Raw genomic sequence first — 114,841 nt, forward strand, 5'->3', positions numbered from 1 at the left:
TCCGCGCGGAATGATGGTCAGGCCCAGCTCGATGCAGCCCTTGACCAGTCCGGCCATCTCGGCCTCTGTGTCGGGCGTCAGCACGACGAAGGGGTACTCGACGCGCCAGTCGGTCGCGTCGGTCACGTGCGACACGCGCGAGAGCCCGTCGAACTTGATGTTGTCCTTGGCCGTGAGCCGGCGCAGCGTGCGCGTGGCCTTGCGCCGCAGGGCTGCGACGTCGCGGAACATCGTGTCGAAGGCCGAGATCGCCTGGGCCACCAGGCCGGTCAACTCGCCGACGAGCAGGTCGCGCTGGGCGTCGCTGTCGGGTGTTCGGCGCTTCTGCACTTCGGTCAGGCGGTGGTTGAGGGCGTCCACCAGTTGGCCGCGCCGGCGCGGATTGTCCAGCAGGTCGTCGACGAGGTAGGGATTGCGCTGCACGACCCAGATGTCGCCCAGCACTTCGTAGAGCATGCGGGCCGATCGGCCGGTGCGGCGCTCTGAGCGCAGGATCTGCAGGAGTTCCCAGCCTCGCTCGCCCAGCAGGCGAATCACGATCTCGCGATCGGAGAAGCTGGTGTAGTTGTAGGGGATCTCACGCAATCGCACAGGCTCTGCGGCCTGCGACAACAACGCCGTCAACGCGGTCGGAGCATTCATCGGGGAGTGGCCTCGGTCGGGCGCTGCGCGCCCATCAACCAGGGGCGTGAATTTTAAGGCAGGCCCACGGGACCTGCCGGAAGGTCAGAACAGGACGCGGCTGCGGATGGTTCCCGGCACCCTGGCGAGCTTTTCCAGGGCCAGGTCGGACGACTCCGCATCGATGTCGGTCACCACGTAGCCCACCTTCTCGTTGGTCTGCAGGTACTGCGAGGAGATGTTGATGTTGTTGTCCGAGAAGATCCTGTTGATCTCCGACAGGACGCCAGGCACGTTGCGGTGGATGTGCAGCAGCCGGTGCTTGCCCGGATGGGCCGGCAGCGCCACCTCGGGGAAGTTGACGGACGAGGTCGAAGTCCCGTTGTCGCTGTACTTCACGAGCTTTTCGGCCACTTCCAGGCCAATGTTGGCCTGCGCCTCCATGGTCGAGCCGCCGATGTGCGGTGTCAGGATCACGTTGTCCAGCCCGCGCAGGGGTGACTGGAACTCGTCCTTGTTGCTGCGCGGCTCGACCGGGAAGACGTCGATCGCCGCGCCCAGCAGCTTCTTCTCCTTGAGGGCCGCGGCCAGCGCTTCGATCTCGACCACGGTGCCGCGGGATGCATTGATCAGGATGGCTCCGGGTTTCATGGCCGCGATCTCGGCCGCGCCGATCATCCATTGCGTGGCCTGCGTCTCCGGGACGTGCAGGCTCACGATGTCGCTCTGTGCCAGCAGGTCGGGCAGGAGCCGCACCTGGCGAGCGTTGCCCAGCGGCAGCTTGGTGACGACGTCGAAGAACGCCACCTGCATGCCGAGCGCCTCGGCCAGCACCGAGAGCTGCGCCCCGATGGAGCCATAGCCGACGATGCCGAGCGTCTTGCCGCGGATCTCGAAAGCGTTGTCGGCCGTCTTGAGCCAGCCGCCGCGGTGCGCGACGGCGCTCTTCTCGGGCACACCGCGCAGCAGCAGGATGGCTTCGGCCAGCACCAGTTCGGCCACCGAGCGCGTATTGGAATAGGGCGCATTGAAGACGACGACGCCATGTTCGCGCGCCGCGTCGAGGTCGACCTGGTTGGTGCCGATGCAGAAGCACCCCACGGCCACCAGCTTCTGCGCCTCGGCGAAGACCTCGGCTGTCAGCTGCGTGCGCGACCGGATGCCCAGGAAGTGAACGTCGGCGATGCGCGCCTTGAGCTCGGCATCCGGCAAGGCGCCGGACAGCGACTCGACGTTCGTGTAGCCGGCCGCATGCAACACCTCGACCGCTGAAGGATGAATGCCTTCCAGCAGGAGGAACTTGATCTTGCTTTTGTCGAGGGACGTCTTGCTCATGCGAGTGCGGAGGCCCGCCCGAACCCCAAAGCCAGAGCCGGCAGAGCCGAAAAAAGGGAGCGCGATGCTAGCATGCTGCGCCGCAACATGCAGGCCGCGGGGCGTTGCACCAAAAAGGGTTTCCCCGGTTGGTGAACAATGCGGCCGGCGCGAAAAATATGTGACGCTGTCGTGTCATACAAACGACCTAGCATCCGCGCTTTTTATTTCCCCTCAGGAGTCTTCATGCGATTCAAAACGCTCGCCATGGCATCGGCGCTTGCCGCGACGCTGTTCACCCCCGCGTTCGCGCAAACCGAAATCCAATGGTGGCATTCCATGACCGCCGTCAACGGCGAATGGGTCAACGATCTGGCCAGGCAGTTCAACGAGAGCCAGAAGGAATACAAGGTCATCCCCACGTACAAGGGGACCTACGACGAATCGATGACGGCTTCGATCGCCGCCTTCCGCGCCGGCAATGCGCCGCACATCCTGCAGGTGTTCGAAGTGGGCACCGCCACCATGATGGCCAGCAAGGGCGCGGTCATCCCGGTGGCCCAGGTGATGAAGGACGCCGGCGCGAAGTTCGACCCGAACGCCTATATCTCCGCGGTCGCCGGCTACTACACGGCACCGAACGGCCAGATGCTGAGCTTCCCGTTCAACAGCTCGACGACCATCTTCTATTTCAACAAGGACGCCTTCAAGGCCGCCGGCCTGGACACGACCAAGGCGCCGGCGACCTGGCCCGAAGTGGTCGCCGCCGCAGCCAAGCTCAAGGCTGCCGGCCACAAGTGCCCGTTTACCACCGCCTGGCAGGGCTGGACCCAGCTCGAGAGCTTCTCGGCCTGGCACAACGTCGAGTTCGCGACCAAGAACAACGGTCTCTCGGGCCTGGACGCGCGCATGAAGATCAACTCGCCGCTGCACGTGCGCCACATCGACAACCTGGCGAACATGGCCAAGCAGGGCCTCTTCGTCTACAAGGGCCGCGGCAACGTGCCTGAAGCCAGCTTCGTGTCGGGCGAGTGCGCCATGATCAACACCTCGTCGGGCTTCTACGGCAACGTGGCCAAGAACGCCAAGTTCGCCTACGGCCTGGCACCCCTGCCCTACTACCCGGATGTGCAGGGCGCTCCGCAGAACACCGTCATCGGCGGCGCCAGCCTCTGGGTGATGTCGGGCAAGAAGCCGGCCGAATACAAGGGCGTGGCCGAGTTCTTCAAGTTCATCTCGACGCCTGAAGTGCAGTCCGCCAGCCACAAGCGCACGGGCTATCTGCCCGTGACCACCGCGGCCTACCAGCTCACCGAGAAGTCGGGTTTCTACAAGGAGAACCCGGGCACGGACGTGGCGGTCACGCAGATGATCCGCAAGGTCACCGACAAGAGCCGCGGCATCCGCCTGGGCAACTATGTCCAGATCCGCGCGATCGAGGACGAGGAACTCGAACAGGTCTGGTCCGGCAAGAAGACGCCGAAGGAGGCCCTGGACGCGATCGTGAAGCGCGGCGACGAGTTGCTCGAACGCTTCCAGAAGGCCAACAAGAGCTGACGTTGTCATCGCGGTTCAGGCCGCGCCCGACCGGCTAACATCCACCGCCCCGCCTGCCCAGCAGTCGGGGCGGAACTGTTATCAGGGGGGCGAATAACTTTTAATCGATATCGCTCATGGAAAAACGCGTCGTCTTTCGCTCGGGCTGGCTGCCCTGGGCGCTGCTCACGCCGCAGCTCATCGTCATCATCGTGTTCTTCTTCTGGCCCGCGAGCCAGGCGTTGATGCAATCGATGCAGATGCAGGATGCCTTCGGCACCTCGACCGAATGGGTCGGCCTGCAGAATTTCAGGGAACTGTTCAACGACCCCGCCTACATCGAGTCCTTCGAGACGACGGCCCTCTTCTCGATCCTGGTCGCCGGCATCGGCCTTGCGCTCTCTCTGCTGCTGGCCGTGTTCGCGGATCGCATCGTGCGCGGTGCCATGGTCTACAAGACGCTCCTGATCCTGCCCTATGCCGTGGCGCCGGCCGTAGCCGCGGTGCTGTGGGTGTTCATGTTCTCGCCCTCGCTCGGCGTGGTCGCCTATGCGCTCGGCAAGATCGGCATCGACTGGAACCACCTGCTCAATTCAAAGCACGCCATGACGCTGATCGTGATGGCCGCAGTCTGGAAGCAGATTTCATACAACTTCCTGTTCTTCCTCGCGGGCCTGCAGTCGATCCCCAAGTCGCTGATCGAGGCCGCTGCCATCGACGGCGCCCGGCCGTGGCGGCGCTTCTGGACCGTGCAGTTTCCCCTGCTCTCGCCAACCACCTTCTTCCTGCTGGTGATCAATGTGGTCTACGCCTTCTTCGACACCTTCGCGATCGTCGATGCGGCGACCCAGGGCGGCCCGGGCACGGCCACCCGCATCCTGGTCTACAAGGTCTACCACGACGGCTTCAAGGCGATGGATCTCGGCGGCTCGGCCGCGCAATCGGTGGTGCTGATGGCGATCGTGGTCGTGCTGACCGTGATCCAGTTCCGCTACGTCGAGAAGAAAGTGAACTACTGAAATGGTTGAACGCAGCCCCACTCTCGGCATCCTGGCGCACGCCGTGATGATCTTCGGCGTGCTGATCGTCGCCTTTCCGCTCTACCTGGCGTTCGTTGCATCGACCCACACGGCGCAGGAAATCGTGCAGGCGCCGATGCCGCTCCTTCCCGGCGGGCATTTCTGGGAAACCTACAAGTCCGCGTTGTTCGGCCGCACCGCCGGCGCCGGTTCCACCGCACCCGTCGCCCGGATGATGTGGGTGAGCCTCGTGACCGCGCTGGTCATCACCTTCGGGAAGATCGCGATCTCGCTCCTCTCGGCGTTCGCGGTGGTGTACTTCCGCTTTCCGTTCAAGAGCCTGTGCTTCTGGGCGATCTTCATCACGCTGATGCTGCCGGTCGAAGTCCGGATCGGCCCGACCTACCAGGTGGTGTCGGACCTCGGCATGCTGAACAGCTATGCGGGCCTGACCATTCCGCTGATCGCCTCGGCGACGGCGACCTTCCTGTTCCGGCAGTTCTTCCTGACGGTGCCCGACGAACTCATCGAGGCCGCCCGCATGGACGGCGCCGGGCCGATGCGCTTCTTCTGGGATGTGCTGGTGCCGCTGTCGAAGACCTCGATCGCCGCGCTCTTCGTGATCCAGTTCATCTACGGCTGGAACCAGTACCTGTGGCCGCTCCTCGCGACCACGAGCGAGGACATGTATCCGGTGGTGATCGGCATCAAGCGCATGATCGCGGGCGGCGACGGGCAGAACGAATGGAACATCGTGATGGCCACGGCACTTCTCGCGATGCTGCCGCCCGCCATCGTCGTGATCCTCATGCAAAAGTGGTTCGTCAAGGGCCTCGTCGACACCGAAAAGTGAACATACCCCCCCAGGCCTGCTCGCTTCGCGTAGGCGCCCACCCCCTTGCAGGGCAATACCGGCGGCCGGCAAAGCCGGTTCCGCGGTATTTCTGGAATGGGGCACGCATCGAGCCTCACTAATTAGATAAGCAACAACATGGCAGCTCTTTCGCTTCGCAACGTCATCAAGCGCTACGGCCACGGGCCGAAGGCCAACCAGGTCATCCATGGCGTCAGCGCCGAGATCGCAGACCGCGAATTCATCGTCATCGTCGGGCCTTCGGGCTGCGGCAAGTCCACGCTGCTGCGCATGGTCGCGGGCCTGGAGGAAATCAGCGCCGGCGAGATCCGCATCGGCGACCGCGTGGTGAACAACCTCGAACCCGCCGAGCGCGACATCGCGATGGTGTTCCAGAATTACGCGCTCTACCCGCACATGACGGTCTTCGACAACATGGCCTATGGCCTGAAGATCGCCAAGGTGCCGGTGCCGGAGATCAAGACGCGCGTCGACAAGGCGGCCAAGATCCTGGAACTCGGTCACCTGCTGGCGCGCAAGCCGCGCGAGCTCTCCGGCGGGCAGCGCCAGCGCGTGGCCATGGGTCGCGCCATCGTGCGTCAGCCGCGGGTGTTCCTGTTCGACGAACCGCTGTCAAACCTCGACGCCAAGCTGCGCGCGCAGACCCGCCTGGAAATCCAGAAGCTGCACCGCGAGCTCGGCATCACCTCGCTCTTCGTGACGCACGACCAGGTCGAAGCCATGACGCTGGCGCAGCGCATCATCGTGATGAACGCCGGCGTGATGGACCAGTTCGGCACGCCCGAGGAGGTGTATTCGCGCCCCGCGACCACCTTCGTCGCCAGCTTCATCGGCTCGCCCCCGATGAACCTGCTGAAGCACGCACCCGGGGTGCGGCCGGGCACGATCCTGGGCATCCGCCCGGAGCACATGACGCTCGACGCGAGCGGCTGGTCGGTGCAGGTGGAGCACGTGGAGTTGCTGGGCGCGGAACGGCTGATCTACGGCCGCATCGGCGAAGAGCAGTTGATCATGCGTGTGGACGAAGGCCAGACACCGCCGGCCGCCGGCGACACCGTCAAGATCGCCGCGCGCCAGGACAAGCTGCACTGGTTCGACGCCGGGTCCGGCAAGCGCACCACATGAGCGACAGGACGCCGGCCTCCGATTGGCCGTATCCGCGCTGGATCGCGCACCGCGGCGCGGGCAGGCTCGCACCGGAAAACACGCTGGCTGCGTTCCGGCTGGGCGCCGAGTACGGCTATCGCATGTTCGAATGCGACGCGAAGCTCAGCGCCGATGGCGTGCCCTTTCTCCTGCACGACGCCACGCTCGATCGCACGAGCAACGGCCATGGCATGGCGGGCGATCACGGCTGGGCGGCGCTGTCCCGACTCGACGCGGGCGGATGGCACTCCCGGCGCTATGCCGGAGAGCCGCTGGCGAGCCTCGAAGCCCTCATCCGCTTCTGCATCGCCAACAGCCATGCGCTCAACATCGAGATCAAGCCGACCCCCGGGCTCGAGCGCCTGACCGGCGAAACCGTGGCGCGGGACGCCGCGGCGCTGTGGGCCGGCGCGTCCCTGCCGCCACCGTTCCTGACCTCGTTCGCGCCCGACTCGCTGCGAGGCGCTCAGGCCACGCAGCCGGAGCTGCCGCGCGGCTTGCTGCTGGATACGCTGTGGGACGGCTGGCTCGACACGGCGACGCAGCTCGGCTGCGCGGCGGTCGTCTGCAACTACGCGCTGTGGGACGCCGCCACCGTGGCCCGGGTGCACGCGGCCGGGCTGCGCGCGCTGAGCTACACGGTCAACGACGACTGGGCGGTGCGCCACCTCATCGCGCTCGGCACCGACGGAATCATCACGGACCGCGTCGACAGGTTCAGCCCGGCAAGCTGACGCCGGCGGCGCCAAGCATTTCGCTGGTGGAACGGACGCCTTCTATGATGAAGTCATGAGTTGGCTCCAACGTCTCGCGGCACTGCTGTTCGCCGCCGTGCTATGCGGCCCCGCATTCGCCCAGGGCGATTCGAGCGAAGTCGCCCCCACCGTTGCGGCATTGCGGTCCCGGCTCGATCGCATTCCGGCGACCGTCGACGTCAATGACAACGTCGCAGGCCTGATCGCGGAACTTCACGCCATCAGTGCGGCTACCGACAAGTTCATCACGACGCGCACGGGCGAGCTCAACGACCTCAATGCGCGTCTGGGCGAACTGGGCAATCCACCGGCGGCCGGCGCGGCGGCAGAAAACCCCGACATCACGCGTCGGCGCGCGACGCTGACCAAGGAGCGCAACGCAGTCGATGCCGACATCCGGCTGGCGCGCCTCGTCACCGTGGACGCCCAGCAACGGGCGAGCGACATGCTCGCCAAGCGGCGTGCGCTGTTCGAGGCCCAATTGACCGAGCGCTCCCCGTCGCCCCTGGGCAGGGAGTTCTGGCGCGACATCGCCGATGCGTGGCCCTCCGATGTCAATCGCCTGCGAGCGCTCGGCGCCGAACTGAAAAACGGCCTCGACGTGGCGCGGGAGCCGGCCCATCGCGCAGCCGTGCTGATCAGCATCGTCGTTGCCGTCGTGACCGCGCTGCTGGGCAACTGGATCGCAGAGCGCGCATTGGCGCAGCTCGCGGCGCGCTTCCTGCCAGGCGGCCGTTTGCGGCGTTCGCTGCTGGTGATCGCGATCGTCACTGCGAACGTCCTGATCGTCGGCATTGCAGCGCAGGGCGTCTACGCGACTTTCGACTTCCACGGCATCTGGGGACCGCAGAGCCGCAAGCTGGGACAGGCCGTGGTGCAGTCGAGCATCTTCATCGCCTTCGTGGTCGGCCTCGGACGCGCGCTGTTGTCCAACAGTCGGCCGTCATGGCGCTTGCCGCCGATGCCGGACGACATGGCCAAGCGCCTCGCACCCTTCCCCTGGCTGATGGCCATGGTTGCGGCGCTGGTGTGGGCGCCGACGCAGGTCAACGCGGTGGTGGAAGCCAGCTTTGCGGCCGTGGTCGGCTCGCATGTGGTGACGGCACTGGCTCTCACCGCCATGATCGGCGCGATGCTGCTTCGGCTGCGGGAGCCAGCGCACGCGGTGCCGGCCGAAGGAGCGGCGCCGCCTGCACCGGAAGGCCACGCGCCGGCTGCGGCTGCGGCTGCGGCTGCTGCCTCGCAGCCCGAGGTTGCCGAGCGCCCGCTCTGGGTCGGCATCCTGCTGGCGATCGTCGCGCTGGCGCTGGTCGTGATCTGGATCCTCGTCGGGACCGGCTATGTGGCGATGGCGAGCTTCATGGCGAGCCAGCTCAACTGGACCTGCATCGTCGCGGCTGCGTTCTATGTGCTGTTCAAGTTCGCCGACGACCTGTTCATGGCCGTGGTGTCGTCACGCAGCAATTTCGGACACCGATTGCAGGCGAGCTTCGGACTGGATCCCCGCACGCTGGACCAGGCGGCCGTTGCGCTGTCGGGCCTGAGCCGCGTCGCGCTCTTCTTCTATATGTTGATCGCGCTGGCGACCCCCTTGGGCACGAGCCCGGGCGAGGTGTTCCTGCGCAGCGGCAAGTTCGTCAGCGGCGTGAAGGTGGGCGAGATCCAGCTCGTTCCCGGCGCGATCTTCAGCGCGGTCGCGGTGCTCGTGGGCGGCTTTGTCGCCTTGCGCATCGTCAAGCGCTGGCTGGAGGGCCGCTACCTGCCGAACACGGCGCTCGAGCCCGGCATGCAGAGTTCGATCACCACCCTGCTCGGATACGTCGGCGGGATCGTGGTGGTCGCTTTTGCGCTTTCGGCGCTGGGCATCGGGATCGAACGCATTGCGTGGGTGGCAAGCGCACTGTCGGTCGGTATCGGTTTCGGCTTGCAGGCGATCGTGCAGAACTTCATCTCGGGGCTGATCCTGCTGGCGGAACGGCCGGTGAAGGTCGGCGACTGGGTGGTTCTGGGCAACGCCGAGGGGGACGTGCGGCGCATCAACGTGCGCGCGACGGAAATCCAGTTGGGCGACCGCTCGACGATGATCGTGCCGAATTCGGAGTTCATCACCAAGACCGTGCGCAACATGACCCTCGCGAACGCCGAGGGCCGCGTGCTCATTCGCCTGCCGCTGCCGCTGACCACCCACGCGAGCCGCGCGCGCGAGGTGATGCTGGCGGCGTTTGCCAATCACCCAGGCGTGCTGTCCACGCCCGCGCCGACGGTCACCCTCGAAGGCATCGAGGTCGGGTTCCTGATCTTCCAGGCGATTGCCTACGTGCCGAGCCCTCGCCTGGCTGGCGGGGTGCGCAGCGACGTCCTCTTTGCGATTCTCGATGGCTTGCAGGCGGCCGGCTTGCCGATGGCGGCCTATCCGGGCGTCCCGCCCATGCCCGGCGCGCCAGGCGCGCCACCGGTGCCTGCGCCCACCGCCGCAGCGCCCGTGGGGCCGCTGCTGGCGCCTTAACGGCGCCAGCCTCCGGCGACCAGCCACTGGCTGGTGCCGCATGCGACCACCAGTGCCGCGTAGGTGGTCATCTTTCCGTCGCGGCCGAAAATGATCAGCCCGGCCGCCAGCACCGCGACACCCACTACGAAATTGATAGCACCCTGAGCCCACCAGGCGGGGGCTCTGGCCGCTCGCCGCATCGAGAACCGGCCCAGGATGGCGCACAGGAAGCCGACGGCGAACGCCGGGGCGACGAAATTGAGCAGGTGATTGAGGAATTCCAGCGGGGCCATGGGGGAGAGGTGGCGCAACGGCGACCGGGTATCGCCGCGATAGCCACGGCCTTTTTCATTCTGCATGCCGTCTGCGGGCTGCTGATTTTATAATCAGGGGCTATGTCAGTCTGGGCCCTCGGCTTGAACCACACGACCGCGCCGCTCGACCTGCGCGGTCGTTTTGCGTTCGCCATCGACCAGATCGCCCCGACGCTGCACAGCCTGCGGCACTCTTTCGGGTCCCACCGGCACCCCAGCGTGGAGGCCGCGATCATCTCGACCTGCAACCGCACCGAGATCTATTGCGCCGCCGACCACCAGGCGCTCGACCACACGGTCGACTGGCTGGCCCAGAGCGGCGGCGTCGCTCCAGCCCTGCTTCGATCGCATGCCTACACGCTGCATGACGACCAGGCGGCGCGTCACGCGTTCCGGGTGGCCAGCGGACTCGATTCGATGGTGCTGGGCGAGGCCCAGATCCTCGGCCAGATGAAGGACGCCATCCGCGCCGCCGAAACCGCCGGCGCCCTCGGTAGCACGCTGAACCAACTGTTCCAGCGCTCCTTCGCCGTGGCCAAGGAAGTTCGCACGGCCACCGAGATCGGCGCGCATTCCATCAGCATGGCGGCCGCAGCGGTCCGGCTGGCCGGCCAGCTCTTCGAAGACCTGCAACGCACGCGCGTGCTTTTCGTCGGCGCCGGCGAGATGATCGACCTGGCGGTCACGCACTTTGCCGCCAAGCAGCCCAAGTCCATCGTCATCGCCAACCGCACGATCGAACGCGGCGAAAAGCTGGCCTCCCGCTTCGGCGGCGAAGCCATGCGGCTCGCGGATCTGCCGGGGCGCCTCGCCGAGTTCGACATCGTCGTGAGTTGCACCGCGAGCACGCTGCCGTTGATCGGCCTCGGCGCCGTGGAACGCGCACTCAAGCTGCGCAAGCACCGCCCGATGTTCATGGTGGACCTTGCCGTACCGCGCGACATCGAGCCCGAGGTCAAGGCGCTGGAAGACGTCTATCTCTATACGGTCGACGACCTCGCGCAGGTCGTGCAGCAGGGCCACGCCAACCGGCAGGCCGCCGTGGCGCAGGCCGAAGTCATCATCGATGCCGGTGTGCAGAGCTTCATGCACTGGCTGGACCAGCGCGGCACCGTGCCGCTGATCCGCCAGCTCAACGCCCAGACCGACGAATGGCGCGCCACCGAGCTGGCCCGGGCGCGCAAGCTGCTCGCCAAGGGCGAAAGCGTTGAGGCCGTGCTGGAAGCGCTGTCGCGCGGACTCACGCAGAAGATGCTGCACGGCGCCATGGCCGAGTTGCATGCCGGCGACGCCGTGGCGCGCGAGCACACGGCGCAGGCGATCTCGCGCCTTTTCCTGCGCAACGATCTTCGCGGCGATCCGCGCAAAGAACCTTAGCGACGCTCGTCGTCCGGCGGCACCTGCCGCCCCAAGCCGTTGCCGCGCCCGCGCGGCCCGTCCCTTTCGCCATTCCCTGCTGTCGTGAAACCATTCCTGCGTCACCAACTCGAGCGCTATGCGCAACGCCTCGGCGAACTGGACTTCCTGCTGTCGCGGGAGGACATCATGTCCGACATGGCGCAATACCGCACCATCTCGCGCGAGCACGCGGAGGTCACGCAGATTGCCGGCCGCTATGGCCGCTATGTCCAGCGCGAGGCTGATATGGCCGGCGCGCGCGAGATGCTCGACGAGCCCGACATGGCCGAGATGGCCCGGGAAGAGATCGCGAGCGCGGAGGCCGAGCTCGTCCAACTCGAGGACGAACTCCAGCGCCTGCTGCTGCCCAAGGACCCGGACGACGCCCGAAATGCCTTCCTCGAAATCCGCGCCGGCACGGGCGGTGACGAATCGGCTCTCTTCGCCGGCGACTTGCTGCGGATGTACACGCGCTACTCGGAGCGTGCGGGCTGGCGCTGCGAGATCGTGAGCGAAAGCGAGAGCGAACTCGGCGGCTACAAGGAAGTGGTGGTGCGCATCGTGGGCGACGACGTGTTCGGCAAGCTGCGCTTCGAATCCGGCGGCCACCGGGTGCAACGCGTTCCCGCGACCGAGACGCAAGGCCGAATCCACACCAGCGCCTGCACCGTCGCGGTGCTGGCCGAGCCGGACGAGACGCAGGCGGTACAGATCAATCCGGCCGACCTGCGCATCGACACCTATCGCGCCAGTGGCGCGGGCGGACAACACATCAACAAGACCGATTCGGCGGTGCGCATCACGCACATTCCCACCGGCATCGTCGCCGAGTGCCAGGACGACCGCAGCCAGCACCGCAACAAGGCCAAGGCGCTGCAGGTGCTGTCGGCACGCATCCAGGAAAAGGATCGCAGCGAGCGCGCTGCCAAGGATGCTGCACTGCGCAAGGGGCTGATCGGCAGCGGCGACCGAAGCGACCGCATCCGCACCTACAACTTTCCGCAAGGCCGGCTCACGGACCACCGCATCAACCTCACGCTGTACAAGTTGCTGGCCATCATGGAAGGCGACCTGGGTGACGTGCTGGCGGCGCTGCAGTCGGCACGCGAGGCGGAGCAGTTGGCCGAACTCGAAGCCAGCTTGCCAGCGTGACGCCTTCGGACATGCCATCGCCTTCCAGCGCGGTCCAGATGCTGGCCGCGGCTGCGGGCTTGGGCATCGAGCGGCTCGACGCGCAGCTCCTCTTGCTGCACGTGCTGGGCCGGCGCGGAAACGAGCGCGCCTGGCTGCTGGCCCACGACACAGACGTGCTGGCGGACGACGTGTGGCCCTCCTTTGCGCAGCTTTGCGCGCGCCGGGTCGCAGGAGAGCCGGTGGCCTATCTGGTCGGCGAGAAGGAATTTCACGGACTCGGCCTGCGGGTGGATCGGCGGGTGCTGGTGCCGCGGCCCGACACTGAAACGCTGGTCGAATGGGCGTTGCAGTGCCTGGATGGCCGGACGGCGCCGTCGGTGCTGGACCTCGGCACCGGCAGCGGCGCGATCGCGTTGGCGATCCAGCACGCGCGCCCGGACGCGCAGGTCACGGCCGTCGATGCCAGTGCCGATGCCTTGGCCGTCGCGAGCGCCAATGCAGCTCGGCTCGGGCTGGCGGTGCGCTTCAAGGAAGCCGACTGGCTGGCTGGCGCCGACGCGGGCCATGACCTGATCGTCTCGAACCCGCCCTATATCGCGGTCGGCGACTCTCACTTGCCGGCACTGCGCCACGAACCCGTTCAGGCGCTCGTTGCCGGCGCCGACGGCCTCGACGACATTCGCCGCATCGTGCAAGCAGCACCGGATCATCTGGCGGACGGCGGCTGGCTGATGCTCGAACACGGCTACGACCAGGCTGAAGCGGTGCGTCAACTGCTCGTGCAGCGCGGCTTCGACGAGGCCCAAAGCCGCGACGACCTCGCCGGCATCGCACGATGTTCCGGCGGGATCTGGCGCACGGTGAAATAATCCGCCCAGCCCAATTTCCAGGAGATCCCCATGTCCGAAGCCCAGCAACGCATCGACGACCTCGTCAAGACCAACGACCTCGTGCTCTTCATGAAGGGCAACGCCAGCTTCCCGATGTGCGGTTTTTCAGGCCGCGCGATCCAGATCCTCAAGGCCGTCGGTGTCGACACGCGAACGCTCAAGACCGTCAATGTGCTGGAAGACGACGCCATCCGCCAGGGCATCAAGGAATACAGCAACTGGCCGACCATCCCCCAGCTCTATGTGAAGGGCGAGTTTGTCGGCGGGTCGGACATCCTGATGGAGATGTACGAATCCGGCGAATTGCAGCAGATGCTGAACAACAGCCCAGCGTGACCATGTCTCGCCCCCAGGCTGCGCGCACTTCGTGTCGCTTCGCCTACCCCCTTCCGGGGGCAGCACCGACGGCCCGGCCAAGCCGGTTCCGCGGTGTTTCGCGGGAATCCAAACTGCCGGTACGGTCATGAGCCACGATCACGGCGATCACGGCGATCACGGGCATTCGCAAGCCGAAGGCGCCTGGAAGCATGACGGCGTGCGGGTGATCCCGGGCAACCAACTCGACACCAACACCGCGCAGACGCCCGGCATGAACCGGGCGGCTGCCATCAATTTCGCGCGGGTCGGGGCGCAGAAGCTCTGGGCGGGCACGGTCACCATCCATGCCAATGCCAAGACCGGCGCCCACCACCACGGCCACCTCGAATCCGTGATCTACGTGGTACGGGGACGCGCCCGCATGCGCTGGGGCGAGCGGCTGGAGTTCACGGCCGAAGCCGGTCCGGGTGACTTCATCTACGTGCCGCCCTATGTGCCGCACCAGGAAATCAACGCCAGCGAGACCGAAGCGCTCGAATGCGTGCTCTGCCGCAGCGATGGGCAGGCGGTCGCGATCAACCTGGACATCGAACCCGTCGAGAAGCCCGATACGGTGCTGTGGGTCGATCCGACCCACCCCCAAGGCGGCGTGTGACCGAGCCGCGACACAATTTCAAAACACTGAAAAGCGAGAAAACGTAGACATCCGGCGAACCCGGGCACGGCTTATGCTGTCCAAAGAGTGTTCGAAACCGGAGGTGTCCATGGATTCCCGCAGTCTCGTCCCCGCCTCGCCGGCATTCCAGCTGCCGGTGGCCCACCTGCGCAGCGTGTTCCAGACGCACGACGTCGAGCGCAAGCTCGCAAAGCTCCCCGATCGCGACCACGAACACCTGCGGACCACCTACGAGCGCATGCTCGAACGCGGCCCCGACCGCTTCCAGGTCAAGCCGAGCGGCGTTCCCGAAATGGCGGCGCTTTATGCGCAGTTGCCCAATTTCACCGAAGTGCTCGACGACGTGCGACGCCACGTCGCACTTGCGCAGGACAGCCGCGATGGCCTGGAAGTCACGCCGATGCTGCTGCTCGGTCCGCCCGGCATCGGCAAGACCCATTTCGCGAAGAAGCTGGCCGAGTTGCTCGGCACCGGCATGTCGCTGGTGCCCATGAATTCGATGACCGCCGGATGGCTGCTTTCGGGTGCCTCTTCGCAATGGAAGGGCGCCAAGCCCGGCAAGGTGTTCGAGGCGCTGGTCGATGGACAGTACGCGAACCCGGTGATGGTGATCGACGAGATCGACAAGGCTGGTGCCGACAGCCAGTACGACCCGCTCGGCGCGCTCTACAACCTTCTGGAGCACGACACCGCGCACGCTTTCGTCGATGAATTCGCCGAGGTGCCCATCGACGCCAGCCAGGTGATCTGGATCACCACGGCGAACGATGAGCGCAGCATTCCCGAGCCCATCCTGAACCGGATGAACGTGTTCGAGATCGAGGCTCCCTCGCCTGAAGCCGCGCGCCAGATCGCGCGGCAGCTCTACATCTCGATCCGCAGCGACCACGACTGGGGCCGGCTGCTGGCCGAGGAGCCCTCCGGGGACGTGCTCGACCATCTGGCCACGCTCGCCCCCCGCGAGATGCGCCGCGCGCTGATGACCGGCTTCGGCAATGCCCGACTGGCCGGACGCGACGAGATTCGCGTCGACGATCTCCCGCGTGCCAGCGTCGCCCGGAGCCGCATCGGGTTCGTCCAATAGAAGGCGTTCAACGGGTCATGGCACCATGTCGGTCTTCATCGACCGACCCATGACCCTGACCCAAAGCCTGCTGGTCATCGTTGCACTGATCGCAACGAGCGCCTTTTTCTCCCTCGCCGAAATCTCACTGGCCGCTTCCCGTCGCCTGCGCCTGCGCCAGATGGCGGACGAGGGCGACGTGCGCGCCGAGCGCGTGATGCGCATCCAGGAGCAGCCCGGCCACTATTTCACCGTCGTCCAGATCGGCCTCAATGCGGTCGCCATCCTCGGCGGCGTGGTCGGCGAAGGCTCGCTCAGCCCCTACTACGCGCGCCTGTTCGAAATGTGGCTCAGCGTGGAGGCATCGCAGAACGCCGCCTTCCTCGCATCCTTCGTCACGATCATCGCAGTCTTCCTGGTGTTCGCGGACCTGTTTCCCAAGCGGCTGGGGATGAGCAACCCGGAGCAGCTCGCAGTGCGCATGGTCGGACCGATGCAGGTCCTGATCACCACGTTCAAGCCGCTCGTCTGGTTCTTCACGGTCAGCACCGACCTGCTCTTCAAGCTGCTCGGCATGCCGAGCCAGCGCGACGAGAAGATCACGTCTGCCGACATTCTCGCCATGACCGAGGCCGGTGCACGCGCCGGGGTCCTCGCCGAGCGCGAACAGCAGGTGATCGCCAACGTGTTCGAGCTCGACACGCGGCTGGTCAACAGCGTGATGACGTCGCGCGATCGCATCGCTTGGTTCCTGCGTGACGACCCCGAGTCGGTGCTGCGTGCTCGCATCGTCGCGGAGCCTTTCTCGGCCTACCCGGTGTGCGAGGGCGATATCGACCACGTGCTGGGCTACGTCGACGCCAAGGACATGTTCCAGCGTGTGCTGAGCGGGCAGCCACTGTCTTTCGCGCAAGGCTTGCCATTGCACAAGGCGCTCGTCATCCCGGACCGGCTGTCGCTGACCGAGGTGCTCGAGCAGTTCCAGCAGGCGCACGAGGACTTCGCGATCATCGTCAACGAGTACAGCCTGGTGGTCGGCGTGATCACCCTCAACGACGTGATGAGCACGGTCATGGGTGACCTGGTCGGCGTTCAGGACGAGGAACAGCAGATCGTCAAGCGCGACGAGAACTCCTGGCTGATCGACGGCGTGACGCCGATCCAGGACGTGCAGCGCGCACTCGACATCGACGTGCTGCCCCATGACGACGAGTACGAAACACTCGCGGGCTTCCTGATGGTGATGCTGCGTCGCGTGCCCAAGAGGACCGACAGCGTGACCTGGGCCGGCTACACCTTCGAGGTGATGGACGTCGACAGCTTCCGCATCGACCAGGTGATGGTCACCCGCGCCAACGCCACGGGCAAGACCTGAGCCTCAGTCTTCCAGCCGGCGATCCTTGAAGACCCACAGTCGTTGGTTCGCAAAGACGGCGTCGGGGTAAGGCGCCCTGCCCCGGCTGCCGTTGTAGCGGCCGAGCGTCATGAACAGGTCGCCCCGTTCGCGCTCGAGGTAGTGCCGGAGGATCACGCAGCCGAATCGCAGGTTGGTCTGCATGTGGAACAGCTTGGAGGGATCGCTGTCGCCGATGACGCGTGTCCAGAAGGGCATGACCTGCATGTAGCCGCGCGCGCCAGCGCTCGATACGGCGAACTTTCGGAAGTTGCTCTCCACCTGGATCAGGCCGAGCACCAGACTGACATCGAGCCCCGAGCGACGCGACTCGTACCAGACAGTCTGCAGGAACTCCTTGCGCGTCGGCCAGTCGGGCAGTTTCTTCTTGAGCCGCTCGCTCATCTCGCCGAGCCATCGCAGGTAGGCAATGCGTGCCTCGGTGCTGCCGAACTCCGGCACCGGCGGCGCCTTGTTTTGGATCGCCGAGCTGAGCGCGGTGCGGACCGAGTCGATCAGCGGTTCCTCGATCTGCGCACCGGCCATGGCGCTGCGTGGCAGCACCAGGGACAGCGCCCCGGCAGCAGCGCTGCCGAGACACAGTCGTCGGGAAAGGCTGGACGCTGGCGCCCGCGCCGCAAGGCTCATGCCGCTGACAGCTTGCCGGTGAGGAATTCCGCGATGCCGGCTGCGGGCACCTTCGTTGCGGCGGTGTCGCGACGATGCTGGTACTCGAACTGGCCCTCCTTGAGGCCCCGGTCGGAGATCACGACGCGGTGTGGCACACCGATCAACTCCCAGTCGGCAAACATCGCGCCCGGGCGCTCGCCGCGATCGTCGAGCAAGACGTCGACGCCAGCCGAGAGCAATTGCTCGTAGAGGGCTTCGGCAGCGACCTTGACTTCCGCGCTGCGGTCCATCCCGATGGGGCAGACCACCACGGTGAAAGGCGCGATCGCGTCGGGCCAGATGATCCCGCGCTCGTCGTTGTTCTGTTCGATGGCCGCGGCCGGCAGCCGCGTGATGCCGATGCCATAGCACCCCATTTCGAGGAACTGGGGCTTGCCCGCTTCGTCGAGGAAGGTCGCATTCATCGGCTTGCTGTACTTGGTTCCAAGCACGAACACGTGGCCGACCTCGATGCCGCGTTCGATCGCCAGCAGGCCCTTGCCGTCGGGCGAGGCATCGCCGGCGACCACGTTGCGGATGTCGGCCACCGCATCGGGTTCGGGCAGATCACGACCCCAGTTGACGCCGGTGATATGGAAGTCGACCTCGTTGGCGCCGCAGATCCAGTCGGCCATGACGGCGACCTCGCGATCGGCGACGATCTTCACCGGCTGCTTCAGCTTGAGCGGGCCCAGGTAGCCGGGCTCGCTGCCGAAGTGCTCCTTGATCTCGGTGACGGTCGCGAAGCGGAAGCCGTTGTCCAGCCCCGGCACCTTGCTCACCTTGATCTCGTTCATGTCGTGGTCGCCACGAACCAGCAGCAGCCAGATCTGCGCGCCCTTGATGTTGCCGGTCGCATCCACGATGTCGGTGGCCAGGACGAGCGACTTGACGGTGGTCGAGAGCGGTACGCCCAGCAGCGCCGCCACATCCTCGCAGGTGCTCTTGCCCGGTGTGGGCGTGTTCGTCATCGGCTGGGTGGCGGCTGCCCGCGGACCGGCCGGCGCGAGCGCCTCGGCCTTTTCCATGTTGGCGGCGTAGTCGCTGTCGGGACAGTAGACGATCGCGTCCTCGCCCGTCGCAGCAATGACCTGGAACTCCTGGCTGACGTCGCCGCCGATGGCGCCGCTGTCCGCGGCCACGGCCCGGTAGCGAAGGCCGAAGCGGTCGAAGATCCGGCGATAGGCGTCCGCCATGACCTGGTAGCTGGCCTTCGCGGCATCGAGGTCGCGGTCGAAGCTGTAGGCGTCCTTCATGATGAACTCTCGCCCGCGCATCAGGCCGAAGCGCGGACGTCGCTCGTCGCGGAACTTGGTCTGGATCTGATAGAAATTCTTCGGCAGTTGCTTGTAGCTGCGGATCTCCTGCCGTGCGATGTCGGTCACGACTTCTTCGCTGGTCGGCTGGATCACGAAGGAGCGCTCGTGTCGGTCCTTGATGCGCAGCAACTCGGCGCCATAGCCCTGGAAGCGCCCGCTTTCTTCCCAGAATTCGGCTGGCTGCACCACGGGCATGGTGAGTTCGACCGCACCAGCCCGGTTCATTTCCTCACGCACGATCGCCTCGACCTTGCGGATCACCCGCAGCCCCATCGGCATGTACGTGTAGATGCCTGTCCCGAGCTTTTTGATCATGCCGGCGCGCATCATGAGCCGATGGCTCGCGACTTCGGCATCGGCCGGCGCTTCCTTGAGGGTGGAGATAAAGAATCGGGAAGCTTTCATCGGTCGCGGCGCAAAGGGCTACAGGTAGGAATGCTGGGGAGGCAGGCCTCGTGAGGACCTGGAACGGGTCGCTTGCCGAGTGCAACCCGGCATGCATAATCGACTCAGTTCAAAAATTGGGGTTTGATTATGCTCGACCGGGACGGCTTCAGGCCCAACGTCGGCATCATCCTGCTCAACCAGAGAAACCAGGTTTTCTGGGGTAAACGCATTCGCACCCATTCCTGGCAGTTTCCGCAAGGCGGCATCGATCGCGGCGAAAGTCCCGAGCAGGCCATGTTCCGGGAACTGCACGAGGAAGTAGGCCTCCATCCGGAGCATGTGCGCATCGTGGCCCGTACCCGTGACTGGTTGCGCTACGAGGTGCCGGATCGGTTCATCCGCCGTGACGCGCGCGGCCACTACAAGGGCCAGAAGCAGATCTGGTATTTGCTGCAACTGATAGGGCACGACTGGGACCTGAACCTGCGTGCCACCGACCATCCGGAGTTCGACGCCTGGCGTTGGCACGACTACTGGGTCCCGCTGGACGTGGTGGTCGAATTCAAGCGCGGCGTCTATGAGATGGCGCTGACCGAACTCGCCCGCTACCTGCCCCGGCAGGATTTCCGTAACCGCTTCCTGCGCAGCAACGTGCGCGCTCGCGAATTCGAGCGCCATCCGCCGGCTGCAGGCCATGAATCCCACTTCGAACTGCCCCCGGGGGCAAGTTTCGACCCGAATCCCAATGCCTCTCATCCAGCGCCCGACCCCAGCGACCCTCTTCACTTGCAGCGCTAAGCATGTTCTCGTCCTGACCGTTGCCAGCATGGTCGCCGCGTGCGGTTCGGGTTCAAGAAATACCGACAACCCGGACTGGGCGCAATCCGGCATGCCGCCGCCGCCCAGCGTGACGGCTCAGGCCGATGAATGGAAAGAAGGCGCAGTGCCGCCTCCTCCCGCCTTCGATGAAAAGAGGCTGCTCCCGATCGAGATGCCGCCCCACCTGAGCTTGAAGTACGGGATCGACCCGGCCACCATCGCGTTGACCGGCGACGGCATGGTTCGCTACGTGATCGTGGCCAGCAACAAGGCCGGCGGCGCCACCAATGCGTTCTACGAAGGCGTGCGCTGCGAGACCGAAGAGGTGAAGCAGTACGCCCGCTTCAACCAGGGGGCCTGGCACAACGTGTCCAATCCGGAATGGAAGCGTATCAACGACCGAAATTCCCGCTATGCCAAGGAGTTGTCCGCGCAAGCCCTTTGCCGTGGTCACGCCCCTCGTGCATCGGTCAGCGAGATGATCAGGCAGTTGAAGGAGCCGATCCGCGAGGTCCAGTAGGGTGCTTCAGCGCCCGTCGGGCATCAGCACCATGTTGTCGCGGTGGACCATCTCCGGCTCCGCGACATAGCCCAGCAGACGCTCGAACTCCGACGAAGGCTTGCGGCACAGCATCCGCGCTTCGACGCTCGAGTAGTTGGCCAGCCCGCGGCCCAACTCGGCGCCCTGCTGGTCCCGGATGGCGATCACGTCGCCCCGCGAGAATTCGCCCTCCACCGCGGTCATGCCGATCGGCAGCAGGCTCTTGCCCTCACCGCGCACCTTGGCAGCGGCGCCGGCGTCCACGAGGACAGCGCCCCGCAACTGCAAATGGTCCGCCATCCAGCGCTTGCGCGCCTGGTGCTTGGCAGTTTGCGCCACCAATAGCGTGCCAATGGGCTCCCCACGCGTCAGGCGCAAGAGCGCATCCGGCTCGCGGCCCCAAGCGATGACCGTGGACGCGCCAGAGCCGGCAGCGCGCTTGGCTGCGAGGATCTTCGTGATCATGCCGCCGCGGCCGATGCTGCTGCCGGCGCCGCCAGCCATCGCTTCGAGCACGGGGTCGCCTGCGGCCGCCTCGTGCACGAAGCGGGCATTGGGGTCCTTGCGAGGATCGGCGCTGAACAGGCCCTTTTGATCGGTCAGGATCACGAGGGCATCGGCTTCCACCAGGTTGGCGACCAACGCGCCCAGGGTGTCGTTGTCACCGAACTTGATCTCGTCGTTGACGACCGTGTCGTTCTCATTGATGACCGGCACGACACCCAGCGCGAGCAAGGTGACGAGGGTGGAGCGCGCGTTCAGATAGCGCTCGCGATCGGCCAGATCGGCGTGCGTCAGGAGCACCTGGGCGCTGCCGATGCCGTTTTCGCGCAGCTTGGTCTCGTACATCTGCGCCAGACCCATCTGGCCGACAGCGGCAGCGGCCTGCAGTTCATGGATTTCGTGAGGACGCACACGCCAACCCAGCCGCTTCATGCCTTCGGCGATGGCGCCGCTCGACACCATCACTACCTCCCGCCCGTCGCGCACCAGCGTGGCGAGTTGTCTGCACCATTCCCCGATGGCGCTCTCGTCCAGGCCACGGCCTTCATTGGTGACAAGGCTGGAGCCGACCTTGACGACGATGCGCCGAGCGTCACGAAGGGCAGTGGAACCGGTGCTGGAGGTCATTGGAGCTGTTGCGGTCGGGGAATGCTGCCGGAATCACGGTCCCGGCACTCAGGAAAAACGCGGATCGATCTCCGTCGAGGGCTGCTCGGCCACCTGCTGCGCCTTGACGTGCTGGTAGATCGCTTGCACCAGCGGCTCGCAACCCTCGCGCGTCAGCGCCGAGATCTCGAAGACGGGACCCTTGAACCGCAGCCGCTTGACGAAGTCCTTGACGCGCGCGGCACGCTCGTCGGTTGGCACCATGTCGAGCTTGTTCAAGACCAGCCAACGCGGCTTTTCATACAGGGCCGCGTCGTACTTCTTGAGTTCGCCCACGATGGCCTTGGCTTGGGCGACCGGATCGACACTTTCGTCGAACGGTGCCATGTCGATCACGTGCAACAGCAGGCGGGTGCGCTGCAAGTGCCGCAGGAACAGGTGACCGAGCCCGGCGCCTTCGGAAGCGCCCTCGATCAACCCTGGAAGATCGGCCACGACGAAGCTCTGCTCCGGACCAACGCGCACCACACCGAGGTTCGGGTGCAGCGTGGTGAAGGGGTAGTCGGCGATGCGCGGGCGCGCATTGGAAATGGCACTGATGAGCGTCGACTTGCCGGCATTCGGCATGCCCAGCAGGCCCACATCGGCCAGCACCTTCAGCTCGAGCTTGAGGTTCTTCTTTTCACCGGGCCAGCCGGGAGTCTTCTGACGAGGTGCGCGGTTGATGGCGCTCTTGAAGCGCATGTTGCCGAAACCGCCGTCGCCGCCCTTGGCGATGGTGATCACCTCGCCCGGCGTCAGCAGTTCGTACAGCACCTCGCCCGTTTCGGCGTCGGAAATGATCGTGCCGACGGGCATCTTCAGGGTGACGTCGTCGCCGGCGGCGCCGAACATGTCCGACCCCATGCCGTGCTGACCGCGCTTGGCGTCGTGGCGGCGCGAGAAACGGAAGTCGACGAGCGTGTTCAGGTTCGGGTCGGCCACGGCAAAGACATGGCCGCCTCGGCCGCCGTCACCGCCGTTCGGCCCGCCGAACTCCTTGTACTTCTCATGGCGGAACGACACACAGCCGTTGCCACCGTCGCCAGCGGCAACGTCAATGAAGGCTTCGTCCACGAACTTCATGAGATGTCCAGTTTACAAATGAAGAAGCCCCGGCAAAGCGGGGCTTCGAAAAGATCGAAGTGACTGGCTCAGGCCGGGGTCACGTTGACCGTGTGCTTGTTCAGTGCACCCTTGGTACCGAACGACACGTGGCCGTCGACCAGGGCGAACAGCGTGTGGTCCTTGCCCACGCCGACGTTGACGCCGGGGTGGAACTGGGTACCGCGCTGGCGCACGATGATCGAGCCTGCGCTGATCAGTTCACCACCAAACGCCTTCACGCCGAGCATCTTGGGCTTCGAATCGCGCCCGTTTCGCGTAGAGCCGCCGCCTTTTTTCTGTGCCATGGAATCAGCTCCTTAGCCGGCGATCGCGCCGATTTGCAGCTCGGTGAACTGCTGGCGATGGCCTTGACGTTTCTGATAGTGCTTGCGACGGCGCATCTTGAAGATGCGAACCTTGTCGTGCTTGCCGTGCGACAGTACCGTGACTGTTACCGTTGCGCCGGACACCAGGGGCGTACCAACCTTGATTGCGCTGCCGTCGCCGACTGCGAGCACTTGGTCGATCACGATTTCCTGGCCTACGTCCGCAGCAATCTGTTCTACTTTGATTTTCTCGCCGGAAGCAACGCGATACTGCTTGCCGCCGGTTTTTATGACCGCGTACATGTTGACCTCTTGGGAATAAGATGGCTCCACGGCGAATTCCGCAGAGCCCTAGATTCTAGCACGACAGGCATTTTCCGAGCCACCGGGCGGTAGCGGAGGCGAATCGGGCGGATTCGTCTCCCTATAATCTGCGACTTCCAGCCCTGCCATCGTCGCATCCCACGCAGCGCGCAAGCGCCCTTGCTTTGCCAGTTCCCGCCGCCGACACCTCCCCCGCCGCTGCCGTTCTCGACCTCATCGCTGAAGACATGGCGGGAGTCGACCGCGTGATCAGCCGCCGGCTCGACACCGGCGTGCCGCTGGTGCGGCAGGTTTCCAAATACATCATCTCCGCCGGAGGCAAGCGGTTGCGGCCCGCATTGCTCCTTCTCATGACCGGCGCGCTGGGTTATCGCGAGGAGCAGCGCTTCAACCTGGCGGCGGTCGTCGAATTCATCCACACGGCAACCCTGCTGCACGACGACGTCGTCGACGAATCCACGCTTCGCCGAGGCCGCCCCACCGCGAACGAGTCGTTCGGAAACCCGGCGAGCGTTCTCGTCGGCGACTTCCTCTATTCGCGCGCCTTCCAGATGATGCTGGATGCCAACGACGTCCGGGTCATGGAGATCCTGGCGGACGCAACCAACGTCATCGCCGAAGGCGAAGTGCTTCAGTTGATGAACATGCACGACGCCTCCCTCGACGAGGAAGCGTACCTTCGGGTGATTCGCTCGAAGACAGCCAAGCTGTTCGAAGCGAGCACGCGCCTTGCAGCCGTGCTGGCCGGGGCGACGCCTGAAGTCGAAGAGGCCTGCGCGACCTACGGGCAGGCGCTGGGTACCGCGTTCCAGGTCATCGACGACGTCCTGGACTACGCCGGCAACGCCAACGAGACGGGCAAGAACGTCGGCGATGACCTTCGCGAAGGCAAGACCACGCTGCCGCTGATTCTCGCCATGCAGCGGGGCACACCAGAGCAGCGCGACCTGATCAGCGCAGCCATCGAAGCCGGCGACACGACACAATTGCCTCAAATCGTGGCCATCGTGCGCGAAACGGGCGCTCTGGAAGCCACCCGCGCCGCCGCCGCCGCAGAGGCCCAACGCGCAATGGACGCACTGCGTGGTTTTCCTGCGAATCCGCACTCCGCGGGTTTGCTACAATTAGCGGCTCAGTTGCTTGAGCGACGCGCCTAAGTCACCACGAAGGACGACTCTCTCTCTTTTTGCAACCATCGGGGTGTAGCTTAGCCTGGTAGAGCGCTACGTTCGGGACGTAGAGGCCGGAGGTTCGAATCCTCTCACCCCGACCAGCCTTTTGGGCTGTAATTGCCAAATGCTGCGCGCTCAATTGCACGCGCAGCGGTTTACAGTCCATGGGCGATCAGCGATGATCGTGAAGCAATTTTTCACGTCTCTTACATTCGTTGAATGGCCGCCGCCGAACCCCTCGTCAAAGAAAGCACGTCGATCGCCCTTCCCGGGCTCGCACGCGCGCTGGTCTCGGCCGGAAAGCTGGCCGCGAAGGCCGCGGAAGACATCTACCAGAAGTCGCTGAGCGCGCGGACCAGCTTCATTGCGGAATTGACCGGTACCGGCGCAGTGTCGGCGGCCGACCTGGCCCACACCCTGTCGAGTGCGTTCGGCGCTCCCCTCCTCGATCTGGACGCCATCGACCCCCAGCGCCTTCCGAAGGACCTTCTGGACGCCAAGCTGTGCCAGGCCTACCGGGTTGTCGTCCTGAGCAAGCGCAACAATCGTCTCATTGTTGCAACAGCTGACCCTTCGGACCAGCAGGCCGCGGAAAAAATAAAGTTCGCGTCCCAGATGGGCGTCGACTGGGTCATTGCGGAATACGACAAGCTCTCTCGCATGATCGAAGCGGCGGCAGTCACTGCAGCCGAGACCATCGACAGCATCGTTGGCGCCGAGTTCGAGTTCGACGAAGTCTCCGCGGATACCTCCAACGAGACCGCCGACCCGGCAGTTGCCGAGGTCGAGGACGCTCCGGTCGTCCGGTTCCTGCACAAGATGCTGCTCGATGCATTCAGCATGCGGGCGTCGGACATTCATTTCGAACCCTACGAGCACAACTACCGCGTGCGCTTCCGTGTCGACGGCGAGCTGCGCGAGATCGCGAGTCCGCCAACGGTCATCAAGGACAAGCTCGCGTCGCGCATCAAGGTCATTTCCCGGCTGGACATCTCCGAAAAGCGAGTGCCCCAAGACGGCCGGATGAAGCTCAAGATCGGTCCGGAACGCGTGATCGATTTTCGGGTGAGCACCCTGCCCACGCTGTTCGGCGAGAAGATCGTGATCCGTATCCTGGATCCGAGCAGCGCACGCCTCGGTATCGATGCACTCGGCTACGACGCTGACGAAAAGGAGCGCTTGCTTCACGCCATCGGTCGACCGTATGGCATGGTTCTGGTCACCGGTCCGACCGGTTCCGGCAAGACCGTGTCGCTCTACACCTGCCTGAACCTGCTCAACAAGCCCGGGGTGAACATCGCCACGGCGGAAGATCCGTCCGAAATCAACCTGCCGGGCGTCAACCAGGTCAACGTCAACGAACGGGCGGGCCTGACTTTCGCTACGGCGCTGCGCGCCTTCCTGCGACAGGATCCGGACATCATCATGGTCGGCGAAATTCGCGACCTCGAAACCGCCGACATCTCTATCAAGGCCGCGCAGACGGGCCACCTGGTCCTCTCGACCCTGCATACCAACGATGCGCCGACAACGCTCACACGGATGCGCAACATGGGCATCGCGCCCTTCAACATCGCGTCCAGCGTCATCCTCATCACCGCGCAGCGGCTTGCGCGGCGACTGTGCACCGTTTGCCGCGCTCCCGCCGATGTACCGAAGCAGGCATTGATCGACGCCGGCTTCAAGCCTCACGATCTGGACAATTCCTGGAAGCCCTATCACCCGGTCGGTTGCTCGGCGTGCAATGGCGGGTACAAGGGTCGTGTCGGCATTTATCAGGTGATGCCGATCAGCGAAGAGATCCAGAAGATCATCCTTCGCGATGGAAGCGCGCTCGACATCGCGCGGCAGGCCGAAGCCGAAGGCGTGCGCTCGCTGCGCCAGTCGGGCCTCAAGAAAGTCATGCAGGGACTGACCTCACTGGAAGAAGTGCTGGCAGTCACCAACGAATAGCATCGAGAAGCGGAGATTCAATGGCAACGGCAGCAGCATCCAACCGAACCTTCAAGGAATACGTCTTTGAGTGGGAGGGCAAGGATCGAAACGGCAAGACGGTGCGCGGTGAAGTACGCGCGGCCGGCGAGAACCAGGTGCAGGCGGCACTGCGGCGCCAGGGCGTGCTCACGACCAAGATCAAGAAGCGGCGCATGCGCTCCGGCAAGGCCATCAAGCCGAAGGACATCGCCATCTTCACCCGCCAGTTGGCAACCATGATGAAAGCCGGCGTCCCGCTGCTGCAGGCTTTCGACATCGTCGGTCGCGGCAATGCGAATCCCAGTGTCGCCAAGCTGCTCAACGACATCCGCAGCGACGTCGAAACGGGCACATCGCTGTCGTCCGCGTTCCGCAAGTTCCCCAAGTACTTCGACAGTCTCTACTGCAACCTGGTCGAGGCCGGCGAGGCCGCAGGTATTCTGGAAGACCTGCTCGACCGCCTCGCCACCTACATGGAGAAGACGGAGGCGATCAAGTCGAAGATCAAGTCGGCGCTCATGTACCCGACGTCGGTGATCGTCGTGGCGTTCGTGGTGGTGGCGATCATCATGATCTTCGTGATCCCGGCATTCAAGCAGGTGTTCACTTCATTCGGCGCGGACCTGCCCGCTCCGACGTTGTTCGTCATGGCGATCAGCGAGTTCTTCGTGGCCTATTGGTGGTTGATCTTCGGCGTGATCGGCGGTGGCCTCTACTTCTTCATGCAGGCCTGGAAGCGCAACGAACGCGTCCAACAGGTCATGGACCGTCTCCTTTTGCGTGTGCCGATCTTTGGCGACCTGATCGACAAATCGTGCGTCGCGCGCTGGACCCGGACGCTGGCGACCATGTTCGCCGCGGGCGTGCCGCTGGTCGAAGCGCTCGATTCCGTCGGGGGTGCATCGGGCAACTCCGTGTATGCGGAAGCCACGACCAAGATCCAGCAGGAAGTCTCGACCGGGACCAGCCTCACGACGGCGATGACCAACGCCAACCTGTTCCCATCGATGGTGCTGCAGATGACCGCCATCGGCGAGGAGTCGGGCTCGATCGACCACATGCTGGGCAAGGCGGCCGACTTCTACGAATCCGAGGTCGACGACATGGTGGCCGGCCTTTCCAGCTTGATGGAACCCATCATCATTGTGTTCCTGGGTGTGATCATCGGCGGGATCGTGGTCTCGATGTACCTGCCCATCTTCAAGCTCGGCCAGGTCGTCTGATGCTCGTTTCGCAGGGGGTGGACGCCGCGCTGGCCGGCGTGCTGGGGCTCTTGATCGGCAGTTTCCTCAATGTCGTGATCTATAGGCTGCCCAAGATGCTCGAAGCACAGTGGGCGGCCGAATGCGCCAGCGCAGGCGGCGGCGACGCCGCGCCTGCCGAGCGATTCAACCTCATGGTTCCGCATTCGCGCTGCCAGCAATGCGGGCATGCGATTCGCTGGTATGAGAATGTCCCCGTGCTGAGCTATCTCGTGCTGCGCGGAAAGTGCTCGGCTTGCGGGACATCGATCAGCATGCGCTATCCGGTGGTCGAACTGGTGACCGGCGCGCTCTTCGCCTGGTGCGTGTGGCGCATGCCCGGGCAGATCGGCAGCCTGGCGTGGTGCGGCTTTGCGGCGGCGCTGCTTGCATTGGCGCTCATCGATTGGGACACGACGCTGCTGCCGGACGACATCACGCTCCCCTTGCTGTGGGCCGGCCTTCTGGCCTCCATCGCCGGCTTTACCGGAGTGCCGCTTGCGAGCGCCGTCTGGGGTGCAGTCGCGGGCTATCTCTCCCTATGGGCCATCTACTGGCTCTTCAAGCTCACCACGGGCAAGGAGGGCATGGGCTATGGAGATTTCAAGCTCTTCGCCGCTTTCGGAGCGTGGTTCGGATGGCAAGCGCTGGTGCCCATCATCCTGATGGCGTCCGTCATCGGCGTGGTCGTCGGCCTTGCGCTCAAGTTCAGCAGCAGGTTGCGCGAAGGTGGCTACGTGCCCTTCGGACCCTTCCTCGCCGGTGCCGGCTTGACGGCCATGATCTTCGGACCGGACGCGATTCTCCGCGTGGCCGGCCTCTAGGGCGAGAGGCCATGCGCATCGGCTTGACCGGCGGCATCGGCAGCGGCAAGAGCACTGTCGCGAGCATGCTGGTCTCGTTGGGCGCGAAGCTGGTCGATACGGATGCGATTGCGCGGTCGGTTGCCGAGCCCCGGGGGGCCGCAATGCCGGCCCTCGAAGCAGAATTCGGCCAGTCCATCCTTGCCGAGGACGGAGGCATGGACAGGGCGCGCATGCGAAGCCTGGTGTTCGCCGACATTCAAGCCAAGAAGCGGCTTGAGTCGATCCTTCATCCTCTCATCGGCGCGGAATGCGAGCGCCAGGCAGCCGCGGCGGCCTCGGGGCAAGCCATCGTATTCGACGTACCTCTCCTGGTCGAATCAGGACGCTGGCGCGCCATCGTCGATCGGGTGCTCGTGATCGACGCCACTGAAGAAACCCAGTTGCGTCGCGTCTTGACGCGTTCGGGCTGGGCGTCCGAGGCGGTTCGTGCGGTCATCGCGCAACAGGCCGAGCGTGCCCACCGCAGGGCCGCGGCCGACGCCGTGATCTTCAACGAGAACCTGGCGATGCCGGAACTCGCCTCCGAAGTACAGGATCTGTGGACGCGGTGGACAGGTATCGTCGCGCGATAATCAGTCGGCCGACCGGCCCATGCGCCGGATAACAAGAATGCGGAGCGCGAGACGGCTCCGCGAGCCACTTCCCACAAGATGCTCTTCAATTCGTACGCGTTCATATTCTGTTTTTTCCCGATCGTCTTTTTCGGGTTCTTCCTGATCGGTAAGCAGAACGCGCGTGCGGCAGCCGGCTTTCTCGCCCTGGCGTCGCTGTTCTTCTATGGCTGGTGGAGCGTCCAGGCGCTGCCGCTGCTGGTGGGATCGATCTGCTTCAACTACTGGGCGGGACTGCGCCTGACGCGAGGCCCCGGACGAACCGATGCTGGGCGAAAGCGCATGCTGGTATTTGCGCTGGTGGTCAATCTAGGGGTCCTCGCGACCTTCAAGTATGCGAATTTCTTCGTCAGCAATGTGAATGAGGGGCTCGGCGCGGCCGGGTACTCGCCGTTGCCGCTTCTGCATGTGGCCCTGCCCATTGGCATTTCCTTCTACACCTTCACGCAGATCGCCTTCCTGGTCGACTGCTGGCAGGACAAGGTCCACGAGCGCAGCTTCATTCACTACGTGCTGTTCGTCACCTATTTCCCGCACCTGATCGCCGGGCCGGTGCTTCATCACGCGCAAATGATGCCGCAGTTCGCGAATCCGGCGACCTACCGGATGGACTTGAACAAGGTTTCGCTGGGGCTCGCGATCTTCGTCTTCGGCCTGGCCAAGAAGCTCCTCATCGGCGATCGGATGGGAGAGTACGCGGACCTGATGTTCACCGGGGTGCACAACGGCACCCTTCCGACGCTGTACACCGCGTGGCTCGGCGTGATGGCCTATACGCTGCAGATCTACTTCGACTTTTCAGGCTACTCGGACATGGCCGTGGGCCTGTCGCTGTGCCTGGGCGTGCAGTTGCCGCTCAACTTCAATTCGCCCTACAAGTCGACCAGCATCATCGAGTTCTGGCGCCGCTGGCACATTTCGCTGTCCACCTTCTTGCGCGACTATCTTTATGTACCCCTGGGTGGGAACCGAAAGGGGCCGGCGCGGCGCTATCTGAACCTATTCCTCACCATGCTGCTGGGCGGACTCTGGCACGGCGCTGCCTGGACGTTCGTGATCTGGGGTGCGCTGCATGGCACCTTCCTGATGATCAATCACCTGTGGAACGCAAAGGTGCGCCGCAACGCGGCGCCCGGGCGCCTGGCCCGCGTGCTTGGCTGGCTCCTCACCTTCATCTGCGTGATGATCGCGTGGGTAGTCTTCCGTGCCGAAAGCATGAATGCGGCGATCGACATCTACAAAGGCATGCTGGGAATGCACGGTACCGCGCTTGGGGCTTTCCATGAATTCGGGCCCGTGCCGATCCGCAAGCCGGAGTTCTTCCAAACCATGCTGGTGGGTCTGTTCATCTGCCTCGTATTGCCGCCTACCATCACGCTGCAGCGCTGGGTACCTCAAGCCCAGGCGCTGGCCGGACGCCCGCGCGTCGCCAGGATCTTCACCGCGCTGATGGCGCTTGCGACAGTGATCCTGCTCGGACTCTGCGTGTCGAAGCTGGGCTCCTACAGCCCCTTCCTCTATTTCCAGTTCTGATATGACGCCCGCAAAACTCTGGCTGCAGATCTTTCTGGCCGGCTTTGCCATCATCGTGGCGATGCTGGTCACCACCTTGGCAACGACCGTTCCGTATGGCGATCTGTCCCGGATCGGCCAGATTTCGGATAACGAGTTCGGGTGGCAACTGGCCCAACCACACGTCGAACCGCAATACCTCCGCGCGTCGCCAGTGTCCGAAGCGGACATCCTTGTCATCGGCGACAGCTTTTCAATGACTTACCGATGGCAATCGGTGCTCACCAGAGCCGGCTATCGCGTCACGACAATCTACTGGGGCCAGATCGGAGAAGCGCTCTGTCAAGATTTCGACGCGTGGCTGGATAGCGCCGGGTTCCGCGGCAAGCTGGTCGTGCTCGAAAGCGTCGAGCGCCTACTCGGCGATCGCCTCGCCAAGACACAAAATTGCGCGAAGATGCAAAAGCCATTCGAATCCAAGACCGAGCCCTTCGTCTCGCCTCCCGAGCAAGTGCCAGGCTTTGAACTCAACTGGAAAGGCAAGCTGACAACCGGCTACAAGACCTACAGGAATACGCAAAAGGCCAAGGAATCGGCCGGCGAGACCCTGGCAAGCAAGCAAACATGGGCCCGCCCCGTCGTCGACGGCTGTTCGATGTTCAGCAGCCGTCTGTGCAACAAGGCATTGTTCTTCAAGGACGACGACGACAATGGCGAGATCACGCCGGAGAATGTGCGGCAAATGCGCGCGTTCTCCGACGCTCACCCAACCCGCTCCATCATGTGGATGGTGATTCCGAACAAGACGACGATCTACGTCAAGCCGGATCATTCGAAAGATTTTGTGACGGCGTTTCGCGACGCGGGCCTCGGCCCCGACCTTTTCACCTTTGCCATGGAGCAGAAGACGAAGGTTCGTGACTTCTATTTCCCCAATGACACCCATTTGTCGATGCATGGCCAATTGATCCTCGGGCAGCGCATGCTGGAGTCGGTGCGCAAGATACTGCCCGAGCCGCGCGCCAAGGCGTCTTGAAGCTATCATCCCGACAGGAAGCCCTCACGCGTGATCCTTTACGAGTACCCATTCAACGAGCGCATCCGGACCTACTTGCGGCTGGAGCACCTGTTCCGCCGTCTTGGGGAACTGGTCCCGGCCGATTCGGCCCTCTTGCACCACTACGCCCTCGTCACGATCTTCGAGATCATGGACGTGGCAGCGCGTGCCGATCTGAAGGCCGATGTCCTGAGGGACTTGGACAAGCACAAGAACGTGTTCAACAGCTACCGCGGCAATCCGGCTATCGCCGAAACGGTGCTGGATCAGGTGGTGAGCAAGCTGGAGAGCAACTTCACCACGCTCAACACGGTACCGGGCAAGGCCGGCCAGGCGTTGACCGAGAACGAATGGCTGATGAGCATCCGCAGCCGTGCCGGCATTCCCGGCGGTACCTGCGAATTCGACCTGCCCGCGTACTACGCCTGGCAAAACCGCCGGGCTCCGGAGCGGCGAGCCGACCTCGAGCGCTGGTCCTCCACGCTCGCACCCTTGGCCGAGTCCATCTACCTGCTGCTCAAACTGCTGCGCGATGCCGACGTTCCCTACAAGGTCATCGCAACGAATGGACAGTTTCAGCAAACCCTGCCACAAGGTCGGAGCTTCCAGCTCCTGCGCCTGCGCATCGACCCGAAACTGGGCCTGATTCCCGAGATCAGCGGCAATCGGCTGATGGTATCGGTGCGACTGATGCGCCACGAGGCCGACGACCGCCTGCACCACAGCACGGATGACACACCTTTCGAACTGACTCTCTGCGCATGAGCGGCACCCCTTCCTTTGGCGAGCGCATCGTGCGCTGTCCGGCGTGCGGCCAGGACAGCATCTACGCACCGAGCAACCCCTACCGGCCCTTCTGCAGTGCGCGCTGCAAGGGCATCGATCTGGGTGCCTGGGCAAGTGAAGAGTTCAGGATGCCAGCAGATGCGCCGCCGGACGACGACCCGTTCGGCGACCCCAAGCGGCAGCAATAGCTCGTCCGCGCGGGCAGCGCATGGCGATCAACGCGCTACCGCATGTGGATCGGGCATGCCGCGTTCGTCGGCAAGCCATCCCAGGACGGGCAGCGCACCGGGGAGCACCGGCTCGACCTCGAGCGGCAGTTGCTGCCAGCACATCGACTGGCCTTCGCGCATCTCGAAGTCGCCGTCCCAAGCCTTGACCTTGCACCAGTGAAGACGCACCAGCGCATGCGGATAGTCGTGCTCGGTGACCTTCCAGACCTCGGCGCCCGCAATGGTGATGCCGAGTTCTTCGTGCAATTCACGCCGCAAGGCCTGCTCGACCGTCTCACCCGCCTCGATCTTGCCGCCGGGAAACTCCCAGTACCCGGCGTAGGGCTTGCCTTCCGGTCGGGTCGAAAGCAGCAAGGCATCGTCCTCACGGATCAGGATGCCCACGGCGACTTCGGTGTGCTTGCGCAAATCCGTCATCACGAGACTCAGGCGGCGGCGCGGCCGGCGTAGTCGCGCGCGAACTGGTAGGCCACACGCCCGCTGCGCGAGCCCCGCTCGAGCGCCCAGACCAACGCCTCCGGCCGGGCGGCCTCGATGGCTTTCGCGTCCACACCGAAAGAGGACAGCCATTGCGCGACGATGGTCAGGTACTCGTTCTGGCTGAACGGATAGAAGCTCACCCAGAGACCAAAGCGCTCGGAGAGCGAGATCTTCTCTTCGATCACCTCGCCGGGATGCACTTCGCCGTCCTCGGTATGCGTGTAGCTGAGGTTTTCCTTCATGTACTCAGGCAGCAGGTGGCGCCGATTGCTGGTCGCGTAGATCAGCACATTGGGCGTGGCCGCGGCGATGGAGCCGTCGAGGATCGACTTGAGCGCCTTGTAGCCCGGCTCCCCCTCGTCGAAGCTCAAGTCGTCGCTGAAGACGATGAACTTTTCGGGTCGATTCGAGACCACTTCGACGATGTCCGGCAAGTCGGTGAGTTCGGCCTTGTCGACTTCGATGAGCCGCAGGCCTTGCGGCGCATAGGCCTGCAGGCAGGCACGGATCAGCGACGATTTGCCGGTGCCGCGGGCGCCGGTCAGCAGTACGTTGTTGGCCGGCCTGCCTTCGACGAATTGACGCGTGTTGCGTTCGATCTTCTCCTTCTGGACGTCGATTTCCTTCAGCGCATCGAGCGGCATCGTCGCCACGTGGCGCACCGGCTCCAGGGTGCCGTGGCCCGAACTGCGGCGACGATAGCGCCAGGCGATGGAAGCACTCCAGTCGGTGGGGGCGGCCAGGGGCTGCGGGAGGATCGATTCGATGCGGCTGATCAGTTGTTCGGCGCGCTCGATCAGGCGTTCGAATTTTTCGTTCATGACCTGTAGTCGGCGTTGATCGACACGTAGTCGTGGCTCAGATCGCAAGTCCAGACGGTGTCGGCGGCATTGCCGCGGCCGAGCGCGATGCGCACCGTGATCTCGCTCTGCTTCATTACGCGCTGGCCATCCTCCTCGCGGTAGGTCGGATTGCGCCCCCCCTTGATGGCCACATGAACGTCGTCGAGGTAGAGATCGATGCCCGTCTGGTCCAGATCGGCAATGCCCGCATAGCCGACGGCGGCCAGAATGCGGCCGAGATTCGGATCGCTCGCGTAGAACGCCGTCTTGACCAAAGGCGAATGCGCGACCGCGTAGGCCACTTGCCGGCACTCCGCCGCATCGCGTCCACCTTCGACACGGATGGTGATGAACTTGGTCGCGCCTTCGCCGTCACGCACGATGGCCTGCGCCAACTGGCGTGCAACGCCCTGCATCGCTTCCACCAACGCACGTCCCTCGGCGGATTCGAGCGAGGTGATGGTGCTGTGATCTGCCTTCTGCGTGGCGATGACCACGAAGGAATCGTTGGTCGACGTATCGCCGTCGATCGTCACCCGGTTGAATGACGCGTCAGCCAAGGCCTTCGCAAGCGGTTGGATCAAGGACGCATCGATCTTCGCATCGGTAGCCATGAAGCCGAGCATCGTCGCCATGTTCGGCCGGATCATTCCGGCGCCCTTGCTGATGCCGGTGATCGTGACCGTGGCGCCGCCGACCTGCACCTGCTGGCTGAAGGCCTTGGGCACCGTGTCCGTCGTCATGATGCCTTCAGCGGCGCGCGCCCAGTTCGACGGCGAGGCGTCGGCCAGCGCGGCTGGCAGCCCCGCCTCGATCCGGTCGATCGGCAGTGGCTCCATGATCACGCCGGTGGAAAACGGCAGGATCTGCTCCGGTGCGAGATTGAGCTTGCGCGCCAGCGCGATGCAGGTGGCACGCGCGCGCGCCAATCCGTCTTCGCCCGTGCCGGCGTTCGCATTGCCTGTATTGATCAGCATGGCGCGAACACCGAAGTTCGCGGCCAGGTGGTCACGGCAAAGCTGAACGGGTGCGGCGCAGAAGCGGTTCTGCGTGAACACACCGCCCACTGCGGCGCCTTCGTCGATCAGCACCACGGTCAGGTCTTTGCGGTTGGCCTTGCGCACACCGGCTTCGGCGACGCCGATGCGAACGCCGGGCACCGCGTGCAACGCCGAGGGATCTGGAGCGGAAAGATTCACGGGCATGGAGGGGTCCTGCTGACGGATACGGAAATCAGGTGAGCTTGCCGTGGCAATGCTTGAACTTCTTGCCACTGCCGCAGGGGCAGGGATCGTTGCGGCCCACTCGCGCAAAGGCGGCGGCGCCGGCGCTCAGGCCACCTGCGGCCTGGCGACGCAGGCTTTCTTCATCGACGCGCACTTCGACTTCACCGGTTTCGGTGGGTGCCGTGTAGGTGATGTTCGCCACGTTCTCGCCGCGGCTCTCCATGGCTTCGGCGGCCTGCTCGAGCTGCTCGGTGGACTGCACGCGCACGGTCATGAGCTGGCGCGTGACTTCGTTCTTCACCGAGTCGAGCAATTGGCCGAACAACTCGAAGGCCTCACGCTTGTATTCCTGCTTCGGTTGCTTCTGCGCATAGCCGCGAAGGTGGATGCCCTGGCGCAGGTAATCCAGCGACGCCAGGTGCTCGCGCCAATGCGTGTCGATGCTCTGCAGCAGGACCATACGCTCGAACTGCGTGAAGTTCTCCTGGCCGATCAGCGAGACCTTGGCATTGAATGCCTCGTTGGCCGCAGAGACGACCTTCTCGACCACGTCTTCGTCGCCGATCGCAGTCGCAGCCTCCACATCCTTGCGAAGCGGCATGTCGATGTGCCATTCGTCGGACAGCACCTTCTCGAGACCGGCGAGGTCCCATTGCTCCTCGACCGATTCGTTGGGGACGTACTGGCGGACCAGGTCCCCAAAGCAGCCCTCGCGCAGCCCTTCGATCTGAGCCGTCAGGTCGCCCGCATCGAGGATGTCGTTGCGCTGCTGGTAGATCACCTTGCGCTGATCGTTCGACACGTCGTCGTATTCGAGCAATTGCTTGCGCACGTCGAAGTTGCGTGCCTCGACCTTGCGCTGGGCACTCTCGATGCTGCGCGTCACGATGCCGGCTTCGATCGCCTCGCCGTCGGGCATCTTGAGCCGGTCCATGATCGCCTTCACGCGGTCGCCCGCGAAGATGCGCATCAGCGGATCGTCCAGGCTCAGGTAGAAGCGCGAGGAACCCGGGTCGCCCTGGCGGCCCGAACGGCCGCGCAACTGGTTGTCGATGCGGCGCGATTCATGCCGCTCGGTCGCGATGATGCGCAGGCCGCCCAGCGACTTCACGAACTCGTGATCCTTGTCCCATTGCGCACGCAGTCGGGCAGTCTCGGCGGCCTTGGCTGCGGGATCGATTTCCTCGTTGACCTCCACGGCTTCGATCGCCTTCTCGACGTTGCCGCCGAGCACGATGTCGGTACCACGACCCGCCATGTTGGTCGCGATCGTGATCATCTTGGTGCGGCCCGCCTGCGCCACGATTTCCGCTTCGCGTGCGTGCTGCTTGGCGTTGAGCACCTGGTGCGGCAAACCGGACTTCTCGAGCAGTCCGGCGATGATTTCGGAGTTCTCGATCGACGAGGTGCCGACCAGCACCGGCTGGCCGCGCTCGTAGCACTCACGGATGTCCTGGATGGCTGCGTCGTACTTCTCCCGGGTGGTCTTGTAGACCCGGTCCAACTGGTCCTCTCGCTTGCTCGGCCGGTTCGGCGGAATGATCATGGTCTCCAGGCCGTAGATCTCCTGGAATTCATAGGCCTCGGTATCGGCCGTACCGGTCATGCCCGCGAGCTTGGCGTAAAGACGGAAGTAGTTCTGGAAAGTGATCGACGCGAGGGTCTGGTTCTCCGCCTGGATCTCGACGCCTTCCTTGGCCTCGACGGCCTGGTGCAGGCCGTCGCTCCACCGGCGGCCCGTCATCAGGCGGCCGGTGAATTCGTCGACGATGACCACTTCGCCCTGCTGTACGACATAGTGCTGGTCGCGGTGATACAGGTGGCGTGCACGCAGGGCCGCATTCAGGTGGTGCATCAACGTGATGTTGGCCGGGTCGTAGAGCGAGGCGCCCTCGGGCAGCAGCTTGAACTCGGAAAGAATCTGCTCCGCCTTCTCATGGCCGTCCTCGGTCATGAAAACCTGGTGCGTCTTCTCGTCGACGGTGAAGTCACCGGGCTTGGTGACGCCCTCGCCGGTGCGCGGATCGGCTTCGCCTTCCTGGCGGACCAGCAGCGGCACGACCTTGTTGATCGCGAGGTACAGCTCCGTGTGGTCCTCGGCCTGGCCGCTGATGATGAGCGGCGTGCGTGCCTCGTCGATCAGGATGGAGTCCACTTCGTCGACGATGGCGTAGTTCAGCCCGCGCTGGACCCGGTCGCCCGGCTCGTAGACCATGTTGTCGCGCAGGTAGTCGAAGCCGTATTCGTTGTTCGTGCCGTAGGTGATGTCGCTGCCGTAGGCCTGCTGTTTTTCCTCGCGCGGCATCTGCGGCAGGTTGATGCCGACGGAAAGGCCCAGAAAGTTGTAGAGCCGGCCCATCCAGGTTGCATCGCGGCTGGCGAGATAGTCGTTCACCGTGACCACGTGCACGCCCTTGCCTGTGAGCGCGTTCAGGTACACCGGCAGCGTGGCGGTCAGGGTCTTGCCCTCGCCCGTGCGCATTTCCGAAATCTTGCCGTTGTGCAGCGCCATGCCGCCCAGCAACTGGACGTCGAAGTGGCGCATTTTCATGACCCGCTTGGACGCTTCGCGGACTGTCGCGAAGGCCTCGGGCAACAAGTCGTCAAGCGTTTCGCCCTTGGCGACGCGATCCTTGAATTCCTGCGTCTTGGCGCGCAGCGCATCGTCATCGAGCTTCTCGAACGATGGTTCCAGCGCGTTGATGCGTTCAACCGTCTTGCGATACTGCTTCAGGAGCCGGTCATTGCGACTGCCGAAAATTTGAGTCAGGAAGTTGGTGGCCATGAATGGAGATCGAAGCAAACTCGCTGCATGCGACTACTTCGACCGAAATCCCTAAGATAGACGAGAAGGAACTTGGGCGCGCTTTGCCAGAAAGCAAGCCGACCGGCCCGCAGGATTGCTGGCAAACCGTTGATTTTAGCCGCCTTGTCCGGCCCCACCGACCGCAGACCTTTCCCCATGAACCGCCGTTTCAACGCCGTCACCTTGCTCGAGGCCACAGAGGGCTCTCCCACCCTGGCCAGCCTGGCTGCGCGTGCGCGCGAATCAGGCGAGCGCCTGGCTGCGGTGCAAGATCTGATCCCCCCTGAAATGCGTGCCGGCGTCAAGGCCGGCCCTGCCGATGGGGACGTCTGGTGCGTGCTGGTCTACGGGAGCGCCGCGGCCGCAAAGCTTCGGCAGTTGGCGCCGATCCTCCTGGCGCGGCTGAAATCACGCGGATGGGATGTCGCGACGATCCGCATCAAGGTGCAATCGCGCCATTGAGCGCGGCGCGCGCCCCTCAGAGTTGCGCGACCACCAATCCCAGCGTAAGCGCAATCGACGTGCCGAAGATGACGAGGCCGACACGCCGGCGCCGATGGGTCAGCATCCAAAGCGCCACCCCAGAGATCGACAGGAAGATCAAGCTGCCCGCCAGAGTGTCCACCAGCAGGATCCACGCAACAGGCATTCCAACGCCCTTGTGCAGATTGGCCAGCGTCGCAACGAAACCGTTGCTCGTGGTCGTGACGCCCACAGAACGATTGCCGCGCCAGTAGTCAGCCTGCACGATGGCATCGGGGCCGCCGAAATTGAAGATCCAGCGTTCCGGCTGCATCAGGGGCTTCGTCGGGGCCGCACCATCGGCCGTGTCACCTGCCGGCGTGCGCTTCCCCTTCTCGGTCCACGCAACGGGTTTGGCGGGCTCGGTGCGTGTGGAATTCGGCGGTCCACTCTGGCCAAGCGCCTCCTGCAACCATGTGGCCATTTCTTCCGCAGTGGCTGGTGCCGGTTCGGGCAAGGTCAGTTGGGCATTGATACGCTGCTGCGCCATCGGCAGCTTGAGTACGGCGCGGTGATTGAGCCAGATGCCCGCCGTGCCGAAGATCAATCCCAGGATCGCACCCCACAGGCCGAAGCAGCCGTGAGTCTTGCGAATCCATTGCACGATCGTGGAGCGGCGCTGTTGCGAGCGCCTTCGGGCTTCGGTCGAAATGGACGAGGTGAAGGCGGTCACGCCTTGATCGGCGAGGCCGCTGTCAACGTGCTGCTGGATGGCGTTGTCCATGTCGTCTGGCCGAGTCCGCCCCCGCTGGCGGGGACTGGAAACCGGGAGCGATCTCGGGATGGTGATGGTGCGCCAAGTTGGACGTGTCTGGGCACTGGTGCGAGCATTTTCTAGTCCCATTCGGACGCACGGTAAAACAACCAACAAACTAGCCGGGCGGCGTAGGCGGGCTGAATCACGACCCTCGCCCTGCAGACACTGGGTAGGAGCGCAACTTACTCGTTGAACCGTTCAACGGCACGAACCAACTCAGGGCACGTTGACGTGATACTGGCGGACAGACAATATGTGGTCCGGGGCTCTTGGTGGGCTCCAATCAGGAACCGAGCAGTACAAATGAACTTGGCTGAACTAAGCGCCCTTACGGGCATATCACCAAGAATAATCAAGAGGTACATTTTGGAGCGATTGCTTTCCCCGCCTGTAGGGAAAACGCGGGCCGCCGTCTACAACGATGAGCATCGCCGCGAACTGATTCGTATCCGGGCGCTTCATATGAGTGGATGGAAACTTGACGAGATTCGCGACGAAGTGCGCCGGGGGCCGCGAAATGCAAAATTGAATCACCTGAAGTCCAACGCAGCATGGATTGTTGAACATCGAATTGTTCTCGCGCCCGGTATCAGCCTGCTTTTTGACAGTAGGGTGCCATATCAGCAAGCACAAATGGATGAAATCGCGACAAGGACTCGTCGATCACTCGAAAGTCTCAATCTGCCTCTCTTTGCCGAGGCGAAGGCGCCAATCGGCGGCGTAGGTCGAAGGCGAACAGGGGATCCGGCGCCACCGGAGGAGCAGGTGCGCCAACTGAGCGAAGGGTGACATGCACGGTAACAGCTGCATTCGCCGACCTCCAGTGTTCCATTCGCGCTATCCAGTCTGAAAACGGAACTCCCTCACAGAACTGCGCAAGATCCAAGATCAAGGCAAGTCCGACGCCTCCACGGCCAAGTGCACTAACAAGCGGAGGCGGACCCCGCTCGCTACGTTGACCTCCAACTAAGCATTCGAGGAGGCCTCGCTCTCCTTCGGAGCAGGATCAACTTCGAGGTAGAAGGTATTCGCTTCAAGCCGCAAATTTTCGGCGGGAAGCACTTGACGAGGCGCAGATACTTAGCGTTGTAGGTGATGCCGCAAATCAGGCACGCCTCGGCGACACACGCGCAGTTGTCCAAGCAATTCTGTGTGATCCACGAGTTTCATGGCCACGAGCGAATGAACCCCCTTCTCGCTCTACCATGTGCCTTCGACGCTCAACAGCTTTGCGCCGAGCAGCACTGTGCGCTGCTTCTCGGCGATCTGCGGCCAGACGATGATGTTCACGGTTCCGGTCTCGTCTTCGAGCGTCGCGAAGATCACGCCTTTCGCGGTGCTCGGCCGTTGCCGATGCGTCACGATCCCGCTCGCACGAACCTTTTGTCGATCCTTGGCCTTGCAACGAAGTTGCTGGGGGGATTCGAACGACCCGAGCGCGTGAACTCGGGCGAAGGCTGAAAAAGTGCGCTGCCTTCCGATTTCGGATTCGATTTCTCCAGCAGCGTCACTCGCGTTCCAAACACGGAGCAACCGCCACGTCCCCTCAACGTACCCGGGGCCATTTCCGTCGACGCCTCGACAGGCACTGGCCCATGTCCGAGAAGGTCTGTGTCAAGCACTCGCCGACCGAGCTGTGTACAGGCTGATTTTACCGCAGCGCCTGAGGCGAGCGCCACCCCCGACGAGCCATGCGGACCACCCCGACCCGCCATGCGCGGCCACGGGTGCAGGCTGTGCTCCGGCACCCTGCTGCTGCGTGCTTTGCCCTGCCCTCCTTGTCCTTCTCCGGGGGGTTCGCTCCGCCTTTTGGGCGCCGTTGGGCGAAGCGAAGCGCGGACCTTGAAACCGTCCAACAGACGCCAGACTCGCCGGGCCGAACCCACCGCATGTACCTCCTTCGGACAGCGACACCGCACGAAAGGGGCAAGCCACACTTCACCCTGAATTAATGTCAAAAAGACATTAATTGGCGATGTTGCTATTTTCAATAAATCAATTGAAATCAACGGGTTGCATTGACATGCGCTGGGCGACTATGCATACTTTTGCATTAATCGAAGTCCAGGCATCGGCTTGGGCGCTGCCTTCAGCCAACGTCGGGGGATTGACCATGTCGCGTCGCCGCAGGGGTGAACTGTCAAGCGTTGCGTTCCTCACGCAGCCGTCGAAGGGGGCAGCGTTACTCCAGGGCAGCGCGGTCGACCATCGGGGCTGGCGATGGGCGACGGCTCGGCGTTCCATCGGCTTCACGGCCCCACGATCCGAAGCGGCCGTTAGCGCGCACCGAGGCACCTGCGGATACGTTTTCATCGGAGCGGCAAGACCATGACCGGCGCCGACCTGGAGGGTCCCGGCCTGCGCCTCCTGAACCCCACGAACATCGTCTCGTCCCCATGGACGGACAGAGACCCTCGCGCGTTCACAACGAGCGAGTTCGACAATCTCAAAAAAAGCATCTGTTCCACGGGCAGGAACATCGTTCCAATCAAGGTCAGGCTCCTACAGGCCCCGCCCCCTGAATCGCCGACTGCACTCCGGCCGGAAGGCGACCGCAGGCCTGTGTACGAGATCGTCTACGGGTACCTTCGATGCCGCGCGTGTCTGGAACTCGGGATCGGCGTGCTGGCCATCGTCGCGGATGTTTGGTACGGGGACATGTTGATCGAGTACGTCCGAGAGAACCGGTGCCGCAGCGGTCCCAGTCCCTACGAAATGGGCCAGATGTATGCGCGGGCTGTGGGCACGGTCTTCCCCACTGCAAGGCGGCTCGCCGCGGCCATGGGCGACGACCACGCGGTGGTATTACAGTACCTGGACCTGGCGCAATTGCCACCTGAAGTGGTCCGCGCATTCGCCTCACCGCTCGATTTGCAACTTCGATGGGCAGCCAAGCTACGCTGCGCCCAAGAGCATGACCTGCCGGCGCTCTTGGCGCGCGCCGCTGCGCTGGAGGGCCGTGGGCTTCCCGCCCATCAAGTCATGGCTGCCCTCGTTCCAACTCCTGCTCGCTTCAACAGATCGAAGGAATGACGATGGCCACGGTGCGTTCGCTCAGAGGGGCTGTCGCCGGCTCAAAGAACTACTGGGTCTGGTGTGTCCCTGGCAGGAAAAGTCCCAGGACGATGCCGATCAGCATCCTGTGCATGACGGACGAAGGGCCGCGGTACTTGCCCACATCCATTGCGGCACCGCACAGCCTGCGCTCACGACCTGTACCGTACAGCGAAGTCAGGCCCGCGCAGGGCGACACCGACCTGGCGGAGGCCGTCTACGAATGGCAGATGGTCGGCGCAGCAGAAGTGTCGTTGGCAGAACAAGCGCTCGCCTACGAAGCGGCCACGGCGAGGCGATTTTTGGCGCCGGCGTCCCTCGTTTTCGCGCCCGCTTCAGCCCCGGTCGCGGACGAGAACCCGTATCTCGGCAGGAGCCTGTGGGTGCAAGTGACCGGGCGAGAAAGCGATGTCTCGGGCTTGGCTCGCCAGTGTGCACGAGCCCTTTGAAATCATCGTTGCCCGGGGCATCAGGGCGGCGAGGTGCTCGATTCCAGCTGAATGGTTGAATGAAGATGGCAACGCCGCCAACGTCCGATAGGAGCCGTCCATGTCCAATGTCTACTACGGCGATTTCGCAGAGACAGAGCGCGACTGGACTTGGTGCAGCCCCGTCGCGTGCAGCCCGAAGAACACGCCGCTCGCCATCAGGTGCCTGCCTCCTGACCGTGGGCCGTTCTTTGTGCCCACGACGATCATTGCGCCTGAAAGCCTGCGTCACCCAAACCTCCTCTACACCGAGATCGCCCCCACAAGCGACGACCGAAGGTTCACCCGCGCCGTCTACCAATGGTGCTTCTTGTGCGATCCGGCGTTGGACATGCGCGACGAGGTCGATCTGTGGCGCGCCCGGCTAACCGCGCATGCGGTCTGCACCGCCAGGCGCTTCCTGAGGCCGACCGACGCCCAATTTGCGCCCGCGAAGAATCCAATCCGGATCCCAGACTTGCATGTCGGGAGATCAATCCCTTCTCGTTCGAAAAAAGGGCTCTACGCACACGCTGGAAGGTTGGCTCGGAAGTCGGCGCGCGCCCTTTGAGGTCTTGATTTTCACGCGGACGAAGCATCCCGAAAAGTGCCTCGTACCGATTGGCTGCCTCGGCGAAGACGGTTCTGCGTTTCGCTTTGCCGAGTTGGTACTCCGGCCCGCCCTACGCGGTGGCAAAGCAAGTGTTCGACGAGGATCATTTTGAAGGGTGCTCACGGACGACGGCCGACTGAACGTGTCACGTTGGGGGGGGCCGGGATGCGCGTGGCGAGCGCGGGCAAATGACAAGACATGACGACCGAGCCTGGAGCGAGCAGATCGAGCCCTGGCAGATGGGCCGCAAGAACTGGCTCTTCGCCCGTAGTTCCCGGACACCACGCGCGCGTCGATGTACTCGCGCATCTCGTCTGGCAGGACCAGCGTCAGGGTGTGTCGCCGCATGAGGCCAAAGATCGGCGTAGTCCCGACGGGTTGTCATCTCGACCTCTCCGGCGCGCTGTCGCTCACGAACCTCAGGAAAACGTGCCCCGGGTTCGCGCCGAACAAGCAACCTACAGCCTAGGCGCACCTACGGTCGCAGGGCCGCAAGCCGAGCGGATTCGGGGCCCATAAACATGCTGAGTGGTGGCCAACCTGCGAGTGCTCACCAGGAGGAATCGGACGGCCACGACCTTGACCTGGTCACCCTGCGGGCGTCCACTTGAAGGCTGTCCTCCAGGAGTGCATGCATGGCGGCACGCAGACCGTTCTCCTCTTCCAGGCCGGGCGTCGTCCGGCGATCAGCGGCGCAGGCGCCCCGACCAGATCCGGCCAGCCAGCCTGACCTGCCGGCGGTGGCAAATGAGCGCCCTCCTCCGACCGAATCCCGTTCTGCAAGGCAAGGCAGGGAAGCCCAAGCGTTGGCGGAGTTGCGGCCGCTCGCAGTGCCCCTGCTGGACCCGCAAGCCGTCTCCGGTCTGACGCAGGCGGCGGTGGGCCAGTTTCTTCTGCAGGGGCAGTCGCCCAACACGGTGGCGTCGTACGGCACCGCCACGCGCTACTGGTCAGCCTGGTTTGCCGCACGCTACGGGCAGCCGCTCGCGCTGCCGGTGAGCGTCCCCGTGGTCTTGCAGTTCATCGTGGACCATGCCGAGCGCCTGGCGGACAGTGACGATGGCCCGGCGGCCTCGGGGCGTCCCGCGCGACTTGTTCATGATCTGCCCGAGGAGATCGATCGGCTGCTGGTGGCTACGCACTTCAAGGGGAAGGTCGGGGCGATAGCACTAGGAACCCTCGCTCACCGCATTTCGGTGCTCTCCAAGGTTCATCAGCTCAGGGGCCTAGACAATCCTTGCGCGTATCCGAGCGTGCGGCAACTGCTTCGCAAGGTACGGACGAGCTACGCACGACGTCAAGTTCGGCCACATCAACAGAAGGCGCTCACGCGCGACCTGCTGGAAGAAGTGCTCGCGACATGCGACACGCCCCCTATCGGGATCCGTGATCGCGCACTTCTGCTGTTTGCGTGGTCAAGCGGAGGTCGTCGGCGATCCGAGGTCGCGGAAGCCACGATGGAAAATTTGCAGGACCACGGGGATCGCGGTTATGTCTACGTGTTAGGACACTCGAAGACCAATCAGGAAGGACGTGCAACTGACTCGATGCAGAAGCCGATCGCTGGTCGCGCTGCTGCGGCACTGCGAGCTTGGCTGGACCTGAGCGGAGTGCGGTCGGGTCCCATCTTTCGGCGCGTCATCAAGGGCGGGCGGATCCTTGCAGAGCCTCTGGCGCCTCGCGCTGTGCGCACGATCGTCATGAACCGAGCAACGCGTGCCGGCCTCCCTGGGCACTACTCGGCGCATTCCCTACGCTCCGGATTCGTCACGGAGGCGGGGCGTCAACAGGTCCCCGCAGGCGATGCAATGAAGATGACGGGGCACAAAAATTGGGAAGCCTTCATGGGGTATTACCGAGTCGGCGACCTGCTGAGCAGCGAGACAGCCAGGATGCTTGATGGTCCCGGATGAAACGCGCCTGGCTGAGCACTTTGTGGGCTTCGACCATCCGTTGGTGGCGTGGACCGTTGAAACGCGCCGCCGACGCGGCATCATCGGAACATGGCCGACGACGACCGCTGCAACGATTTGGATACTTTCCTGCCGCCCCTGAGCCAGGCCGCCCAGCGCGCGGGCAGATCGCTGATGAAACTGAGCGAGGCCGAACTCCTCGCCGTGCTGGGCGTCGAGTTGCAACGCCGCGGCCTGCAGGAACTCGGCGCGCTGCCAAAGCCCCGCGCTCGTCCACCCAGGCGCTTGAAACCCGTTCAGCGCGAGCAGATGCTGCTCCTGCTACCCGTGCATGACGACATGACCGACGGCCGGTAGCGAGCCGAAGCACACAGCGCTCCAGCCTTCTGCGGCTGGCCACCCCGGATGGCCCACCAGCGAGCCAGACCGGAGGCCCCATGCCCCGCGACCGACCGCCCGCCTCCATGCCGGCCTGTGTGAAGCAGTACCAAAGACGGTGCCAGCCACTGATGGCGACGGTCTCTCACCGCCGAGCCAACGCCTGCACGCAAGTGGCCCGGGTCATCCCCATGCGATCACTGCGTGGCGAGGCTGGCGGATTGCGAAGTTGCAGGGACGTTGGGTGCAGATACTTGGGATAGGCTTTGGCGATATTCCATGGCTTCAGGGATGTCCTCGAATTCCAGCAGTTCGCCAGCGAGCGCGCTCAGATGCATCTTGGCCTCCAGCGGCGTTGCGCGGAAGAACTCGCGTCGGCGGTTGACGGCGTTGACCCGCCGCTCGCTCAGACGCGCATGCATCTGGCCCTCGATGCCCACGGCATCCTTGGAGAAGAAGAGCGCGTGCACGTCGAAATTGAACGGCACCGACGCGTCGCTCAGTTCGCGGATGCGATCCCTTGGATCGAGTCGGCGAGTCATACCGACCTTGACCATCGTCTCGCCAAATGAGCCGATGTTGGAGATCACGTAGACATAGCCGGCACGGATATTGGCGGCTCGATAGTCGACATCCGCCAGTGCCCGATCCACGTCGGCGAGTTGATCGCGCATGCGTGCAACCGCCTCCAGATCCCCCTTTGCTTCAAGCGCCGCAAGCGCGTTGGCGTAGTGTGTGCGCTCCTTCTCAAGGCGTTCGCGTTCGCGCTCCAACTCCTGCTGAGCCTTTCGCTCCTCCTTGAGCCGCTCGCGCTCGGCGCGATCGGCCTCCTTCTCTTCGGCCTGCTTTTGCAGAAAGTCGGCGGTCAAGGACAACTCGTCGATGCGGGCGCGCAGGTATTGCGCTGAAACCTGGATGTCCATGCTGCGACCGAGGCGCTCGATGGTCGAGGCCACCTTGCGCAGTCGTTCCACGGCGGCATCGAGCTTGTACGGCTTGAGCGAGCGGACGAGGTTGTCTGCCTCGGCATTGAAGGCGCGCAGCATAAGCTTGGAAAAGTCGCGCACCATCGCCTTGCCCTCGGTGGTGGAGCCGTTGACCGTCCAATTGGTGGTTGCTTGGATAGCGCCGCCATCCTTCTTGGCCATCTCCTTGATCGTCGCCTGCACGACGTCCAGAGCGAGGCGAAACGACACAGCATCGGTCAGCGGATGGCGATACTCGTAGATGCCTACCTCTTGGAGCATCACGACATCTTCCGTAACCACGATCGCTTGGCGTAGTTCTTCCTGTCTACGCAGCAAGAGGCTGATCGCCTCCTTGGCTTCCTCGCGCTCGCGCGCCAGGGCGTGCTTCTGGCGAAGCATTTCGTTCTCAATTTCCTTGGCCCGCTCTTCCAACTCTAGGAACGAGAAGGCGCCGAGCCGTTCGAGACGGTCCGTCGCTTCGCGCAATTCATGACGCAATTCCTGGATCTTGATGGACTGCTCGGCCGCCATGCGGCGAGCGCCGAAAAGGGGGACTTTGACGGCCTGGAAGTTGGTCTGGTCGTTGTTGTTCATGTGCTCTGCAAATTGACGAAGCCTCGATGGTCGAGATATTTGGGGCGGGTACCGGGCCTCCACGGTCCACGAGGTCGACGCGATCCCGGCATTGCGTGAATGGTTCACGAACTGGGCCGAAAGATGCGGGTCGAGCCAAGAGGTCTCGCGTGACTACAGGGCAGCGAAGCGGGCTGGCCCACCTCGTCGTTCGGCCTCATGCTGGCGCGCCGCCTTTCGTGGGGGTTTCGACTCCGGCGGATCTATACCCGTCCCTCGGGGCCACACGCAGGACGCACGGGCGCCCCTTAGCGAGTCTCAGCCATTGGCGGGCCATATCCCAGCTTGTCGTTGGCCAGGTGGATCACATCGCTGGTGAGCAAGCGATCAACCATCTGTTGGACCTTTTGCGGAACCGGTGCCAGGCCGAACTTGGTCTGGATGTGACGCTCCAGGGCCGGCAGACTCTTGGGGCGATTGGGAGCGCCAAGGTCCTTGACAAGATCACGATACATCTCGATCAGCGGCTTTTGGACGGGCCTCTTCTTGGCAAGTGGCCTTGCTTGCGGTGACGCCTTCGAATCTGCAGTCGGAGCCTTCCGCTTTGCCGGCTTCGCGCCGCTTGCGGCCTCCTTCTTGGCGACTGCCGCGCGCTTGCTCTGCTTGACCGTGCTGGACGAAGAAGGCTTGGAAGGCGCGGCGGTCTTGGTCGCCACTGCGGGCAGCGCCCTCATGCGCTTCACGGAGAACGCCAGCGTTCGTGCATGGGCAATTGGCGGGTCGTACCCGGTGTCCTTGGCCAACACCACGAATCGACCCTGAGGCTGCTTGGCGGCAAGGTAGCCAAGGTAGAACACCAAATGGAAATCCAACGAGTTCGCGCCGGTTCGCGAGATCGGAATGAGGGTCGACCGCGGGCTGTTGAGCTCGAAGTCCGCCTTGCGTTTGAGCTGGTTTGGGCCGTAGAAGACCCATGCCTGCCCTGCATCTCCCAGCCACGCCTCCACATCGCCTGGAGAGGGTTGGACATTTTCCAGATCCACCAGCAAGTGGACGCTGGTCGACGTGGTCACGCCGTGCCGCGGCAGCGCGGGTAGTCCGAGCAGCCCCAGAACTGTTGGCCAGCATTGGCACCCTTCTTAGCCGTCCGTCGCACCATCGCCTGCGCACACCTGGGACAGCTCGGCGCAGATACGTTCGCCGAACCGGTGCCTGACCCAGAGGAGCGTCCTGCTTCCCTGTCAGGCTTGGTCTGTGCTGCGCTCGTGGCAGCCTTGGCCTGCTTGAGTAGCTGGTGCAGCTTCGCCCCATCGATCAGCCGGACGTTGCGTCCGCTGGCGAACTCTTGTGCCTCGGCGGTGAACTGGCCGGAGGTGACGACAAACCCACCCGCCGCGCCCATGGCCGCCATCGCGCCATACAGCTCCCGCACCACGGGCACGCCGACCTTGAAGGCCCGCCATTGCTTGCACTGCACGAGGTAGCGCTCCCCGCTCTTGCGAAGCACCAGATCGACACCGCCGTCTGGGCCCGGCGTGTCGTTCTCTTCGACGGCATAGCCCTGGACTCGAAAGCCCTCGCCCACCAGCATCTCGAATTCGCGCCAACTCATGCCGTCCAGGACGCTAGGGGCGTCGGAACGCGTGGCGCTGGTCACCAACGACCTGCGCATGCGGCGTCGCCAGGCAGAGGCCGCGGCGCCAGCCAGACAAATAAGCGGCAGGATGTACTGGCCAACAGAAGCGAGCCCGCGCCCGACGCCCCCGACCATGGCACCGCTTAAGTCGCCCGGCTTGAACGCCACCAATGGCGCCGCTGCGATCCTATGAAGCAAGACGTAGCCAACAACAGCCAGGACGACACCTACATACCAAGGCAGTCGTGCAACCAGATCAATCAGGTCTTCTGCGGGGCTGGACTTCTTGCGGCGGGCCATCGACGATTCCGTTGTTTGGGCCAATTCTCACCGCGAGGCGCTAGCGATCACGCGGCGTTGAAGTTCGAGTGGGCAATACTTCACACTCCGCTGTGGGCTGCATGCCACGTGATTGCAGATCCCCTCGTGAAGTAGCGACCCATGGGGGCGGAAAATCCAGTGCGAGTTCCATCCCTGGCGCCACTGGTGGCGAACTAGGACTGCCGACCGGGAGGCGTCATCGGGTCGACTGCCTCGCGGCCATGGAGAGCAACGTCTACACTGCGATCGTGCCCGCGCGAGCCTTGCGCAATCCAAGGCAACGCGGCGCACTTCCGCAAGGAGTTGTACGCCAGCGTCCCCCCGAGGGAGGACCGATCTCTCCTTTTAGGTAATGCGTTCATAGCCAATGACGACTACCTGGAAACCGTCAACGCTGGGCAAGTTGCTCACTCGCGCACCTGACTGGACGCTCGAGCTGGACGGCGAGCGCCTTCGCCTCACGATTCGGGGTGAGACGACCCATTTCGACATCGGCCAGTTAGAACGGCTTTCCGTCAAACCGGGCCTGATCTGGGGCACGCTGATCATTCCGTTGGGCGATGCCGACAAGCTGGCACTCGACGGAATCTCCAACCATGACGCCAAGCAGTGCAAGCGCGCGATCGGCGAAGCCCTTGCGGCCAAGCGCCAATGCGACCAGATCGTCGGTTGGGTGGGAACGACCCTCGAAGCCTTCAAGCGGCAGATTGCTCGACGCGGTTGGCTCGGCCGCGAGTTTGCGCAGCGATTGGAGGCGTCGAAGCCTTCGTTCCCGACCTCGATCGCAGACTCCACAGCAGGCCGGCATCACCTGAGCCGCCAGCCGCAATCAGTTCAGGACGCAGTGCGGACGTGGCAGCGTCGCTTCGAAGAATTCGTCACGGAAGTGAACGAGCGGCACGCGGCCCAGGTGGCCGAGATGGATCGATCGTTCTTTGATCGGGTGGAGAAATCGCCACTGACCGCGGAGCAGCGCAAAGCGGTGATGTGCTTCGACAACCGCATGCTCCTGGTGGCCTCCGCCGGTTCGGGAAAGACCTCCACCATGGTCGCCAAAGCCGGCTACGCGCTTCGACACGGGTATTTTTCTCCCGAGCGCATACTGCTTCTTGCCTTCAACACGGACGCGGCAGCGGAACTGCGCGAGCGCGTCCGTGCAAGGCTGGGACCCTTGGGCCTACCCGCTGATCTAGTTGTCGCGAAGACCTTCCACGCCTTCGGCCTGGATGTCATCGGCGCGGCGGCCGGACGAAAGCCATCCCTCGCACCCTGGCTGGAAAGCGGCGAGGATCTGGCGACCCTGGTCGGTCTGATTGACGACCTGAAGGACCGCGATCCCGAGTTCCGAGTCCAGTGGGATCTGTATCGCATCGTGCTTTGGCAGGACCTCCCCAAGTTTGGCAAGGAAGAGGAGAACCCCAACGCTTGGAGCAGCGAGTCGCGTCGCGATGGCTTCTGGACGCTCAATGGGGAAGTCGTGAGAAGCCAGGGCGAAGTGGTGCTGGCCAACTGGCTCTTCTACAACGGAATTCGATACGTCTATGAGGGCGACTACGAACACGACACGGCCGATGCGAACTACCGACAGTACCGGCCGGACTTCTACTTGCCGGACGCCAAGGCCTACCTGGAACACTGGGCCTTGGACGAAAACGGCGACCCCCCGAAAGCGTTCGCGAGCTACAGGGAGAGCATGGCCTGGAAGCGTGCCCTGCATCAGCAGCATGGGACGATCCTGCTGGAAACCACCATGGCGCAGCTCTGGTCAGGTGAGGCGTTTGAGTATCTGAGCCGTGAACTCCCCAAGCTGGGCGTCAACTTAGACCCGAACCCCGATCGGGCAGTGCCCGGCCGCCAGCCCGTCGAGAATCCGCGCCTCGCGGTCACCTTCAGAACCTTCCTCACACATGTGAAGAGCAGCAGGTTGTCGATGCAGGACCTGCGCGAACGGCTGCAGCAACGGATCGCCGGCGACTTTCAATTCCGCCACGGAATGTTCCTGCGCCTGTTTGAGAAGATTCTGGGTGCCTGGACGGACAAGCTTCGCTCAGGCGGGTGCATCGACTTCGAAGACATGCTCAACATGGCCACCGATTGCGTGGAGTCGGGCCAATGGACCAGCCCCTATGAGTTGGTCATGGTGGACGAGTTCCAGGATGCAAGCCGAGCACGCGCCCGAATGGCAGCCGCGTTGGTCCACGGCGAAGATAAGTACCTCTTCGCGGTCGGGGACGACTGGCAGGCAATCAACCGCTTCGCGGGGGCCGACCTCGGGGTGATGACCGAGTTCGAATCTCTCTTTGGCAAAGGCGTCACACTGAAGCTGGAGACGACCTTCCGCTGCCCTCCTTCCCTGTGCGGCATCAGCAGCAAGTTCGTGCTGAAGAACCCGCGTCAGATCGCCAAGGAAGTGCGCTCGCCCATTCCCGACATCACGGAGCCAGTGCGCATCATCCGCGTAGAAGATGAACGATTCATCCGCGGGGCTATCGAGCGACGTCTCCAAGAGATCTCGAAGGAGTCGGCTGCAAGCGGAAGCAAAGTCAAAGTTCTTCTCCTAGGCAGGTACCGAAAGGACCAGGTCTACATGCCGGACTCGTACGATCGCCGTTGGGTAGAACCGTCTTTCCTCACCGTCCATTCATCCAAAGGACTTGAGGCCGATCACGTCATCATTCCGCGGGTCACGTCGGAGACGCTGGGGTTCCCCAGCAAGGTCGCAGATGACCCTGTGCTGCAATTGGCGATGCCGACCGGCGATGGATTTGAGTACGCGGAGGAACGGCGACTCTTCTACGTCGCCCTCACCCGCGCTCGCTCAACGGCAACGCTCATCACCGTTCGCCACATGGAGTCGGCCTTCGTCACCGAACTGCTTAAGGGTCAGGGCCTGCGCATTCTCAACGCCGATGGCTCTGAAGCTGATTCCGAGCTCTGCCCGAAGTGCGGCAACGGATTCCTCAGGCTCAAGAAGTCGAAGTACGGGCCGTTCATGGGTTGCAGCACTTTCCCGCGTTGTAGCTACACGCGCGATGCCCGCCGGCTTTCCGGATGATTCGGCGCGATCTGGCGAGCAGCAGAATTCGTCTTGTGATTGGCTGGTCAGGTTTCCACCACCTCGCCTTTGTGAGCTCTCAAAGGCGGGCGCGTGGCATACTGAATCGAGGCTCGGCCCAGATCGGGCCGCCGTAACCTGCCTCAGAGGAGACGCTGATGCTGACGATGGAAAAGACGGCCGACTACGTGAAGCGCTGGGTCGACGCGTTCGAGTCGAAGGACCTCGAACGCGTTCTGGGCTTCTACGCCAACGACGTGATCTTCCACTCCCCATTGGTTGCGCGGCTGAGCCACGACCCCAGCGGCACCGTGCAAGGCAAGGCCGCGCTGCGCGCCTACGTGAAGAAGGGCTTCGAGGTCTTCGACCACATCAAGTTCACCGTGCTTGACGTGCTGCGCGGCGTCGACAGCATCGCGATCCACTACAAGGGCATCACGGGTACACATGTTGTCGAGGTGCTGTTCTTCGACAAGGACGGCGTGGTCCGCGAGTCGTACGTGCACTACTCGTCTCCCGAGTAGCATCAAAGTCCCATGGGGCTGTTCATACTGTTCATCGCGGGGCGCGAGTTCCGCCCAAGGCATTAGGCCGACCTGTCGGCGAATGTTTTCTTTCAGCCGACTTGCAGGATCGCCGAAGCCCGTTCTGCAGTGCGATAGCCGACCTTCAGCGGAACGCCCGATCGCGACCGCTCAGTGCCCTTGGACTAAACCGCTCGCGCGGTAGCCCGCCGCTGAGGCTGCTGTAATGGCAAACATTGCGCCCCTGTCTATGTTGAGGAGCGAGGCAATCGGCCTCGTTCTTCGACAGGAGCACGATCATGACCCCTTCGACACCAGCGGTTTCTCCGCTGCGTCAGCGCATGCTCGACGATATGCGCATGCGCAAGCTCGGACCCAAGACCCAGGCTGCCTACGTTCGCGCGGTTCGGTACCTCGCCGGCTTTCTTCAACGCGCCCCCGACACGGCCACCGCAGAGGATCTGCGGCGTTTCCAGTTGCACATGGTCGATCGAGGCGTTTCGCCGATCACACTCAATGCAACCATCACCGGCTTGAAGTTCTTCTTCGACGTCACGCTCGACCGTGGCGAACTGATGGCCAGGATGAGCTACGTGCATGTGCCCCAGAAGATGCCGGTGGTTCTGAGTCGCGATGAAGTCGCACGCCTGATCGCCGCGGCCGCCAACTTGAAGTACCAGACGGCACTGTCCATCGCCTACGGCACGGGACTGCGTGTCAGTGAGATCGTTGCGCTGAAGGTCGGCGACATCGACAGCCAACGCATGACCTTGCGCGTCGATCAGGGTAAGGGCCACAAGGATCGCTACGCCATGCTGTCGCCGGTGCTGCTCAAGCGGCTGCGCGACTGGTGGCGGTACGCCAACGCGAAGGGCAAGATGCTGCCCAACGGCTGGCTGTTCCCGGGCATGAACCCGGTCGACCCGCTGACCGCACGCCAACTCAACCGCGCCGTTCACGACGCCGCCGAGGCGGCCAAGATCGACAAGCGTGTGACCATGCACACGCTGCGCCACACGTTTGCCACGCACCTGCTGGAGCAGAAGGTCGACATCCGCGTGATCCAGGTGATGCTGGGCCACAAGAAGCTGGAGACGACATCGGTCTACACGCACGTGGCCACCGAGATCCTGCACGAAGTGGTCAGCCCGCTGGAGAGGCTTGAACACGCGTAGAGCATCTCCGTGGCGCATTGCGCCCTGGAAGTCGCCGACATCTTCCGCATCCACGGTCCCGGCTGGCGCAAGGCGCAGCGTGGGCATCTGAGCCTGGGCCAGCTCAAGGTGATGTCGGCCATTGAACAGTGCCGCAGCGCGGCGCTGGGAGGCCACGTGTTGCGTTGCGAAGGCTGCGGGCTCGACCAGATCGCCTACAACTCCTGCCGCAACCGGCACTGCCCGAAGTGCCAGGCCAGCGCAGCGCAACGCTGGCTCGAGGCGCGTCAAGCCGATCTGCTGCCGGTGGACTACTACCACGTCGTCTTCACCTTGCCGGCGCCGATCAGCGCCATCGCGTACTACAACAAGGCAGAGATCTACGCGTTGCTGTTCGACGTGGCCGCCGAGACCTTGATGACCATCGCGGCGGATCCGAAGCATTTGGGTGCCAGCATCGGTGCGACCCTGGTGCTACACACTTGGGGATCGGCGCTGACGCATCATCCCCATGTGCACGGCATCGTGCCGGGCGGTGGCCTGTCGCCGGACGGGGAGCACTGGGTCGCGTGCAAGCCCGGCTTCTTCTTGTCGGTGCGCGTGCTGTCGCGGCTGTTCCGGCGCCGCTTCCTTGAAGCGCTCGAGCACGCTCACGACGCCGGCCGCCTGCATTTCTTCGGCGAGGACACAACGCTCGCTGACGCAAAGGTGTTCGCCGACTGGCTCGCGCCACTGCGCAAGTGCGAATGGGTCGTCTACGCCAAGCGCCCGTTCGCTGGCCCCGAAGCGGTGCTAGTCTATCTGTCGCGCTACACCCACCGCGTCGCCATCTCGAACAGCCGACTTCTAGCCATGGACGAGCGAGGCGTCACATTCCGCTGGAAGGATTACCGCGCCAAGGGCCGGACTCGCCACAAGACGATGACGCTCGATGCCGACGAGTTCATGCGTCGCTTCCTTCTGCACGTCCTGCCGAGTGGGTTCCATCGCATCCGCCACTACGGGCTGCTGGCCAACGGCAACCGAACCTCCAGCCTCACACGCATTCGCGAGTTGCTGCTACAGCAAGCCGATGCCGTTGCCCGAACGCCGGCCTCTGATGCCGAGGTCGAATCGGCGCGACCGAGCTTCTTCTGCCCACACTGCGGCGCGCCGATGATCGTCTTGCAGACCTTCGCTCGCGCTCAGCCCATACGCGCGCCGCCTCAACAGGCTTGGGCACCATGAGTACACATCTGCATCAGCCTTCCGTCCGAGCCTGGATGCGGGGCGGTCTTGCCCCCGCACCGGCGGACGGCCTTGTCGCCGGTCGCGTCGCTGGGCGACTCAACGTGCCGGCATCGATCCGCAGCGCCTCAATGACGCCATCTGTCGAATTCTTGAGTCGCGCCCCCAGTACCACCTCGATTCACGCCGCCGGAATCCCCATAGCCTCGTAGCCTTCTCAGGCCTCAGTGGCGCATTCCGCGGTTTCCTCCATGGAGGCTTGTCCAACACCTGCCCTCAGGCCGTTGGCGCGCTCAACGCTGTCACGCCGCGCGAGCAGGTATCGGACAACCCTAAACCGTTGCAGACATCTGCGTGAGCTTGTTTAACTGGGGCAACCGGCCCAGAAGCCGCCGTTCAGCGACGCGGCTCGATTCTCGAAAGCGGTCATTGCGCCCCAGCTATCGCGTGCCGGTCCCGCCCAAAGCTTTGTTAATAGCATCCATCAATTGCAGCCCAGGGTAGGGCTTCTGCAAAAAGTCCGAGGCGCCGTCTCTGATGGCTTGGACGGCCGCCGAAATTTCTACGCTGCCACTGATGAAAACTATGGGTATGTTTGCGCCCATCTCTCGCAGGCGCTTTTGCAGCGCGAGCCCATTCATCCCGGGCATGTGCAGGTCCAATACCAGACAGCCTCGCCAAGTCGGGTCCAAGGCATTCAGGAACTCCAACGCCGAACCGTAGACCCTTGCTGCGAGCCCGACGGAATCCACCAACTCGCGAATCGAATCGCGACAAGCCTCGTCATCGTCAATGATGAATACGGTGGGTTCGCTCATGCGGGCCGTGCACCTTTCGTTAAGGCCCTAGGCAGCACCCGGCCGTTAGGCTTCCGCCCTGCAAAACCGCTCCAACATTGACCGCTTTTTATCATAGTGAACATCATTTTGTTAACACTCTTAACATAGACTTCCAATTAAGTCCAAGAGGGCCGCGGCCGAGGAGGCGTCCGTTCTAAACTCGGTTCTTTTTCCGCTTTGGGACGCAATAGATGCCTGCCAACTCCCTCTCCAGATGTCGGCGGCGTGAAGCGCGTGCAGCCCCACTCGAGGTAGGGCAGGATGCGGCCCACACGCAGAAGTACGCGAACGTCGCCTTTCGGGAGCGCTACTTTCCGCCGACCCCAAGGCAGCCGGTGAATGCGAAGAATTTCTGAATCGGCCCACTTCGCTACTGCATTCGGTCACACGACCATTCCGCCGTTCGGGCTGATCGTCTGCCCGACCAGATAGTGCTCGTCGGACGCGAGGTAGACGGCCAGCGATGCGTACTCTTCCGGCTTGCCAAGGCGTCCGAGCGGGATCAGTTGATGCACGCCGGCCCGGGCTTCCTCGGACAGCGTCGCCAGGAAATGCTCCATCGGCGGTGTCAGCATGCCGCCAGCAGCGATGGCATTAACGAAGATGTTGGCCCCGGCGACTTCGATCGCGACGGATCGCGTGAACGCAAGCACCGCGCCCTTGGTCGCGCAGTAGGCCGGGTGGAAGGCGCTGAATCCGCCGGTGCCGGCAATCGAAGCGATGTTGATGATCTTGCCGGCCTTCTTCGCCTCCATGATGCGCAACGCCTCGCGGGTGCAATAGAAAACGCCATGCACGTTGACGCCCCAATACCTGTGCCACTCCTCGTCGGTGAAATCCTTGGTCACTCCCAGCGATTCCTTGGCCACGGGAGTCGTCATCATCCGGTAGAACTTCGAGCGCATCAGCTCATTGCGCTCGCCTGACTGCACCAGTGCGGCGTTGTTCACCAGGATGTCGAGCGTGCCAAAGGTCGCGACGATGTTCTTGAAGAGATTGGCGACGCTCTCCACCGACGAGACATCGAACTGCACGCGCAGGCAGCGAGCGCCGGTCGCCTCGATCTCGGCCTGCGCGCCGGACAGCGTCTCGGCGTTGATGTCAGCAATAACGATGTCAGCGCCTTCCCTGGCCATGGCAAGCGCAATGGCCTTCCCCAAGCCCTGGGCGCCGCCTGTGATCAGTGCAACTTTGCCTTTCAGCTTCATTCTCAATTCCTCGAGTTTGAGTGTGTCGGACTCAGGCCAGCCAATGCATCAATGCCAGCGCCAGCACGACTAGGAAAACCGTCTCGCCAACCATCAGCATCACCGGCTTGAGCCCGACGGCGACCAGGTCCTTCAATTGCGTCTTCATGCCGATGCCCGCGATGGCCGCCACCAGGCACCAGCGCGAGAAATCGCTGCCGCCTTTAGCGACGAGCGTCGGCAGCCAGCCCGTGCTGTTGATCGCCACCAGGAGCACGAAGCCGATGACGAAGCCTGGAAGCAGTGGCGGTCGCTTGCCACCGGTATCGCCGGCTTGGCGGCGCGACAGCATGACCGCAAATACGACTACCGGCACCAGCATGGCCACGCGCATCAGCTTGACCAGGGTGGCCACGTCGCCCGTCTGCTGCGACATGCTGTAGCCGGCGCCGACCACCTGGGCCACGTCGTGGATCGTCGCGCCGAGAAATATCCCGGCGGCACGCGGATCCAGCCCGACGGCCTGCGCGATCATCGGGTAGACGATCATCGCCAGCGTCGACAACGCCGACACGCCGACCACAGTGAACAGCGTCGCACGCTCTTTCAAGGGATGGTTCGGCAGCGCGGCTGCCAGCGCCATCGCCGCCGAGGCCCCGCAGATCGCGGTGGCCCCGCCACTGAGCAAGCCGAACACGGTCTGGAAGCCCATGAGCCGCGCCGCCAGCATCGACACCCCGATCGTCAGTACCACTGCCAGAACGACGATCACCACGGGCTGCCATCCGAGCTCGGCGACCTGGCCGACGGTGATCCGCAGTCCGAGCAGCGCGACGCCGATACGCAGCAGCGTCCGACCCGCGAATTCGATGCCCGGCTTGCAGGCACCCTCGCCGGAGAGGAAGTTCATCGCAATGCCCAGCAGTAGCGCGAACAGCATCACCGGCGCACCGTAGTGCTGCGACAGGAAGGTTGATGCCGCAGCGACCACGCCACAGGCCAGCACGCCGGGAAACAGCAAGCGCACGCGGCCGGGGACCGCGCCGATCGTGAGTGTGGTGGTCATGGCATCAGGCCGTCGGCAGCTTGTGGTCCTTGAACTGCTCGCGCAGACGGTGCTTGAGCATCTTGCCGGTCGTGCCGAGCGGGATCGTGTCACTGAACACCACGTCGTCTGGCGTCCACCACTTGGCGATCTTGCCGTCGTAGAAGGCCAGCAGTTCCTCGCGCGTGACCTCGACGCCGGGCTTCTTCACCACGACTAGGAGCGGGCGCTCGTCCCACTTCGGATGGAATGCGGCAATGCAGGCGGCCATGCCCACTGCAGGGTGTGCCATCGCGATGTTCTCCAGGTCGATCGATCCGATCCACTCGCCGCCGGACTTGATGACGTCCTTGGCGCGGTCGGTGATCTGCATGAAGCCATCGGCGTCGATGACAGCGACGTCGCCGGTCGGGAACCATCCGTCCACCAGCGGGTTGCCGCCGGCTCCCTTGAAGTAGCTGGCGACGATCCAGGGGCCGCGCACCATCAGCTCGCCCGAGGTCTTGCCGTCCCAGGGCAGTTCGTTGCCGTCGGCATCGACGATCTTGAGATCCACGCCGAACACGGCGCGCCCCTGCTTGGACTGGACCGCGAGCCGTTCTTCACTGCCCAGCGCCAGTTGCGCCGGCTTGAGCGTGCAGACGGTGCCCAGCGGGCTCACCTCTGTCATGCCCCAGGCGTGCAGAACCTGCACGTCATGGCGTTCCTGGAAGGCGCGCATCATGGCCGGCGGGCAGGCCGAGCCGCCGATCACGGTGCGGCGCATGGTGCTGAACGACAGGTCGTTCGACTCGACGTGCGTCAGCAGGCCCTGCCAGACGGTGGGAACGCCGGCCGACATCGTCACGCCCTCGGCCTCGAACAGCTCGTACAGGCTCTTGCCGTCCAGGAACGGACCGGGGTAGACGAGCTTGGCGCCGACTGCGCAACCGACATAGGGCAGGCCCCAGGCGTTGACATGGAACATCGGAACCACGGGCAGGATGGAGTCGCGCGCCGAGCAGTTCAGGGCGTCGGGCAGCGCCGCGGCGTAGGTATGCAGCAATGTCGAGCGATGGCTGTACAGCACACCCTTCGGGTTGCCGGTGGTGCCCGAGGTGTAGCAAAGGGACGAGGCGCTGTTCTCGTCGAAACTCGGCCACTCGAAACGATCGCTCGCGTCGGCCAGCAGTTCCTCGTAGCACAGGAGGCCGGGTATTTTGGTAGAGGCCGGCATGTGTGCGCGGTCGGTCATAGCGACGAACGCCTTGATCGTCTTCACCCGTGAAGCGATCGCTTCGACGATCGGCAGGAAGCTCAGGTCAAAGAACAGCACCTGGTCTTCGGCGTGGTCGGCGATCCACACCACCTGGTCGGGGTGCAGGCGTGGATTGAGCGTGTGCAACACTGCGCCCGAGCCGGAGACGCCGTAATACAGCTCCATGTGGCGGTACCCGTTCCACGCCAACGTGGCGACGCGGTCACCGAACGCGACGCCGCGCTGCACCAGCGCGTTGGCCACGCGGCGCGCCCGAGCGGCGAGCTCCCGGTAGGTGGTGCGGTGGATGTCGCCTTCGACGCGGCGCGAGATGATTTCCTGTTCGCCGTGGTGGCGTTCGGCATGCGTCAGCAGGGTGGAGATCAGCAGCGGTTGCTGCATCATTTGTCCGTTCATGATGTGTGTTCCTTGATTCGTGTTCATTCAGGCTGGAAGCCGATGGCCTTCAGGTTGGCAGCGTGCCTGTCGGACGCCGCACGCAGCGACTTCGACAGCTCGTCGGGCGTCAGCGGCAGGCCGATGTCCTGACCCTGTTCCTTGAAGCGCTCGATCACCTTCGGCTGCTGGAGCACCTTCAGCGTGGCCTCGCGAACCTTGGTTTGCACATCGGCCGGCACGTCGGGGGTGGTCCACAGGCCCATCCAGGCGACGTCGCCGATCTTTGGGTAGCCGAGTTCAGTGAAGGTAGGCACGTCGGGCAGCGCAGCCAGCCGCTTGGGCGCGCCGACCGCGAAGGCCTTGAGCTTGCCTGCCTTGATCAGCGGAACAGAAGTCGCTGGGCCGTCGAACATCAGTGCCACATGGCCGCCCATCACATCTTGGAGTGCGGGCGGCGAGCCCTTGTAGCCGACATGGGTCATGTCCAGGCCGGCCAGCTTGTTCAGCTCCTGTCCCATCGTGTGCGACATCGAGCCGGTGCTGTAAGAGGCATAGCTCACCTTGCCCGGATGGGCCTTCGCGTAGGCGATGACTTCCTGCAGGTTCGATGCCGGCAGCGACGGAGTGCCGACGAGCAGCAGGCCGGTTTGGGTGAGCTGGGCCAACGGCTTGACGTCCTTGAACATGTCGATGCGGGATTTCGCGACGTGCGGGATCTCGCTGACCAGTCCGTTGACGCCGACCATGAAGGTGTAGCCGTCGTGCGGCGATTGGATCAGGTCCTGGGTGCCGATGGCACCCATGCCACCCGCCTTGTTGTCAACGATCACCGGCTGGCCAAGCAGTGGCGTCAGTCCTTCGGCCAATGTGCGCGCGACGATGTCGGCGGTGCCGCCGGCTGGGGCGCCGACGACCAGACGGATCGGCTTGCTGGGCCAGGTCTGGGCCAGTGCGGTGGGTGCCATGGCCAGCAGGGAAGCGACCGTCAGGGCGCCGAGCATCGCGCGGCGCTGGGGTTTCGTGAACTGTTGCATTCGTGTCTCCGGAAATTGAAATGTGGTGTTCGTGTCGTCTGGCTGGAACAGTTGATTGCGTCGCCGAGTTCGAAGGTCGAAGCGCAGGCCGTGTGCGGGGCATCAGGCGGCGACGCGCATCGGCACGCCGCGCTGGCCCTGAGCCCGGTTGGGTGCGAATCCGACCCGTGCCAGCGTCTCTTCGGTGCTGCCGTAGGTCTCGCCGATCCGGTAGATGCTGTGCGCCTCGTCGCCGCTGGCGATGTCGCGGTTCAGAACCCGCGCGATGGCCACCATGGCCTCGATCTGCTGCACCGAGGTCATGCGCTCGCCGGTCGGACCGAACAGTGTGTCCTCGATGCCTACGCGCACATGCATGCCCATCGCGATGGCCATCGTGTTCATCGGATAGATGTGACGGTTCAAGGTCTCGAGCGTGAGCACCGCGCCGTCGGGCGTGCGGCGCACGAACTCCATCATGTCCGCCGGATTCAGACCGGCGAAGCCGCCGCCGATTGCCACGTAGTTCAGGATCAGCGGACCCATGTACACGCCGCGCCGAATGAGTCGCTCCACCGTCTCAAGCTGGGCCACGTTGCCGAGCATGAAATGTGGCTGGATTCCGCTGGCCGTGAGGCGCTTCAGGTGCTCGACATGCCACGATGGATTCGATGGCACGATCATGTCGGTGTAGGCTGCCTGCAAGGCGGGATTGGTGAGCGAGGTGCCAGCGACATCGGCCTCGGTCATCAGCTCCATCACATTCATCTGGCTGGTGTTGATCGCGATCGTCACCTGGTCGGGACGCGGGTTCAGGTCGGCCAGCATGTGGCGCGTGTCGTCCGTCATCCACTTGGCGGCCTGGCCGTCATCTTCCGGGGCGAAGGAGATGGAGCCGCCCACCTGCAGGATCATCTTGGGCACCGCTTCGCGAAGGCGCGCCAGCATCTCGTTGAACTTGGACAGGCGCTTGCTGCCCTTGCCGTCTTCTTCACGCACGTGCACGTGAAGCACGGTGGCACCCGCGTTCCAGCAATCGACCGCTTTCTGCACCTGGTCGTCCATCGACACGGCGATGTCGTCGGAGTCGCTGGCATCCCACTGGGGGCCGTAGGGCGCGACCTGAATGACCAGGGGCTGCTGGTTTTCGGGCAGGAGGGAGTCGTCGAAGAATTGCATGATGTGGGTCCTTGGGGTTCAGAAGGTGGGTTGCTGCAGGAGGATTGTTCCGGGCAAGGGGAGATGCCGATTGACCCGCTGTGACAGGCCTTTAACCTGTTGTGACACTACGCGTTAACCCCGAGCATCAACAAGCAACGGAAGGTGGGTATGGAGCGAGACCGCCCCACGAGAGGCATGATCCGCAGCGCTGCGCTGACGGACTTTGCTGCGGTCGCCCGCTCGGTCGGCGTGGACCCTATTCGGATGCTGGACGCAGCGGGGCTGGACCGCTCGTGCCTGATCGACCCCGAGATCCGTATTCCAGGCGATACCGTGCGCGGCCTGATCGCCAGTACGGCGCGTCTTTCCGGCATCGAAGACTTCGGGCTTCGAATGGCCGAGAACCGCTCCCTTTCAAACCTCGGTCCATTGGGGCTCGTGGTCAAGGAGGAACCGACGCTGCGCGAGGCGCTGCACGCTGTGGTTCGCTACATGCGCCTGCACAACGAATCTTTGCTGCTGCGAATCGAGGAGGCAGACGGCCGCGTCACGATCCATCAGCAACTGATCACGGCCCAGCCCAACCAGATCCGCCAGTCGGTTGAACTTGGCGTTGGCGTGCTGTTTCGCATCATGCAGCTGTTCCTGGGAACGGATTGGAAGCCGCTGTACGTCTGCTTCGTTCACACCGCCCCTGCCGATTTCACCCGGCACAGGCGCCTGTTCGGGCCGGTCGTTCAGTTCGATGCCGACTTCGACGGCATCGTGTGCCGCTCGGAGGATCTCGATATGCCGATCCGCGACTCCGATCCGGTCCTGGCCCAGTATGCGCGCGCATATCTCGACTCTCTGCTTGCAGCTAAGAAGGAAAACACCTTCGCCGACAAGGTGCGGGAACTGGTGGTCGTGCTGTTGCCTGCAGGCCAGTGCACCACGGCGCGTGTCGCACAGCACATGAACGTCGATCGGCGCACGCTCCACCGCCACCTGGCAGCAGAGGGCAGGCCCTTCACCTCGCTGGTCGACGAGGTGCGCAGCGAGTGGGTCATGCGGCATCTTCCCGCAGGCAACCGTGCTCTCAGCGATATTGCCGAGTTCCTAGGTTTCTCGGGGCTGAGTTCGTTCTCGAGGTGGTTCCGTACGCACTTCGGATGCTCCGTCACGCAATGGCGGGCGAACCAGCAAGCTCCCGAGGGCTGAAGCGCAGAGCAGGAGCCGCCGCGCCTCTGTCGCGAATTGACAAAGCGGTGTCACAACATGTCAACAGTGCGGCCCTTCAATGTCTGATGCTTGCACCCATGGGAACCAGGAACCGGCCCATCGCCTGCCTCGACATTCCAAGGAAGCCGCCATGAACACAGAGTCGCCGACTCGATCACCTGCCCTGTCGCATGGGGCCACACCCATCTGCGACCAGATGCGCGCAAGCGGCAACTGGAATCCGCTGTGGAATGAGTTCGCGGCCATGGATCCGGTGTGGACCGAGAAATTCATGACGATGAGTGCCCACTCCAAGTCCAGCGGCAGGCTCGACGCGAAGACGATCGAGTTCATCGCGATCGCCGTCGACGCCTCGTGCACCCACCTGTATGCGCCAGGCGTTCGGCGCCACATCCGCAGGGCCCTTCAGTTGGGAGCGACGAAAGAGGAGATCCTCTGCGTGCTGGAGTATGTCAGCGTGCTAGGCCTGCATTCCATGAGCCTCGGCGCTCCCATCCTCGCCGAAGAGATGCTGGCTGCCGCCGCGCATGCCGACACCGATTGAACAACATCCATTGGGGACTCCATGAAGCTCGATTCATCCCGCCGCCGGTTCGTACTGGCGTCTTGCGCATCAGCAGGATCGGCGCTCCTGCCGCTGGCATTCGCGCTACCCGTGGATTCCGCAGCGCAGGCGGCCCGGCCCTCTGACTGGCCAACGCGACCTGTCCGGATCGTCGTGGCGAGTTCGGCCGGCAGCATGTCCGATACCTTCGCGCGCATCATTGCCGACCATCTGACCAGGACCTTCGGGCAACCCTTCATCGTCGACAACAAGCCCGGCGGCAGCGGAGCCATCGCCAGCCTGGCGGTCGTGAAGGCACCCAACGACGGGCACACCCTTCTTTTCACAAACGCTTCGTTCACCGCCGTACTGCAGGCGATCAGCCCGCCGAAGAGCTATGACCTGATGCGCGACCTGACGCCTGTGGTCCAGATCGGGGCCAGTGGGCAGTTCCTGGCCGTCGTCCCCGCGTTCCCGGCCCACAACCTGAAGGAGTTGATCGCGCTGGTCCGCGCCCATCCGGACAAGTACACCTTTGGAACATTGGGCAACGGCTCGGTGGGCCACCTGGCCATGGCAGCACTGCAAAACCAGGAAGGGCTCAAGATCGGTCACGTGCCCTACAAGGCCGGCAACGAAGTCGTCCGAGACATGGTGGGCGGTGTTCTCGAGATCGGGTGGGTGGACGTCTCATCGTCGGTCGGCGCGATCCAGGCGGGGCAGATCCGTCCGATCGCGATCAGCGGCACGTTCCGCGCGCCCGCCAATCCCGAGGTGTTGACCATGACGGAGCAGGGCTATCCGTTCAAGTTGAACGGATGGACGGGCCTCTTCGCGGCGGCGGGTACTCCACCGGCAGTGATCCGCGCGATCAACTCCGAAGTCAACGCCCTTCTGCAGACGGAAGCGGTGAAGCAGCGCATGTTCCAGATGAACGTGGGCCTGGTGCCGGCCAACACGCCGGAGCAGTTTCAGCAGACCCTGCGCGACGACATCCAAGGCTGGACCCGGATCGTCGTCGCCAACGGCATCAAGCCCGAATGACATCCTCGACGACGAAAGCGGCCATGAACATCAACGCACCTTCTACCCACCGCGCCTATGCCCATCGAAGCGCCTGGCATGGCGACAGCATGGCCCAGCGTGACGACTGGATCGTCATGCTGACGCCCAAGCACAACGCCGAAATACGCGCGGCGCTGTCGCGCGCGAAACAGCAGGGAGCGCGCATTCCAGCACTCGGCAAGCAGCATTTCGCCCTTCCAACTTTGGGAGCAGAGTTGCTCGCCATCCGCGACGAGATCGTCAACGGCGTCGGCTTCGCGTTGGTGCGCGGTCTCGAGATTGACGAGTTGACGCTCGAGGACACGGCCCTGGTCTATTGGGGAATCGGCAGCCATCTTGGAGCCGGCAAGGCCCAGAACGCCCAGGGTGACATGCTCGGTCATGTCACCGACCTGGGTGTCGACTACCGCACAGACATGAACGTCCGCGGCTACCAGACGCGCCTGGGCCTGCCCTTTCACAACGACGCGCAGGACGTGGTGGGCCTGCTCTGTCTTCGCCCTGCGCGCGAGGGCGGCAAGTCCCGCATCGTCAGTTCCACCGCCATTCACAACGTTGTGCTTGAGCGCAGGCCGGACCTGCTGGCGGAACTCTACCGTCCCATCGCCGTGGATCGAAGGGGCGAGGCGCCAGAAGGAAAGCTCCCCTATTACCGCGGCTGCGTCTTCGAGTGGATCGGGGAGCGACTTTTTTGCCGATACAACCGGACGTACATGGAGAGCGCGCAACGCTTCGACGGCGTACCCGCGCTCACTCCCCTACAGATTGAAGCCTTCGAGTTGGTGGATGAACTATGCCGCGACCCGGCGTTGTATCTCGACATGGACTTCCAGCGTGGGGACATGCAGTTCATTTCCAACTACAGCGTGCTTCATTCCCGCACCGAGTACACCGACTGGCCCGAGCTGGATCGGCGCCGCTACCTCCTGCGCCTGTGGCTGGACACCGGCCTGATCGCGCAGTTGCCCGAGTCCTATCGGGATCGCTACGAGGACATGAAGTTCTGGGGAGCCAACCCCAAGCCCCCGATCTTCGATCACTCCGCACGCAGTGCCGAGCTCGCCCACTGAAGGGCATGCGGATGACCACGACACATAGCGAATTCCTGTCGCAGAACTTCAGCTTGGCCGGACACACCGCCATCGTGACAGGCGCTGGCTCCGGAATTGGGCGCGCAGGCGCGCTTGCATTGGCAATGGCCGGCGCGCGACTGATCCTGGTCGGACGTCGCTCTGAACCCCTAAATGACACCGCGCGGGCCATTCGTGCGGCAGGTGGGTTTGCGGAACCGCTACCCCTCGACGTCTCGGATACCGAACGATTCGAAGCTGCCCTCGCCGCGTCGGAGAATGAAGGCACGCCTACCATCCTCGTGAATAACGCGGGCGTCGGGGGCAGGGCACCCCTCTTCAATGTGCGGGCAGATCAGTTCGATCACATCTTCGGCGTCAACGTGCGCGCCGCAGCCCTGCTCGCGTCGGCCTTTGCGCGTCACCTGATCCGCCTGGAAAGTCCTGGACGCATCATCAATATCTGTTCGCTTGCAGCGCAGTCCCATCCGCATGGCCTGGGCGTTTACGGCGCCAGCAAGGCTGCGCTGGAACATCTGACCCGGACGATGGCCAGCGAGTGGGCGCACCACGGGATCAACGTCAACGCCATCAGCCCGGGCTACATCGAGACGGACATCAACCAGGCCATGTTCCAGACGCCGGCCGGCAAGGCGATGATCGACACACTGCCGCGAAAGCGTCTCGGGACGCCCGATGTTCTCAACGGCGCCCTGCTGCTATTGGCTGGGCCGGCGGGCGCTTTCATCAACGCGTCGACCTTGACGGTGGACGATGGGCAGAGGTTTGGTGTCCGGTGATGGCGTCACCGGACTTTCGCTGCTCGCGGCTTCAGGCCGGCGAAGATCGAGCGCTCGACCATAGTGGCGCCCGGACGGCCCGAGCAGCGCAACGCGATACATCACTCAGTTCGCAGGCGGTGCGAACTAGACCCAAGTCCACGCAAGGGTAAATCCGGCATCGCGACCTGCGCGACGTCGTCCGGTCGCTCCGACAATCAGGCTCATGTCTACAGTCACACTCCAACATCTCCCCGCAGCGCGCGGTGCAACGCGGCGCACCAAGTCCGGCCCTGCGCAAGGCCCGTTTGCCATCGAAATGATGGAACTTGGCACGCCAACCAACCCCATGCGCGTGCGCGTCGGCCGCAAGCCGGGCAACGGCAAGGGCGTGCCCCTGCTCCTGTTCAATGGCATCGGCGGGAACATCGAGTTGCTGGCGCCGCTCGCGGAGCGGATGCCCGAGCGCGAAATCGTCGTCTTCGACATTCCCGGCGTGGGCCAGTCGGAGCTGCCTCGCTGGCCCTACCGGCTTGGCGGCATCGCACGGCTGGCTGCGCAGATCCTGGACCGGTTCGGTATCGACGACGTGGACGTGCTGGGCGTCTCCTGGGGCGGCGCCGCCGCGCAGGAGTTCGCCTATACCTGCCGCAAGCGCTGCCGCAGGCTCATCCTCTGCGCGACCGCCCCCGGCGTGGTGATGGTTCCAGCCAGCCCGAGCGTGCTGTGGAAGATGGCGACGCCGAAGCGCTACATGAACGCCGAGTACTCGCGCAGCATCAGCGGCGACATCTACGGCGGTGATTTCCGCAAGAACCCTGCGCTGGCCACCGAACTGTTTCGCCACGTCAAGTACAAGTCGCGGCTGGGCTACTACCTGCAGCTTCTCGCCGCCTCGGGCTGGACCAGCGTGCACTGGCTGCCGGGGCTGCGCCAGCCCACGCTGCTGATGGCGGGCGCGGACGACCCCCTGGTGCCGCTCGCCAACGCGCGGCTCATGCACATGCTGATTCGGCATTCGGAACTGAAGGTCCTCGACTGCGGCCACATGTTCCTGATGACCCGTGCCGATGAATCCGTCGCGGCCATCCGCGAATTCCTGGACAGGCCCTGAAGTCTTCGGGGTGCCTGGCCGTTCCTCTCATTCATTCATTGATTGCCCCCCATCGCCATGAGCACCCCTGAGTTCACCTTCCAATCCCTCGCCGGCCTCGTTGGCCAACGCATCGGCTCGTCGTCCTGGATCACCATCGACCAGGCCCGCATCGACGAGTTCGCCCACTGCACGAACGACGCGCAGTGGATCCACGTCGACGCGGAACGCGCCGCCAAGGAGAGCCCCTTCGGCGGCACCGTCGCGCACGGATTCCTGACCCTGTCGCTGCTGGCGCCCACGGCCTTCGATGTCCTGATCTCGCACATGCAGCTCAAGCAGGCGGTGAACTACGGACTGGACAAGACCCGCTTCATCGCACCCGTGCGCGCCGGCAAGCGGGTGCGAAACCACATCAGCGTGGTGTCGATCGAGGACAAGGGCAACGGCCGCCACCTGCTCACCACCGAGAACACGGTGGAGATCGAGGGCGAGGACAAGCCCGCCCTGGTGGCCCACTCCATGGCCATGCTGATGGCCTGATCCCCGAAGAAGCACAAGGAGACAGAGAATGGCGACAACATCATCGGCCGTTGACAAGGCACCCCTGAAGAAGAAGGCGGCCATGCCGAAGCCGGCATCGCCGCCCGCGCGCAAGCGCGCATCGGCTAAGGCCGGCGCGCAGACGCCCCCGAAGGACGCGCCACCCACGGCGGCGAAGCCGGCCAGGAGGCCCGCCCGCACGACGCCCGATCCCACGACCGTGGTCAACGAACTCAGCGACCTGGTGGCCCGCGCCAGCGAAAACACCCTGGCGCCGAACCCGCTGATCGGGCTGCGGGCCAGCGATTTTGCGGAGGCCGCGCAATCGCTGCTCAAGCTGACGGCAGTCTCTCCGGGCGCCACGATCGGCTCGCTGGCCAAGTACGCAAAGTCCCTGGGCCAGATCGTGCAGGGCCGCTCCGAACTGGCGCCGGACCCCAAGGACCGACGCTTCGCGGACCCGGCCTGGCAGGGCAATTTCGCCTACAAGCGCCTGATGCAGAACTACCTGCTCGCGCACAACGAATTCAACAGCCTGATCGCCGGCTCCAAGCTGGGCGAGCGCGAAAAGGGGCAGGCGCAGTTCCTCACTGCGCTCGTGACGGACGCCCTCGCGCCGAGCAACTGGCTGATTGGCAATCCCGCCGCGGTGCGCAAGGTCGTCGACACCGGCGGCGCGAGCCTGGTGAAGGGCGTCAAGAACCTCGTGAGCGACATGCGGCACAACCACATGATGCCGATGCAGGTGGACAGCACGCCGTTCAAGATCGGCGAGAACATGGCCGCCTCGGCAGGCCAGGTGGTCTATCGCTGCGAGACCTTCGAACTGATCCAGTACACGCCCAGCACGCCGAAGGTGTACCAGCGCCCGCTGGTCATGGTGCCGCCGCAGGTCAACAAGTTTTATGCGGTCGACCTCGCGCCGGAGAAGAGCCTCGTCAAGTGGACGGTGGACAGCGGCGTGCAGATGTTCATGATCAGCTGGCGCAATCCCACGGCCGAGCACCGCGACTGGGGGCTCGAGCACTACGCGATGGCGGTGAACGAGGCGGTCGACGTGGCGCGCCAGGTCACCGGCAGTCCCGACGTCAACATGTGGGGCTCCTGTTCGGGTGGCATGACGCTGGCGGCCTACCTGGGCTACCTCGCTGGCATCGGCGACACCAAGGTGGCGAACGTGTCCTGGGCGGTGTGCGTGCTCGACGGCGCCCGCGCGATGGACGACACCACGCTGGGCCTGTTCAACTCACCCGCGGCGGTGCGCGCGGCGCGCGCCCGCTCGCGCAACAAGGGCGTGGTGGAGGGCTCCGAGATGGCCACCATGTTCGCCTGGCTGCGGCCCAACGATCTGATCTGGAACTACTGGGTCAACAACTACCTGCTGGGCAACAAGCCGCCGGCCTTCGACATCCTGGCCTGGAACGCCGACACCACGCGTCTGCCGGCGCGCTTCCATTCGGACCTTCTGGACATCATCGAGAAGAACCCCTACGTCAAAGCCGGCTCGATGACCATCAGGGGCGTTCCGATCGACATGTCGAAGGTGGACATCGGCGCCTATGTGATTGGCGGCATCACCGACCACATCACGCCGTGGAAGAGCTGCTATGCCACGGCGCGCGTGTTCGGCGACGACGCCACCTTCGTGCTAGCCAACGCGGGCCACCTGCAGAGCCTGATCAACCCTCCGGGCGCGCCCAAGGCCTACTTCTCGACCGCACCCAGTCGCCAGGCCGATCCCGAGGAATGGACTCGCGCTGCGGTGCGCCAGGAAGGAAGCTGGTGGCCGCACTGGCGGGCATGGATGCAAGAGCGCTCGGGCAGTCAGGTCGAGGCACCCAGAAAGCCAGGCTCAAGAACCCATCGCGCGCTCTGCGCGGCGCCAGGAGAGTACGTGCTCGAACGTTGAGGCTCTCTCAAAGGCGCTTTTGCTCCGTTGTGGCTATCAGCGGTGTTTTCGTGGATGCCCCGCACCTAGCCCGTGATGTCCTTGCCGAAGATGGAGCGCGCAATCACCAGTTTCTGGATTTCGTTGGTGCCTTCATAGATCTCGGCGATCTTGCAATCTCGGTAGATCTCCTCGACCCGGTAGTGCGAACCGTCAGCCGCCAGTTCCGACATGAACCCGTAGCCGCCAAATATCTGAACCCCATCGCGTGCGAACTCCGCAGCAAGGTTGGTCGCGTACCACTTCGCCATCGCGGCCTCTGGCTCCGGGAAGGCCTCCCCCGCATCCATGCGCAGCGCAGCCTTCATGTAGAGGTTGCGCGCGTTCTCGATCTCGGTGGCGCGCTCCGCGAGCTTGAACTGCCAGTGCTGGAACTGCGCGATCGCCTTGCCGAATGCCTGCCGCGGCTTCAGCCGCTCGACGCTGTGATCGAAGGTCGCCTGAGCCATGCCGACGCCGCTGGCCGCGATGCCGATGCGGCCGTAGGTCAATGTCTGCAGTGCGATCTTCAAGCCGCCACCCACTGCGCCAACGACGTTCTCGGCGGGAACCTGCACGTTGTCGAATAGATGTCCGCCGTGAGCTGGCCGTGGTTGCCCATCTTCCGGTCCGGTGCGCCGACGCGCACGCCCGGCGCATCAAGATCGATGACGATCTCCGTCATGCGCCCTTCCTCCGCGCACAGCAGAACGACGAAATCGGCTACCGGCGCGTTCGTGATGAAGCGCTTGCGGCCATTGACCACATAGCCCGCGCCTTCGCGGTTCGCAAAGGTCTGCATCGTCTTGATGCTCAGGTCCGTGCTCGCGTCGGGTTCGGTGGTCGCGAAGCTGCCGATCTTCTCGCCGGCCAGGAGCGGTGCGAGGTAGCGCTGCTGCAACTCGGGCGAAGCATGCTCCAGCGCATGGCCGGCCAGGATGCAATGCACATCCACGACGGCAGCGACGGAGTTCGAGTGGTAGGCCAGTTCCTCGATAAGCGCGGCGGTCGCGCAAGCGGGGTACTTCAATCCACGGCCCCCCACTTCGGCCGCGAAGGGAATGCGGAACAGACCCGCCTCGGCCATCTTGCGAAAGAGCTCGCGAGGGAAGTCGACTTGAGAGTTCGTAGTCAGACGACGCTCAGGCATCGGGCCGTTCCGCGACGACGTTCATGCGGTGTCGCAGCCCGGCAACCTCGCCGAACTGCTGCTTGTACCACCGCGAGAAAGCACTCAACGCAGAAAACCCGAGCAGCTCGGCAATCTGCGACAGTGGCCGCGTGCCGTCGTCGATGTAGTGCACGGCCAGTTCCCGACGGATGGTGTTCACAACCTCTCGGAACGCCGTGCCCTCGCGGACGAGACGCCGATGCACGGTCTGCCTATCGACGCCAAGTTGCTGCGCCACCTGCTCGATCGAGCATTTGCCAGAAGGCAGCAGCACCAGCAGGATGTTGCGCACGTTGTCGACCGTGCTCATGCGCGCCGAACCGGCGGAAGCTTCCAGAACCTGTCGCGCGTAGCGCGCCATCACCGGGTCGGCCATCGGATTCGGTGCATCCAGGTCGCTTGTCGTGCAGACGAGCCCGTTGAAATCCTGTCCGAAGTAGACGCCGTAGCCAAAGAGCTGAAAGTGCAGGCTCGGATCGCGCGGCGGTGCGTGCGCGAAGCAGACCCTCAACGGGTTCCACGCCGGCCCGAGGAAAAACTTCAGGTTCCGGAACATCACCCCGACAAGCAGTTCCGTCGACTGACGCGACGAGCCACCCTGGCCCACGAGAAATTCCTCCCGCATCACGGCGATGCCATTGGCCTCTTCAAGCTCCACGAACAACGATTCGTTGAGCACGTGGCTGTAGCGCATCATCGCCCGCACGACGCGCCGCACTGTCGGCTCCTCGCGCGCCACCAGCGCGACCGCGCCGAGGTTTGAAAGTTGCCGCGTTTCGGCCATGCGCAGGCCGAAGTTGTCCATGCCGCTGGCGGTCGCCGAGGTCTCGAGCAGGTCTCGAACCGCCTGGCTCGGAATGCGCATATCGGGATCGTGAAGGCAGCTCGGATTCAAGCCTACCGCAGCCAGCAAAGCCAGCGGATCAAGTCCGACCGCACGCGCCACCTCGGCGTAGTTGGTCAGGCTGGCACTGCGGACGAGGTTTGACATCGGGTTAACGCGAAGTGTCACATCAGGTTAAGCAGCTGTCACAGCGGGTCAATCGGCATCTCCCCTTGCTCGGAACAATCAGTCTTCCGAATCAGCTGCAGACGCGAAGGCAACGGGCAGCGACAACCTCAAGGAGACATGACCCGATGGATCGAAACAACGCACCAACACCCACACCGGTTTGCGACCGCCTGCGCGAGAGCGGCAACTGGAACCCCAACTGGGAACCCTTTGCCGAACTCGACCCGGCCTGGACCGAGAAGTTCATGGCGATGGGCATCACGCCCATGGTCTCGGGCGTGCTCGATGCAAAGACCATCGAGTTCATCTCCATCGCCGTTGACGCCTCGTGCACCCACATGTACGGGCCGGGCGTGCGCCGCCACATCCGCAAGGCTCTGGCCCTCGGCGCCACGAAGGAAGAGATCACCGCCGTGCTGCAGTGCGTGAGCGTGCTGGGCATCCACACCATGAGCCTCGCCGCGCCCATCCTGCTGGACGAACTGGCGTCCGTATCCACGCGCTGACCGGCCGCCTCCAGCACTTCATTTTCTGAACCCCAAGGACCCACATCATGCAATTCTTCGACGACTCCCTCCTGCCCGAAAACCAGCAGCCCCTGGTCATTCAGGTCGCGCCCTACGGCCCCCAGTGGGATGCCAGCGACTCCGACGACATCGCCGTGTCGATGGACGCCCAGGTCCAGAAGGCGGTCGATTGCTGGAACGCCGGTGCCACCGTGCTGCACGTGCACGTGCGCGAAGAAGACGGCAAGGGCAGCAAGCGCCTGTCCAAGTTCAACGAGATGCTGGCGCGTCTGCGCGAAGCGGTGCCCAAGATGATCCTGCAGGTGGGCGGCTCGATCTCCTTCGCCCCCGAGGACGACGGCCAGGCCGCCAAGTGGATGACGGACGACACGCGCCACATGCTGGCCGAGCTGAACCCGCGCCCCGACCAGGTGACGATCGCGATCAACACCAGCCAGATGAATGTGATGGAGCTGATGACCGAGGCCGACGTGGCGGGCACGTCGCTCGCCAATCCGGCCCTGCAAGCGGCATACCGCGACATGATCGTGCCCTCCAACCCCTCCTGGCACGAGGAGCACCTGCGCCGCCTGGTGGCCAACGGCATCCAGCCGCACTTCATGCTCGCCCATCTCAGTCAACTCGAGACGGTGGAGCGACTCATTCGGCGCGGCGTGTACATGGGCCCGCTGATCCTGAACTACGTGGCGATCGGTGGCGGTGCCGCCGGCGTCAATCCGGCCGACATGATGGAGTTCGTGCGCCGCACGCCCGACGGCGCGACGCTGACGATCGAGACGCTGAACCGCAACGTGATCCCGCTCAACACGATGGCGATTGCGATGGGCATGCATGTGCGCGTGGGCATCGAGGACACGCTGTTCGGGCCGACCGGCGAGCGCATGACTTCGGTGCAGCAGATCGAGGCCATGGTGGCCATCGCGCGGGTTCTGAACCGTGACATCGCCAGCGGCGACGACGCGCGCAGCATCTACCGGATCGGCGAGACCTACCGCAGCACGGAAGAGACGCTGGCGCGGATCGGATTCGCACCGAACCGCGCGCAGGGCCAGCGCGGCGTACCGATGCGCGTGGCCGCCTGAGGCCTGGTCTCGTCCAGGAAGTGACAAGAAACAAGAGACAACCGCCATGAACCCCTCCCTGTCAGCCGCCGCGGCCTCCGTACCTTCACACGATCCAGGCCGCTTATCGCGCGTCTATGCGTGGGCGGTCTTTGCGCTCACCTTCGGGCTGATGCTGTCTGACTACCTGTCGCGACAGGTCATCGGCGCCGTGATTCCGGTCCTCAAGCTCGAGTGGGGGCTGCTGGACTCGCAACTCGGGATGCTGGTGAGCGTGGTCGCGCTCGTCGTTGGCCTGTTGACGGTGCCGATCTCGCTGATCGCCGATCGTTGGGGACGGGTCAAGAGCATCACGGTGATGGCCTTCGTGTGGTGCCTGGCGACCATCGCCTGCGGCCTAGCGCAAAGCTACGGACAGTTGCTCGTGGCTCGAGCTTTCGTGGGCGTGGGTGAGGCGGCCTACGGCGCGGCCGGTGCCGCGTTGCTGGCACATGTATTTCCCGCACGGCAGCGTGCGGCAGTTCTGGGCGCTTTCCTGTCGGCCAGCTTGTTCGGCTCGGTGCTCGGCGTGGTCCTCGGCGGCGCAGTCGCTGCGCAATCGGGCTGGCGCATGGCCTTCTTCGTCGTCGGCGCGCCAGGACTGGTATTGGCCCTGATCTATCCATTTGTCGTGCGTGACTACAAGACGGTCGAATTTGCTCCCCAGGGCAAGGGCAATGCCGCCACGGCGCGATTGAGCCTCGCCCGGATGGCGCGCGAGGTGTTCGCCGCCCGCTCCGGCAACTTCGCTTATCTCGCAAGCGGCCTTCAGATGGCGATGCCGGCGATGCTGATCGCCTGGCTGCCCACCTATTTCATCCGCTTTTACGGAATGGACGTCAAGAAGGCTGCCTTGATGGCTGGCGTGGCAGTTCTGGCAGCAGGCGTCGGCATGATCTTCGGCGGCGGCATGGCGGACCGCTTGAGCGCCCGGCATCCCAGGCGCCGCGCCCTGGTACCGGCTGTCTATTCTGTGCTCACGGCAGTGACCCTGATCGCTGGGTTTGCGTTACCGCCCGGTCCGCTGGGACTGGGCCTGATCTTCCTCGGCGCCCTGTTTGCGGCTGCACAGGGCGGGTGCTCCACGGCCCTCGCATGCGATGTCACTCACCCCGGGGTGCGTGCGACGGTCACTGCGACGATGACGCTGGCCAACAACCTGCTCGGCCTCGCTCCGGGCCCGATCATCGTTGGCATGCTCTCGGACACATTTGGGCTGAAGGTTGCGCTGACGCTGACACCGGTCCTGGCGCTCGCGGCGGCTGTCTTCTTTGTGCTGGCCTCGCGCAGCTACGAACGGGACACGGGGCGCCATCTCATCGACGGCGCTCAACCCGCCTGAGCGCACCTTTGCGCGCACAAGTTCATCGAACCCATTTCCATTTTCTTGCCGGAGCCTCCATTGGCCTATCCAACAAACTACTGTGTCGACACCTTGCATGACCACCTCGGTCATGATTTCGGCTGTTCGACTTCCACGCTGCTCGACCAGAGCCGCATCAACCACTTCGCCGAGTGCACCGGCGATGACCAGTGGATCCACGTCGATGTCGAACGTGCCCGCTTGCAGACGCCGTTCGCCAGCACGATCGCACACGGGCTTCTCTTGCTGTCGCTTGTTCCCACGGCGCAGTTCGAGTTGGGCGTGTACCCGCACGACGCCACTAACGTCCTGAACTATGGATTCGACAAGGTGCGCTTTCTCGCACCGGTGCCAGCAGGCTCGCGCGTTGTGGTCCAGGTGGAGCTGGCCGAAGTGGAGGCCAAGGGCCCTGGCCGCACGTTGGTGCGCTGCCGCAACACGGCCTTCATCGAAGGAGCACAGGAGCGCCCGGTCATGGTGGCTGAATCGATGGGCATGGTGCTCATGGATGCCTGACAAAGATCGGTTGCCGGCTCGTTCGCTAAGCACGGGCTGTCGACTTGTTATGAAAATAGATGGAGATAAAGCAATGAAAGTTCTCGTAGCTGTCAAGCGTGTCGTTGACTACAACGTCAAGGTGCGCGTCAAGTCCGATGGTTCTGGCGTGGACATCGCCAATGTGAAGATGAGCATGAACCCCTTCGACGAGATCGCCGTCGAAGAGGCCGTGCGTTTGAAGGAGAAAGGCGTTGTGACCGAAGTCGTCGCCGTGTCCTGCGGCGATGCGAAGTGCCAGGAGACCCTGCGCACGGCCATGGCCATCGGTGCCGATCGCGGCATCCTGGTCGAGACCACTGAAGAGCTCCAGCCGCTGGCCGTCGCCAAGCTGCTGAAGGCGCTGGTCGACAAGGAACAGCCCCAACTGATCATCCTCGGCAAGCAGGCGATCGACGACGACGCCAACCAGACCGGCCAGATGCTGGCTGCGCTGGGCGACCTGCCGCAAGCGACGTTTGCCTCCACGGTCGAAGTCTCGGGCGACAAGGTCAATGTGACCCGTGAAGTGGACGGCGGCCTGGAGACCATCTCCCTGTCGTTGCCCGCAGTCATCACCACCGACCTGCGCCTGAACGAGCCGCGCTACGTGACCTTGCCCAACATCATGAAGGCCAAGAAGAAGCAGCTCGACACCGTCAAGCCCGAGGACCTCGGCGTGGACGTCAAGTCGCGCCTGAAGACCCTGAAGGTCTCCGAGCCCCCGAAGCGCGGCGCCGGCATCAAGGTGCCCGACGTGGCCACCCTCGTCGAGAAGCTGAAGAACGAAGCCAAGGTGATCTGATCATGACCGTACTTGTTATTGCCGAACACGACCACGCCACGCTCAAGCCGGCGACCCTGAACACCGTGACCGCGGGCATTGCCTGCGCGAGCGGCGATGTCCACGTGCTGGTGGCCGGCGCGAACGCCGCCGAAGCCGGCAAGGCGGCCGCCCAGGTCGCAGGCGTTGCCAAGGTGATCGTGGCCGACAGCCCGAGCCTGGCCGAGAACCTCGCGGAGAACGTCGCAGCACAGGTGCTGGCGATCGCCAGGAACTACAGCCACATCCTGTTCCCGGCCACGGCCAACGGCAAGAACGTCGCGCCGCGCGTGGCCGCCTTGCTCGACGTCGCCCAGATCAGCGACATCACCAAGGTCGACAGCCCGGACACCTTCGAGCGCCCCATCTATGCGGGCAATGCCATTGCCATCGTGCAGAGCAGCGATGCGATCAAGGTCGCGACGGTGCGCACGACCGGCTTCGATGCCGCAGCGGCGACGGGCAGCAGCGCAGCAGTGGAAGCCGTCGACGGCGTGGCCGACAGCGGCAAATCGAGCTTTGTGGGCCGTGAAGTCACCAAGAGCGAGCGCCCCGAACTGACCGCAGCCAAGATCATCGTCAGCGGTGGCCGGGCGCTGGGCAGCGCCGAGAAGTTCACCGAAGTGATGGCGCCGCTTGCGGACAAGCTCAACGCAGGCCTGGGCGCCAGCCGCGCTGCAGTGGACGCGGGCTACGCCCCGAACGACTGGCAAGTGGGCCAGACGGGCAAGATCGTCGCTCCTCAGCTCTACATCGCCGCTGGCATCTCGGGCGCGATCCAGCATCTGGCCGGCATGAAGGACTCCAAGGTGATCGTGGCGATCAACAAGGACGAAGAAGCACCGATCTTCAGCGTGGCCGACTACGGCCTCGTGGCTGACCTGTTCACGGCCGTGCCGGAACTGATCAAGGCTCTGGACTGACCCAGTATCGAATTCAAGGAAATCCCCATGAGCTATCAAGCCCCCATCAAGGACATGCTGTTCTGCATGACCGAACTTGCCGGACTCAACGAGGTGGCCACGCTGCCTGGCTTCGAGGAGGCTGGCGCCGACACCGCGCAGGCAGTGCTCGAAGAATGCGCGCGCTTCAACGAAGGCGTGATCGCACCGCTCAACGCGGAGGGCGACAGGAACCCCTCCACCTGGAAAGACGGTGTCGTGACCACGACGCCCGGCTTCAAGGACGCTTATCGCCAATATGCCGAAGGCGGATGGCAGGGCCTGCAGCACCCTGCCGACTTCGGCGGCCAGGGACTGCCGAAGACGATAGGCGCGGCCTGCATCGAGATCAACAACAGCGCCAACCTGAGCTTCGCGCTGTGTCCGCTGCTCACCGATGGCGCGATCGAGGCGCTGCTGATCGCCGCCTCCGACGAACTGCGCCAGACCTATCTGCCGCGCATGGTCTCAGGCGAATGGACCGGCACGATGAACCTGACCGAGCCGCAAGCCGGCAGCGACCTCTCGCTGGTGCGCAGCCGTGCAGTACCGCAACCCGACGGAACCTACAAGGTCTTCGGCACCAAGATCTTCATCACCTACGGTGAGCACGACATGGCCGAGAACATCGTGCATCTTGTGCTCGCACGTGTCACCGGCGCGCCCGAGGGTGTCAAGGGCATTAGCCTGTTCGTGGTGCCGAAGTTCATGGTTGGCAGCGACGGAGGCCTGGGTTCCCGGAATGACGTGCACTGCGTCAGCATCGAACACAAGCTGGGCATCAAGGCCAGCCCCACCGCCGTCCTGCAGTTCGGCGATCACGGAGGCGCCGTGGGCTACCTCGTCGGCCAGGAGAACCGCGGACTGGAGTACATGTTCATCATGATGAATGCCGCGCGCTACGCGGTGGGCGTGCAGGGCATCGCAGTGGCTGAACGCGCTTACCAGAAGGCTGTCGCGTACGCGAAGGATCGCGTACAGGGCCGACCGGCCGACGGCTCGCTGCCGGGCGCCGGTGCGATCATCCATCACCCCGACGTGCGCCGCATGCTGCTGACGATGCGCGCGCTGACCGAAGGCTGTCGCGCGATGGCACTCACCGCCGCGTCGGCATACGACACCGCGCACGCGCATCCCGACGCGCAAGTCCGCGAGCGTGCTCAGGCCTTCTACGAATTCCTGGTGCCGCTGGTCAAGGGCTACAGCACCGAAGCGAGCGTGGAAGTGGCCAGCCTCGGCGTGCAGGTGCATGGCGGCATGGGCTTCATCGAGGAGACTGGAGCGGCGCAGTACCTGCGTGATGCCAGGATCCTCACGATCTACGAAGGCACGACCGCGATCCAGGCCAACGATCTCGTGGGCCGCAAGACGGCGCGCGACGGCGGTGCCTTCGCGCAAGCCATCGCCAGCGAGATCGAGGCGACGGAGACGGCACTGGTCCGTTGCGACAACGAGGAGGCGCATGCGGTGGCAGCCCGTCTGGCTGCGGCGCGCCATGCCTTTCTCGAAGTGGTCGACTTCGTCGTCATCCGCGGAAAGACGGACCCCAACGCGGTCTACGCCGGTTCAGTGCCCTATCTGATGCTGGCCGGCAATCTCGTGGCGGGCTGGCAGCTCGGCCGCGCGCTGATGGTGGCGGAGCGCAAGCGGGCCGACGGCGAGGATGCCGAGTTCATGCGACAGAAGATTGCATTGGCACGCTTCTACGCGGACCACCTGCTGACGCGCGTGCACGGCTTGCGCGACAGCATCGTGGACGGCGCGTACTCGATCAATGAATTCCTGCCGGAAGCGTTCTGACGACGAGAGCAGCCGCGCGAAGCAGGTCGTTCTTGATCGATCACTGAATCTTTGCTGAAAAACACCATGACGACCGCCAGCACGACGCTAGACCACGCTCCCTCACCGGCCACCCCCATCAAGGCCGCTCACATGCTGCTATTGCTGGGGTTCATGGGTGTGCTTACATCCCTGTGGAACGACATGCTGATTCCCATGTTGCCTGCTCTGCAGAAGGATCTGGGTGCGTCCCCACCGCAAGCGCAGCAGGTGCTGTCCCTGTCATTGTCGGCCAGCGCCTTCATGGCTCTGTGGCACGGGGTGCTGGCCGATGCGTTGGGCCGCCGAGTGGTGTTGCTCGCCTCGCTTGGGGTACTCACCGTGACTTCCCTCGCATGCTTGCTGGCGACTCGCATCGAACACTTGTGGGCGCTGCGCAAGTGCAGGGATTGGCGGCGGGCTCGGGTCTGATCCTCGGGCGCGCCATCATCCGCGATCTGTACAGCGGCGAAGCCGCACAGAAGATGATCGCCCGCACCAGCTTGATCCAGACCGCGGGCCCCATAGATCTGCCGGTATTGGCGGGCTGGCTGACCGTATTCTGGGGGTGGCGCGCGGTGTTCGCCTTTCTTGGTGCGGTCGGCGCGCTGATGCTGATCGTGTATGCGCGCAAGTTGCCGGAGTCGTTGCCGCCGGAGCGCCGTCAGCCCCTCAATGCCCGCAACATCCTGTCCGGCTACCGTGCCGTGTTTGGTTCGGCGCAGTTCATGCGCGTGTCGCTTGCGCATGGGCTCAATTGGGTCGCCATGTTCGTCTATGTGGCAGGCGCCGCGCAGTTCCTCGTGACGCTTCTTGGCCGTTCGGTGACGGAGATGTACCTGGTCTTCGGGCCGATCATGGTGGCGATGAGTCTGGGCTTTGCGACTCTGCCACGATGGCTGGAGCGCTTTCGCATGCGGGGCGCGATACGTATCAGCTATAGCTTTTTCTTGCTGGCCATCCTATTGAACCTAGGGCTGGCAAGTGCGGTCCCTCCAGGCTTGGCGCACTTGCTTCCCCTCGCGGTGGGGTCGTATGCCATCGGCATGTCCATGCCGCTACTCCTGGGCCATGCACTGCAGCCCGTGGGCAACAACGCGGGCCTGGCCGCATCCACCCAGATGTTCATTCAGTTCGCCCTCATGGCACTGGGTTCGGGCCTGATCGCGCCACTGCTGTGGGACTCGCTACTGCATTTAGCGCTGGGCAATGCGGCGCTGATTGTGTCTGGAGCCTTCTTCCTGCTGTGGCAAGGCCACGCCGAGCGCAAAGCCCTGAGTCAAAGTGCGACCGGCCCGGCCTAGCGCCTGGGCACGACGACTTACAAGTGGGGATCAGGGAAAAAGCAACTCGTGGCGAGCACCGATTCGCCGGCCGTGTCGACGATGCGCCGCCATGTTCGGCGACGCGCTCGCGAAAGACTTAGCGTGCCGCATCGAACTCGTCCAACATGGCAAGCTCATCTTGTACCATCCGACGCGAATACCCCCACGCGTCACCGCAGAGGATCGCCCGCCCGTATGCGCAGCAGCCTCGTAGTCCTCGTGTGGGGCCCTGTGCGGCGCGCGCCGCCCGTCCGGCCGCGCCTAGCGGTCACCGACGCCGCGCCGAACCGCTCGCCACGACGGCAGTATCGGGCGCGGATCCGGCAGCCACTGCCCTACATCGGCGGCTCGCGCGACCCCGGAAGATGAAACGGCATTGAGTGACCGCTTTATGCCAGCGAATTCGTCGCCTCGGTTGACCGGATTGGGGCCCGGAATTGCCGTCCAAAGGCCGAAGGGGAAATGCCGTTCTGCAGCGTTTGCCGCCCTTCGCGTCGCAGCGACCTGCGACTCAGGTCGGCCAACAGCCGTCCTTCGTAGCGGACCGCTTTCAGAGCACAAATCGATCGACCAAGACCCCCGCTGCTGTGCCGATCAACTCGGGCCGCCACGAAGCCAATCGCGCTGCCAAAGGTGATCCAGCAAAGCTGCCTCTGAACATGCGCCCGTACACCGTCCGGGGGGCTCGAAAAATAACCTCTGACAAAACACAAACCCCAGAGTAGATTGAACGGTGAGCGAAAGGATGGTCGTTATGAATGGCGCACAAGCATTGTTCAAAGCACTCATCGATGCGGGGCTCGACACCTGTTTCGCCAATCCCGGCACCTCCGAGATGCAGCTCGTCTACGAGATCGGGTTGACCCCGGGCGTCCGCGCCGTTCTCTGCCTGCAGGAGAACACGGTCACCGGCGCCGCCGACGGATACGCGCGCATGGCGGGCAAACCCGCCTTTACGCTGTTGCATGTGGGCAGTGGTTTTGCCAACGGCATGGCGAATCTCCACAACGCGGGCCGGGCCAACACGCCCATCGTCAACATCGTGGGCGCCAACGCGAGCTACCACCAGCCCAATTACCCCGAGCATGAACTGATCAACGGCAGGATCGTCGACCTCGCGCGCGTCGTTTCGCATTGGGCGCACGAAGCCAAGTCCGCCAGCGACCTGGCCGTCCTCGGTGCGCTGGCCGCGCGTTATTCCCGGATCGGTGCCGGGAAGATCTGCACGTTGATCGCGCCGACCAACTGCCACTGGGATCCTGCCGTCGCTCCACCGGTAGTTGCCGGAGCGATGGAGACACCGAAAGTCTCGCCAGAGGCCATCCAGGAAGTCGCGGCGCTGCTGGCCAACGGGAAGAGAACGGGGATCGTGTTGGGGAGCCACGCGATGTATGGCGAAGGGCTGGAACTGGCGGGGCGCATCGCCGCGAAAACAGGGGCCGTCCTGCTCGGCGAGACCTTTCCGTCCCGCTTCGCCCGGGGAGAAGGCCGCGTGCGGGTCGAGCTGATCGAGTACATGCTCGAGATGGCCGTCAAGGTCCTTGCGCCGTATGAGCAACTCCTCCTCGTGGGTGCGCTGCCCCCTGTTTCCACGTTCGCCTATGAAGGCCAGCCGCTCACGAAAGTGCCGGACGGCTGCCAGTTGGCCACGCTGGCGACCGTCGAACACGACCTGCAGGCTGCGCTCGGCGATCTCGCCAATGCGGTCGGCGCGCCATCCGCGGCGGTGACGCGCCAGTCGCGTTCAACAGCTCCCGCTCCGACGGGCGCACTGACGCCGAGCGCCATCGGAAAGAGCCTCTGCGCGTTGCTCCCCGAGAACGCGATCCTCGTGGACGAAGGGGCCACGATGTCATCGCCGATCTTTCATGCCACCGAAGGGGCACGCGCGCACGACTACCTGCATGCGGTGTGCGGTGGCGCCATCGGCGGCGGACTCCCCCTGGCCTTGGGCGCCGCGGTGGCGTGCCCGGATCGCAAGACGGTGGTCTTCCAAGGCGACGGCTGCGGGATGTACACAGTCCAAGCGCTCTGGTCGATGGCGAGGGAGCAGGCCAATGTCATCGTCGTCCTACTCAGGAACGACGCGTATGCGATCCTGGAAGTGGAACTCGCGCGGGTTCGCGAAGGCGACGCTAACGAAAGGATGGAATCAATGATGCATCTGAGCGATCCGACGCTCGACTGGATCAAGATCGCCGAGGGCCAGGGCGTTGCGGCCAGCCGCGCGACGACCGCGGAGGAATTCCACGCGCAGCTCGAGGCAGCGCTGGGCAGCAAGGGGCCGCGACTGATCGAGGCCCAGGTCGCTCAGGACATCAAGCCAGCTATCGATCTCGTCCGAAAGTAGGACGTATGAACGTCCAGCAAGTACCAAGCACTGATTTCGGAAAGTTGGTGGCGCGGCATCGCGCCTACTTTCTGACTGGCAAGACGCGCCCGGTCGAGTGGCGCGAGGCGCAGTTGACGGCGCTAGCGGCAATGATCATCGACAACGCCAAGGATTTCCACGCGGCCTTGTGGACGACCTGCGACGCAACTGGATCGAGGCGGACCTCATCGATGTTGCAACCGTCGCGCACGAAGCCGATTACGCGCGCCAGCAACTCAAGACCTGGATGCGCCCGGTCGTGACAGACGTCCCGCAGATGATGCATCCCGGCGAAGTAGGTGTGCGGTTCGATCCGCTCGGCGTCGGCATGATCATCGGGGCGTGGAACTACCCCTTCTTCCTGACACTGTCGCCGCTCATCGGGGCGATTGCGGGCGGGAACGCGGCAGTGATCAAGCCCTCGGAGGATCGCGCCCGCCTGTGCCGACGTTCTCGCGAAGCTGTTCCCTAGGTACATGGACAAAGATGCATTTTCGGTGGTGCTCGGCGCAGTGCCCGAGACTACCGCTCTGCTGGAGCAGAAGTGGGATCACATCTTCTACACCGGCGGACCGGCGGTCGGAAAGATCGTCATGGCCGCCGCGGCGAAGCACCTCACGCCGGTCGTGCTGGAGCTGGGCGGCAAGTGTCCAACGATCGTCCACTCCTCGGCGAATCTCGCCGTGGCCGCCAATCGAATCGCCCAAGGCCGGTGGCTGAACGCCGGACAGACCTGCACCGGCGTCGACCACGTCCTGGTCTTCAAGGACGTCAAGGAGCAGTTCTTGAGTCTCCTGAAGGACAGCGTCATCCAGTTCTACGGCAAGGACCCGAGCCGAAGCCCTGACTACGGCCGGATGGTCAGCGAACGCCATCACGCCAGAATTGTCGGACTGCTCAAAAGCGGAGAGGTCTTTCTCGGCGGGCAGCATGACTCGAAGGATCGGTACGTTGCCCCGACGATCCTGGTGAACACGCCGCTTGACTCTCCGGTCATGCAGGAGGAGATCTTCGGCCGATCCTGCCTGTGCTGGAAGTAGGTAGCGTTGAGGAGGTCATCAACTACGTGAACGCCCGGCCCAAACCTCTGGGGCTTTACGTGTTTGCAGAGGATCTTGAAGTCGCTGAACGCATCCTCGGCGCGACCGAGTCGGGGGACGCCGGAATCAACGATTGCACGATCCACCCGCTGGTGCCGGAACTGCCATTCGGCGGCGTCGGCAACTCCGGCATGGGCAAGTATCACGGCGATGGGGCTTCCGTGCGTATACGAACGCCCGCGGCGTTCTCTACCGCGGCACGGCCGAGGACCCAGGCGTCCGGTACCCGCCATACCCTTCCAAGCCAGGGACGTAGGGCCGCTAGCCAGCGCCGGGTTTCATTCGCAAGTCTATCTGGCCGTTGCCAGACATCGAGAAAGTGAAGAGGCGTTGCAGCCCATGCACGACAGCGCGGCTGCGTGTGTTACGTTTTTCTTGGTTGTAGGCGCGGGTGGACGTGCGGGATGCTTCAGCTTCATGCTCGTTGGACGACCGCTTCTCGCCGTTGAACTTCGACTGCGCAAGGTCGGCTCAGGGCCCTTCCCTACCTGTTGTCGGCGCTAGTCGTACGGCAGGTGCGCAGCGAGTGCGGTCAGCGAGGCATCACCAGCCGAACGACCGCTTGTCTCTGAAGCGGTCATAGGCTTCGCGCAGCCCAACGACCGTAACGGGCCCGGAATTGCCGTCCAAAGGCCGAAGGGGAAATGCCGTTCTGCAGCGTTTGCGGACCTACAGCCAGTCGCCATAAGAAGTCCGGTCACTGGCGCTGTCCGGACGTCCACGAGGAGCCTGCAGGCTGATCGATCAACGATGTTACAGGCAGTCCGGGGAGGACCGCTCTCGCTGCACTGCCGGCTTTGCCAGGACGGCCTCTTACGCCGGCACCGCGCCCAAAGCCGACTTGCGAGTTGAGAGATTCGTTGCCTTAAAGCCGTCGCTCGAGCATGCCCGAGCACCGGCGTTTCGGACCTCAGAGCGGCGCTTGGCACAGTGGTGCAAGCCGCCGAGCAGGCCGGTATTGAGTGTTGCGCATGCCCACCTAGCCGATGAAGAGCCAGGCAAGCCCGGCCTATCGCGTCCACTGCTACGGCAAAATTGGGCCAGCAGTCCAGTTGACCCCTACGCGGACATACGCTTGGTACTCTCCGTCGGTGCGTTGCACATAGACTTCTAAGTTCGAGCTGCTGCCTTGGAGCGCGCCAATCACCCGTCTGACATCAGTTCCAAATACGGTGACCCGATTCCAAGTCGGGAAAGGCCGCCACTTTGACGGGGCCGGTAGGAACCAGTGCTCGATCTGATTTCCGACTTCGACAAACAGTTGCAGCGGGCCGGCTTCGAGTTCATTGCCATTCGCATTCAGCGTCTCAATCATGCACGGCCCGGTGTATCGACCAAGCCCGAACGCGGCTATTTGGCTCCAAGAGCCGCCAGGCGCCAACTGCGCGAAATGGAACAACTGGTTTGCGGCAGCGCAAACATAGTGCAGCTCTCCTGTCTCCTGCTCCAACTCGCTGGTCAAGTTGCGACGGCTCGACACGAGGGCCGGTCCGCTCGCCGTGCCAGCCAAGGTAAGCGTGGCGCGCTTGTACCAAGTGCCTGGCGGGTTCGTCCAAGGAGAGCCGTTGTGTTTAGTCCAATGCTCAACAACGCCCGTCCGCGTCATCACCACAACCTCGAAATCTCCGGGCGCGCCGCGATTTCCCTGAACGAAACCGGGAATTCCTTGCGGTTGCAACGGCCCGAAGAGCGTCGCATCAAACCACATCTTGGATGCTTGGTCGTAGTAGATGTGGCGAAGGTTTCCTAGGCTGGAGCGGTACACGAGTTCGTAGTTCCGATTGAAGGAACTCTGGATGGCAGCAGGGCAATCCAGAGCATCCGGACCGAACCCTCGCCACTCGTCAGTGGAGCGAACCACTCCGCCGACGCTCCAAGGTCCAGCTCCGCTCTCCTGCCAGTCATGAACGATGCTCATGCCGCGCTGCAGGAACAGTTCACTATTCTGGTGAGCGGCTCCGTTCCCGCTTTCGATGATCACGCCATTGCGCTGGCGTCGTTTCGTCCACGGATCCGGGTTCGTGTTTCTGACTCCCCACCACTGCGTGTTCTCAAGCCACCCTTCGCCATAGGCGACCTGAACAAACCCAGCGTCGCCCCATCCGCTTCCCCACGAATTCTTGATGATCCAACACTTGTCTGTGTCATCGAAGCCGACCACCAGCATCGCATGAACTCCGCCGTTGCCCCCCGTCACGGTGGAGAAGATCCCAGATGCCGGGGCTCCCGTGAAGTCCGTTGGCAGCGTGCACATGAAAGCCATTGGACCCACCAGATTGAGCCACTTTTTCTTGTCCGACACGAGGCCCGAGCCGATCACGGTGTGGGCACCCACGTCGATCCGGACCGTCCGACCTGCGCGGTCCGGGGTTGGCGACAGCGGCATGGCCGTCATCGCAGCACCGTGCGGCTTGGCTGTGTAGAGAATGGCAGCCTCGCTCCAAGCCAAGCAATCAGGGTCGGCCACACCGAAGCGCTCGGCCGCGATAGACGCTTCGCCGGGATTCCCAAAGTCCCACCCCTGCTTGCCGGTAGCACGTCCTAGATCGCTCTCCGAACGACGACACCAGACGCCGTGCTCTATGCGCACCATGGACTCGTACAGCGCCGCCATCGAAAAAGCCCAGCAATTGACCGTACCTCCTTGGTTGCGAACACTCGCAACCCAGTTGGCGTTGAAACGGTTGCGCCAGTCGACGACAGCCATGCCTCAGCCTCCCTCGTCCGGAGCGCGTGTAGGCGCGGACTTTGCTCGTGATGACGGCTTACGCCGCGCGTCGTTTGTTTTCTCGTCCAAGGGCAGCAGCCCCTCGTCTTGCCAGACCGCGCGCAGCTCCGGGTTCAAGGGTGGTGTCGCATGCTTTAAAACCTCGTCCACGCCGCCCTTGCCTAGAACCCTACTTGCCGGTTCATACTTTCCGTCGCCGCCGGTGGTGTATACGGGAAGCCGCTCGTCATTCGACTTGGCCGGATCCGGTCGCCATGGGTTTCCCGAGGCGGCGAGAAGCTTGCGGAGTTCGCCGTACGTCGTGGGTGCACTCTTGGCCTTCTTCGCCACGGATCACTCCTCAGACGCTGCCAAGATCGGCGTCAACGATATTTAGAGGACGATCGGACTTTGACACGTCAAGCGGCGCCGTGCAACCCTCTGACTAAGACGTTCGATCAAGGTCCGCTTCTGGTCGGCTACTTCGGCTTGGGGCACCGCACCGCGGCCAGCCGCCTCCGGCAGAATCCGGGCCCGCAGCGGCCATTGCGAGCGTCGAACTCGCCGCCTGCAAGCAGACGCCCAGCGCTCGTGATTGATGGAGGTGCCCCATCATCGAAGCCTACTGTCCAGATCGGTGGCGAGGCTCGTCCGAAGCATGCTTCCTGTTTGCTGAAGTACTGCGAATCTTTGTTCGTTGTTGAGATCGCTCCACGCTGCGGCGATCTGCCTGATTCCCGTTCTCCAGTTGCTTGCAAGTTGGGGCGCCTGGTTCTGCCAATCGTCGAACGCGCGCTCAGAGAAGTAGTCCAGTACGCCACTCGCTTGGAGCTGGCCCGTCTGTTTCAGTACGTCTCTAAGCACGACCACTGGATCGTCCTCGACGACACCAGCCCTGTCTACGCTCCAATCCTCAGGAAACTCGGCAGTGATACGGAGGAGGTCTTGAAGTGCGAAGTAGAAGTCGCGTGCTTGTGGGGTGAGCAGCAGCCCTCCGCTCGCCGAGAAGTACCAGTTGCTTAGCTCTGATGAGAGCGCGCGGATAGTTGCTTTGTTTACGGCCGTTTCGTCATAGATTGCAAGGGGTCGAAGCTTTCCCCAGAGCGTTCCGTAGCTCTGGTACCGAAGTTCCTGCCGTTCCACACCCCTTGCCTTCTGAAGTTCTCTCGCGAGTTCCATCGGCCACTGGAGCTGCTCGATAGTGGCCTTCGCCGCCTCTTCCGCGGCAGTCTTGACGGCCGAGCTTGTCGCTTCCTTCACTAGGTACAGTGCGTACCCGCCGGCACCAACAAGTCCAAGCGTGAGCAGATTTAGTATGGTGTTCCATTCGACCATCGCGGCCTCCTCTCTTTCACTTACGCCCCACTCCGGGTGACGCCGATCCAGAGGTCACCGAGATCCTTGTCATCAAAGAAGAGCTTGAGGTCGACCACAGGTGCCGCTGGCAGCGCCATGCTCGTGAACTTTCCGATCAGCACGTTCCCCATGGTCACGTCCTTCGTGAGTCGTACGAGAGCGAGAGCTTCGGCCCGAACACAGCGCGGCCGGGGCTCGTCGGGATCGGCACCGTCATCGAGCCGGGGCCGGTCACTGGGTTTGCGGCGAACTTCTCGCCCTTCCCCCGTATGGCGCCGCCGCCTTTGGGCAGAGTCAGTGAAGGAGCCGACACGGCAATTGCCGTCTCATCATTGACAGGCCTGGGCGGCCTGTCGAATTGGGCACTGCGCGTGATGGCATGGCTGTGAGTCATGACATAGTTCCCCCAAGTCAGAATTCTTCAATCATGCTCCTGGGCCGAGGACCGCCAGCCATTGGTAGGCGACACGTCGCGTATGGTCCGCGCGAAGGCGGCCACGTTGAGGCGAGGACCCCCATGCGGGAGTAGAGCACGCACTAGAATCTCGCCGCATCCCTCACTTGTATGAGACGCGGATCCGGCGCCAGCTCCGCCGAAAGCAGACCGCCATGGATGACTCTTTGTGGCCGTCCGCCGAAGGCCAGCGATGCAACTCAAACGTCGGCAACGGTTGGGCACAGAGCAGCCAACACCGCGCCGCCACGCTTGTGCCTGAAGTCGAATTCCTGTGGACCAGATCAAGCGGCGGGTCAGCGCCCGCAAGCGGCGCTTCGTACGCCGCCTGCCGTCACCACGCATTAAACGTCGATCTGTTCAGCAATCTCCAAAGCATCGTCGACCTCAATGCCGAGGTATCTGACAGTGCTTTCCAACTTGCTGTGGCCCAGCAAAATCTGGACCGCCCGCAGGTTCTTCGTCTTCTTGTAGATGAGGGAAGCCTTGGAGCGCCGCATCGAGTGCGTACCGTACTCCACGGTATCCAGGCCGATGTCTTCCACCCATCTATGAAGGATTCTCGCGTACTGGCGCGTGCCGAGATGTGCGGCCCCAGTGACCCGGCTCGGGAAGAGGAAATCGTCGGAGCGCAAATGGTTGCGCTGAATCCAGGCTTCGACGCTTTCGCGAGTCGTCTGCGTGATCTCGAACTGGACGGGTCGCTGCGTCTTGCTCTGCGTGACCATGGCACGGCTGGCAACCCGGTCACCATGGCAGATGTCCCGAACGCGCAGTCCAACTAGGTCGCAGCCCCGCAGCTTGCTGTCAAAGCCCAGATTGAACAGCGCCAGGTCGCGCACGCGCTTGTTCATCTGCAAGTGAGTGCGGATGGCCCAGATTTCCTTTGCTTTCAACGGTGCCTTCTGCCCGATTAGCTTTCCCTTGTTCCACGGGCAATGGCTCGAACGAGCTTGTGCTTGCATGATGCGCTCCTTCATTGACGGACGGCGTTGGCCGTCCCTCCGTCGTGGCCGCGGCCACCCACGACTGCACGCTGGAGCCTTCTCTCAGTTCAATCGTAGACCGGTGCGCGCAAATGAGCGGCCTGCAGCGTCAGCGGTAGTTGGGGAACGGATCGCCATACGGCAGCTTCGCGCCCCCGAGCCGTCAGGCGCATGATGCGGAGCAAGGTGACCGAACGACTCAAGCCCCGCTTCACGTCTCCACCCAGCCGACGCCCTACCGATATGTTTGCAATACCCCCGTCAAGATGGCGATCCAAATTGCTGCAAACGTGAAGCTGCCGAAGTAGCTCGCAATCGGTGGGCTATTCGAGAATGCTTCAAGCCTGTGGAACGTGCGTGCCAAAACAACTTGCTCGACCTCTTGCCCCCGCGCGTTGTTTAGCTTCCGGAGCCTCCAAATTTCGAATGCAACGTACACCGAGGTACACGCAGTCGCAATACCTACCAGTGCGATCGTGACCCTGACCGGGCCCGGATATTTGATCGTTGCGGCAGCGGTCTCTGTGAAGGTCGCGCCCAGGATCGTGAACAGCAGTGTGTTAACGGCGAAGTACGCCCCGTAGCTGATCCACACGATCTGCATCAGAAGATGAAAGCTTGTTATCAGTTGTTGGTGCTCGAGACGAGCATCAACGATCCGTTGTTCCTGGTGCTTTGCATTGTCAATCACTGTAATCTGCATTGACGTACCTCGATCGAATTGGTTGAACGAACGCGCAATCTCGGCGCCCTCTGGAACGCGGGCGCTAGCGAGCAATATCTCCTGATCGGCGTTGAAGGTTCAACCCCAAACTTGCTTACGCAGCCGGATTTCGAGGACTGCTGCGGCAACGGGTGCGAGCCCTGCATCTTCGACCTGCACGACCTCGCCATGGACCGCTCGCATGGGGCCATCCCGAGGCGGCACCGGCAGCGAATGCTCGGCCGCCTGGTCTGTGGGCACCGATCGGCTCGGCCACCCTGCCCGGCTCGCAGCGAAAGCAGACCGGCGGACTTGTGCGATCAAACGTCCGGTCCCTGACGCTATCCTGCCGGGCAGGACCCGCATCCTAGTGGTCACTCGGCAAGTCAAGATGCTCGACTAGACTGACCACGGTAGCCCATCCCGCAGCACGAATTCTCCAACCATGACGCCGTCTGCCGTGTCCGACCCACAGCCGCAGCCTCCCCCGCAGCCGGATTTCGAAGACTGCTGCGGCAACGGGTGCGAGCCCTGCATCTTCGACCTGCACGACCTCGCCATGGACCGCTACCGACAGGCGCTGCGCGCGTGGCGCGAGCGCCATCCCGAGGCGGCGCCGGGCAGCGAATGATCGTCCGCCAAGTCTGATGTTGGCACCGAACGGCCAAGACAGCCAAGTCGCCCTGCCCGGCTCGCAGCGAAAACGGCCTTCCAGCTTGGCAACGTCGGACGACTGCAACTCGCGCTCTGCGGTCTTTCACAGCACCCCGTGACGTCGCCCCCTATCAATCCTGCTCGTCGCGTGCCTAGTGCCCGCGAGGCGGCAGCCGTTCCGATCGCGACACGGTCTATCGCTTGACCCCGACTTGAGCCAACCCGTCATCGAGTTGCCGCCTCAGAGCAGGTGCAAGAGCAGGAATGCGGCCGGCAATAGTTCCGAGATCACCGGCGTGGTAGCCGACTACGCAACTGCACAGATAAATCAGCAACTGAGCCGTCTCGGCGGGGTAGCGCGTGACCAAGTCACTCTCTTTCAAACCGTACAGGACACCGCTGTGCTCGATGCGGACAGGGGGCGAGCGGACAACTAGCGTTACCGCGGTCGGGAACGATTCGCTGAGGTCTGGCAACCACTCGATCATGGCCCGAATTTCGGCCTCCTCTAATTTGACAGGGACAGCCTGCAGGCGGTCTTGCCAATAGCGATGCAGCCAAGCGTCCCAGAGCTCCCGTCTGGCGGCAGGCTGCAACTGGCGGAGGTAATGGCCGACATGGGATGCGAAACCGATTCGGTCGTCCACTGAGCCGTACTTGAAGAGGGCAGGCAGAAGGTGAGCCATCGGGTCGGTGACATGAAACACCGCCAGGGCCGCATAGAACTCGACAAAGCGACGCCGTCGATCCGAGAAATCGACGTTGAGTCGTTCCAATGCTCCAATGAAAGCGGACATCAAAGCTTCGACCAACGCCGGATTCAGCCGGCCCCAGACGAGGAATCCGTCCCATGCTTGGCGGAACTTCTGGCGATCCTTGTCGCTGAAGAGCGGAACGACGTGTTGTCGCGTCCAGTCGTCGCTGAGTCTGAACAAGAAGGCAGTCTGACTGGCCAGAAGGGAGCGACCTAAGCCGCCCTTCGATGTGGCGTCCTGAGCCACCACCGTGAACCATTGCCGGTAGTTGTCGGGTAGAACTCTTGCGATTCCTCCCTTGCCGTGCATGAACAGCGACAAGCCACTGATCCAGAACTCGACGATCACGCCGGCCGGTCGGTTGATGGCGCGCGACAGCCAGTTGTCAACATCCTCGTCCTCAGCGTTAGACGGGAGAGCCTGCCAGACAGGTAGCGCGATTGCGTTGGCGTCTTCGAGCAGATCAAGGGCGAATGGCTTGCCGCCGTCCCTGACGAGCGCGTAGAGCAGATTCGCAACATCGTATGCGTGCGCTTCTCGCAATTCCCGCCTTGACGCAACAGCCAGCAGCCTGCGCCAGCCATCCACCCCAAGTTCGGCTTCCTGCAATCCTCGAATCACAGCGGGCCAAAGGTCCGATGGCCATAGCAGCCTTTCGCTCAAAGCCTCCGCGAATGCGAACGCCCAACTTGATTCCTGCTTGCAGGCGTCGCGGACGCTCGCTATCAAGCCGTCCCTGTCGGCCCCGTCGAAGCGGGTACCGTTGAAGTTGAGCAAGTCATCGAGTTGCTCACCGGGGGTGCGAGCCAAAAGCTCTTCAACGGACCAAGGGCTTTGCGAACCTACCCATTCCGCCGAACCCGTCCAATGAGTGAGATCGGGATGGTCGGAGGGAATCCAGTGCGGATACTGGGCGGTGATCGGCGCCAGTGCCGCTCCAGCCAGCGGGCAATCCGGCTTCGACTGCAGCAACCATGAGAGCCAGTTGAAATGCGCGCGTGCGGTTCGCATCTCGGCGGATTTGTCATCGCTCGCCGGCAATGTGTGTGCGAGCACGGCGTTCACAATAGCTTGGCGCATCTCTTCACTCGCCTTTCCGAAGCTCAGAAACGCCGCACGGTGAATCTCGTGATGTTCCAAGAAATTGTTCAGATCGACTCGATTCAGAAGCCATCTCAAGCGCTCGTCGGCCGACATTTGCGGAAGAACTGTAGTCGCGTGAATCGCCAGTCGCCGTAGCAAGGGGACGTCCGAGGCAATGAGTCTTTCGATCCATGAGTTGGCCAGAGCGGGCGTATTCCCTGCAAGCCATTCGAGAGCATCACGAGCCGCATCGATCAACACGTCAATTGCTTCCGGGTGCCGATCCTGCTCGTGGGCCTCTATCGCTGCCCGGCCATAGCTCACCGAATCCCAATCCTGAGTCGCAACCTCCCAGGCCCTGAGATCGTGATGCATCTCTTCCAGACGCTGGGAGATTCCAGAAAGCAATGGCTGCGCTGTCGAAGCGATCTGAGGTTGTAGATGTTTGGTCCAGACCTCATTCATGGACCAGTGGTCAGCGCGCAGGACGCATTCGGCGTCTATTCCTCGTTGCTCGCCATCTTTCAGCTCGTGCCAGACGAATTTAGGTTTGATGTTGAGCCTGTGTTGCCCCATTGAGAGCAAGACCTTCAGCGTCAGCCCGGGGAGGCCCTGGTCACCACACCGTTCGGCGAGCCACGGCAGCACGTGATGATCTGTGGCGGCGGGTGCCGTGGCGAGCAAGATCGACACCCAGCGCTTGAGTGCGGACTCCTCCAGCGGCTTATCCTTCACGACGCCCAGTTCACGGCCGATGGACCACCAAAAATTGGGGTTCAGTCTCATGCCATGTTTGGCAAGCAAGTCGAAGATCACGTTTGGATGTTCGATAGCAAAATGCTCTGCCAGCCACCATGCTAAGAGCTTGTCTCGCTCGCTCAGTTCTGCTGGGGAGAACAGTGCATCGAGATGCTTACGGGCACCTAACCACTCGGGCCATTCCGCGCTTCGTGCGACATTGGTGAGAAAGCGCGTGGTGTGCACCTCACGAAGCGCCTGTTCGACTTCGCCGCTGGCTTCCGCGTCGGCCGGGGGCTCTCTCCCGCCGATCTCCGCCATGCGGGTCTGCCAGTCCAAGGCCCCACGCGTCGCGCGCTCAGCGAGCATTTGAACGCCGTCGTAAAGCTCTTGATAGGCGCTAGGACCCTTACCTCGATTGAACCGAACAGGCTTGATGCCAAGGAGGTCCCAGCTTCCATCTTCGTCAGTGAGGGCGAAGCGTCCGACTGCAACCTCGGCGGGCAGCGCGCGGGCGAGATAGTTCATCACCACATCGTTGTGGCTATAGCCCACGAATAGCACCGTGTATCGGCGAAAGACATCCAAGAGGAAGCGTCTGGCCCAACCTTCGGTCAGGTAGGCCCGACCAAAGTCCGCATCGGTCAGGACCAGGTCTCGCGCATGTGGAAGCGCACCGTGCACATGGACGATGCCGGTAAAGTCGTAGCCGAGAGGCAGGGCCGGAGCGTGATAAACGCGCGGCTCTGAGCCGAACAAGGCGTTGGCTGCTGTTTCGAAGTGTCGATCGAAGTTTGTGGTCACGACCCGAACTCTCTCTGCCGTGCGAAAGAGGCGCAGCAGAGAACAATGCAGAGCATTCGGAGCACTTCCAACAGGAGACAACGATTGGGCCGCGCGCTCGTGTACTGCTACCTTGCGATGCTGCAGCGTTCCCAGAAAGCGGTCGAGTGGCTCTGACTCGGTTGGAGCCAGGCCAGTGCCCAGCGCGATGTCGTTGGCGAGTTTCCAGAAGCTGGCTAGATTGGATGGCGACCCCATTGAAACCCCGGCACCGGCAAACACGACGAGGTTGTCGTCGCGCAGCGCATCGAGAATGCAGTCGTCGAATTCGATCGTGCCCAGCCTTGTCATTGTGCGTCTCGCGTTGTACCTGAAGTTGTCGATTGATGGGTTGCATCAGAAATCGATACGCCGTCCTGGCGCGCGACTATCCGGATGTGCAGCCGTTTGGCGGAACGATGCACGCAGCTAGTTCTATGGGAAGTTGGGGCGGGGCTTGTTGTGGTGCGGGCTCGGTGCGGTCTGGATCGCTCATAGGGGCGCATCATGCACCCTGGAATGACCGCCCTACAGCCCCAAGCAGTCGACTAGATTCGCTACCGCGAACTTCCGCAACCAGTCTGAACCACTCGCTCCGATGCGACTTTAGATCGGCAGGGCGATCCGCCCTGCGCGGCGGCTGCTGATCGATGGTCGCGCGACCCGAGGGCGACTCGGTCCGGAGCCCGGGCCAAATTTGGCCGAGTGGCTGCCATGTTCAGCGCCGGCCATGCCGCGAAGAATTTGCTCCTGTCATTCACCCAGGAGCACACCATGCAAGCCTCTCTCGTCAGCACCGATTCCTACGCCAAGGTCATTCACAACTCCAAGCGCGTGCGCTGGGACATAGAAGGCGATGTTCTGCGCGGCCGCCGCTTCGATCTGAGCAAACCGTTTCTTCCCGCGGGATTGTCTCTGGTCGACGAACTCGGCTACATGCAGGTCGGCGATCGACGTCTCCTCAGCCAAATTCAAGGCCGGAGCTATGCATACATCTTCGGTCTGGTCGAGCGATTCATCAGCGTCAAGATGCTGGAGATCGGCCGCGCGCATGCGATGGGCGACCAGGTGGCGCTGGAAGCCCTGGTGCGGATGACGGACGAAGAGATCAAGCATCAGGAGCTGTTCCGCCGGCTCGAGACCTTGATGGACGCCGACATGCCCGCCGGCTACCGCCCCGCGGCGGAGCCGAACGCCGTGGCCGCCGCGGTGCTCAGCAAGAGTACCTGGGCCGTGCTGGCACTCACGCTGCACATAGAGCTGTTCACGCAGGCACACTACCGCGCCAGCATCGCCGCCGAGGCCGACATCTGCGAGTTGTGGCGCGATGTGTTCCTCTTCCACTGGAAGGAGGAATCGCAACACGCCATGCTCGACGAACTCGAGCTCCGGCAGGAAGACGCCCTGCTCGACAACGCGCATCGCGATGCGGCCGTGGGCGAGCTGATCGAGTTGGTCGGCGCCGTTGACGGCATCCTGCAGGCCCAGGCTGCCGCCGATGCGGCTTACTTCTTCGCGGTGGCGACGGGCCGGTTCACCGGCGCGCAGCAAGAGCAGATCGCGGCGACCTTCCTCAAGGCCTACCGCTGGCAATACATCGTTTCCGGCGCGATGCAGCCTCGGTTCCAGAAGGTGCTGTTCGCGATGCTGAGCGCTGAGCAGGCGGAGCGGGTCAACAGCGCCTTGGCGCCGCTGCTGTCGATCGCCCCGTCCGAAGGTTCGCCCATCGTCGCAATGGCCTGAACGCTAGCAGCGCGGCCAGACGTGTCGATGGCCTACGCCGAACACATGCGTTATGCCGATGTGCCGATCCCTGGCGGGCCGTTCACGCGCCGCCAGGTCGCCGGAGGCATTCCGAACTCGCGCCGGAACGCGCGACTGAACGTCGCGTCCGTTTCGTAGCCCACTTCTTCGGCGACACGGGCGACGCTCAGCGAGCTGCGTCGCAGGTAGTTCGTGGCAAGCGCCATGCGCCAGCCGCCGAGGTATTGCATCGGCGACTTGCCGACGAAGTGCGTGAACCTTTCGGCGAGGACCGACCGCGACACGCCCACCTCGCGGGCCATCGCCTCCACCGTCCAGGCGTGCGCGGGCCGTGCATGCATCAGCGCCAGACACTGGCCGACGGCCCGGTCGCGTAGCCCGGCCAACCAGCCGGTCTGCTCCGGCGGGAGCTCCGCTATGTACCGGCGCAAGGTCTCCACGACCATCACCTCCGACAACTTGGCCAACACGCCTTCGGCCCCGGGGCCTAGCGAGTTCGCTTCCTGCGCGACGTGCCGAAGCGATGCCTCCAGCCAGTGCGTCTCGCCCACGCTGCGCAAGCTGATCGTTGCCAGGCGCGGCAGCGCCGTCAGGAGGGGCTGGATCAGCCGAGGGTCGCACACCATGTAGCCGCAGATTAGCCTGGTCGCGTCGCCGCCGCCGCCGAAATGTAGTAGCTTCGGACGCTCTCGCAGGACCTCGTGAGCGTCCAGATGCAGCACATCGGCATCGGGCGACGATGACATCGTGTGCGCATCGCCGTGCGGAATGAGGATGACGTCGCCACTTTGCAAGCGCTGTATTTCATGGCCCTTGAGCGCGATCCGGCACGAGCCTTCCAGCACGTAGTGATAAAGCAGCACCCTCTCGGCACCCAGCGCCAACGTGCGCGCGATCGTCGTCTCAGCAGGCGTCTCGACGCACCAAGGCGCCGTGAAGCGAGCATTGAAGAAGAGCGCGCCATTGAGTTGCACGACCTTCAGGATTTCGGACAGGGCATCCACCTTTGGAATTTAAGCGGAAGGCGGTTGGCGCGGCAATGCGTGGCTGGCTGCGACACGAATTGGACCCAAAGCACGTTGGCCCAACTACGTGCACCCGGTTTCCCAACTTCGGCTTCCAGGAGTAGCTGACGTTGTTGGACACGCCGGCAAGCTTCCGCTGTCAGTCTGGAAGAGCCTTTCCGCCCGCTCCAGCCTCGAAGCCTCGCGACCTCGGTTAGGGGCCATAACCGGGCCGAATGGTGGCAATTCCCCAATTCCGCTCCGGCCGCATTCCCTTCGGCGCGGCTCGACCCGGGCCGCGACCCACTGGGCGACCCCGCTGCCCGCTCGCCGGCGCCGGCCTCGCGCTCACGATGCGACTCCCCGCCAACGGCTCCGCACGGCCCACCAGCGCGCGAAGGCGAGTTGAATGCATGACGATGCTCACCTACCTTCAAAACCAGTCTTGAGGCGCTCCCGCAGCGCGGATTTCTACTCCCCTTCTCTAACCTCCTCGAGCATCGTCTGCGCTTCGTCTTGAAGCACGTCCAACACCCGGCAGAAAACCTCATACTCCGCCGGTTCCAAGCGTGCTTGCAACCTTGCCTGCCGTTGCAGCGAGTGTGGAATTCCACTCCGTAGGCATTCGACGCCGGCGGGCGTCAACGACAAGATTTGCTTGCGGCGATCGCCAGCGTCGCTGACCTGAGTGATCAACCCTTTTTCCGTCAGTTCCAAGGCGACGCGACTGACCTGGCTATGGTCAAAGCTCGCCATGCGAGCAACTGTCCCAGAAGGCGACGTGCCGAGTCGATTCAAGATGACAAGGCACCGCCACTGCCGGCTCGTCAGGCCTATCGAACTTTGCACCGAAGCATCCACGAGCCTCGATAAGGCCTGCGCGAGCACAGAAACCCGGTAGGTGATCAGGGCCTCTGGCGAATGGGCCGCGACCTGAGAGACAGAAGCTCGCCGCTGCTTCTTTTGTGAAGACGGCAGCCTTGCGTCGTTTGCTGTGGCACTCGTTGTCATGGCACGCATTTTCCCCGATTCATGAACGATTTGGACCTTTTGGTGCTGGTGTGTTGCGGCCGCGGAGCCACGCCGTGCCCTGGGCCTGAGTTCTGACACCTTCAGGCCGAGGCGAGGCACGCATCCCGAGTGCCTGGGCCGGTGCCCTTGGCCCTGGCCCTTACTTTATGTGCTACTGCAATGGTTGCCATAGCACATATTATTCGATACTATTCGGATCTCACCTTCGGAGACACGCATGCACATCGGCCTTGGATCCAGCTCGAGCACCGCACCGGAACCCCGTTCCGAAGGAGCGCTGGCGGGCGTGCGTGTCATCGACCTGTCGCGTCTTGTCGCAGGCAACATGCTGTCGCTCCAACTTGCAGACTTTGGCGCGGACGTGATCAAGGTCGAATCGCCTCGGGATGGCGACACCCTGCGTCATTGGCGCGAGGATCTTGGACGGGGCCAGACGCTGGACGCATGGTGGCGCGTCTACGGTCGCAACAAGCGAAGCTTGGCGGTCGACCTCCGGGCCGACGATGCCATGGCGCTCGTGCGCAAGCTCATCGGTTCGGCTCAAGTCCTGATCGAGAGTTTTCGCCCTGGAACTCTTGAAGCCATGGGCCTGGCCCCAGCGAGCCTCCACGCGGTGAATCCGAAACTGGTCATCGTTCGGGTGTCCGGATGGGGTCAGAGCGGGCCCTACCGCGACCTGCCGGGTTTTGGCAGCCTGCTCGAAGGTTTTAGCGGATTCGCGTACAAGCATTCAAAGGATGGCGTGCCGCAACTTCCGAACATGGCGCTCGCCGACATGGTGTCCGGCTTGACCGGCGCTTTCGCCACCATGGTCGCGCTGCGCGAGGCGGAGGTCGGCGGCGGCCGCGGACAAGTCGTGGATCTGTCCCTTCTGGAACCGATGCTTGCAATCATGGGGCCTGATGTGACGGCCTGCGCTGCGACCGGTCGGGTGGCCGACCCCTCGCTAAAGATTGCATCTCCTCGAGGCGTCTACCGCTGCAGTGACGGGCGCTGGGTCGCGATGTCCGGCTCCACGGACGCGATGGCGCGTCGGGTGCTTGGCGCGATCGGGAAAGCTGAAATGGCCGACGACCCGCGTTTTGCAACCAACTCGGCTCGACTCGCCAACGATGCAGCGCTCGACGAGATGATCGGCAGCGCTATCGCAACGATGGACCGGGACGAATGCCTTGCGCTTTTTCGCTCCAAGGGCGTGACGGTGGGCCCAATCTATGACTCCGCCCAGCTGCTGGCTGACGAACATATCGTCGCCCGCAACTGCTACGTCTCCTTGGGAGACACCGACGCTACGCTGGTTCACAACGTCACGCCTCGGCTCAGTGGCACGCCCGGGATCATCAGACAAGGGGCGCCCTCGATCGGACAGCACACTTGCGAGCTCTTGCTTGAGGCAGGGGCAAGCGATGCAGAGATTGCGGCGATGTCGCGCTCGGGAGCCATCCGATGCGCATGATCAAGGACGCCCGAACGCTCCTGTTCGTCCCGGCGATCTCTCCGCACCTGATTGAGAAGGCAACTGGCCGCGGCGCTGACGTGCTGATAGTCGATCTCGAAGATTCGGTGCCCATCGAGAGGAAGGTCGAGGCACGCCAGATGGCCTCTCAGGCGATAAGCCGCCTGGCGGGCCAGACGCCTGTGCTGCTCAGGGTCAACTCTTCTGCCGACCTTTTGCGCGCTGACATCGAAGCGATGCCGCTGGCGCAGATCGATGGCGTCCTTCTGCCCAAGGTCGAATCGGCGGCGCAGGTGGTTGCTCTCGCCGAACTCCTGGCGCATCCGCGTGAAGGTCAGGTCGCTTCTTTGCCGATCGCCGCTCTTATCGAGACGCCTCTGGGCGTGATGCGTGTGGAGAGCATTGCATCTGCGCATCCGTCCGTTAGCGCGCTCGGCTTCGGAGCTGAAGATTACGCATCTGAGATGCGCGTCGAGCCACGTCCGGAATCTCTGCTGTGGGCCGCCCAAACAGTGACGAACTGCGCTCGCGCGTTCGGTTTGGCCTGCTGGGGTCTTCCTGGCAGCGTCGCCGAGATCAATGACATGGATGCGTTTGCCGATCTCGTCAGGCTCGGCCGCAGCATCGGTTTCAGCGGGACGGTCTGCATCCACCCACGCCAGATAGCGCCAGCGAACTCCGGCTTCGGGCCCACGACACAGGAGCTCGAGTGGGCGCGAAAGGTACTGGCCGCAGCCGCCGAAGCTCAGGCCAAAGGCGTAGGTGCCATATCTCTTGACGGGCGAATGATCGACCGTCCCATCGTAGAGCGCGCCAAGCGCTTGATCAGACCATGAAGGACCGAAGCAAGGCATGAACGACGATCTCAAACCCATCCGCAGGGAATTCACACGCGTGTCTGCTGCGCTAGCCGAGCAAGCTGCGCGGTACGGCTCATCGCTCATCGCCGATGTTGCGGGTAGGCGTGGTGCCCTTAACGGGCGCATTCAGCCGCTCTCCCGCTCCATGAAATTCGCAGGCCCAGCGCTCACGGTTGAAGTGCGCCCAGGCGACAACTTGATGATCCATGCCGCCCTTGCACTTGCAAAGCCCGGGGACGTGATGGTGGTGGACGGCGGAGCCTACCTGGGGGCTGCTCTGACGGGCTTCCTGATGGTGAGTCAGGCACGCACCGGCCGGTTGGCGGGATTTGTGATTGATGGCGCCGTGCGTGACGTCGATGAGACCTGCTCCAGCGGATTCCCTGTATTCGCCGCTGGCACAAACCCAAATGGGCCAACGAAGGCCATCGGTGGAAAGGTGAACTGGCCGATCTCCGTCGGCAATGTAGCGGTAAATCCAGGCGATCTGATCATCGGGGACGCTGACGGCGTGGTCGTGGTTCCGAGGGAGAAGACCGACGAGGTGGTCGCCGCAGTCCAGGCCAAGCTCGAGATGGAGCAGCAGTTCCTCGCAGGATTGGCACAGGGGAAGGTCAACAACGCGTGGGTAACGAACGCTCTACGTGCGGCCGCCATGCTCGGCGCTGAAGAATCGTTGTGACTGCCACTCCAGAGGTGCTGGTCACCGCGCGATTCTTCGATCAGCAAGCGGTTCAAGCGCTTCGCGAGCGCGGCTTTTATGTGGGCAATGGTGGCGTAGCGTATGACGCGGTAGACAACACCATCACACCGGAGATGCATGCAGCACTGGTAAGTGCAAGGGCTTGGATCGCCGGCATTCCGCCTGTATCCAGGGAGGTGCTAGAGCGATACCCGAATCTGAGGATCATCGCGCGGCGCGGCGTCGGCTACGACACGGTGGACGCGAATGCCGTCAAGGATCTGGGGCGAGTACTCACGATCACACCCGGAAGCAACGAGGCGACCGTGGCAGACCACACGGTGGGTCTGATGCTCGCGGTTGGCAAGAGATTCATGGAGTCGCATCGAAGAATGCAGGCGGGTGAAAGATCGGTCGCGGTGGGCACCGAGCTCTATCGCAAGACAGTCGGACTGGTAGGACTTGGACGTATTGCGCGGCAGGTCGCGCGCCGCCTCAAAGGTTTCGAAGTGCGATTGATCACTCACGATCCTTTCCCGGACCCGCGTGTCGCAGCAGAACTGGGCGTCGAGTATGTGTCGCTCGGCCAGTTGCTGAAGGAGAGTGATTTCATCAGCCTTCACGCACCCCTGACCAATGAGACGCGTCATCTTCTCAACGCCCAGACACTCGGGCAATTAAAGCCCGCGGCCATCGTCGTCAACACAGCGCGCGGCGAACTAGTCGACGACGTCGCGCTGCTCGGTGCCCTCAAGGCGGGCCGTTTGGGTGGTGCCGGACTCGACGTTCTGGGTTCGGAACACGACCCATCGCTGGATGGAGTCACCCGGGAGTTGCTGGCACTTCCGAACGTCGTATGCACTCAGCATACCGGTGGCTCAAGCCACGAGGGACTGCAGCGCGCGAATCTGCTGGCGGCGCAGTGCGTCATCGCTGCGTTGGAGAACGTCCCTATTCCTCCGAACTGCATCGTTGCAGACGGCCGTTCTACTTGACCCATCAATCTGCAGGAGACAAAACATGACTTCGATTCTCGGAACCAAGCGCAGAACCGTCTGCCTTTTCATCGCCGGTTCTGCCTTGGCCTTTTCGGCTGCGCACGCGCAGGACACTTTCCCCAGCAAGCCCATCACGATGATCGTGGGCTGGGCGACCGGTGGCTCTGCGGACAACGTGTCGCGACTCATAGCGCAACACATGTCCACCGCTCTGGGACAGCCCGTGCTGGTCGACAACCGGGCAGGCGCAGGCAGCAACATCGCATCGGAGTTGGTGGCCAAGAGCAAACCCGATGGCTACACCATCATGTTGGCCACCCCGGCCTCGCACGGCTACAACTCGGCTCTGTACAGCAGCCTGAAGTTCAGGCCCATGGAAGATTTCTCGCCCATCGGGATGATCAGCACCTCTCCGGGCACGATGCTCGTGCCGGTCGACTCACCTTACAAGTCGCTGCGCGACCTGATTGCCGCAGCCAAGGCCGCACCTGGCAAGCTGAACTACGGATCTGCGGGGGTGGGCTCCTCGCAGCATCTTGCGGGCGCACTGTTCAACAAGATGGCGGGCGTGGACATCGCGCACATTCCCTTCAAAGGTTCGGGGCCTGCCATGACCGAGATGATGGCCGGCCGCCTGGACGTGATCATCACGACGGGACCTCTGCCTTTCGTTCAGTCCGGCAAGGTCCGACCGCTGGCAATCGCCTCTCACCAGCGTCATCCCGCGATGCCGACCGTTCCCACGTTCGAGGAAGCAGGCTTGAAAGGCTACATCACCGACAACTGGTACGGTCTGGTTGCACCCGCAAACACGCCACGACCGGTGCTTGACTCTTTGAACGCGGCGCTTGTGAAGTCGCTGGCCAGCCCTGACGTGCAGAAGGCATTCGTTGAACAAGGTGCTTTCCCCGCCAAGGCCATGAAGCCTGACGAATTCTGGGCATATGTCAGAAAGGGAATGCCAGAGATGGCTGAACAAGTGCGAGCTGCGGGTGCAAAGATGGATTGACGGCAGCCACAGAGCCTCCGAAATACCGACCTGTTCGAAAATTCGAGGCGACTGCCGCGAAGACCTCGGAGAAGTCGCGGCGCGCCGGCGGGACGATCGCGACGCACGGGAGCATCTGACGTTTTAGACGGCCGCCCCTTGGGCCGGGGTAATTGAAAGATGCAGCAGGCGCTAGAGCAGCCGACGAAGTTCCTTGGATACGGGCCTGCGACGCACGCTGCCACGTAGAAAACATTCCAGCACCTGGGCGCTGGCGCGACGGGCGGCTTCGCAGCGAGGATTACGGTAGGGACGCCCATTGCTGGACGCCCCCCGCACAGATCCGTACGTGCCCGATTCGAGCATACGGCTCCTACCTTGGGTGAGTGACGGCGAAGCGCTGGTCGGGCCACGGATGAAGGATTCGGGGCGGCGGTAGCCACGCATCAGCGAGCTTCGTCATTCGTTGCCACGTCATGTGATCCTTCTGGCTTCGACGCCGCAGCGTTCGTCGCCAGAGATCGGTGACATAGTGGCGGAATGCGCCAAGCGCCCGGGCATTCGTCGGCACCGCGTGGTACGCGAAGAACCCCGTGACCACTGCCCTCAGCCATCGGCCCTGTTCGGGGATGGCGTGGTGCATGCGGCTACGCAGTTCCTCTTTGACCTCGCGAAGCTTCGCTCGCATGCGGTCGCCCCGGCTCTTGCGCTGGAGCTGGAAGGCTCCGCGTCGTGACCTGCCGCAAATGAACGTGAACCCCAGGAAGCTGAAGGTTTCTGGCTTACCCAACCCGTTGCGCTGTCGCCGCGCCGCCGCGTGGCGGCCGAACTCCAGCAGCCGGGTCTTTTCCCCGTGAAGTTCGAGCGCGAACTGCTCGAACCTCGTTCGCATCGCATCCCAGAAGCGCCTCGCGTCGGCTTCGTGCTCGAAGCCGGCAACAATGTCGTCGGCATAGCGCACGACGATCACATTGCCGGAGGCTTCTCGCCGCCGCCATTGCTGAGCCCAGAGATCGAAGACGTAGTGCAGGTAGACGTTGGCCAGCAGCGGCGATGCCACTGCCCCTTGAGGTGTCCCCTTCTCACTGACGCTCCAGTTCCCGTCTTCCAGGACGCCCGCCTTGAGCCACTTGCGCACAAGACGGATGACGCGCTCGTCGCCAATCCGGTGCTCCAGGAATCGGACCAGGCATTCCTGGCTGACCGAATCGAAGAAGCCTCGAATGTCGGCGTCGAGGATCCAGTTCACCGGCGTATCGCAGATCGCCACCGACAGTGCGTCCAACGCGTCATGCGGCCTGCGCCCGGGCCGGAACCCGTACGAGAACCCGAGGAAGTCTTCCTCATAGATGGCGTTGAGCACCGCGACGAGCGGCTCCAGGGTTGCGGCGAAGGCCCAAGACTCGCCCGTGGTGGGGGATGCCTCGCGCGGACCGTAAACTGACATGAGGCCGCCGGCGTCGGGCAGCTCACGGAATGCGAACATCGCCGGCAGGCGCCATTCCGCGGCCAGTCCCCAAACATTAAAGGTCATCCGCGTCGGCATCATGGTGAACCCCCCGCCGGGACCGCTCATCGAGCAATACCTCGGCATCGTCCGGCAGGAGTTCGCCAAGCTCGGCTATGTCGATGGAAAGAGCATCGCCTTCGACATCCGATTCGCGCGCGGCGATCTCGCCAAGCATCCCGAGTTCGCGGCCGACCTGGTCAAGGACAACGTGGACGCGATCCTGACCTTCGGCGGCCCAGCATCGGCTGCGGCAAAAAACGCGACGTCCACGATTCCTATCGTGTTTAGCGTCGTCACCGATCCGGTGGCGCTGAAGCTTGCGGCATCGATGCAGAAGCCAGGCGGCAATGTGACCGGATTCACCAACCTCGATCCGGGCCAGGCAGCAAGCCAGATCGAACTGCTGAAGGAAGCCATCCCGTCCGTCACGCGCATCGCGATTCTGAGCGAGGAGGGGCTCCCCGGCGCGGACTCCAACGGACTCGTGCCCATAGAGCGCGACAACTCCGGCGCAGCGCAGGCGCGGGGCTTGCACGCGCAAGTCATCCGGATCAAGGGGCCGATGCCGGACTACGACGGCGCGTTCGCGACCATGCTGAAGGACAACCTGCAGGCGCTCATCGTCCTCGAAGTGCCCCAGCAGATCGGCAACCGGAAGCGGATTGCGGACCTGGCGACGAAGCAGAAGCTCCCGACGGTGTTCCCGGGCGGATTGAGCGATGCGGGAGGGCTGCTCACTTACGGAACGACGGTCGGCGACACCTACGCGGGAATGCCCGCAGTCGTGGACAAGATCCTCAAGGGCACGCCCCCCGGCGAGATTCCAGTCGGCGTCATCTCGCGCCGGGAATTGATCGTGAACGCAACGACCGCTGCGGAGATCGGCGTCGCGATTCCGCAGCCGATCCTGAGCCGCGCCGACAAGGTCATCCGCTAGAGACGTTCTCGATCGGTGCGCACAATGCCCGCGTGCCGCCGCCACGACCAACCTAACTTGCTCTTCGTCGCCGTCTGCGACACGAAGTGCGTCAGCAAGGCCGCCAAAGCTGCTCATTTCTGATCTACCGGCATGTCACACGACATCCCAAACGACCTCGGGTTTCGAACATTCATTCTGAAACGCGGTCGCCGGAAGGCAGCTTTTTGGGTGGAGTCGTCAGTCGCAAAGAAAATTGCGAGAGACGCCCTTGGGCCCTGAACGCCATTTCGCGACATTGGAAAGCAGCCGCTCACGCGCGATTTCGTCTTGGTCGTCCGTTACTGCCCGCGATCCGACGCGGGCGTCGCACTCGAACTTCTTCAACGACGTCGGCGAGGTCAAGTTCCAGATTACACCGGCCGTTCGTCAAGAAAAGAGCCAAGGTCAGGTTTTCGGCGACCGCTGTCATTCAGCGGCTGAGTATGAAAGACGGCAGACAGCCAGAACGAGCCATGCGTGTTGGTTGCTCTGCCGCGCGCGCCCTCCCATTCGCGCCATACACCCCGGCCTACTCGCCATTGGCAAATCGGCCGAAGCATTGGGGCCGGTAACGCGGCCGAATGGTGGCAATTTCGCCATTCGCTCGGGCCGCCCTCCCTTCGGCGGGGCGCAGCGGGGACCGCGACCCAACGGGCGACCCCGCAGCCCGGTCACCGGCGCCTCGGTTGCAGCGGTGCATATCGCCTGAAACACTGCTCCGAGATTCTTGGCGGAGCCAGGGATGTCAAACGGAGCCACTGGCTGCGGTTGATCGCAGGCGACCGTGAAGGTCGGCCATCCGCTCGGGCGCATCGGCCCAAGCCGAGGGATCTGCCCGCGCCCGCCTCAGACTTCCAATCGATAAACCCGTCGAGCGGTCTCGCCATACAAAGACGCCTTTTCCTCCGCACTTGCGCCGGAGGTGAGGCGCTTGAAAGCATTCCAGAGTGCCGAGTACCCGGTGCCGAGCTTGTCGACGGGAAAGTTGCTCTCGAACATGCAACGCTGGACACCAAACAACTCGATGCAAGTGTCTACGTAGGGGCGCCATAGCGAAGAGAGCGCCTCTGAATCGGGCGGGGCCTCAAGCGCAACATAGTCAAAGGCGGCGAGACGAGTCACCATTCCGCCCAATTTGACGAACACGTTGGGGCAGCGGGCGACTTCGGTCATGCTGAGCTTCCAGCGGGCAAAGACCTCATCGCGCTTGCCGGCGTAGGGCCCATACCCCAGAGGCATACCCACATGTCCGAGCACGATCTGTAGCCCGGGCAAGGCCTTCGCAAGTTCCACAATGTCCGGCAGCTGCGGATGGAACACGACCGTGTCGTAGGACAGCCCAAGCCGCTGCAAGGATGACAGGCCGGCGCGAAAAGTGCCATCCAGCAAGAGGCCTGGCGGTGGGTTGGTATGGCTGTTGCCGACGATCGGATCGGCGTCCCAGCCCGCGCCGTGTCGAACGCCTCGGAATCGCCCAGCCCCAGCGGCAATGTGTGCCTCAAGCACAGCTTCAACGTTGGCACCCAAAGTCAGGTCAGCGAAGCCTACTATTCCCGCCGCAACGCGGGTCGGGCCAAATTTACCCGTTGCACTCAGCGCGGCCACGCCGGCGACGAACTCGGTTTCCCCTACGGGCCGCATTTCCATCGGACCGGAGGCCCGATACATCGCGAGGGTTTCGACGAACACCGTTGCGACGATGTTGTGGCCACTGTTCAGATCGGCTGCGAAGTCCTCAATGAGGTAACGATTGTTCGGCACGTTCCAAAGATGATGGTGAGCATCAACGATAGGTAGGTCAGGCTCAAGGACGGCTTCCGCCTTTTGGCGGGCCAGCCACTCGGCGCTTGGGGGGAAGGCGCGCCCGAACTGTGCGCGCCCTTGCGGCCGCTGCGCGGGAAAAACATCCATGGATCGACTCCTTACTTGAGGGTTGAACGTGGGCCTGCCACCTGCGAACAGGCGCTTCAAGCCAATAAATATAATTTATGCCAGCATCCGGCGCTAGGTCCCCCAGCGCGCACCTAGAGGAATAGTCCATCTCATACGTACAAACCCTCAGTCGACCTCCTGGCAAATATAAATTATATTTCGTCCACGCACACGACATCTTCAACCAGGTAGCCGCACATGACCGTCATCACTCACAGCAACTTCATCAACGGCGAGTTCTCGGCGTCCCAAGAATTTGTCGAGGTCTCCAACCCGGCCAACCACGAAGTGGTGTCCCGGGCGCCCGAATCTCAACGCGAAGAGGTCGATCTGGCCGTCTCCGCGGCGCGAGCGGCGCAGCGGGACTGGGCACATCTGCCGGCTATTGAGCGCGCAGGTTTTCTGCGCCAGGTTTCCGCGAAGGTTCGCGCATCGGCCTCGGAGTTGGCGCGCCTGGTTTCCCAGGAACAGGGCAAAGTGCTGAGCCTGGCCGCTCTCGAGGTCGCCTTCGCGGCGGATTACTTGGACTACATGGCCGAATGGGCGCGCCGTATCGAAGGCGAGGTCATCACAAGTGACCGGAGGAACGAGACCATCCTCTTGCTTCGCAAACCGCTCGGAGTCGTGGCAGGAATCCTGCCGTGGAACTTCCCGTTTCTCATGATCGTGCGAAAGATGGCTCCGGCATTGGTCACGGGCAACACGATTGTGATCAAGCCGAGTGAAGAGACGCCCAACAGCTGCTTCGCGTTCGCGAAGCTGGTCGCAGAAACTGACTTGCCTCGCGGGGTCTTCAACGTTGTCGGTGGATCCGCATCGGTAGGAAGTCAACTCTCGTCCCATGTGGGAGTAGACATGGTCAGCTTCACGGGGAGCGTTCGCGCCGGTCAAGCCATCATGGCCGCTGCAGCTCCCAACCTGACAAAGCTCAATCTGGAACTCGGTGGCAAGGCGCCCACTATCGTGCTCGACGATGCCGACATCGACTTGGCGGTGAGCGCCATCCGCTCCTCGCGAATCATCAATACGGGCCAGGCGTGCTCTTGCGCAGACCGCGTCTATGTTCAACGCCGCGTGGCCGATGAATTTACGGACAAGCTCGGCCAAGCCATGAAGGCGACGAAGTTTGGCGATCCGTTCGCGCAGAGCGACCTGGAGATGGGACCGCTGATCAATCGAAGCGCACTAGACAGGGTGGATGGTCTCGTCCGAGCTGCACTGGAGCAAGGGGCCACAGCCGTTACGGGAGGCGCGCGGGCCGACGTTGAGCGCGGCTTCCACTATCAACCCACCGTACTGGCGAATTGCAACCCGGAAATGCGGGTCATGCGCGAAGAAATCTTCGGCCCCGTGCTTCCCGTGCAAGTCGTCGAGAACGTTGAGCAAGCAATCGCCTTGGCAAACGACAGCGAATACGGGCTCACCTCTTCTATCTACACGCGCAGCCTCTCGAGTGCCATGTTGGCCTCGCGGGAGCTCAGTTTCGGCGAGACCTATGTGAACCGCGAGCATTTCGAGGCCCTGCAGGGCTACCACGCGGGGGTTCGCAAGTCAGGTATCGGGGGCGCCGACGGCAAGCACGGGCTCTACGACTACACCAGCACCCATGTTGTCTACATGCAAGCCTGAGCGGCGTCGACAGCCACTAACCCACATTTTCTGGAGACACAAATGAACCTGAACCGAGCCATCGTTCGATCCCTCAGCACGCTGCTCGCGGGCTTGAGCTTCTGCTTTAGCCTCACGGCGGCCGCGCAACCGCAAGCAGGCGAATTCCATGCGCAAAAGCCGATCAAACTCATCGTTCCGTTTCCCCCTGGCGGAGGTGCAGACATCACAGCGCGCGTGATGGCCAAGAGCGCACAGGAACGCCTTGGTCAACCGGTGGTGGTGGAGAACAAGCCGGGAGCGGAAGGTTCGATCGCGACGGACTTCGTCGCGCGAGCGCCCGCCGATGGATACACGCTGGAGATGGCGACCTTCGACACCCATTCGATCTACCCGCACGCCTATCCAAAGAGGCCGTCCAAAGCCTTGCAGTTCCGGGCGGTCGTGCCCGTCATCAAGAGCCAAATGGTACTGGTCGGAAGGCCAGGCTTGGAAGCCAAAGACACCACGGAGCTGATCGCGTTGTCGAAAAAGCGGCAGTTGACCTTCGCGAGTTGGGGGAAGGCCACGGGCTCCAGCATTGGAATGGCTGCGTTTGCTCGGGCCGCTGGGATGGAACCCTACCTTGAGGTCCCCTATCAGGGCGCAGGTCCCGCCGTATTGGGCGTGATCAGCAGCCAGGTCGACCTTATTGCCGTGCCGGTGCCGCTCGTGAAGGCTTACCCTGATCTGAAAATATACGGCGTCATGGGTAGCGAGCGCAGCCGCTATCTGCCTGACGCGCCCACCTTCCGCGAACAGAAAATCGACGTCGTCGTCGAAGGTTGGACGGGAATCCTTGCCCCTCCGGGAACGCCCGACAGCGTGATCGGTCCGCTCGCCAAGAGCCTCGGCGCGGCCGTTGCCGATCCTGAAGTTCAAAAGAGCATCCAGTCGGCATTTCTCGATCCATTCAACCAGAGCTCCACCCAGTTCCAGGCCTACCTAGACGAAGAAAGCGCGCGCTGGGCCAAGCTCGTCAAGGCTGCGAACCTCCAACTCGACTGACACGGATTGCGATTCACCATGACTTCCCGCGAATCATCAATGTTTGCAATACCTTCCGCCGGCAGAGCAGCGGCCAGACCCTATGGCAAAGCGCCGCCGCTGACCGGCGAGCACTTCACCCGAGACGTAGAGACGGTAGGTGGCTGCCATGGCTGAGACGAAACCTGGCATGCTCGCCGGCCTTCGGGTCATCGAGTACGCGGACGAAACGGGTGAGCATTGCGGCTTGCTCCTGGCGGGGCTGGGTGCCGAGGTGATCAAGGTGGAGCCTCATGGAGGCAGCCCGTCCAGGAGGATCGGCCCATTCTTCAATGACGAAGCGGGAGCCGAGAACTCCTTGTTCTTCTGGCACTTCAATCGCAACAAGCAGTCGATTGAACTGCCGCAAGATGGTGAGCAGGCTCGACAGACCCTGCAAGAGCTCCTGGTCGGCGCAGACGTGCTGCTTAACTCCAGCTGCGGCGAACTGGCCCAGCTTCTTGGTTGCAGCTTGCAGGATCTTCGCAAGCGAAACCCGAGCCTGGTCACGGCACGGCTCACGCCCTTCGGTGACGTAGGGCCCTGGAAAAACTTCAAGGGGAGTGACCTTGTTCACCTGGCCCTTGGCGGCGTGATGATGAACTGCGGCTATGACCCAGATCCATCAGACCACTACGACTTGCCGCCGATCGCACCGCAGCTATGGCACGCGTACCAGATCGCAGGTGACCAGTTGGCTATCGGCATTGCTGCAGCCATCATTCACCGAGAGCGAACCGGCGAAGGTCAGGACGTTTCGGTGGCGATCCATGAGGCAGTGTCGAAGAACACCGAACTTGATCTGATGTCTTGGATCATGCGACGCGCTCCTTTCTATCGGCAAACCTGCCGGCATGCCTCCGAGATCACGAGCCGCGTTCCCAGTCTCAGTCACACGAAAGACGGGCGTTGGATCATGACCGTGGGTGTTTCCGCCCGCGATGACGCCAAGCTCGTTCCTTTCCTTGGCCGATACGGCATGGCTGCTGACCTTCAACTCCCCGAAGAGGGCACTGATACAGGGGGCCGCAGCGTTCCTGGCGCAACCCCACTGAGCGACGCCGCAGCGCACAAGCTGGAGGTCATCCAACGCTTCGTTGGGGCTTACACCTATGACAATCTGCCATGGCGCGCGGCCCAAGACGCCGGCCTGCTCTGGGCGCCAGTGCGTAAGCCTCATGAGAACGCAACGGACCCCCATTGGGCAGCCCGTCAATCCTTCGCAGATGTCTGGCATCCCGAGCTCGGACGCAGTTTTCGGTATGCGACCAGCAAGTGGCTCAGCACCGCTACGTCTTGGCAGGTCGGTCGGCGCGCTCCCTTGCTTGGAGAGCACAACGGCAAAGCAGTCCGTGTCGAAGCAAAACCTCCACTGGAGGCCGCGCCCCTCCGGTCCGCCGCGGCACTGACTTCGGCTCTCTCGCCTCACGGAAAGCCCTTTCCGCTCCAGGGAATCCGCATCTTCGACTTCTCCTGGTTCCTCGCCTCGGCTGGAGGGACACGCATCGCAGCGGCCCTCGGCGCCGACGTCTTGAAAGTCGAATGGAAAGAGAACCCGGACACCCGAATGGCGGCAATGGCGCCCGTGGGTGGCCGCGAAGCCCGGGAAAGCGCGACGAGTCCTCTGCCGGGTGTGAAGGACGCGGATATGGGCGGGCAGTTCAACAACAAGAATTCTGGCAAGCGGGGCCTGTCGCTCAACATCCGGACGCCTGAAGGGCTAGAGATCGCCAAGCGCCTCATCGCGCAGTGCGATGTCGTGGCCGAAGGATTTTCGCCAGGCGTACTTGAGCGGCTCGGCCTGGGCTACGAGGTGCTTAAGTCGATCAAGCCCGACATCATCTACATCCAGCAGTCCGGCATGGGCGGCTACGGCACCTACGGTCGATTCCGCACCGTTGGACCTGTGGCTGCTTCATTCGCCGGCACCACGGACATGTCCGGGTTGCCCGAGCCGGCGCCGCCGGCCGGATGGGGCTACTCATACCTCGACTGGATGGGTGCCTACGGCTTCGCCTTGGCGATTTTGGGGGCCATCTATCATCGGCAACGTACCGGAGAAGGCCAGTTCATTGACTCCTCGCAGTGCGAAGCCGGCACGTTCCTCACCGGCCCCACTGTGCTGGATTGGTCTGCGAACGGAAGGACCTGGAGTCGTATCGGAAATCGCTCTCCGTACAAGTCTGCGGCGCCGCATGGAGCTTATCGCTGCGCACCGGATCCAGAACGCGGCGATGACAGATGGATCGCAATCGCCTGCTTTACCCAAGATGAATGGCTGGCATTCACCAGCGTCAGCGGTTTGCAGTCGCTTCGGGATGATGCTCGCTTCTCGAGCCTGGAAGCGCGCATGGCGCACCAGGACGAGCTCGATGTCCTCGTGAACAACTGGACGAAGAGCGTCGATGCTTACGAATGCATGACACAACTGCAAGGGGCGGGCGTCCCGGCCGGGGTATGTCAGACCGCCGGGGATCGATGTGACCGCGACCCTCAGCTCCAAGCACTCCAGTGGCTCACGGAAGTCACGGGAACCAAGATCGGACAGTGGCCCGTCGCTGAAGTACCGGCGCGGCTCGCAGCGACGCCCGCGCATTCGGCAGGCCTGGTTGGGCGTGGAGCACCGTGCTACGGGGAGGACAACGAACACATCCTCACCACGCTCCTGGATTACACGAAGGACGACGTCGCTCGTCTGCAGCGTGAAAACGTCATTTGAAAGCAGTACCTATGCCAAAGTCTCTCAAAAACAAGTTCGCCGTCGTAGGCGTCGGCAACACCGCATACGGCAGTTTCCCTGAGAAAAGCGACTATGGGCTAGGCGCTGACGCCTTCAAGCTCGCGCTCGAGGACAGCGGTCTCCAAAAGGCCCAGATTGACGGGTTGCTCTGCTGCCGCGTGCCCTACTACGCGCAGATGGGCGCGGTGCTGGGGATCGACCCACGCTGGACAGTCACTTTGCCCGGCCACGGCCGCATGTCGGGTATGGGCATCATTGAGGGAATGATGGCCCTTGAGTGCGGCGCCGCCGACTACGTGGCCTTGATCTACACGAACATTGGTAGGTCGCGCAGGATGAACTATGGCGGCGAAGACATGGCGGGAATTTGGGATCCCTGGGGGATGACGTCACCAGGTGCGGCCCATGCACTGATGTTCCAGATGCACATGGCTCAGTACGGCACCACCACACGACAGCTTGCCGAGGTTTCCGTCGCGTTCAGAGAACACGCCATCCTGAACCCAAACGCGGTCATGCGACACCCCATCACGATTGATGATCATGAGCGCTCGCGCCGCATCGTTGAGCCGCTGGGGTTGCTGGACTACTGCCTGGTCAACGACGGTGCGGTGTGCATGATTCTGACAACGAAGGAGCGGGCGCAAGATTTGAAGAAGCCGCCTGTTTACATCTCCGGCTACGGGGCGCAGGACGCGTTCTCCAGAAGTTCCATCTCGAACTTCGACGAAAACTTTTGGTACGAAGAAACCCGTTCGGCGGGGCAGCAAGCGTACGAGATGGCGGGCGTATCGAACAGCGACATCGATGGGCTCATGGCGTACGACAACTTCAGCCCGACGGTTCTGTTCAGCCTGGAGGGTTTGGGCTTTTGCGAGCGCGGCGATTCTGGGTCCTTCGTCGAGGGAGGCTCTCTGCGCCTGGGTTCCAGGCTTCCCACCAACACCGATGGAGGCCACCTTTCCAACTCGTACATGCAAGGTTGGGCGCTCAACGTCGAAGCAGTCAGGCAGGTTCGTGGCGAATGTGGCGAACGCCAAATACCGGACTGCAATGTCGTGCAGTACATCCAAGCCTGTCCCTGCACGCGTTCGATCATCTACACACGAGGCTGAAGCCATGACCCAACAAAGCATGTCCGAGACCTACACCAAGCCGTTGCCCAAGATCGACTCGCTCACACGTCCGTATTGGGACCACGCTAAGAAACACGAACTTTCCGTGCAACGGTGC

Annotated in this window: 104 protein-coding genes, 1 tRNA gene and 2 pseudogenes (2 of these 107 cut by a window edge); 68 read left to right on the forward strand and 39 right to left on the reverse strand. The window is 63.4% G+C overall.

The window, feature by feature from the left end; all coding sequences use genetic code 11:
- Both QTH97_RS16135 and serA read right to left on the reverse strand, forming a co-directional pair.
- A protein-coding gene (locus QTH97_RS16135) for a DUF3683 domain-containing protein (RefSeq protein ID WP_286569313.1) crosses the window boundary here: on the reverse strand, positions 1-642 show its 5' portion. Its footprint begins 3,246 nt before the window's first position; the window shows 642 of its 3,888 coding nt (coding positions 1-642); it begins with the start codon at positions 640-642; its stop codon lies beyond the left edge, outside the window.
- Positions 643-726: 84 nt separating this feature from the next.
- On the reverse strand, positions 727-1,956 hold the full coding sequence (gene serA / locus QTH97_RS16140) for a phosphoglycerate dehydrogenase (protein ID WP_286569314.1): 1,230 nt from the start codon (positions 1,954-1,956) through the stop codon (positions 727-729).
- A gap of 225 nt (positions 1,957-2,181) precedes the next feature.
- On the opposite strand from serA, the gene ugpB reads away from it, so the two are divergent.
- The 6 genes from ugpB (at position 2,182) to QTH97_RS16170 (ending at position 9,771) form a co-directional block, all read left to right on the forward strand.
- The gene (ugpB, locus tag QTH97_RS16145) at positions 2,182-3,492 is read left to right on the forward strand and encodes a sn-glycerol-3-phosphate ABC transporter substrate-binding protein UgpB (protein WP_286569315.1); all 1,311 of its coding nucleotides are present in this window, start codon (positions 2,182-2,184) and stop codon (positions 3,490-3,492) included.
- 116 nt (positions 3,493-3,608) lie between these two features.
- Positions 3,609-4,490 (forward strand): sn-glycerol-3-phosphate ABC transporter permease UgpA, encoded by an 882-nt coding sequence (gene ugpA, locus QTH97_RS16150; protein WP_286569316.1) that lies wholly within the window; start codon positions 3,609-3,611, stop codon positions 4,488-4,490.
- A 1-nt stretch (position 4,491) separates the two neighbouring features.
- Complete coding sequence (gene ugpE, locus QTH97_RS16155; protein ID WP_286569317.1) at positions 4,492-5,343, forward strand: sn-glycerol-3-phosphate ABC transporter permease UgpE; 852 nt, start codon at positions 4,492-4,494, stop codon at positions 5,341-5,343.
- Between the two features lie 138 nt (positions 5,344-5,481).
- Positions 5,482-6,489 (forward strand): sn-glycerol-3-phosphate import ATP-binding protein UgpC, encoded by a 1,008-nt coding sequence (locus QTH97_RS16160; protein WP_286569318.1) that lies wholly within the window; start codon positions 5,482-5,484, stop codon positions 6,487-6,489.
- Positions 6,486-7,244: a glycerophosphodiester phosphodiesterase gene (gene ugpQ, locus QTH97_RS16165; protein ID WP_286569319.1), complete on the forward strand. Its 759-nt coding sequence runs from the start codon at positions 6,486-6,488 to the stop codon at positions 7,242-7,244. The genes QTH97_RS16160 and ugpQ overlap by 4 nt, the downstream gene beginning before the upstream one ends.
- Positions 7,245-7,299: 55 nt before the next feature.
- On the forward strand, positions 7,300-9,771 hold the full coding sequence (locus tag QTH97_RS16170; protein WP_286569320.1) for a DUF3772 domain-containing protein: 2,472 nt from the start codon (positions 7,300-7,302) through the stop codon (positions 9,769-9,771).
- On the opposite strand, the gene QTH97_RS16175 is transcribed toward QTH97_RS16170, so the two are convergent.
- Positions 9,768-10,046, reverse strand: a complete 279-nt coding sequence (locus QTH97_RS16175) for a hypothetical protein (RefSeq protein WP_286569481.1) — start codon at positions 10,044-10,046, stop codon at positions 9,768-9,770. The genes QTH97_RS16170 and QTH97_RS16175 overlap by 4 nt on opposite strands.
- Positions 10,047-10,148: 102 nt before the next feature.
- On the opposite strand from QTH97_RS16175, the gene hemA reads away from it, so the two are divergent.
- The 7 genes from hemA (at position 10,149) to paeA (ending at position 16,921) form a co-directional block, all read left to right on the forward strand.
- Positions 10,149-11,444 carry a glutamyl-tRNA reductase gene (hemA, locus tag QTH97_RS16180; protein WP_286569322.1) on the forward strand — a complete coding sequence of 432 codons (1,296 nt, stop codon included), beginning with the start codon at positions 10,149-10,151 and terminating at the stop codon, positions 11,442-11,444.
- Positions 11,445-11,528: 84 nt separating this feature from the next.
- On the forward strand, positions 11,529-12,617 hold the full coding sequence (prfA, locus tag QTH97_RS16185; RefSeq protein WP_286569323.1) for a peptide chain release factor 1: 1,089 nt from the start codon (positions 11,529-11,531) through the stop codon (positions 12,615-12,617).
- 11 nt (positions 12,618-12,628) lie between these two features.
- Positions 12,629-13,468 (forward strand): peptide chain release factor N(5)-glutamine methyltransferase, encoded by an 840-nt coding sequence (prmC, locus tag QTH97_RS16190; RefSeq protein WP_286569324.1) that lies wholly within the window; start codon positions 12,629-12,631, stop codon positions 13,466-13,468.
- 30 nt (positions 13,469-13,498) lie between these two features.
- Positions 13,499-13,825, forward strand: coding sequence for a Grx4 family monothiol glutaredoxin (gene grxD, locus QTH97_RS16195; RefSeq protein ID WP_286569326.1), 327 nt, complete (start codon positions 13,499-13,501; stop codon positions 13,823-13,825).
- Positions 13,826-13,952: 127 nt separating this feature from the next.
- Positions 13,953-14,462: a cupin domain-containing protein gene (locus QTH97_RS16200; RefSeq protein ID WP_286569328.1), complete on the forward strand. Its 510-nt coding sequence runs from the start codon at positions 13,953-13,955 to the stop codon at positions 14,460-14,462.
- A 109-nt stretch (positions 14,463-14,571) separates the two neighbouring features.
- On the forward strand, positions 14,572-15,567 hold the full coding sequence (locus QTH97_RS16205) for an AAA family ATPase (protein WP_286569329.1): 996 nt from the start codon (positions 14,572-14,574) through the stop codon (positions 15,565-15,567).
- A gap of 49 nt (positions 15,568-15,616) precedes the next feature.
- Positions 15,617-16,921 (forward strand): polyamine export protein PaeA, encoded by a 1,305-nt coding sequence (paeA, locus tag QTH97_RS16210; protein WP_286569330.1) that lies wholly within the window; start codon positions 15,617-15,619, stop codon positions 16,919-16,921.
- 3 nt (positions 16,922-16,924) lie between these two features.
- Here paeA and QTH97_RS16215 read toward each other — a convergent pair whose 3' ends face one another.
- Positions 16,925-17,587, reverse strand: coding sequence for a lytic transglycosylase domain-containing protein (locus tag QTH97_RS16215; RefSeq protein ID WP_286569332.1), 663 nt, complete (start codon positions 17,585-17,587; stop codon positions 16,925-16,927).
- A complete protein-coding gene (locus QTH97_RS16220) occupies positions 17,584-19,332 on the reverse strand; it encodes a proline--tRNA ligase (RefSeq protein WP_286569334.1) in 1,749 nt (582 codons plus the stop codon). The genes QTH97_RS16215 and QTH97_RS16220 overlap by 4 nt, the downstream gene beginning before the upstream one ends.
- A 129-nt stretch (positions 19,333-19,461) precedes the next feature.
- Here QTH97_RS16220 and QTH97_RS16225 point away from each other — a divergent pair, with 129 nt between their 5' ends.
- Positions 19,462-20,112: an RNA pyrophosphohydrolase gene (locus QTH97_RS16225; protein ID WP_286569335.1), complete on the forward strand. Its 651-nt coding sequence runs from the start codon at positions 19,462-19,464 to the stop codon at positions 20,110-20,112.
- 91 nt (positions 20,113-20,203) lie between these two features.
- Positions 20,204-20,653 carry a CNP1-like family protein gene (locus tag QTH97_RS16230; protein ID WP_286569337.1) on the forward strand — a complete coding sequence of 150 codons (450 nt, stop codon included), beginning with the start codon at positions 20,204-20,206 and terminating at the stop codon, positions 20,651-20,653.
- A gap of 6 nt (positions 20,654-20,659) precedes the next feature.
- On the opposite strand, the gene proB is transcribed toward QTH97_RS16230, so the two are convergent.
- From proB to rplU, 4 genes are all read right to left on the reverse strand, one after another.
- Complete coding sequence (proB, locus tag QTH97_RS16235; RefSeq protein ID WP_286569338.1) at positions 20,660-21,805, reverse strand: glutamate 5-kinase; 1,146 nt, start codon at positions 21,803-21,805, stop codon at positions 20,660-20,662.
- A gap of 48 nt (positions 21,806-21,853) precedes the next feature.
- Positions 21,854-22,909: an Obg family GTPase CgtA gene (gene cgtA / locus QTH97_RS16240; RefSeq protein WP_286569340.1), complete on the reverse strand. Its 1,056-nt coding sequence runs from the start codon at positions 22,907-22,909 to the stop codon at positions 21,854-21,856.
- Positions 22,910-22,977: 68 nt separating this feature from the next.
- Positions 22,978-23,235 (reverse strand): 50S ribosomal protein L27, encoded by a 258-nt coding sequence (gene rpmA, locus QTH97_RS16245; protein ID WP_093105745.1) that lies wholly within the window; start codon positions 23,233-23,235, stop codon positions 22,978-22,980.
- A gap of 12 nt (positions 23,236-23,247) precedes the next feature.
- On the reverse strand, positions 23,248-23,559 hold the full coding sequence (rplU, locus tag QTH97_RS16250) for a 50S ribosomal protein L21 (RefSeq protein WP_077001508.1): 312 nt from the start codon (positions 23,557-23,559) through the stop codon (positions 23,248-23,250).
- A gap of 185 nt (positions 23,560-23,744) precedes the next feature.
- Here rplU and QTH97_RS16255 point away from each other — a divergent pair, with 185 nt between their 5' ends.
- From QTH97_RS16255 to QTH97_RS16300, 10 genes are all read left to right on the forward strand, one after another.
- Positions 23,745-24,737: a polyprenyl synthetase family protein gene (locus tag QTH97_RS16255; RefSeq protein WP_286569344.1), complete on the forward strand. Its 993-nt coding sequence runs from the start codon at positions 23,745-23,747 to the stop codon at positions 24,735-24,737.
- A gap of 39 nt (positions 24,738-24,776) precedes the next feature.
- Positions 24,777-24,853 (forward strand) — tRNA-Pro (locus QTH97_RS16260).
- 118 nt (positions 24,854-24,971) lie between these two features.
- A complete protein-coding gene (gene pilB / locus QTH97_RS16265; protein ID WP_286569345.1) occupies positions 24,972-26,705 on the forward strand; it encodes a type IV-A pilus assembly ATPase PilB in 1,734 nt (577 codons plus the stop codon).
- A 20-nt stretch (positions 26,706-26,725) separates the two neighbouring features.
- On the forward strand, positions 26,726-27,949 hold the full coding sequence (locus tag QTH97_RS16270; RefSeq protein ID WP_286569346.1) for a type II secretion system F family protein: 1,224 nt from the start codon (positions 26,726-26,728) through the stop codon (positions 27,947-27,949).
- On the forward strand, positions 27,949-28,791 hold the full coding sequence (locus QTH97_RS16275; protein WP_286569348.1) for a prepilin peptidase: 843 nt from the start codon (positions 27,949-27,951) through the stop codon (positions 28,789-28,791). Before QTH97_RS16270 ends, QTH97_RS16275 begins: the two co-directional genes overlap by 1 nt.
- An 11-nt stretch (positions 28,792-28,802) precedes the next feature.
- Positions 28,803-29,405: a dephospho-CoA kinase gene (gene coaE / locus QTH97_RS16280; RefSeq protein WP_286569349.1), complete on the forward strand. Its 603-nt coding sequence runs from the start codon at positions 28,803-28,805 to the stop codon at positions 29,403-29,405.
- A gap of 78 nt (positions 29,406-29,483) precedes the next feature.
- Entirely contained in the window at positions 29,484-30,977 is a 1,494-nt protein-coding gene (locus QTH97_RS16285) for an MBOAT family O-acyltransferase (RefSeq protein WP_286569350.1), read from the forward strand.
- Between the two features lies 1 nt (position 30,978).
- Positions 30,979-31,992 (forward strand): alginate O-acetyltransferase AlgX-related protein, encoded by a 1,014-nt coding sequence (locus tag QTH97_RS16290; protein ID WP_286569351.1) that lies wholly within the window; start codon positions 30,979-30,981, stop codon positions 31,990-31,992.
- Between the two features lie 30 nt (positions 31,993-32,022).
- Positions 32,023-32,778, forward strand: a complete 756-nt coding sequence (gene zapD, locus QTH97_RS16295; RefSeq protein WP_286569353.1) for a cell division protein ZapD — start codon at positions 32,023-32,025, stop codon at positions 32,776-32,778.
- Positions 32,775-32,987, forward strand: coding sequence for a DNA gyrase inhibitor YacG (locus tag QTH97_RS16300; RefSeq protein ID WP_286569354.1), 213 nt, complete (start codon positions 32,775-32,777; stop codon positions 32,985-32,987). Before zapD ends, QTH97_RS16300 begins: the two co-directional genes overlap by 4 nt.
- A 27-nt stretch (positions 32,988-33,014) precedes the next feature.
- Here the strand turns inward: QTH97_RS16300 and mutT are convergent, their stop codons facing one another.
- Genes mutT through secA form a run of 4 tightly spaced genes read right to left on the reverse strand, consistent with a single transcriptional unit; the run spans position 33,015 to position 38,362 of the window.
- Positions 33,015-33,446: an 8-oxo-dGTP diphosphatase MutT gene (gene mutT / locus QTH97_RS16305; RefSeq protein WP_286569355.1), complete on the reverse strand. Its 432-nt coding sequence runs from the start codon at positions 33,444-33,446 to the stop codon at positions 33,015-33,017.
- Positions 33,447-33,454: 8 nt separating this feature from the next.
- Positions 33,455-34,330: an ATP-binding protein gene (locus QTH97_RS16310; RefSeq protein WP_286569356.1), complete on the reverse strand. Its 876-nt coding sequence runs from the start codon at positions 34,328-34,330 to the stop codon at positions 33,455-33,457.
- The gene (gene argJ, locus QTH97_RS16315; protein WP_286569358.1) at positions 34,327-35,556 is read right to left on the reverse strand and encodes a bifunctional glutamate N-acetyltransferase/amino-acid acetyltransferase ArgJ; all 1,230 of its coding nucleotides are present in this window, start codon (positions 35,554-35,556) and stop codon (positions 34,327-34,329) included. Before argJ ends, QTH97_RS16310 begins: the two co-directional genes overlap by 4 nt.
- 28 nt (positions 35,557-35,584) lie before the next feature.
- On the reverse strand, positions 35,585-38,362 hold the full coding sequence (secA, locus tag QTH97_RS16320; RefSeq protein WP_286569360.1) for a preprotein translocase subunit SecA: 2,778 nt from the start codon (positions 38,360-38,362) through the stop codon (positions 35,585-35,587).
- A 177-nt stretch (positions 38,363-38,539) separates the two neighbouring features.
- Here secA and QTH97_RS16325 point away from each other — a divergent pair, with 177 nt between their 5' ends.
- Positions 38,540-38,845: a DciA family protein gene (locus tag QTH97_RS16325; RefSeq protein ID WP_286569361.1), complete on the forward strand. Its 306-nt coding sequence runs from the start codon at positions 38,540-38,542 to the stop codon at positions 38,843-38,845.
- 16 nt (positions 38,846-38,861) lie between these two features.
- Here the strand turns inward: QTH97_RS16325 and QTH97_RS16330 are convergent, their stop codons facing one another.
- Positions 38,862-39,629: a PepSY-associated TM helix domain-containing protein gene (locus QTH97_RS16330; protein ID WP_286569363.1), complete on the reverse strand. Its 768-nt coding sequence runs from the start codon at positions 39,627-39,629 to the stop codon at positions 38,862-38,864.
- A gap of 336 nt (positions 39,630-39,965) precedes the next feature.
- On the opposite strand from QTH97_RS16330, the gene QTH97_RS16335 reads away from it, so the two are divergent.
- A complete protein-coding gene (locus QTH97_RS16335) occupies positions 39,966-40,451 on the forward strand; it encodes a helix-turn-helix domain-containing protein (RefSeq protein ID WP_286569364.1) in 486 nt (161 codons plus the stop codon).
- A gap of 411 nt (positions 40,452-40,862) precedes the next feature.
- Here the strand turns inward: QTH97_RS16335 and QTH97_RS37140 are convergent, their stop codons facing one another.
- The gene (locus QTH97_RS37140; protein ID WP_444813443.1) at positions 40,863-41,195 is read right to left on the reverse strand and encodes an OB-fold nucleic acid binding domain-containing protein; all 333 of its coding nucleotides are present in this window, start codon (positions 41,193-41,195) and stop codon (positions 40,863-40,865) included.
- A 795-nt stretch (positions 41,196-41,990) separates the two neighbouring features.
- Between QTH97_RS37140 and QTH97_RS16345 the strand changes: the two genes are divergently transcribed.
- The 5 genes from QTH97_RS16345 to QTH97_RS16365 all read left to right on the forward strand — a co-directional run bounded on the left by QTH97_RS16345 (position 41,991) and on the right by QTH97_RS16365 (position 46,066).
- Complete coding sequence (locus tag QTH97_RS16345) at positions 41,991-42,695, forward strand: ParB N-terminal domain-containing protein (RefSeq protein ID WP_286569365.1); 705 nt, start codon at positions 41,991-41,993, stop codon at positions 42,693-42,695.
- A 92-nt stretch (positions 42,696-42,787) separates the two neighbouring features.
- Complete coding sequence (locus QTH97_RS16350; RefSeq protein ID WP_286569366.1) at positions 42,788-43,165, forward strand: hypothetical protein; 378 nt, start codon at positions 42,788-42,790, stop codon at positions 43,163-43,165.
- Positions 43,166-43,265: 100 nt separating this feature from the next.
- Positions 43,266-43,754: a hypothetical protein gene (locus QTH97_RS16355; protein WP_286569368.1), complete on the forward strand. Its 489-nt coding sequence runs from the start codon at positions 43,266-43,268 to the stop codon at positions 43,752-43,754.
- Between the two features lie 872 nt (positions 43,755-44,626).
- On the forward strand, positions 44,627-45,709 hold the full coding sequence (locus QTH97_RS16360) for a site-specific integrase (protein ID WP_286569369.1): 1,083 nt from the start codon (positions 44,627-44,629) through the stop codon (positions 45,707-45,709).
- Positions 45,710-45,799: 90 nt separating this feature from the next.
- Complete coding sequence (locus tag QTH97_RS16365; RefSeq protein ID WP_286569371.1) at positions 45,800-46,066, forward strand: hypothetical protein; 267 nt, start codon at positions 45,800-45,802, stop codon at positions 46,064-46,066.
- A gap of 218 nt (positions 46,067-46,284) precedes the next feature.
- On the opposite strand, the gene QTH97_RS16370 is transcribed toward QTH97_RS16365, so the two are convergent.
- From QTH97_RS16370 to QTH97_RS16380, 3 genes are all read right to left on the reverse strand, one after another.
- Positions 46,285-47,649 carry an SNIPE associated domain-containing protein gene (locus tag QTH97_RS16370; RefSeq protein ID WP_286569372.1) on the reverse strand — a complete coding sequence of 455 codons (1,365 nt, stop codon included), beginning with the start codon at positions 47,647-47,649 and terminating at the stop codon, positions 46,285-46,287.
- A 287-nt stretch (positions 47,650-47,936) separates the two neighbouring features.
- Positions 47,937-48,701 (reverse strand): PIN domain-containing protein, encoded by a 765-nt coding sequence (locus tag QTH97_RS16375; protein WP_286569373.1) that lies wholly within the window; start codon positions 48,699-48,701, stop codon positions 47,937-47,939.
- Positions 48,698-49,564, reverse strand: coding sequence for a restriction endonuclease (locus QTH97_RS16380; RefSeq protein WP_286569374.1), 867 nt, complete (start codon positions 49,562-49,564; stop codon positions 48,698-48,700). The genes QTH97_RS16375 and QTH97_RS16380 overlap by 4 nt, the downstream gene beginning before the upstream one ends.
- A 388-nt stretch (positions 49,565-49,952) precedes the next feature.
- Here QTH97_RS16380 and QTH97_RS16385 point away from each other — a divergent pair, with 388 nt between their 5' ends.
- From QTH97_RS16385 to QTH97_RS16400, 4 genes are all read left to right on the forward strand, one after another.
- Entirely contained in the window at positions 49,953-52,640 is a 2,688-nt protein-coding gene (locus tag QTH97_RS16385) for a UvrD-helicase domain-containing protein (protein ID WP_286569375.1), read from the forward strand.
- 158 nt (positions 52,641-52,798) lie between these two features.
- Entirely contained in the window at positions 52,799-53,164 is a 366-nt protein-coding gene (locus tag QTH97_RS16390) for a nuclear transport factor 2 family protein (RefSeq protein ID WP_286569376.1), read from the forward strand.
- Positions 53,165-53,463: 299 nt separating this feature from the next.
- Positions 53,464-54,339: a tyrosine-type recombinase/integrase gene (locus QTH97_RS16395; RefSeq protein WP_286569377.1), complete on the forward strand. Its 876-nt coding sequence runs from the start codon at positions 53,464-53,466 to the stop codon at positions 54,337-54,339.
- A 9-nt stretch (positions 54,340-54,348) separates the two neighbouring features.
- Positions 54,349-55,545 carry an IS91 family transposase gene (locus tag QTH97_RS16400; RefSeq protein WP_444813444.1) on the forward strand — a complete coding sequence of 399 codons (1,197 nt, stop codon included), beginning with the start codon at positions 54,349-54,351 and terminating at the stop codon, positions 55,543-55,545.
- Positions 55,546-55,985: 440 nt separating this feature from the next.
- Here the strand turns inward: QTH97_RS16400 and QTH97_RS16405 are convergent, their stop codons facing one another.
- The 6 genes from QTH97_RS16405 to QTH97_RS16430 all read right to left on the reverse strand — a co-directional run bounded on the left by QTH97_RS16405 (position 55,986) and on the right by QTH97_RS16430 (position 62,444).
- Positions 55,986-56,363, reverse strand: coding sequence for a response regulator transcription factor (locus QTH97_RS16405; protein ID WP_286569378.1), 378 nt, complete (start codon positions 56,361-56,363; stop codon positions 55,986-55,988).
- A gap of 404 nt (positions 56,364-56,767) precedes the next feature.
- A complete protein-coding gene (locus QTH97_RS16410; RefSeq protein ID WP_286569379.1) occupies positions 56,768-57,592 on the reverse strand; it encodes an SDR family NAD(P)-dependent oxidoreductase in 825 nt (274 codons plus the stop codon).
- Between the two features lie 31 nt (positions 57,593-57,623).
- Positions 57,624-58,637 (reverse strand): YeiH family protein, encoded by a 1,014-nt coding sequence (locus QTH97_RS16415; protein ID WP_286569380.1) that lies wholly within the window; start codon positions 58,635-58,637, stop codon positions 57,624-57,626.
- Positions 58,638-58,641: 4 nt separating this feature from the next.
- Entirely contained in the window at positions 58,642-60,270 is a 1,629-nt protein-coding gene (locus QTH97_RS16420) for a 3-(methylthio)propionyl-CoA ligase (protein ID WP_286569381.1), read from the reverse strand.
- A gap of 23 nt (positions 60,271-60,293) precedes the next feature.
- Complete coding sequence (locus tag QTH97_RS16425) at positions 60,294-61,286, reverse strand: Bug family tripartite tricarboxylate transporter substrate binding protein (protein WP_286569382.1); 993 nt, start codon at positions 61,284-61,286, stop codon at positions 60,294-60,296.
- 102 nt (positions 61,287-61,388) lie between these two features.
- Positions 61,389-62,444 carry a beta-keto acid cleavage family enzyme gene (locus QTH97_RS16430; protein ID WP_286569384.1) on the reverse strand — a complete coding sequence of 352 codons (1,056 nt, stop codon included), beginning with the start codon at positions 62,442-62,444 and terminating at the stop codon, positions 61,389-61,391.
- Between the two features lie 177 nt (positions 62,445-62,621).
- On the opposite strand from QTH97_RS16430, the gene QTH97_RS16435 reads away from it, so the two are divergent.
- The 8 genes from QTH97_RS16435 (at position 62,622) to QTH97_RS16470 (ending at position 70,650) form a co-directional block, all read left to right on the forward strand.
- The gene (locus tag QTH97_RS16435; protein ID WP_286569385.1) at positions 62,622-63,626 is read left to right on the forward strand and encodes an AraC family transcriptional regulator; all 1,005 of its coding nucleotides are present in this window, start codon (positions 62,622-62,624) and stop codon (positions 63,624-63,626) included.
- A 151-nt stretch (positions 63,627-63,777) separates the two neighbouring features.
- Entirely contained in the window at positions 63,778-64,191 is a 414-nt protein-coding gene (locus tag QTH97_RS16440) for a carboxymuconolactone decarboxylase family protein (protein ID WP_286569386.1), read from the forward strand.
- A 195-nt stretch (positions 64,192-64,386) separates the two neighbouring features.
- Positions 64,387-65,235 (forward strand): Bug family tripartite tricarboxylate transporter substrate binding protein, encoded by an 849-nt coding sequence (locus tag QTH97_RS16445; RefSeq protein WP_286569387.1) that lies wholly within the window; start codon positions 64,387-64,389, stop codon positions 65,233-65,235.
- 23 nt (positions 65,236-65,258) lie between these two features.
- Positions 65,259-66,326 carry a TauD/TfdA family dioxygenase gene (locus QTH97_RS16450; protein ID WP_286569388.1) on the forward strand — a complete coding sequence of 356 codons (1,068 nt, stop codon included), beginning with the start codon at positions 65,259-65,261 and terminating at the stop codon, positions 66,324-66,326.
- 11 nt (positions 66,327-66,337) lie between these two features.
- Positions 66,338-67,126 (forward strand): SDR family NAD(P)-dependent oxidoreductase, encoded by a 789-nt coding sequence (locus QTH97_RS16455; RefSeq protein ID WP_286569389.1) that lies wholly within the window; start codon positions 66,338-66,340, stop codon positions 67,124-67,126.
- 205 nt (positions 67,127-67,331) lie between these two features.
- A complete protein-coding gene (gene phaZ, locus QTH97_RS16460; protein ID WP_286569390.1) occupies positions 67,332-68,219 on the forward strand; it encodes a poly(3-hydroxyalkanoate) depolymerase in 888 nt (295 codons plus the stop codon).
- 57 nt (positions 68,220-68,276) lie between these two features.
- Positions 68,277-68,741 (forward strand): MaoC family dehydratase, encoded by a 465-nt coding sequence (locus QTH97_RS16465; protein WP_286569391.1) that lies wholly within the window; start codon positions 68,277-68,279, stop codon positions 68,739-68,741.
- 28 nt (positions 68,742-68,769) lie between these two features.
- Positions 68,770-70,650, forward strand: a complete 1,881-nt coding sequence (locus tag QTH97_RS16470; protein WP_286569393.1) for an alpha/beta fold hydrolase — start codon at positions 68,770-68,772, stop codon at positions 70,648-70,650.
- Positions 70,651-70,715: 65 nt separating this feature from the next.
- On the opposite strand, the gene QTH97_RS16475 is transcribed toward QTH97_RS16470, so the two are convergent.
- From QTH97_RS16475 to QTH97_RS16485, 3 genes are read right to left on the reverse strand one after another with little or no spacing between them, the layout of a single operon-like run.
- Positions 70,716-71,201 (reverse strand): acyl-CoA dehydrogenase family protein, encoded by a 486-nt coding sequence (locus QTH97_RS16475; protein ID WP_286569394.1) that lies wholly within the window; start codon positions 71,199-71,201, stop codon positions 70,716-70,718.
- A complete protein-coding gene (locus QTH97_RS16480) occupies positions 71,198-71,818 on the reverse strand; it encodes an acyl-CoA dehydrogenase family protein (RefSeq protein WP_286569395.1) in 621 nt (206 codons plus the stop codon). Before QTH97_RS16480 ends, QTH97_RS16475 begins: the two co-directional genes overlap by 4 nt.
- Complete coding sequence (locus QTH97_RS16485) at positions 71,811-72,830, reverse strand: AraC family transcriptional regulator (RefSeq protein ID WP_286569397.1); 1,020 nt, start codon at positions 72,828-72,830, stop codon at positions 71,811-71,813. The genes QTH97_RS16480 and QTH97_RS16485 overlap by 8 nt, the downstream gene beginning before the upstream one ends.
- 146 nt (positions 72,831-72,976) lie before the next feature.
- Here QTH97_RS16485 and QTH97_RS16490 point away from each other — a divergent pair, with 146 nt between their 5' ends.
- The 11 genes and pseudogenes from QTH97_RS16490 (at position 72,977) to QTH97_RS36985 (ending at position 85,076) form a co-directional block, all read left to right on the forward strand.
- Positions 72,977-73,357, forward strand: a complete 381-nt coding sequence (locus QTH97_RS16490; protein ID WP_286569398.1) for a carboxymuconolactone decarboxylase family protein — start codon at positions 72,977-72,979, stop codon at positions 73,355-73,357.
- Positions 73,358-73,404: 47 nt separating this feature from the next.
- Positions 73,405-74,460: a beta-keto acid cleavage family enzyme gene (locus QTH97_RS16495; RefSeq protein WP_286569399.1), complete on the forward strand. Its 1,056-nt coding sequence runs from the start codon at positions 73,405-73,407 to the stop codon at positions 74,458-74,460.
- 46 nt (positions 74,461-74,506) lie between these two features.
- Positions 74,507-75,820, forward strand: coding sequence for an MFS transporter (locus QTH97_RS16500; protein ID WP_286569400.1), 1,314 nt, complete (start codon positions 74,507-74,509; stop codon positions 75,818-75,820).
- 60 nt (positions 75,821-75,880) lie between these two features.
- The gene (locus QTH97_RS16505; RefSeq protein ID WP_286569401.1) at positions 75,881-76,357 is read left to right on the forward strand and encodes a MaoC family dehydratase; all 477 of its coding nucleotides are present in this window, start codon (positions 75,881-75,883) and stop codon (positions 76,355-76,357) included.
- Positions 76,358-76,430: 73 nt separating this feature from the next.
- On the forward strand, positions 76,431-77,180 hold the full coding sequence (locus QTH97_RS16510; protein WP_286569402.1) for an electron transfer flavoprotein subunit beta/FixA family protein: 750 nt from the start codon (positions 76,431-76,433) through the stop codon (positions 77,178-77,180).
- A gap of 2 nt (positions 77,181-77,182) precedes the next feature.
- A complete protein-coding gene (locus QTH97_RS16515) occupies positions 77,183-78,121 on the forward strand; it encodes an electron transfer flavoprotein subunit alpha/FixB family protein (RefSeq protein WP_286569403.1) in 939 nt (312 codons plus the stop codon).
- Between the two features lie 27 nt (positions 78,122-78,148).
- A complete protein-coding gene (locus tag QTH97_RS16520) occupies positions 78,149-79,939 on the forward strand; it encodes an acyl-CoA dehydrogenase (RefSeq protein ID WP_286569404.1) in 1,791 nt (596 codons plus the stop codon).
- A 195-nt stretch (positions 79,940-80,134) separates the two neighbouring features.
- Positions 80,135-81,261, forward strand: a pseudogene (locus QTH97_RS16530) (MFS transporter).
- A 775-nt stretch (positions 81,262-82,036) separates the two neighbouring features.
- On the forward strand, positions 82,037-83,632 hold the full coding sequence (locus QTH97_RS16535) for an acetolactate synthase large subunit (protein ID WP_286569407.1): 1,596 nt from the start codon (positions 82,037-82,039) through the stop codon (positions 83,630-83,632).
- Between the two features lie 97 nt (positions 83,633-83,729).
- Positions 83,730-84,125 (forward strand): aldehyde dehydrogenase family protein, encoded by a 396-nt coding sequence (locus QTH97_RS16540; RefSeq protein WP_286569408.1) that lies wholly within the window; start codon positions 83,730-83,732, stop codon positions 84,123-84,125.
- 4 nt (positions 84,126-84,129) lie between these two features.
- A pseudogene (locus tag QTH97_RS36985) lies at positions 84,130-85,076 on the forward strand (aldehyde dehydrogenase family protein).
- 701 nt (positions 85,077-85,777) lie between these two features.
- On the opposite strand, the gene QTH97_RS16550 reads toward QTH97_RS36985, so the two are convergent.
- The 7 genes from QTH97_RS16550 to QTH97_RS16575 all read right to left on the reverse strand — a co-directional run bounded on the left by QTH97_RS16550 (position 85,778) and on the right by QTH97_RS16575 (position 90,959).
- Positions 85,778-87,460, reverse strand: a complete 1,683-nt coding sequence (locus QTH97_RS16550; RefSeq protein WP_286569410.1) for a C1 family peptidase — start codon at positions 87,458-87,460, stop codon at positions 85,778-85,780.
- Between the two features lie 3 nt (positions 87,461-87,463).
- On the reverse strand, positions 87,464-87,811 hold the full coding sequence (locus tag QTH97_RS16555; RefSeq protein WP_286569411.1) for a hypothetical protein: 348 nt from the start codon (positions 87,809-87,811) through the stop codon (positions 87,464-87,466).
- A 261-nt stretch (positions 87,812-88,072) separates the two neighbouring features.
- Complete coding sequence (locus QTH97_RS16560; RefSeq protein ID WP_286569412.1) at positions 88,073-88,795, reverse strand: hypothetical protein; 723 nt, start codon at positions 88,793-88,795, stop codon at positions 88,073-88,075.
- A 20-nt stretch (positions 88,796-88,815) separates the two neighbouring features.
- Positions 88,816-88,947: a hypothetical protein gene (locus QTH97_RS16565; RefSeq protein WP_286569414.1), complete on the reverse strand. Its 132-nt coding sequence runs from the start codon at positions 88,945-88,947 to the stop codon at positions 88,816-88,818.
- A 2-nt stretch (positions 88,948-88,949) separates the two neighbouring features.
- On the reverse strand, positions 88,950-89,210 hold the full coding sequence (locus QTH97_RS36990; RefSeq protein ID WP_353655636.1) for a SpvB/TcaC N-terminal domain-containing protein: 261 nt from the start codon (positions 89,208-89,210) through the stop codon (positions 88,950-88,952).
- Positions 89,211-89,614: 404 nt separating this feature from the next.
- On the reverse strand, positions 89,615-90,235 hold the full coding sequence (locus tag QTH97_RS16570) for a tyrosine-type recombinase/integrase (protein WP_286569416.1): 621 nt from the start codon (positions 90,233-90,235) through the stop codon (positions 89,615-89,617).
- Positions 90,236-90,491: 256 nt separating this feature from the next.
- On the reverse strand, positions 90,492-90,959 hold the full coding sequence (locus tag QTH97_RS16575; RefSeq protein WP_286569418.1) for a hypothetical protein: 468 nt from the start codon (positions 90,957-90,959) through the stop codon (positions 90,492-90,494).
- Positions 90,960-91,404: 445 nt separating this feature from the next.
- Between QTH97_RS16575 and QTH97_RS16585 the strand changes: the two genes are divergently transcribed.
- Positions 91,405-91,590 carry an oxidoreductase-like domain-containing protein gene (locus QTH97_RS16585; RefSeq protein WP_286569419.1) on the forward strand — a complete coding sequence of 62 codons (186 nt, stop codon included), beginning with the start codon at positions 91,405-91,407 and terminating at the stop codon, positions 91,588-91,590.
- Between the two features lie 217 nt (positions 91,591-91,807).
- Here the strand turns inward: QTH97_RS16585 and QTH97_RS16590 are convergent, their stop codons facing one another.
- A complete protein-coding gene (locus QTH97_RS16590; RefSeq protein WP_286569420.1) occupies positions 91,808-95,323 on the reverse strand; it encodes a DUF4020 domain-containing protein in 3,516 nt (1,171 codons plus the stop codon).
- A 462-nt stretch (positions 95,324-95,785) separates the two neighbouring features.
- Between QTH97_RS16590 and QTH97_RS16595 the strand changes: the two genes are divergently transcribed.
- Complete coding sequence (locus tag QTH97_RS16595; protein ID WP_286569422.1) at positions 95,786-96,754, forward strand: hypothetical protein; 969 nt, start codon at positions 95,786-95,788, stop codon at positions 96,752-96,754.
- A gap of 50 nt (positions 96,755-96,804) precedes the next feature.
- Here QTH97_RS16595 and QTH97_RS16600 read toward each other — a convergent pair whose 3' ends face one another.
- Together QTH97_RS16600 and QTH97_RS16605 are read right to left on the reverse strand one after the other, a co-directional pair.
- The gene (locus QTH97_RS16600; RefSeq protein WP_286569423.1) at positions 96,805-97,779 is read right to left on the reverse strand and encodes an AraC family transcriptional regulator; all 975 of its coding nucleotides are present in this window, start codon (positions 97,777-97,779) and stop codon (positions 96,805-96,807) included.
- A 471-nt stretch (positions 97,780-98,250) separates the two neighbouring features.
- Positions 98,251-98,790, reverse strand: coding sequence for a MarR family winged helix-turn-helix transcriptional regulator (locus QTH97_RS16605; protein WP_286569424.1), 540 nt, complete (start codon positions 98,788-98,790; stop codon positions 98,251-98,253).
- A 238-nt stretch (positions 98,791-99,028) separates the two neighbouring features.
- Here QTH97_RS16605 and QTH97_RS16610 point away from each other — a divergent pair, with 238 nt between their 5' ends.
- Genes QTH97_RS16610 through QTH97_RS16630 form a run of 5 tightly spaced genes read left to right on the forward strand, consistent with a single transcriptional unit; the run spans position 99,029 to position 103,816 of the window.
- Complete coding sequence (locus QTH97_RS16610; protein WP_286569425.1) at positions 99,029-100,267, forward strand: CaiB/BaiF CoA transferase family protein; 1,239 nt, start codon at positions 99,029-99,031, stop codon at positions 100,265-100,267.
- On the forward strand, positions 100,258-101,103 hold the full coding sequence (locus QTH97_RS16615) for an HpcH/HpaI aldolase/citrate lyase family protein (RefSeq protein ID WP_286569426.1): 846 nt from the start codon (positions 100,258-100,260) through the stop codon (positions 101,101-101,103). Before QTH97_RS16610 ends, QTH97_RS16615 begins: the two co-directional genes overlap by 10 nt.
- A gap of 16 nt (positions 101,104-101,119) precedes the next feature.
- Complete coding sequence (locus QTH97_RS16620; protein ID WP_286569427.1) at positions 101,120-101,809, forward strand: RraA family protein; 690 nt, start codon at positions 101,120-101,122, stop codon at positions 101,807-101,809.
- Complete coding sequence (locus QTH97_RS16625; protein WP_286569428.1) at positions 101,806-102,804, forward strand: phosphoglycerate dehydrogenase; 999 nt, start codon at positions 101,806-101,808, stop codon at positions 102,802-102,804. The genes QTH97_RS16620 and QTH97_RS16625 overlap by 4 nt, the downstream gene beginning before the upstream one ends.
- Before the next feature lie 25 nt (positions 102,805-102,829).
- On the forward strand, positions 102,830-103,816 hold the full coding sequence (locus QTH97_RS16630; RefSeq protein WP_286569429.1) for a Bug family tripartite tricarboxylate transporter substrate binding protein: 987 nt from the start codon (positions 102,830-102,832) through the stop codon (positions 103,814-103,816).
- Between the two features lie 352 nt (positions 103,817-104,168).
- Here QTH97_RS16630 and QTH97_RS16635 read toward each other — a convergent pair whose 3' ends face one another.
- Positions 104,169-105,371 carry a reverse transcriptase domain-containing protein gene (locus QTH97_RS16635; protein WP_353655637.1) on the reverse strand — a complete coding sequence of 401 codons (1,203 nt, stop codon included), beginning with the start codon at positions 105,369-105,371 and terminating at the stop codon, positions 104,169-104,171.
- On the opposite strand from QTH97_RS16635, the gene QTH97_RS16640 reads away from it, so the two are divergent.
- Entirely contained in the window at positions 105,343-106,242 is a 900-nt protein-coding gene (locus QTH97_RS16640) for an ABC transporter substrate-binding protein (RefSeq protein WP_286569430.1), read from the forward strand. The genes QTH97_RS16635 and QTH97_RS16640 overlap by 29 nt on opposite strands.
- An 867-nt stretch (positions 106,243-107,109) precedes the next feature.
- Here the strand turns inward: QTH97_RS16640 and QTH97_RS16645 are convergent.
- On the reverse strand, positions 107,110-108,174 hold the full coding sequence (locus QTH97_RS16645; protein WP_286569431.1) for an amidohydrolase family protein: 1,065 nt from the start codon (positions 108,172-108,174) through the stop codon (positions 107,110-107,112).
- 219 nt (positions 108,175-108,393) lie between these two features.
- Here QTH97_RS16645 and aldA point away from each other — a divergent pair, with 219 nt between their 5' ends.
- The 5 genes from aldA to QTH97_RS16670 form a co-directional block, all read left to right on the forward strand.
- Positions 108,394-109,824 (forward strand): aldehyde dehydrogenase, encoded by a 1,431-nt coding sequence (gene aldA, locus QTH97_RS16650; protein ID WP_286569433.1) that lies wholly within the window; start codon positions 108,394-108,396, stop codon positions 109,822-109,824.
- A 42-nt stretch (positions 109,825-109,866) separates the two neighbouring features.
- Positions 109,867-110,850, forward strand: coding sequence for a Bug family tripartite tricarboxylate transporter substrate binding protein (locus QTH97_RS16655; protein ID WP_286569435.1), 984 nt, complete (start codon positions 109,867-109,869; stop codon positions 110,848-110,850).
- A 148-nt stretch (positions 110,851-110,998) separates the two neighbouring features.
- Complete coding sequence (locus QTH97_RS16660; protein WP_286569436.1) at positions 110,999-113,587, forward strand: CaiB/BaiF CoA-transferase family protein; 2,589 nt, start codon at positions 110,999-111,001, stop codon at positions 113,585-113,587.
- Between the two features lie 11 nt (positions 113,588-113,598).
- Positions 113,599-114,723: a thiolase family protein gene (locus QTH97_RS16665; RefSeq protein ID WP_286569437.1), complete on the forward strand. Its 1,125-nt coding sequence runs from the start codon at positions 113,599-113,601 to the stop codon at positions 114,721-114,723.
- Positions 114,724-114,727: 4 nt separating this feature from the next.
- Positions 114,728-114,841, forward strand: partial view of a Zn-ribbon domain-containing OB-fold protein gene (locus tag QTH97_RS16670; protein ID WP_286569439.1) — the beginning only. It continues 312 nt past the right edge of the window; the window shows 114 of its 426 coding nt (coding positions 1-114); it begins with the start codon at positions 114,728-114,730; its stop codon lies off the right edge, out of view.

The sequence above is a fragment of the Variovorax gracilis genome (genome assembly GCF_030317115.1).
Taxonomy (GTDB): domain Bacteria; phylum Pseudomonadota; class Gammaproteobacteria; order Burkholderiales; family Burkholderiaceae_C; genus Variovorax; species Variovorax gracilis.

Bases quoted from the DNA above. Each gene is read 5' to 3' on its own strand.
- serA (WP_286569314.1), bottom strand. From the start codon at position 1,956: ATGAGCAAGACGTCCCTCGACAAAAGCAAGATCAAGTTCCTCCTGCTG.
- ugpB (WP_286569315.1), top strand. From the start codon at position 2,182: ATGCGATTCAAAACGCTCGCCATGGCATCGGCGCTTGCCGCGACGCTG.
- ugpA (WP_286569316.1), top strand. From the start codon at position 3,609: ATGGAAAAACGCGTCGTCTTTCGCTCGGGCTGGCTGCCCTGGGCGCTG.
- ugpE (WP_286569317.1), top strand. From the start codon at position 4,492: ATGGTTGAACGCAGCCCCACTCTCGGCATCCTGGCGCACGCCGTGATG.
- QTH97_RS16160 (WP_286569318.1), top strand. From the start codon at position 5,482: ATGGCAGCTCTTTCGCTTCGCAACGTCATCAAGCGCTACGGCCACGGG.
- ugpQ (WP_286569319.1), top strand. From the start codon at position 6,486: ATGAGCGACAGGACGCCGGCCTCCGATTGGCCGTATCCGCGCTGGATC.
- QTH97_RS16170 (WP_286569320.1), top strand. From the start codon at position 7,300: ATGAGTTGGCTCCAACGTCTCGCGGCACTGCTGTTCGCCGCCGTGCTA.
- QTH97_RS16175 (WP_286569481.1), bottom strand. From the start codon at position 10,046: ATGGCCCCGCTGGAATTCCTCAATCACCTGCTCAATTTCGTCGCCCCG.
- hemA (WP_286569322.1), top strand. From the start codon at position 10,149: ATGTCAGTCTGGGCCCTCGGCTTGAACCACACGACCGCGCCGCTCGAC.
- prmC (WP_286569324.1), top strand. From the start codon at position 12,629: ATGCCATCGCCTTCCAGCGCGGTCCAGATGCTGGCCGCGGCTGCGGGC.
- grxD (WP_286569326.1), top strand. From the start codon at position 13,499: ATGTCCGAAGCCCAGCAACGCATCGACGACCTCGTCAAGACCAACGAC.
- QTH97_RS16200 (WP_286569328.1), top strand. From the start codon at position 13,953: ATGAGCCACGATCACGGCGATCACGGCGATCACGGGCATTCGCAAGCC.
- QTH97_RS16205 (WP_286569329.1), top strand. From the start codon at position 14,572: ATGGATTCCCGCAGTCTCGTCCCCGCCTCGCCGGCATTCCAGCTGCCG.
- paeA (WP_286569330.1), top strand. From the start codon at position 15,617: ATGACCCTGACCCAAAGCCTGCTGGTCATCGTTGCACTGATCGCAACG.
- QTH97_RS16215 (WP_286569332.1), bottom strand. From the start codon at position 17,587: ATGAGCCTTGCGGCGCGGGCGCCAGCGTCCAGCCTTTCCCGACGACTG.
- QTH97_RS16220 (WP_286569334.1), bottom strand. From the start codon at position 19,332: ATGAAAGCTTCCCGATTCTTTATCTCCACCCTCAAGGAAGCGCCGGCC.
- QTH97_RS16225 (WP_286569335.1), top strand. From the start codon at position 19,462: ATGCTCGACCGGGACGGCTTCAGGCCCAACGTCGGCATCATCCTGCTC.
- QTH97_RS16230 (WP_286569337.1), top strand. From the start codon at position 20,204: ATGCCGCCGCCGCCCAGCGTGACGGCTCAGGCCGATGAATGGAAAGAA.
- proB (WP_286569338.1), bottom strand. From the start codon at position 21,805: ATGACCTCCAGCACCGGTTCCACTGCCCTTCGTGACGCTCGGCGCATC.
- cgtA (WP_286569340.1), bottom strand. From the start codon at position 22,909: ATGAAGTTCGTGGACGAAGCCTTCATTGACGTTGCCGCTGGCGACGGT.
- rpmA (WP_093105745.1), bottom strand. From the start codon at position 23,235: ATGGCACAGAAAAAAGGCGGCGGCTCTACGCGAAACGGGCGCGATTCG.
- rplU (WP_077001508.1), bottom strand. From the start codon at position 23,559: ATGTACGCGGTCATAAAAACCGGCGGCAAGCAGTATCGCGTTGCTTCC.
- pilB (WP_286569345.1), top strand. From the start codon at position 24,972: ATGGCCGCCGCCGAACCCCTCGTCAAAGAAAGCACGTCGATCGCCCTT.
- QTH97_RS16270 (WP_286569346.1), top strand. From the start codon at position 26,726: ATGGCAACGGCAGCAGCATCCAACCGAACCTTCAAGGAATACGTCTTT.
- QTH97_RS16275 (WP_286569348.1), top strand. From the start codon at position 27,949: ATGCTCGTTTCGCAGGGGGTGGACGCCGCGCTGGCCGGCGTGCTGGGG.
- coaE (WP_286569349.1), top strand. From the start codon at position 28,803: ATGCGCATCGGCTTGACCGGCGGCATCGGCAGCGGCAAGAGCACTGTC.
- QTH97_RS16285 (WP_286569350.1), top strand. From the start codon at position 29,484: ATGCTCTTCAATTCGTACGCGTTCATATTCTGTTTTTTCCCGATCGTC.
- QTH97_RS16290 (WP_286569351.1), top strand. From the start codon at position 30,979: ATGACGCCCGCAAAACTCTGGCTGCAGATCTTTCTGGCCGGCTTTGCC.
- QTH97_RS16300 (WP_286569354.1), top strand. From the start codon at position 32,775: ATGAGCGGCACCCCTTCCTTTGGCGAGCGCATCGTGCGCTGTCCGGCG.
- mutT (WP_286569355.1), bottom strand. From the start codon at position 33,446: ATGACGGATTTGCGCAAGCACACCGAAGTCGCCGTGGGCATCCTGATC.
- QTH97_RS16310 (WP_286569356.1), bottom strand. From the start codon at position 34,330: ATGAACGAAAAATTCGAACGCCTGATCGAGCGCGCCGAACAACTGATC.
- argJ (WP_286569358.1), bottom strand. From the start codon at position 35,556: ATGCCCGTGAATCTTTCCGCTCCAGATCCCTCGGCGTTGCACGCGGTG.
- secA (WP_286569360.1), bottom strand. From the start codon at position 38,362: ATGGCCACCAACTTCCTGACTCAAATTTTCGGCAGTCGCAATGACCGG.
- QTH97_RS16325 (WP_286569361.1), top strand. From the start codon at position 38,540: ATGAACCGCCGTTTCAACGCCGTCACCTTGCTCGAGGCCACAGAGGGC.
- QTH97_RS16330 (WP_286569363.1), bottom strand. From the start codon at position 39,629: ATGGACAACGCCATCCAGCAGCACGTTGACAGCGGCCTCGCCGATCAA.
- QTH97_RS16335 (WP_286569364.1), top strand. From the start codon at position 39,966: ATGAACTTGGCTGAACTAAGCGCCCTTACGGGCATATCACCAAGAATA.
- QTH97_RS16345 (WP_286569365.1), top strand. From the start codon at position 41,991: ATGACCGGCGCCGACCTGGAGGGTCCCGGCCTGCGCCTCCTGAACCCC.
- QTH97_RS16350 (WP_286569366.1), top strand. From the start codon at position 42,788: ATGCCGATCAGCATCCTGTGCATGACGGACGAAGGGCCGCGGTACTTG.
- QTH97_RS16355 (WP_286569368.1), top strand. From the start codon at position 43,266: ATGTCCAATGTCTACTACGGCGATTTCGCAGAGACAGAGCGCGACTGG.
- QTH97_RS16365 (WP_286569371.1), top strand. From the start codon at position 45,800: ATGGCCGACGACGACCGCTGCAACGATTTGGATACTTTCCTGCCGCCC.
- QTH97_RS16370 (WP_286569372.1), bottom strand. From the start codon at position 47,649: ATGAACAACAACGACCAGACCAACTTCCAGGCCGTCAAAGTCCCCCTT.
- QTH97_RS16380 (WP_286569374.1), bottom strand. From the start codon at position 49,564: ATGGCCCGCCGCAAGAAGTCCAGCCCCGCAGAAGACCTGATTGATCTG.
- QTH97_RS16385 (WP_286569375.1), top strand. From the start codon at position 49,953: ATGACGACTACCTGGAAACCGTCAACGCTGGGCAAGTTGCTCACTCGC.
- QTH97_RS16390 (WP_286569376.1), top strand. From the start codon at position 52,799: ATGCTGACGATGGAAAAGACGGCCGACTACGTGAAGCGCTGGGTCGAC.
- QTH97_RS16395 (WP_286569377.1), top strand. From the start codon at position 53,464: ATGACCCCTTCGACACCAGCGGTTTCTCCGCTGCGTCAGCGCATGCTC.
- QTH97_RS16405 (WP_286569378.1), bottom strand. From the start codon at position 56,363: ATGAGCGAACCCACCGTATTCATCATTGACGATGACGAGGCTTGTCGC.
- QTH97_RS16410 (WP_286569379.1), bottom strand. From the start codon at position 57,592: ATGAAGCTGAAAGGCAAAGTTGCACTGATCACAGGCGGCGCCCAGGGC.
- QTH97_RS16415 (WP_286569380.1), bottom strand. From the start codon at position 58,637: ATGACCACCACACTCACGATCGGCGCGGTCCCCGGCCGCGTGCGCTTG.
- QTH97_RS16420 (WP_286569381.1), bottom strand. From the start codon at position 60,270: ATGAACGGACAAATGATGCAGCAACCGCTGCTGATCTCCACCCTGCTG.
- QTH97_RS16425 (WP_286569382.1), bottom strand. From the start codon at position 61,286: ATGCAACAGTTCACGAAACCCCAGCGCCGCGCGATGCTCGGCGCCCTG.
- QTH97_RS16430 (WP_286569384.1), bottom strand. From the start codon at position 62,444: ATGCAATTCTTCGACGACTCCCTCCTGCCCGAAAACCAGCAGCCCCTG.
- QTH97_RS16435 (WP_286569385.1), top strand. From the start codon at position 62,622: ATGATCCGCAGCGCTGCGCTGACGGACTTTGCTGCGGTCGCCCGCTCG.
- QTH97_RS16440 (WP_286569386.1), top strand. From the start codon at position 63,778: ATGAACACAGAGTCGCCGACTCGATCACCTGCCCTGTCGCATGGGGCC.
- QTH97_RS16445 (WP_286569387.1), top strand. From the start codon at position 64,387: ATGTCCGATACCTTCGCGCGCATCATTGCCGACCATCTGACCAGGACC.
- QTH97_RS16450 (WP_286569388.1), top strand. From the start codon at position 65,259: ATGAACATCAACGCACCTTCTACCCACCGCGCCTATGCCCATCGAAGC.
- QTH97_RS16455 (WP_286569389.1), top strand. From the start codon at position 66,338: ATGACCACGACACATAGCGAATTCCTGTCGCAGAACTTCAGCTTGGCC.
- phaZ (WP_286569390.1), top strand. From the start codon at position 67,332: ATGTCTACAGTCACACTCCAACATCTCCCCGCAGCGCGCGGTGCAACG.
- QTH97_RS16465 (WP_286569391.1), top strand. From the start codon at position 68,277: ATGAGCACCCCTGAGTTCACCTTCCAATCCCTCGCCGGCCTCGTTGGC.
- QTH97_RS16470 (WP_286569393.1), top strand. From the start codon at position 68,770: ATGGCGACAACATCATCGGCCGTTGACAAGGCACCCCTGAAGAAGAAG.
- QTH97_RS16480 (WP_286569395.1), bottom strand. From the start codon at position 71,818: ATGCCTGAGCGTCGTCTGACTACGAACTCTCAAGTCGACTTCCCTCGC.
- QTH97_RS16485 (WP_286569397.1), bottom strand. From the start codon at position 72,830: ATGTCAAACCTCGTCCGCAGTGCCAGCCTGACCAACTACGCCGAGGTG.
- QTH97_RS16490 (WP_286569398.1), top strand. From the start codon at position 72,977: ATGGATCGAAACAACGCACCAACACCCACACCGGTTTGCGACCGCCTG.
- QTH97_RS16495 (WP_286569399.1), top strand. From the start codon at position 73,405: ATGCAATTCTTCGACGACTCCCTCCTGCCCGAAAACCAGCAGCCCCTG.
- QTH97_RS16500 (WP_286569400.1), top strand. From the start codon at position 74,507: ATGAACCCCTCCCTGTCAGCCGCCGCGGCCTCCGTACCTTCACACGAT.
- QTH97_RS16510 (WP_286569402.1), top strand. From the start codon at position 76,431: ATGAAAGTTCTCGTAGCTGTCAAGCGTGTCGTTGACTACAACGTCAAG.
- QTH97_RS16515 (WP_286569403.1), top strand. From the start codon at position 77,183: ATGACCGTACTTGTTATTGCCGAACACGACCACGCCACGCTCAAGCCG.
- QTH97_RS16520 (WP_286569404.1), top strand. From the start codon at position 78,149: ATGAGCTATCAAGCCCCCATCAAGGACATGCTGTTCTGCATGACCGAA.
- QTH97_RS16535 (WP_286569407.1), top strand. From the start codon at position 82,037: ATGAATGGCGCACAAGCATTGTTCAAAGCACTCATCGATGCGGGGCTC.
- QTH97_RS16550 (WP_286569410.1), bottom strand. From the start codon at position 87,460: ATGGCTGTCGTCGACTGGCGCAACCGTTTCAACGCCAACTGGGTTGCG.
- QTH97_RS16560 (WP_286569412.1), bottom strand. From the start codon at position 88,795: ATGGTCGAATGGAACACCATACTAAATCTGCTCACGCTTGGACTTGTT.
- QTH97_RS16565 (WP_286569414.1), bottom strand. From the start codon at position 88,947: ATGGGGAACGTGCTGATCGGAAAGTTCACGAGCATGGCGCTGCCAGCG.
- QTH97_RS36990 (WP_353655636.1), bottom strand. From the start codon at position 89,210: ATGACTCACAGCCATGCCATCACGCGCAGTGCCCAATTCGACAGGCCG.
- QTH97_RS16570 (WP_286569416.1), bottom strand. From the start codon at position 90,235: ATGCAAGCACAAGCTCGTTCGAGCCATTGCCCGTGGAACAAGGGAAAG.
- QTH97_RS16575 (WP_286569418.1), bottom strand. From the start codon at position 90,959: ATGCAGATTACAGTGATTGACAATGCAAAGCACCAGGAACAACGGATC.
- QTH97_RS16585 (WP_286569419.1), top strand. From the start codon at position 91,405: ATGACGCCGTCTGCCGTGTCCGACCCACAGCCGCAGCCTCCCCCGCAG.
- QTH97_RS16590 (WP_286569420.1), bottom strand. From the start codon at position 95,323: ATGACAAGGCTGGGCACGATCGAATTCGACGACTGCATTCTCGATGCG.
- QTH97_RS16595 (WP_286569422.1), top strand. From the start codon at position 95,786: ATGCAAGCCTCTCTCGTCAGCACCGATTCCTACGCCAAGGTCATTCAC.
- QTH97_RS16605 (WP_286569424.1), bottom strand. From the start codon at position 98,790: ATGACAACGAGTGCCACAGCAAACGACGCAAGGCTGCCGTCTTCACAA.
- QTH97_RS16610 (WP_286569425.1), top strand. From the start codon at position 99,029: ATGCACATCGGCCTTGGATCCAGCTCGAGCACCGCACCGGAACCCCGT.
- QTH97_RS16615 (WP_286569426.1), top strand. From the start codon at position 100,258: ATGCGCATGATCAAGGACGCCCGAACGCTCCTGTTCGTCCCGGCGATC.
- QTH97_RS16620 (WP_286569427.1), top strand. From the start codon at position 101,120: ATGAACGACGATCTCAAACCCATCCGCAGGGAATTCACACGCGTGTCT.
- QTH97_RS16630 (WP_286569429.1), top strand. From the start codon at position 102,830: ATGACTTCGATTCTCGGAACCAAGCGCAGAACCGTCTGCCTTTTCATC.
- QTH97_RS16640 (WP_286569430.1), top strand. From the start codon at position 105,343: ATGGTGAACCCCCCGCCGGGACCGCTCATCGAGCAATACCTCGGCATC.
- QTH97_RS16635 (WP_353655637.1), bottom strand. From the start codon at position 105,371: ATGAGCGGTCCCGGCGGGGGGTTCACCATGATGCCGACGCGGATGACC.
- QTH97_RS16645 (WP_286569431.1), bottom strand. From the start codon at position 108,174: ATGGATGTTTTTCCCGCGCAGCGGCCGCAAGGGCGCGCACAGTTCGGG.
- aldA (WP_286569433.1), top strand. From the start codon at position 108,394: ATGACCGTCATCACTCACAGCAACTTCATCAACGGCGAGTTCTCGGCG.
- QTH97_RS16655 (WP_286569435.1), top strand. From the start codon at position 109,867: ATGAACCTGAACCGAGCCATCGTTCGATCCCTCAGCACGCTGCTCGCG.
- QTH97_RS16660 (WP_286569436.1), top strand. From the start codon at position 110,999: ATGGCTGAGACGAAACCTGGCATGCTCGCCGGCCTTCGGGTCATCGAG.
- QTH97_RS16665 (WP_286569437.1), top strand. From the start codon at position 113,599: ATGCCAAAGTCTCTCAAAAACAAGTTCGCCGTCGTAGGCGTCGGCAAC.